Origin of the sequence: Alteribacter natronophilus, from assembly GCF_006007885.1 — a bacterium.
Lineage (GTDB): Bacteria > Bacillota > Bacilli > Bacillales > Salisediminibacteriaceae > Alteribacter > Alteribacter natronophilus.
This window is the reverse complement of record NZ_VCRO01000001.1, coordinates 855,694-971,036: the sequence shown is the minus strand read 5'-3', so window position 1 is coordinate 971,036 and position 115,343 is coordinate 855,694. Positions and strand designations below refer to the sequence as shown.

At 47.9% G+C, this 115,343-nt stretch carries 124 protein-coding genes (2 of these 124 only partly in view); 105 read left to right on the top strand and 19 right to left on the bottom strand.

Translation table 11 applies throughout. The annotated features are described in order from the left end of the window. The 7 genes from FGB90_RS04840 to FGB90_RS04810 form a co-directional block, all read left to right on the top strand. Positions 1-307: the 3' portion of a formate--tetrahydrofolate ligase gene (locus tag FGB90_RS04840; protein WP_138809415.1), read on the top strand. 1,370 nt of this gene lie to the left of the window's left edge; the window shows 307 of its 1,677 coding nt (coding positions 1,371-1,677); its start codon lies off the left edge, out of view; the stop codon is at positions 305-307. A gap of 440 nt (positions 308-747) precedes the next feature. After that, entirely contained in the window at positions 748-1,119 is a 372-nt protein-coding gene (locus FGB90_RS04835) for a hypothetical protein (RefSeq protein ID WP_138809414.1), read from the top strand. 6 nt (positions 1,120-1,125) lie between these two features. Next, positions 1,126-1,893, top strand: a complete 768-nt coding sequence (locus tag FGB90_RS04830) for a metallophosphoesterase (protein ID WP_138809413.1) — start codon at positions 1,126-1,128, stop codon at positions 1,891-1,893. A gap of 85 nt (positions 1,894-1,978) precedes the next feature. Continuing rightward, positions 1,979-2,878, top strand: a complete 900-nt coding sequence (locus FGB90_RS04825; RefSeq protein WP_138809412.1) for a MerR family transcriptional regulator — start codon at positions 1,979-1,981, stop codon at positions 2,876-2,878. Between the two features lie 139 nt (positions 2,879-3,017). After that, positions 3,018-3,608: a genetic competence negative regulator gene (locus FGB90_RS04820; protein ID WP_138809411.1), complete on the top strand. Its 591-nt coding sequence runs from the start codon at positions 3,018-3,020 to the stop codon at positions 3,606-3,608. 182 nt (positions 3,609-3,790) lie between these two features. Continuing rightward, on the top strand, positions 3,791-5,086 hold the full coding sequence (locus FGB90_RS04815) for a Glu/Leu/Phe/Val family dehydrogenase (RefSeq protein ID WP_138809410.1): 1,296 nt from the start codon (positions 3,791-3,793) through the stop codon (positions 5,084-5,086). Between the two features lie 137 nt (positions 5,087-5,223). After that, positions 5,224-6,204 (top strand): YpdA family putative bacillithiol disulfide reductase, encoded by a 981-nt coding sequence (locus tag FGB90_RS04810; protein WP_138809409.1) that lies wholly within the window; start codon positions 5,224-5,226, stop codon positions 6,202-6,204. A 184-nt stretch (positions 6,205-6,388) separates the two neighbouring features. Here FGB90_RS04810 and FGB90_RS04805 read toward each other — a convergent pair whose 3' ends face one another. After that, on the bottom strand, positions 6,389-7,357 hold the full coding sequence (locus FGB90_RS04805) for an asparaginase (protein ID WP_138809408.1): 969 nt from the start codon (positions 7,355-7,357) through the stop codon (positions 6,389-6,391). A 176-nt stretch (positions 7,358-7,533) separates the two neighbouring features. Here FGB90_RS04805 and prsW point away from each other — a divergent pair, with 176 nt between their 5' ends. The 8 genes from prsW to fni all read left to right on the top strand — a co-directional run bounded on the left by prsW (position 7,534) and on the right by fni (position 15,399). Continuing rightward, complete coding sequence (gene prsW, locus FGB90_RS04800; protein ID WP_138809407.1) at positions 7,534-8,205, top strand: glutamic-type intramembrane protease PrsW; 672 nt, start codon at positions 7,534-7,536, stop codon at positions 8,203-8,205. Between the two features lie 98 nt (positions 8,206-8,303). Beyond that, entirely contained in the window at positions 8,304-8,471 is a 168-nt protein-coding gene (locus FGB90_RS19590) for a hypothetical protein (RefSeq protein ID WP_171051702.1), read from the top strand. A gap of 254 nt (positions 8,472-8,725) precedes the next feature. Then, on the top strand, positions 8,726-9,796 hold the full coding sequence (gene sleB, locus FGB90_RS04795) for a spore cortex-lytic enzyme (RefSeq protein WP_138809406.1): 1,071 nt from the start codon (positions 8,726-8,728) through the stop codon (positions 9,794-9,796). Positions 9,797-9,813: 17 nt separating this feature from the next. Continuing rightward, positions 9,814-11,166 (top strand): germination protein YpeB, encoded by a 1,353-nt coding sequence (gene ypeB / locus FGB90_RS04790; RefSeq protein ID WP_138809405.1) that lies wholly within the window; start codon positions 9,814-9,816, stop codon positions 11,164-11,166. A 305-nt stretch (positions 11,167-11,471) separates the two neighbouring features. Beyond that, entirely contained in the window at positions 11,472-12,146 is a 675-nt protein-coding gene (cmk, locus tag FGB90_RS04785) for a (d)CMP kinase (RefSeq protein WP_138809404.1), read from the top strand. A gap of 1 nt (position 12,147) precedes the next feature. Then, positions 12,148-12,750 carry a lysophospholipid acyltransferase family protein gene (locus tag FGB90_RS04780; RefSeq protein WP_306419219.1) on the top strand — a complete coding sequence of 201 codons (603 nt, stop codon included), beginning with the start codon at positions 12,148-12,150 and terminating at the stop codon, positions 12,748-12,750. Between the two features lie 80 nt (positions 12,751-12,830). Further along, the gene (rpsA, locus tag FGB90_RS04775; RefSeq protein ID WP_138809403.1) at positions 12,831-13,985 is read left to right on the top strand and encodes a 30S ribosomal protein S1; all 1,155 of its coding nucleotides are present in this window, start codon (positions 12,831-12,833) and stop codon (positions 13,983-13,985) included. A 346-nt stretch (positions 13,986-14,331) separates the two neighbouring features. Further along, on the top strand, positions 14,332-15,399 hold the full coding sequence (gene fni, locus FGB90_RS04770) for a type 2 isopentenyl-diphosphate Delta-isomerase (protein WP_138809402.1): 1,068 nt from the start codon (positions 14,332-14,334) through the stop codon (positions 15,397-15,399). Between the two features lie 132 nt (positions 15,400-15,531). On the opposite strand, the gene FGB90_RS04765 is transcribed toward fni, so the two are convergent. After that, entirely contained in the window at positions 15,532-15,675 is a 144-nt protein-coding gene (locus FGB90_RS04765) for a YpzI family protein (RefSeq protein ID WP_138809401.1), read from the bottom strand. A gap of 87 nt (positions 15,676-15,762) precedes the next feature. Here FGB90_RS04765 and FGB90_RS04760 point away from each other — a divergent pair, with 87 nt between their 5' ends. The 39 genes from FGB90_RS04760 (at position 15,763) to FGB90_RS04570 (ending at position 52,177) form a co-directional block, all read left to right on the top strand. Beyond that, entirely contained in the window at positions 15,763-16,383 is a 621-nt protein-coding gene (locus FGB90_RS04760; RefSeq protein ID WP_138809400.1) for a YphA family membrane protein, read from the top strand. A gap of 578 nt (positions 16,384-16,961) precedes the next feature. Beyond that, positions 16,962-18,278, top strand: a complete 1,317-nt coding sequence (gene der, locus FGB90_RS04755) for a ribosome biogenesis GTPase Der (RefSeq protein ID WP_138809399.1) — start codon at positions 16,962-16,964, stop codon at positions 18,276-18,278. A gap of 305 nt (positions 18,279-18,583) precedes the next feature. Then, positions 18,584-19,198 (top strand): glycerol-3-phosphate 1-O-acyltransferase PlsY, encoded by a 615-nt coding sequence (gene plsY / locus FGB90_RS04750; RefSeq protein ID WP_138809398.1) that lies wholly within the window; start codon positions 18,584-18,586, stop codon positions 19,196-19,198. A gap of 3 nt (positions 19,199-19,201) precedes the next feature. Continuing rightward, on the top strand, positions 19,202-20,251 hold the full coding sequence (locus FGB90_RS04745; protein ID WP_138809397.1) for an NAD(P)H-dependent glycerol-3-phosphate dehydrogenase: 1,050 nt from the start codon (positions 19,202-19,204) through the stop codon (positions 20,249-20,251). 69 nt (positions 20,252-20,320) lie between these two features. Then, a complete protein-coding gene (locus tag FGB90_RS04740; protein ID WP_138809396.1) occupies positions 20,321-20,596 on the top strand; it encodes a stage VI sporulation protein F in 276 nt (91 codons plus the stop codon). A gap of 280 nt (positions 20,597-20,876) precedes the next feature. After that, complete coding sequence (locus FGB90_RS04735; protein WP_138809395.1) at positions 20,877-21,077, top strand: DUF2768 domain-containing protein; 201 nt, start codon at positions 20,877-20,879, stop codon at positions 21,075-21,077. Between the two features lie 27 nt (positions 21,078-21,104). Further along, complete coding sequence (locus tag FGB90_RS04730) at positions 21,105-21,827, top strand: YphF family lipoprotein (protein ID WP_138809394.1); 723 nt, start codon at positions 21,105-21,107, stop codon at positions 21,825-21,827. 321 nt (positions 21,828-22,148) lie between these two features. Then, the gene (gene spoIVA, locus FGB90_RS04725; protein ID WP_138809393.1) at positions 22,149-23,627 is read left to right on the top strand and encodes a stage IV sporulation protein A; all 1,479 of its coding nucleotides are present in this window, start codon (positions 22,149-22,151) and stop codon (positions 23,625-23,627) included. A gap of 476 nt (positions 23,628-24,103) precedes the next feature. Next, on the top strand, positions 24,104-24,376 hold the full coding sequence (locus tag FGB90_RS04720) for an HU family DNA-binding protein (protein WP_138809392.1): 273 nt from the start codon (positions 24,104-24,106) through the stop codon (positions 24,374-24,376). A 139-nt stretch (positions 24,377-24,515) separates the two neighbouring features. Further along, positions 24,516-25,082, top strand: coding sequence for a GTP cyclohydrolase I FolE (folE, locus tag FGB90_RS04715; protein WP_138809391.1), 567 nt, complete (start codon positions 24,516-24,518; stop codon positions 25,080-25,082). A gap of 57 nt (positions 25,083-25,139) precedes the next feature. Continuing rightward, positions 25,140-25,358, top strand: coding sequence for a trp RNA-binding attenuation protein MtrB (mtrB, locus tag FGB90_RS04710; RefSeq protein WP_138809390.1), 219 nt, complete (start codon positions 25,140-25,142; stop codon positions 25,356-25,358). Positions 25,359-25,526: 168 nt separating this feature from the next. Then, on the top strand, positions 25,527-26,336 hold the full coding sequence (locus tag FGB90_RS04705) for a heptaprenyl diphosphate synthase component 1 (protein WP_138809389.1): 810 nt from the start codon (positions 25,527-25,529) through the stop codon (positions 26,334-26,336). A 1-nt stretch (position 26,337) separates the two neighbouring features. Then, on the top strand, positions 26,338-27,045 hold the full coding sequence (locus tag FGB90_RS04700) for a demethylmenaquinone methyltransferase (RefSeq protein WP_138809388.1): 708 nt from the start codon (positions 26,338-26,340) through the stop codon (positions 27,043-27,045). Positions 27,046-27,073: 28 nt separating this feature from the next. Further along, positions 27,074-27,934, top strand: coding sequence for a UbiA-like polyprenyltransferase (locus FGB90_RS04695; protein ID WP_138809387.1), 861 nt, complete (start codon positions 27,074-27,076; stop codon positions 27,932-27,934). Next, the gene (locus FGB90_RS04690) at positions 27,931-28,527 is read left to right on the top strand and encodes a UbiX family flavin prenyltransferase (RefSeq protein WP_138809386.1); all 597 of its coding nucleotides are present in this window, start codon (positions 27,931-27,933) and stop codon (positions 28,525-28,527) included. The genes FGB90_RS04695 and FGB90_RS04690 overlap by 4 nt, the downstream gene beginning before the upstream one ends. A gap of 2 nt (positions 28,528-28,529) precedes the next feature. Then, positions 28,530-29,387, top strand: coding sequence for a menaquinone biosynthetic enzyme MqnA/MqnD family protein (locus FGB90_RS04685; RefSeq protein WP_138809385.1), 858 nt, complete (start codon positions 28,530-28,532; stop codon positions 29,385-29,387). A 13-nt stretch (positions 29,388-29,400) separates the two neighbouring features. Further along, positions 29,401-30,372: a heptaprenyl diphosphate synthase component II gene (gene hepT / locus FGB90_RS04680; RefSeq protein WP_138809384.1), complete on the top strand. Its 972-nt coding sequence runs from the start codon at positions 29,401-29,403 to the stop codon at positions 30,370-30,372. Positions 30,373-30,528: 156 nt separating this feature from the next. Continuing rightward, entirely contained in the window at positions 30,529-30,972 is a 444-nt protein-coding gene (gene ndk, locus FGB90_RS04675; RefSeq protein ID WP_138809383.1) for a nucleoside-diphosphate kinase, read from the top strand. Between the two features lie 311 nt (positions 30,973-31,283). Next, the gene (gene aroC / locus FGB90_RS04670) at positions 31,284-32,459 is read left to right on the top strand and encodes a chorismate synthase (RefSeq protein WP_138809382.1); all 1,176 of its coding nucleotides are present in this window, start codon (positions 31,284-31,286) and stop codon (positions 32,457-32,459) included. Beyond that, positions 32,459-33,520 (top strand): 3-dehydroquinate synthase, encoded by a 1,062-nt coding sequence (gene aroB / locus FGB90_RS04665; RefSeq protein WP_138809381.1) that lies wholly within the window; start codon positions 32,459-32,461, stop codon positions 33,518-33,520. The genes aroC and aroB overlap by 1 nt, the downstream gene beginning before the upstream one ends. Positions 33,521-33,534: 14 nt before the next feature. Next, positions 33,535-33,903, top strand: a complete 369-nt coding sequence (aroH, locus tag FGB90_RS04660; protein WP_138809380.1) for a chorismate mutase — start codon at positions 33,535-33,537, stop codon at positions 33,901-33,903. 455 nt (positions 33,904-34,358) lie between these two features. After that, positions 34,359-35,861, top strand: a complete 1,503-nt coding sequence (locus tag FGB90_RS04655) for an anthranilate synthase component I family protein (protein ID WP_138809379.1) — start codon at positions 34,359-34,361, stop codon at positions 35,859-35,861. Next, positions 35,858-36,880: an anthranilate phosphoribosyltransferase gene (gene trpD / locus FGB90_RS04650; RefSeq protein WP_138809378.1), complete on the top strand. Its 1,023-nt coding sequence runs from the start codon at positions 35,858-35,860 to the stop codon at positions 36,878-36,880. The genes FGB90_RS04655 and trpD overlap by 4 nt, the downstream gene beginning before the upstream one ends. Next, the gene (gene trpC, locus FGB90_RS04645) at positions 36,880-37,641 is read left to right on the top strand and encodes an indole-3-glycerol phosphate synthase TrpC (protein ID WP_171051743.1); all 762 of its coding nucleotides are present in this window, start codon (positions 36,880-36,882) and stop codon (positions 37,639-37,641) included. The genes trpD and trpC overlap by 1 nt, the downstream gene beginning before the upstream one ends. Further along, on the top strand, positions 37,638-39,461 hold the full coding sequence (gene trpB, locus FGB90_RS04640) for a tryptophan synthase subunit beta (protein WP_138809376.1): 1,824 nt from the start codon (positions 37,638-37,640) through the stop codon (positions 39,459-39,461). The genes trpC and trpB overlap by 4 nt, the downstream gene beginning before the upstream one ends. 1 nt (position 39,462) lies before the next feature. Then, on the top strand, positions 39,463-40,257 hold the full coding sequence (trpA, locus tag FGB90_RS04635; RefSeq protein ID WP_138809375.1) for a tryptophan synthase subunit alpha: 795 nt from the start codon (positions 39,463-39,465) through the stop codon (positions 40,255-40,257). 112 nt (positions 40,258-40,369) lie between these two features. Further along, complete coding sequence (hisC, locus tag FGB90_RS04630; protein WP_138810009.1) at positions 40,370-41,455, top strand: histidinol-phosphate transaminase; 1,086 nt, start codon at positions 40,370-40,372, stop codon at positions 41,453-41,455. A 51-nt stretch (positions 41,456-41,506) separates the two neighbouring features. After that, the gene (locus tag FGB90_RS04625; protein ID WP_138809374.1) at positions 41,507-42,610 is read left to right on the top strand and encodes a prephenate dehydrogenase; all 1,104 of its coding nucleotides are present in this window, start codon (positions 41,507-41,509) and stop codon (positions 42,608-42,610) included. Between the two features lie 18 nt (positions 42,611-42,628). Next, positions 42,629-43,918, top strand: coding sequence for a 3-phosphoshikimate 1-carboxyvinyltransferase (gene aroA / locus FGB90_RS04620; protein ID WP_138809373.1), 1,290 nt, complete (start codon positions 42,629-42,631; stop codon positions 43,916-43,918). A 136-nt stretch (positions 43,919-44,054) separates the two neighbouring features. Continuing rightward, a complete protein-coding gene (locus tag FGB90_RS04615) occupies positions 44,055-45,323 on the top strand; it encodes a tetratricopeptide repeat protein (protein ID WP_138809372.1) in 1,269 nt (422 codons plus the stop codon). Between the two features lie 51 nt (positions 45,324-45,374). Further along, entirely contained in the window at positions 45,375-46,424 is a 1,050-nt protein-coding gene (locus tag FGB90_RS04610; protein WP_138809371.1) for a hypothetical protein, read from the top strand. A gap of 119 nt (positions 46,425-46,543) precedes the next feature. After that, the gene (locus FGB90_RS04605; RefSeq protein WP_138809370.1) at positions 46,544-47,098 is read left to right on the top strand and encodes a ReoY family proteolytic degradation factor; all 555 of its coding nucleotides are present in this window, start codon (positions 46,544-46,546) and stop codon (positions 47,096-47,098) included. Between the two features lie 82 nt (positions 47,099-47,180). Then, complete coding sequence (locus FGB90_RS04600) at positions 47,181-47,660, top strand: YpiF family protein (protein ID WP_138809369.1); 480 nt, start codon at positions 47,181-47,183, stop codon at positions 47,658-47,660. Between the two features lie 121 nt (positions 47,661-47,781). Next, the gene (locus FGB90_RS04595; RefSeq protein ID WP_138809368.1) at positions 47,782-48,279 is read left to right on the top strand and encodes a Rieske (2Fe-2S) protein; all 498 of its coding nucleotides are present in this window, start codon (positions 47,782-47,784) and stop codon (positions 48,277-48,279) included. 19 nt (positions 48,280-48,298) lie between these two features. Then, the gene (gene qcrB / locus FGB90_RS04590) at positions 48,299-48,970 is read left to right on the top strand and encodes a menaquinol-cytochrome c reductase cytochrome b subunit (RefSeq protein WP_110518280.1); all 672 of its coding nucleotides are present in this window, start codon (positions 48,299-48,301) and stop codon (positions 48,968-48,970) included. Positions 48,971-49,004: 34 nt separating this feature from the next. Further along, entirely contained in the window at positions 49,005-49,778 is a 774-nt protein-coding gene (locus FGB90_RS04585; RefSeq protein WP_138809367.1) for a menaquinol-cytochrome c reductase cytochrome b/c subunit, read from the top strand. Positions 49,779-49,882: 104 nt separating this feature from the next. After that, entirely contained in the window at positions 49,883-50,476 is a 594-nt protein-coding gene (lhaT, locus tag FGB90_RS04580) for a lipoprotein heptaprenylglyceryl N-acetyltransferase LhaT (RefSeq protein WP_138809366.1), read from the top strand. Positions 50,477-50,535: 59 nt separating this feature from the next. Then, positions 50,536-51,366 carry a sporulation protein YpjB gene (locus tag FGB90_RS04575; protein ID WP_138809365.1) on the top strand — a complete coding sequence of 277 codons (831 nt, stop codon included), beginning with the start codon at positions 50,536-50,538 and terminating at the stop codon, positions 51,364-51,366. 127 nt (positions 51,367-51,493) lie between these two features. Further along, entirely contained in the window at positions 51,494-52,177 is a 684-nt protein-coding gene (locus tag FGB90_RS04570; protein ID WP_138810007.1) for a zinc metallopeptidase, read from the top strand. An 80-nt stretch (positions 52,178-52,257) separates the two neighbouring features. Here the strand turns inward: FGB90_RS04570 and FGB90_RS04565 are convergent, their stop codons facing one another. Then, positions 52,258-53,130: a YitT family protein gene (locus FGB90_RS04565; protein WP_138809364.1), complete on the bottom strand. Its 873-nt coding sequence runs from the start codon at positions 53,128-53,130 to the stop codon at positions 52,258-52,260. A gap of 179 nt (positions 53,131-53,309) precedes the next feature. Here FGB90_RS04565 and FGB90_RS04560 point away from each other — a divergent pair, with 179 nt between their 5' ends. The 14 genes from FGB90_RS04560 to FGB90_RS04495 all read left to right on the top strand — a co-directional run bounded on the left by FGB90_RS04560 (position 53,310) and on the right by FGB90_RS04495 (position 68,331). Beyond that, positions 53,310-53,663 carry a nucleotide pyrophosphohydrolase gene (locus FGB90_RS04560; protein WP_138809363.1) on the top strand — a complete coding sequence of 118 codons (354 nt, stop codon included), beginning with the start codon at positions 53,310-53,312 and terminating at the stop codon, positions 53,661-53,663. Further along, entirely contained in the window at positions 53,660-54,454 is a 795-nt protein-coding gene (gene dapB / locus FGB90_RS04555; RefSeq protein WP_138809362.1) for a 4-hydroxy-tetrahydrodipicolinate reductase, read from the top strand. The genes FGB90_RS04560 and dapB overlap by 4 nt, the downstream gene beginning before the upstream one ends. Positions 54,455-54,522: 68 nt before the next feature. Then, positions 54,523-54,942 carry a methylglyoxal synthase gene (mgsA, locus tag FGB90_RS04550; RefSeq protein WP_138809361.1) on the top strand — a complete coding sequence of 140 codons (420 nt, stop codon included), beginning with the start codon at positions 54,523-54,525 and terminating at the stop codon, positions 54,940-54,942. After that, on the top strand, positions 54,935-55,660 hold the full coding sequence (gene bshB1, locus FGB90_RS04545) for a bacillithiol biosynthesis deacetylase BshB1 (RefSeq protein WP_138809360.1): 726 nt from the start codon (positions 54,935-54,937) through the stop codon (positions 55,658-55,660). Before mgsA ends, bshB1 begins: the two co-directional genes overlap by 8 nt. Next, positions 55,647-56,777, top strand: coding sequence for an N-acetyl-alpha-D-glucosaminyl L-malate synthase BshA (bshA, locus tag FGB90_RS04540; protein WP_138809359.1), 1,131 nt, complete (start codon positions 55,647-55,649; stop codon positions 56,775-56,777). The genes bshB1 and bshA overlap by 14 nt, the downstream gene beginning before the upstream one ends. A gap of 12 nt (positions 56,778-56,789) precedes the next feature. Beyond that, on the top strand, positions 56,790-57,956 hold the full coding sequence (locus FGB90_RS04535) for a hypothetical protein (protein WP_138809358.1): 1,167 nt from the start codon (positions 56,790-56,792) through the stop codon (positions 57,954-57,956). 90 nt (positions 57,957-58,046) lie between these two features. Continuing rightward, entirely contained in the window at positions 58,047-59,006 is a 960-nt protein-coding gene (locus FGB90_RS04530; protein WP_138809357.1) for a biotin--[acetyl-CoA-carboxylase] ligase, read from the top strand. Positions 59,007-59,343: 337 nt separating this feature from the next. Continuing rightward, on the top strand, positions 59,344-60,189 hold the full coding sequence (gene panB, locus FGB90_RS04525; protein WP_138809356.1) for a 3-methyl-2-oxobutanoate hydroxymethyltransferase: 846 nt from the start codon (positions 59,344-59,346) through the stop codon (positions 60,187-60,189). Continuing rightward, positions 60,186-61,025, top strand: coding sequence for a pantoate--beta-alanine ligase (gene panC / locus FGB90_RS04520; RefSeq protein WP_138809355.1), 840 nt, complete (start codon positions 60,186-60,188; stop codon positions 61,023-61,025). The genes panB and panC overlap by 4 nt, the downstream gene beginning before the upstream one ends. Before the next feature lie 668 nt (positions 61,026-61,693). After that, entirely contained in the window at positions 61,694-62,080 is a 387-nt protein-coding gene (panD, locus tag FGB90_RS04515; RefSeq protein WP_138809354.1) for an aspartate 1-decarboxylase, read from the top strand. 78 nt (positions 62,081-62,158) lie between these two features. After that, positions 62,159-63,211: a tetratricopeptide repeat protein gene (locus FGB90_RS04510; protein ID WP_138809353.1), complete on the top strand. Its 1,053-nt coding sequence runs from the start codon at positions 62,159-62,161 to the stop codon at positions 63,209-63,211. A gap of 31 nt (positions 63,212-63,242) precedes the next feature. Next, the gene (gene dinG, locus FGB90_RS04505; protein ID WP_138809352.1) at positions 63,243-66,050 is read left to right on the top strand and encodes an ATP-dependent DNA helicase DinG; all 2,808 of its coding nucleotides are present in this window, start codon (positions 63,243-63,245) and stop codon (positions 66,048-66,050) included. Between the two features lie 49 nt (positions 66,051-66,099). Beyond that, on the top strand, positions 66,100-67,020 hold the full coding sequence (locus tag FGB90_RS04500; RefSeq protein ID WP_138809351.1) for a ComEC/Rec2 family competence protein: 921 nt from the start codon (positions 66,100-66,102) through the stop codon (positions 67,018-67,020). A 6-nt stretch (positions 67,021-67,026) separates the two neighbouring features. Continuing rightward, complete coding sequence (locus tag FGB90_RS04495) at positions 67,027-68,331, top strand: amidohydrolase (protein ID WP_438502681.1); 1,305 nt, start codon at positions 67,027-67,029, stop codon at positions 68,329-68,331. Positions 68,332-68,407: 76 nt separating this feature from the next. Here FGB90_RS04495 and FGB90_RS19585 read toward each other — a convergent pair whose 3' ends face one another. Next, on the bottom strand, positions 68,408-68,572 hold the full coding sequence (locus tag FGB90_RS19585) for a hypothetical protein (protein ID WP_171051701.1): 165 nt from the start codon (positions 68,570-68,572) through the stop codon (positions 68,408-68,410). 124 nt (positions 68,573-68,696) lie between these two features. Between FGB90_RS19585 and FGB90_RS04490 the strand changes: the two genes are divergently transcribed. The 7 genes from FGB90_RS04490 to FGB90_RS04460 all read left to right on the top strand — a co-directional run bounded on the left by FGB90_RS04490 (position 68,697) and on the right by FGB90_RS04460 (position 74,181). Continuing rightward, positions 68,697-68,867, top strand: coding sequence for a YpmA family protein (locus FGB90_RS04490; protein ID WP_138809349.1), 171 nt, complete (start codon positions 68,697-68,699; stop codon positions 68,865-68,867). Positions 68,868-68,924: 57 nt separating this feature from the next. Continuing rightward, entirely contained in the window at positions 68,925-69,446 is a 522-nt protein-coding gene (locus tag FGB90_RS04485) for a cell wall elongation regulator TseB-like domain-containing protein (protein WP_138809348.1), read from the top strand. 72 nt (positions 69,447-69,518) lie between these two features. Beyond that, positions 69,519-70,706, top strand: coding sequence for a pyridoxal phosphate-dependent aminotransferase (locus FGB90_RS04480; RefSeq protein ID WP_138809347.1), 1,188 nt, complete (start codon positions 69,519-69,521; stop codon positions 70,704-70,706). 178 nt (positions 70,707-70,884) lie between these two features. Next, positions 70,885-72,174 carry an asparagine--tRNA ligase gene (gene asnS / locus FGB90_RS04475; RefSeq protein ID WP_138809346.1) on the top strand — a complete coding sequence of 430 codons (1,290 nt, stop codon included), beginning with the start codon at positions 70,885-70,887 and terminating at the stop codon, positions 72,172-72,174. 127 nt (positions 72,175-72,301) lie between these two features. Further along, complete coding sequence (locus FGB90_RS04470) at positions 72,302-73,015, top strand: DnaD domain-containing protein (RefSeq protein ID WP_138809345.1); 714 nt, start codon at positions 72,302-72,304, stop codon at positions 73,013-73,015. A 22-nt stretch (positions 73,016-73,037) separates the two neighbouring features. Further along, positions 73,038-73,703, top strand: coding sequence for an endonuclease III (gene nth, locus FGB90_RS04465; protein WP_138809344.1), 666 nt, complete (start codon positions 73,038-73,040; stop codon positions 73,701-73,703). Next, positions 73,693-74,181 (top strand): YpoC family protein, encoded by a 489-nt coding sequence (locus FGB90_RS04460; protein WP_138809343.1) that lies wholly within the window; start codon positions 73,693-73,695, stop codon positions 74,179-74,181. Before nth ends, FGB90_RS04460 begins: the two co-directional genes overlap by 11 nt. A 212-nt stretch (positions 74,182-74,393) precedes the next feature. Here the strand turns inward: FGB90_RS04460 and FGB90_RS04455 are convergent, their stop codons facing one another. Together FGB90_RS04455 and recU are read right to left on the bottom strand one after the other, a co-directional pair. Further along, the gene (locus tag FGB90_RS04455) at positions 74,394-77,165 is read right to left on the bottom strand and encodes a penicillin-binding protein 1A (protein WP_138809342.1); all 2,772 of its coding nucleotides are present in this window, start codon (positions 77,163-77,165) and stop codon (positions 74,394-74,396) included. Positions 77,166-77,196: 31 nt separating this feature from the next. After that, positions 77,197-77,799, bottom strand: coding sequence for a Holliday junction resolvase RecU (gene recU / locus FGB90_RS04450; RefSeq protein WP_138809341.1), 603 nt, complete (start codon positions 77,797-77,799; stop codon positions 77,197-77,199). 114 nt (positions 77,800-77,913) lie between these two features. Here recU and FGB90_RS04445 point away from each other — a divergent pair, with 114 nt between their 5' ends. Beyond that, positions 77,914-78,918, top strand: coding sequence for a DUF2515 family protein (locus FGB90_RS04445; RefSeq protein WP_138809340.1), 1,005 nt, complete (start codon positions 77,914-77,916; stop codon positions 78,916-78,918). Positions 78,919-79,290: 372 nt separating this feature from the next. Here FGB90_RS04445 and FGB90_RS20075 read toward each other — a convergent pair whose 3' ends face one another. After that, a complete protein-coding gene (locus tag FGB90_RS20075; protein WP_281280014.1) occupies positions 79,291-79,422 on the bottom strand; it encodes a hypothetical protein in 132 nt (43 codons plus the stop codon). 177 nt (positions 79,423-79,599) lie between these two features. Between FGB90_RS20075 and FGB90_RS04440 the strand changes: the two genes are divergently transcribed. From FGB90_RS04440 to FGB90_RS04430, 3 genes are all read left to right on the top strand, one after another. Then, positions 79,600-80,154, top strand: coding sequence for a MerR family transcriptional regulator (locus tag FGB90_RS04440; RefSeq protein WP_171051700.1), 555 nt, complete (start codon positions 79,600-79,602; stop codon positions 80,152-80,154). A 57-nt stretch (positions 80,155-80,211) separates the two neighbouring features. After that, positions 80,212-80,571 (top strand): YppE family protein, encoded by a 360-nt coding sequence (locus FGB90_RS04435; RefSeq protein WP_138809338.1) that lies wholly within the window; start codon positions 80,212-80,214, stop codon positions 80,569-80,571. Between the two features lie 122 nt (positions 80,572-80,693). Continuing rightward, entirely contained in the window at positions 80,694-81,146 is a 453-nt protein-coding gene (locus FGB90_RS04430) for a TcaA NTF2-like domain-containing protein (RefSeq protein WP_138809337.1), read from the top strand. Here FGB90_RS04430 and FGB90_RS04425 read toward each other — a convergent pair. Next, the gene (locus FGB90_RS04425; protein WP_138809336.1) at positions 81,131-81,742 is read right to left on the bottom strand and encodes a trimeric intracellular cation channel family protein; all 612 of its coding nucleotides are present in this window, start codon (positions 81,740-81,742) and stop codon (positions 81,131-81,133) included. The genes FGB90_RS04430 and FGB90_RS04425 overlap by 16 nt on opposite strands. A gap of 142 nt (positions 81,743-81,884) precedes the next feature. Between FGB90_RS04425 and FGB90_RS04420 the strand changes: the two genes are divergently transcribed. Next, positions 81,885-82,145: a DUF2524 family protein gene (locus tag FGB90_RS04420; RefSeq protein ID WP_138809335.1), complete on the top strand. Its 261-nt coding sequence runs from the start codon at positions 81,885-81,887 to the stop codon at positions 82,143-82,145. 147 nt (positions 82,146-82,292) lie between these two features. Then, positions 82,293-82,871, top strand: a complete 579-nt coding sequence (locus tag FGB90_RS04415; RefSeq protein ID WP_138809334.1) for a cysteine hydrolase family protein — start codon at positions 82,293-82,295, stop codon at positions 82,869-82,871. Positions 82,872-83,256: 385 nt separating this feature from the next. On the opposite strand, the gene FGB90_RS04405 is transcribed toward FGB90_RS04415, so the two are convergent. Continuing rightward, on the bottom strand, positions 83,257-84,498 hold the full coding sequence (locus FGB90_RS04405; RefSeq protein ID WP_438502680.1) for a YeeE/YedE family protein: 1,242 nt from the start codon (positions 84,496-84,498) through the stop codon (positions 83,257-83,259). A gap of 164 nt (positions 84,499-84,662) precedes the next feature. On the opposite strand from FGB90_RS04405, the gene FGB90_RS04400 reads away from it, so the two are divergent. From FGB90_RS04400 to FGB90_RS04365, 8 genes are all read left to right on the top strand, one after another. Further along, positions 84,663-84,866: a hypothetical protein gene (locus FGB90_RS04400; RefSeq protein ID WP_138809332.1), complete on the top strand. Its 204-nt coding sequence runs from the start codon at positions 84,663-84,665 to the stop codon at positions 84,864-84,866. Positions 84,867-85,073: 207 nt separating this feature from the next. Then, the gene (locus tag FGB90_RS04395; RefSeq protein WP_138809331.1) at positions 85,074-85,697 is read left to right on the top strand and encodes a cyclase family protein; all 624 of its coding nucleotides are present in this window, start codon (positions 85,074-85,076) and stop codon (positions 85,695-85,697) included. A gap of 11 nt (positions 85,698-85,708) precedes the next feature. Continuing rightward, positions 85,709-86,035, top strand: coding sequence for a thioredoxin family protein (locus FGB90_RS04390; RefSeq protein ID WP_246056051.1), 327 nt, complete (start codon positions 85,709-85,711; stop codon positions 86,033-86,035). A gap of 7 nt (positions 86,036-86,042) precedes the next feature. Then, positions 86,043-86,459: a TlpA disulfide reductase family protein gene (locus FGB90_RS04385; RefSeq protein ID WP_138809330.1), complete on the top strand. Its 417-nt coding sequence runs from the start codon at positions 86,043-86,045 to the stop codon at positions 86,457-86,459. Between the two features lie 77 nt (positions 86,460-86,536). After that, positions 86,537-87,670, top strand: a complete 1,134-nt coding sequence (locus FGB90_RS04380; RefSeq protein ID WP_138809329.1) for a conserved virulence factor C family protein — start codon at positions 86,537-86,539, stop codon at positions 87,668-87,670. A 152-nt stretch (positions 87,671-87,822) separates the two neighbouring features. After that, the gene (locus FGB90_RS04375; protein ID WP_138809328.1) at positions 87,823-88,047 is read left to right on the top strand and encodes a hypothetical protein; all 225 of its coding nucleotides are present in this window, start codon (positions 87,823-87,825) and stop codon (positions 88,045-88,047) included. Continuing rightward, a complete protein-coding gene (locus FGB90_RS04370) occupies positions 88,037-88,555 on the top strand; it encodes a PH domain-containing protein (protein WP_138809327.1) in 519 nt (172 codons plus the stop codon). Before FGB90_RS04375 ends, FGB90_RS04370 begins: the two co-directional genes overlap by 11 nt. After that, positions 88,548-90,053, top strand: coding sequence for a PH domain-containing protein (locus FGB90_RS04365; protein WP_138809326.1), 1,506 nt, complete (start codon positions 88,548-88,550; stop codon positions 90,051-90,053). The genes FGB90_RS04370 and FGB90_RS04365 overlap by 8 nt, the downstream gene beginning before the upstream one ends. 74 nt (positions 90,054-90,127) lie before the next feature. Here the strand turns inward: FGB90_RS04365 and FGB90_RS04360 are convergent, their stop codons facing one another. Beyond that, complete coding sequence (locus FGB90_RS04360) at positions 90,128-91,093, bottom strand: DUF2777 family protein (protein ID WP_171051699.1); 966 nt, start codon at positions 91,091-91,093, stop codon at positions 90,128-90,130. Between the two features lie 99 nt (positions 91,094-91,192). Then, positions 91,193-92,134 carry an MBL fold metallo-hydrolase gene (locus tag FGB90_RS04355; protein WP_138809324.1) on the bottom strand — a complete coding sequence of 314 codons (942 nt, stop codon included), beginning with the start codon at positions 92,132-92,134 and terminating at the stop codon, positions 91,193-91,195. 210 nt (positions 92,135-92,344) lie between these two features. Between FGB90_RS04355 and sigI the strand changes: the two genes are divergently transcribed. Beyond that, a complete protein-coding gene (gene sigI / locus FGB90_RS04350; RefSeq protein WP_246056050.1) occupies positions 92,345-93,088 on the top strand; it encodes an RNA polymerase sigma-I factor in 744 nt (247 codons plus the stop codon). Then, on the top strand, positions 93,085-94,539 hold the full coding sequence (locus FGB90_RS04345; protein WP_138809322.1) for an anti-sigma factor domain-containing protein: 1,455 nt from the start codon (positions 93,085-93,087) through the stop codon (positions 94,537-94,539). Before sigI ends, FGB90_RS04345 begins: the two co-directional genes overlap by 4 nt. Before the next feature lie 266 nt (positions 94,540-94,805). Here the strand turns inward: FGB90_RS04345 and FGB90_RS04340 are convergent, their stop codons facing one another. Together FGB90_RS04340 and FGB90_RS04335 are read right to left on the bottom strand one after the other, a co-directional pair. Next, positions 94,806-95,717 (bottom strand): hypothetical protein, encoded by a 912-nt coding sequence (locus tag FGB90_RS04340; RefSeq protein WP_138809321.1) that lies wholly within the window; start codon positions 95,715-95,717, stop codon positions 94,806-94,808. Between the two features lie 38 nt (positions 95,718-95,755). Beyond that, entirely contained in the window at positions 95,756-96,787 is a 1,032-nt protein-coding gene (locus FGB90_RS04335; protein ID WP_138809320.1) for a toxic anion resistance protein, read from the bottom strand. Between the two features lie 293 nt (positions 96,788-97,080). Here FGB90_RS04335 and FGB90_RS04330 point away from each other — a divergent pair, with 293 nt between their 5' ends. The 5 genes from FGB90_RS04330 (at position 97,081) to tatC (ending at position 100,734) form a co-directional block, all read left to right on the top strand. Then, positions 97,081-98,412 carry a cytosine permease gene (locus FGB90_RS04330; protein WP_246056049.1) on the top strand — a complete coding sequence of 444 codons (1,332 nt, stop codon included), beginning with the start codon at positions 97,081-97,083 and terminating at the stop codon, positions 98,410-98,412. Then, positions 98,403-99,188 (top strand): NRDE family protein, encoded by a 786-nt coding sequence (locus FGB90_RS04325; protein WP_138809319.1) that lies wholly within the window; start codon positions 98,403-98,405, stop codon positions 99,186-99,188. The genes FGB90_RS04330 and FGB90_RS04325 overlap by 10 nt, the downstream gene beginning before the upstream one ends. Positions 99,189-99,229: 41 nt before the next feature. Then, positions 99,230-99,601, top strand: a complete 372-nt coding sequence (locus FGB90_RS04320) for a hypothetical protein (protein WP_138809318.1) — start codon at positions 99,230-99,232, stop codon at positions 99,599-99,601. A gap of 112 nt (positions 99,602-99,713) precedes the next feature. Next, positions 99,714-99,902, top strand: coding sequence for a twin-arginine translocase TatA/TatE family subunit (gene tatA / locus FGB90_RS04315; RefSeq protein WP_138809317.1), 189 nt, complete (start codon positions 99,714-99,716; stop codon positions 99,900-99,902). Positions 99,903-99,996: 94 nt separating this feature from the next. Beyond that, positions 99,997-100,734 carry a twin-arginine translocase subunit TatC gene (tatC, locus tag FGB90_RS04310; protein ID WP_138809316.1) on the top strand — a complete coding sequence of 246 codons (738 nt, stop codon included), beginning with the start codon at positions 99,997-99,999 and terminating at the stop codon, positions 100,732-100,734. A 58-nt stretch (positions 100,735-100,792) separates the two neighbouring features. Here tatC and FGB90_RS04305 read toward each other — a convergent pair whose 3' ends face one another. Together FGB90_RS04305 and FGB90_RS04300 are read right to left on the bottom strand one after the other, a co-directional pair. After that, entirely contained in the window at positions 100,793-101,485 is a 693-nt protein-coding gene (locus tag FGB90_RS04305; protein WP_138809315.1) for a deoxynucleoside kinase, read from the bottom strand. A gap of 20 nt (positions 101,486-101,505) precedes the next feature. Beyond that, a complete protein-coding gene (locus FGB90_RS04300) occupies positions 101,506-102,147 on the bottom strand; it encodes a deoxynucleoside kinase (RefSeq protein WP_138809314.1) in 642 nt (213 codons plus the stop codon). Between the two features lie 363 nt (positions 102,148-102,510). On the opposite strand from FGB90_RS04300, the gene yfcC reads away from it, so the two are divergent. From yfcC to FGB90_RS04265, 8 genes are all read left to right on the top strand, one after another. After that, positions 102,511-104,019 (top strand): putative basic amino acid antiporter YfcC, encoded by a 1,509-nt coding sequence (yfcC, locus tag FGB90_RS04295; RefSeq protein WP_138809313.1) that lies wholly within the window; start codon positions 102,511-102,513, stop codon positions 104,017-104,019. 117 nt (positions 104,020-104,136) lie between these two features. Continuing rightward, entirely contained in the window at positions 104,137-104,982 is an 846-nt protein-coding gene (locus FGB90_RS04290; RefSeq protein ID WP_138809312.1) for a DegV family protein, read from the top strand. 127 nt (positions 104,983-105,109) lie between these two features. Further along, complete coding sequence (locus FGB90_RS04285) at positions 105,110-105,973, top strand: patatin-like phospholipase family protein (protein WP_281280013.1); 864 nt, start codon at positions 105,110-105,112, stop codon at positions 105,971-105,973. A gap of 165 nt (positions 105,974-106,138) precedes the next feature. Continuing rightward, positions 106,139-107,356, top strand: coding sequence for an MFS transporter (locus FGB90_RS04280; protein ID WP_246056088.1), 1,218 nt, complete (start codon positions 106,139-106,141; stop codon positions 107,354-107,356). Between the two features lie 66 nt (positions 107,357-107,422). After that, entirely contained in the window at positions 107,423-107,593 is a 171-nt protein-coding gene (locus tag FGB90_RS19580) for a hypothetical protein (protein ID WP_171051698.1), read from the top strand. 164 nt (positions 107,594-107,757) lie between these two features. Further along, positions 107,758-109,014, top strand: coding sequence for an MBL fold metallo-hydrolase (locus FGB90_RS04275; RefSeq protein ID WP_171051697.1), 1,257 nt, complete (start codon positions 107,758-107,760; stop codon positions 109,012-109,014). 27 nt (positions 109,015-109,041) lie between these two features. Beyond that, entirely contained in the window at positions 109,042-109,581 is a 540-nt protein-coding gene (locus FGB90_RS04270) for a DUF420 domain-containing protein (protein ID WP_138809309.1), read from the top strand. A 145-nt stretch (positions 109,582-109,726) separates the two neighbouring features. Further along, a complete protein-coding gene (locus FGB90_RS04265) occupies positions 109,727-111,544 on the top strand; it encodes a S8 family peptidase (protein ID WP_138809308.1) in 1,818 nt (605 codons plus the stop codon). A gap of 60 nt (positions 111,545-111,604) precedes the next feature. Here FGB90_RS04265 and FGB90_RS04260 read toward each other — a convergent pair whose 3' ends face one another. From FGB90_RS04260 to FGB90_RS04250, 4 genes are all read right to left on the bottom strand, one after another. Beyond that, a complete protein-coding gene (locus tag FGB90_RS04260; protein ID WP_171051696.1) occupies positions 111,605-111,769 on the bottom strand; it encodes an aspartyl-phosphate phosphatase Spo0E family protein in 165 nt (54 codons plus the stop codon). 107 nt (positions 111,770-111,876) lie between these two features. Next, on the bottom strand, positions 111,877-112,023 hold the full coding sequence (locus tag FGB90_RS19575) for a hypothetical protein (RefSeq protein ID WP_171051695.1): 147 nt from the start codon (positions 112,021-112,023) through the stop codon (positions 111,877-111,879). Positions 112,024-112,436: 413 nt separating this feature from the next. Then, positions 112,437-112,652: a YppF family protein gene (gene yppF / locus FGB90_RS04255; protein WP_138809306.1), complete on the bottom strand. Its 216-nt coding sequence runs from the start codon at positions 112,650-112,652 to the stop codon at positions 112,437-112,439. Between the two features lie 115 nt (positions 112,653-112,767). Next, complete coding sequence (locus tag FGB90_RS04250; protein ID WP_138809305.1) at positions 112,768-114,417, bottom strand: PucR family transcriptional regulator; 1,650 nt, start codon at positions 114,415-114,417, stop codon at positions 112,768-112,770. A gap of 191 nt (positions 114,418-114,608) precedes the next feature. Between FGB90_RS04250 and FGB90_RS04245 the strand changes: the two genes are divergently transcribed. Further along, positions 114,609-115,343, top strand: the 5' portion of a protein-coding gene (locus FGB90_RS04245; RefSeq protein ID WP_138809304.1) for an aspartate aminotransferase family protein. The gene runs 627 nt beyond the window's last position; 735 of the gene's 1,362 nt are visible here — the first part of the coding sequence; the start codon lies at positions 114,609-114,611; its stop codon lies beyond the right edge, outside the window.

The window sequence follows — 115,343 nt, the reverse complement described above, 5'->3', positions numbered from 1 at the left end:
ATACGGTGCCGAAGGTGTTGAATTCAGTCCTTACGCCAGAAAGCAGATAGCAGATTATAACCGCTACGGCTGGGATAAACTTCCGATCTGCATGGCCAAGACACAGTACTCTCTTTCGGATGATCCCGCTATGCTTGGACGGCCCGAGGGCTTTACCATTACGGTGAGGGAACTTAAACCTTCAGTGGGAGCAGGATTCATCGTTGCCCTTACCGGGGATGTTATGACGATGCCGGGACTTCCGCAGAAGCCGGCAGCACTCAATATGGATGTTGATGAGAACGGAAAAGCTGTAGGGCTGTTTTAATTGGCTGTGTTCGTATAAATTGTTGTTATTGACCAAATTATGATGCAGCGAAAGGCGACGACTCCAGCGGGAATAGCATCAGGTGCGAGCGTTTACAGCCTGTGATTGCTTCGAGCTGCTTCGACGCATACAGCTTCGAAGCTTATCTTGCAGAGGAAGAAGCAGAAGCACTCCCCAGGAGGCTGAAGCGATGCCCGCGGAAAGCGTCCGCCTGGAGCGGAATAACACAACAATCTTTCCGAAAACAGCTTTTTAATTAAAGAAGCCGCCTGGTATAAAGAATCAGCAGTCTGCACTGTGTGATTGCGGGGCTGGCACGGCTGGGGGATATTCCCTCTTCTGTGTCAGCCTCTTTTTCATATTCGCCCTCGCAATGTGCCATGCCTGTTCATAATATGACAGCAGACACGAGCCGTCAGAAAAACAGGAGGGGAATGAATGTGAAGGGGAGGCATCTTTTTTATATGTACTTAGGTGGACTGTTTCTGAGCATCCACGGTCTTCGTTTCTTTTCATCCCAGCCATTCGGGGACACCGGCAGTCTCACAGCCTCTCTGGTGTTTTCCCCTTTTTCATGGTTTACTGCCATTCTTACGTTTACGGGCGGGTTTTTCCTGTTATCGAGAATCATCAAAGGAAGTATTGAAGGATTCGTCCATGGTCAGGGAATCCGGCGGTTCGCTGCAGTCTTTTTTACCTGCTCTGCGCTGACAGCTTTTTTTGGATGGGCCGCTCTACTCCTTACAGTTCTGGCCTTTCTCTATGGTATAATGGACGCTGTTGACAGCACATTTCACAGTGAAAGTGAGTAAAGAAGAATGATATATTTTCTGATTGCAGCAGCGGTAACAGCGGGGCTGGCTGCTGTACATATGGTATACCTGGCGAGGAATTACAGAGTGACACATGAAACAGCAGGTTTGCCAATCAAAATGAGAACCCGGAAAGTACTATTCATTTCCGACATTCACCGCCGCTCGGTGAAAAGCCTTGTCAGGGACCTGGAGCAGGGACATACAGATATGGTCTGGATTGCAGGGGATCTTGCCGAAAAAGGTGTCCCACGGCAGCGGATTGAAACAAATATCAGACTGCTTAAACGTCTCGCACCTGTTATTTTTGTCTGGGGAAACAATGATTACGAATGGCCTTCGGACGCACTTGAAAAACTACTGAAAGAAAACGGTGTTCAAATACTGAAAGACGACTGTCTGATTTTCGAAGAAGAATACGGTACATGGTGTCTTGCAGGTACAGACGATCTGACTTCAGGACAGCCGGACTTCCCATTGCTGAATAGTAAACTTACCGGTTATGCAGTACTTCTTGCTCATAATCCGGAGACAGTAAATTCATTTGCTCCGGGTACATTCCGGTACGCACTGACGGGACATACACACGGAGGCCAGATCAGGCTGGGTCCTTTTGGAATAGCCGAACGGGGCGGCTGGAAGTACAGAAACGGGACGAGGCTTCTGATCAGCGAGGGATTTGGTACGACCCGGCTTCCTTTCCGGCTCGGTACAAGATCAGAATGCCATATGATCAGAATCTGCACAGATGAACAAACAATATCCAAAGGTTAGACAAAGTTTACACACAAGCGTCGTGAGGGTATACTGTACAAAATAAGGTATAACAGGCACAGGCCTGGCGAAAGGAGGGAACAAAATGAACCGAAAGGAAGGGAAGTACAATATTAAAGCTGTTTCTAAATTACTCGGTATACAGGCAGGCACGCTCAGGGCCTGGGAGCGAAGATATGAAATTATTGAACCTGTCAGGAATCAGGCCGGTCACAGACTTTATACAGATGAACATGTAGCCATTCTGAAATGGCTCCTCAATAAAGTGGAGAAGGGGTTCACAATAGGACAGGCAGTCGGCCTCCTTGAAGATGAGGAAATAACCGAAATCGGAACCGAGTCAGAGCAGCACGATGACAGGGTCTCGGGAATGAGGAACGACCTGCTGGATGCACTGCTTCATTTCAGGGAACAGAAGAGTAACCAGATTCTCGATCAGGCTTTTGCGATGTTTACAGTGGAAAAGGTGATGAACGGGATTCTTGTTGACCTCCTGTATGAAGTCGGCCAGCTGTGGGAAAAAGGGGAGATAACCACTGCACACGAGCATTATATTTCCGCTTTCCTCCGGACAAAAATCGGGAGTATTTTCCACACGCTTCCTACAGATGGACTGCTTCCGAGAGTGATCTGCGTCTGCGGGCCAGATGAAACTCACGAAATCGGACTTCTCATTTTTACGCTCTATCTCAGAAGACGGGGGTATGAGGTTATTTACCTTGGTGCTGGGATTCCGGAAAAGGACCTTGCCACAGTGGTTGAACAGGTAGCCCCATCAATGCTTTTTATGTCCTGTACAATAGACGCTCATCTGCATCAGACTCTCCGGCTCGGGGAAAGTTTAAGAAGAGACTTTCCGACTCTTAGAGTGGGGGTTGGAGGGGCGGCGGTACAGACCCTCGGTCCCGAAGATCAGAGTGAATATGGGGAAATGCTTGTAGGAAGCTGTAATGATGAATGGGACATCTGGATAAGGGGCACTTAGAATAGGCGGAGTGTCGAACCAATTTTCCTCCTTTACATATTGTATTAATAAACAGTGTCACAACGAAGTGATTTGCAGGGTGTTCGATGTAAACGTCCGGTCCCTTCTTAAAAGTGACAGCCTTCAAGGAGGGTCGTCCATGCGCCTGGAACGTTTGGCCTACGACAAAATCAAGATATTTCTTACATTCGATGATTTGAAGGATCGCGGGATTTCCAAAGAAGAACTGTGGATGGATGTTCCGAAAGTACATGATTTATTCAGGGAAATGATTCTTGAAGCAAGCAGGGAACTGGGTTTCGATCCTGACGGGCCTGTTGTTGTCGAAGTGTTCTCCCTTCCTGCCCAGGGTATGGTTATTATCGTATCCAAATCCAGTGAGGAAGTGGACACAGAAGACGAAAGCTTCGATGATTCCTATATCGAACTGCAGATTACTCTGGGAGAGACCGAGGACATTGTTTATGAATGCCATGACTTTGAAGATGTCATTCAGCTGTGTCACCGGCTTAATCAGCTCGGAGTAGATGCAGGGACGCTCATCTCTTTTTCGGGGAAGTACTTTCTTCATTTCACCGAGCAGGATCTGCTGGATGATGCGGATTCATTCATTGCCGTCCTTGCTGAATACGGCCAGAGCTCCCACGTTACCATTCACCGTCTTCTGGAATACGGAACGATAATTATGAAAGAGCAGGCTGTAAAACACATGGTTTCGTATTTTAAATAATTTAACAGCCCTTTCATGCGGCTGCTGCTTTTAGAAATTGGAAGCAGCAGCTCATTATTTTCCCTGAAATAGTGAATCAGTAGTGGAAAAATGACGGCAGGTTCTTTATAGTAGTAAGTGAACAGACATGTTCAGCTTACATTTACACATAAGCTTACATATAAGACGCTGAGGTGAAATGAATGGAAGGAAACGGGAAGACTGAAAACGGAAAAGCCGGGGGAAACAAAGAGAAGGCGGTCAGACAGGATGTACTTACGTCTACGCGTACTGTTGTAAAAACGGCACTCGACAAACTGGGTTATCCGCAGGAAGTATTCGAACTGATGAAAGAGCCTTTGCGGATGATGACAGTACGGATTCCTGTACGCATGGACGATGGGTCAATCGAAGTGTTTACCGGTTACCGTGCCCAGCACAACGATGCTGTCGGCCCGACAAAAGGCGGCGTTCGTTTTCACCCGGATGTCTCAGAAACCGAAGTGAAAGCGCTGTCAATATGGATGAGCCTGAAAGCAGGCATTGTGGATCTTCCTTATGGTGGAGGTAAAGGAGGAATTGTCTGTGACCCGCGAAAGATGTCCTTTCCGGAACTCGAACGGCTCAGCCGCGGATACGTAAGGGCAATCAGTCAGATAGTGGGTCCAACAAAGGATATACCGGCTCCGGATGTGTTCACCAACTCCCAGATTATGGCCTGGATGATGGATGAATACAGCCGAATGAAAGAGTTTGATTCACCAGGTTTTATTACAGGCAAACCGATTGTACTTGGAGGTTCCCACGGCCGTGAATCTGCAACAGCAAAAGGTGTAACGATATGTATTTATGAGGCAGCCAAGAAAAAGGGCATCAATATCGAAGGGGCCCGGGTGGTCATTCAGGGCTTCGGGAATGCCGGCAGTTTCCTGGCTAAATTTATGCATGACGCGGGGGCAAAAGTAGTGGGAATATCCGATGTTTACGGTGCTCTCCATGACCCTGACGGTCTTGATATCGATTATCTGCTGGACAGACGCGACAGCTTTGGCACAGTTTCGAACCTGTTTAAGGAAACCCTGACTAATGAGGAACTCCTCGAACTGGACTGCGACATCCTTGTGCCGGCAGCTATAGAAAATCAGATTACAGAGGAAAATGCCGACAGCGTCAAAGCTCGAATTGTCGTTGAAGCGGCCAATGGTCCTACAACCATTGAAGCAACGAGAATGCTGAGTGAGCGGGACGTTCTGCTTGTACCCGATGTTCTGGCGAGTGCCGGAGGTGTGACCGTATCCTACTTCGAATGGGTTCAGAACAATCAGGGATATTACTGGTCCGAGCAGGAAGTTGAAGAAAGGCTGGAAAAAGTAATGGTCAGTTCTTTTGATAATATATACCGGCTCGCTACCTCAAGAAATGTGGATATGCGTCTCGCAGCCTATATGGTCGGTGTCAGAAAAATGGCAGAAGCAAGCCGTTTCAGAGGCTGGATCTGACCGTGCTGCAGCTGTGGTGATGAAACAGAAAGGCTCCCTGGACAAGGGGGCTTTTTTTATATGTTCCCGCTTGCCTAAACAGTGCGGATTATGTTTTAGTTATTAACAGACAATAAGAAAAAAGGATGATATCAGCTGTGACTAAAGAAAAAGCGATTATTATCGGAGCGGGTCCCTGCGGCCTTGCTGCTGCAATCGCCCTTAAAAATAAAGGAATCGAAGCTCTCGTTATTGAGCGGGGAAATGTTGTTAACGCCATTTATAATTATCCCACCCATCAGCAGTTTTTCAGCACGAGTGAAAAGCTTGCGATCGGTGATATCCCTTTTTACAGCACGGAAAGAAAGCCGAAACGAAATGAAGCGCTTGTCTACTACAGACAGGTAGTCAAGGAAAAGCAGCTTCGTATACATGCGTATGAGGAAGTGACATCAGTTAGGAAAAACGAAGAAGGTGTTTTTGCCGTTACCACCAGACAGGGCGGGGAGAACAGAACCTATTCGGCGGAAAATGTGATCGTGGCTACCGGTTATTATGACTCACCGAATCTTATGGGGATCGAAGGGGAGAATCAGCCCCACGTGTTTCATTACTTCAAGGAAGCCCACCCGTATTTTCATCAGCGTGTCTGTGTGATTGGGGGGAAAAACTCTGCGGTGGATGCTGCGCTTGAACTTGAAAAAGCCGGTGCTGATGTAACCGTGCTCTACAGAGGTGACGGATATTCAAAAAGTATTAAGCCATGGATCCTCCCCGAGTTTGACGGTCTTGTTAAAAAGGACGAAATCAGAATGTTTTTCGGTGCAGGTGTGACAGAAATTACCGAGGATCGAGTGATCTTCACGGATCGTGAAGGCAGGAAACAGAGCACGCCTTGCGATTTTGTCTTTGCCATGACCGGATATCGGCCTGATCATTCCTTTATCCGGGAAATGGGTGTGGATATTGACGATGAATCGGGCCGGCCCCTTTTCAACGGAGATACGATGGAAACGAACGTAAATGGTATTTTTATTGCAGGGGTTATTGCGGCAGGAAACAATGCCAACGAAATTTTTATTGAAAACGGCAGGCATCACGGAGAATCGATTGCAGATACAATCGCAGCGAGAGGATAAAAGTAAGGCAGCCCGGACGTTATCGGAGCTGCCTTTTAAGATTGGCTGTTTTAGGACGGAGGCTGAAGTGATGCCCGCGTAAAGCGCTCACCTGAAGTGAGGATTACCCTTGCCGGCAGCAGACTTTACGAAATGGCGTAAGGTTTGAAACCGAAGTTGCAGGTGGTGTCTTCCCGAAGAGGTATTACTGATTAAAAATCTCCTGCAGCCGCTCACGGTCAGACGTCTTTTCGAGCGCAACCATAAGTTTCAGACGGGCTTTTTGTCCATTGAGGCCGTTCGTAAAAATCATACCCAGCTCCTTGAGCTGTCTGCCGCCGCCTTCGTACCCGTAAACATCCTGTACTACACCATTAAAGCAGCGCGAAACAAGGACAATCGGCACACCCCGGTCGATCAGGGATTTAAAGGCATCGATCGTTGCAGGAGGGAGATTTCCCTGCCCGAAAGCTTCGATGATGAGGCCGTCAAGCGGGGTGCTGCAGATTGCTTCTATCAGCTCCGCTTCCATGCCGGCAGCTGCTTTTAGAAGCAGCACTTTCTTCTGTACACTCGGGACAACAAAACGCGGTGCGGTTACCGGGTGGTGGTGAAAGTGGATTCCGCGCTTTGATACGATCCCAATCGGCCCATACTGGGGGCTCTGAAAAGTGGCGATGTTGCTTGTGTGGGTTTTTGTAACGTTTTTGGCCGTATGGATTTCGTCGTTGAGAACGACGAGCACTCCTTTGTTTCTCGCTTCTGAGCTGGCGGCTGCCCTTATGGAACTGTACAGGTTGTAGGGGCCATCAGAGCCGAGCTCGTTGCTGGAACGCATGGCACCTGTGACAACGACGGGTATTTCGGTCTCGAGAATTAAATCGAGCATATAAGCCGTTTCCTCAAGTGTGTCTGTTCCGTGGGTGACAACGACGCCGTCAATTTTTTCCTCCATTACCCTTTTATCAATTCGCTTTGCAAGATGAACCATGTGAGCCGGCGTCATATGAGGGGATGGGACATTGAGGAAATCCTCTGCCATCAGTTCGATATCATCCACCGCTTTCAGCACATTGTGAAGAGGGTTGGCCGGGTTCGGCTTAACGGCCCCTGTTTCCGGATCCTCGCTCATGGCAATCGTACCGCCGGTATGTATAATGAGTAATTTTTTCATAATTATCATCTCCTTTTAACGTTCGGGGGTATTTCCTGTGTAAAGATACAGCTGAAACCTATTGGCAGGAGGCTTTCGATTCGTTATGATTTTCCTATACGCACCTGACAGGTTTCAGTATATCATTTCGCAGCTGAGTTCCGTCCAGCCGGCTGCAGAAGAAAGGAATTCAGCCGATGTTAGCTGTTATCGCTGCTGCCCTGGCGCCATCTGCTGCGCTGCTTGCATTTTTTTATCTTAAAGATGAATTTGAAAACGAGCCGCTGATTACCGTTGCACGCTGCTTTCTTTTCGGCTGTCTCCTTGTTTTTCCGGTTATGTTTATTCAGTTTGCTTTTGATGAGGAAGGTCTGCTTCAGTCCTATTTTCTGACCGCCTTTGTCCAGACAGCTCTGACAGAGGAATTCTTTAAATGGTTTCTTGTTTATTTTACCGTTTTTCATCACGTTCACTTTAATGAGCGTTACGATGGAATTGTATACGCATGTGCGGTGGCACTGGGTTTTGCCACGGTGGAAAATATATTCTACCTTCTGTCGGCGGGGGTGGACCAGGCTTTTCTGCGGGCGGTGCTGCCTGTTTCAAGTCATGCGTTATTCGGCGTGGTAATGGGGTATTATTTAGGGAAAGCTAAATTCAGCAATAAGGGAAAGAAAACTAAAGCTGGACTTGCCCTGCTGATTCCTGTTATCCTGCACGGCATCTACAATTTTATTATTCTGACACAGAATTACTGGACATATGCGGTTATCCCCTTTATGATTTTTCTCTGGGTGTATGCTCTGAGGAAAGTAAAAAGAGCGAACCGCATGCAGGCAAAATACTATTCAAAGTATGAAGCGGGATAAAACAGGCTCCCGGTTGAAACTGGAAAAGTGTTCAGTGTATAGTATGGAAAACGAAATAAAAAGACAGACCATCCTAAACCCGAAAAGGAGTGAGACCGTTGACTGAAACGAAACCACGCTACAAGGTGACGATCCGGTGTGAGCAGTGCGGAGAAAAGTATATTCTCCGTGGCAGACCGAACAGTGAAGGCGGTTATGATACAGGTTTTAAACGCTGTGTCTGCGGAAACGAGTCCAACCTTGCTATTGATGTAACCCCTGAATAAAGGCTGATCATGCTGACAAAAAGGAACCCGGAAGGCAGTAACCTGTCTTCCGGGTTTTTTATGTGAAAAATGGAGGAGGCGAATGCGGCCTCCATGACGTCAGCATGAGCGCGTTAAGTGCCGGAGGAAAGCAGCTTTGATTTCTCAATTCAGCCATGTTTTAAGCATTTGAATAAAATCTGGGAGCAGGTGAAAACTACCATTACGAAAGGCAAGATTCGTCTGAATACGCTCAGAAGAGGGAGGATTACAACATGAAGAAGAGGAAAACAGGACGTCTGACGCGAATCCTTGTCGCTCTCCTTGTATGTATGCAGATTTCAGTTCTGCTTCCGGAAAGCGCAGATGCTTTTTCCGATCAGATCATACAGAAAGGGGCAACAGGTGATGATGTGGTTGAACTTCAGTCCAGACTCCAGTATATCGGTTTTTATCACGACACTATTGATGGAGTTTACGGCTGGGGAACTTACTGGTCAGTGAAAAAATACCAGGAGGAATTTGGTCTGGATGTGGACGGGCTCGTAGGCCCGAAAATGAAGCATATGCTCGAAAAATCAACGGACTTTGATAAAGAGTTTGTACACAGAATGCTTAAGGAAGGGCGTAAGTTTACGCATTACGGCGGTATGCCGCTGGATAAGCAGAAAGGAAAGAAGCCGGGAACAGGTAAGCCTGGAAGAGAGGAAACTGCCCGAAAGCCGTCTGAACCTGCTCCGGCACAGCCTTCCCCTGAGGCCCCGGCACCTGAAACACCAGCACCTGGGGAAGCTGCACCTGAACCTGGTGAGCAGCCGGAAGCCCCGGCTGACGAAACGGCCCCGGCTCCTGAAGGAACGCCTGAAGCGGCTCCGGCCCCGGATGAGGGAGCACCTGAAGAGGATATCCCTGATGAAACACCGGAAGAGGATGCTGCTCCCGGAGATGACGAAGCAGACATTCAGGAAGCTATTAACACTCCTGAAGGATTCACAGACAATGATATTCAGATAATGGCACAGGCTGTTTATGGCGAGGCGCGCGGAGAGCCGTATACAGGCCAGGTTGCTGTTGCAGCAGTTATCCTGAACCGGATTGAGAGTCCGACATTCCCCAACGATCCTGCAGGAGTCATTTTTGAACCGCGTGCTTTTACGGCAGTAGCCGACGGTCAGATCAATCTTGATCCGGATGATACTGCAAGAAGAGCTGTTCTTGATGCCATTAACGGTCAGGATCCATCAGGAGATGCCCTTTACTATTTTAACCCGGACACAGCTACATCAGGCTGGATCTGGTCCCGGCCGCAGATTAAGCGGATCGGCAAACATATTTTCTGTGAATAAACGGAGGTGGAAAAATAGTGATACGATCAGTCTTGATAGCATTGCTTGTTGTTGCTGTACTTGGAACCGGTTACTGGGGCTACCTTGAGCACCAGGAGAAAAATGCTGTCCTCATTCAGGCGGAGAACAATTACCAGCGTGCATTTCATGAACTCAGTTATGATCTTGACCATCTGCACGATGAACTTGGATCAGCCCTTGCCATGAACTCGAGGGAAAGGCTTTCTCCATCATTGACGGATGTATGGAGAATAACGTCCGAAGCACAGAGTGATCTCGGACAGCTGCCGATGTCACTCATGCCATTCAGCAAGACAGAGGAGTTCCTTCATAAAATCGGAGACTTCTCCTACCGGAACGCGGTGCGTGACCTTGATCAGGAACCACTCTCGGAAGAAGAATACGAGCAGCTGAAAACGCTCTACAGTCAGTCGGGTGAGATTCAGGATGAGATGCGTAAAGTTCAGGGGATGGTGATTAATGATAATCTGAAGTGGATGGACGTTGAACTTGCCATGGCCGCACAGGACAACCCCGGTGACAATGCGATCATTAACGGGTTTGAAATCATTGACGAAAAAGCCGGGCATTTTTCTGAAACTGATTTCGGTCCGGATTCAGGTCATATTACCAAGACCGATGAAGAGATTGCCGAACGGGTTGAGGGCCTCGAGGAAATTGATGAGCAGGAAGCAGTGGATATTGCAGGCGAATTCCTTGATCGCGATAAGGATTTCGAAGTGGAAGTGGACACCACTGGTGACGGCCTTGCCTACAAGGCATACAGCCTGACAATTGAGGATCCGGATGATGGTCACGATATCTATATGGACATTACGAAAAAAGGGGGAAAACCTCTCTGGCTGCTGGAAGACCGTCAGATTGAAACAGCCGACATCAGTCTTTATGATGCTTCCGAAAAAGCCGGGAAGTTCCTTGAGAAAAACGGATTCGAATCAATGGCCCTCGTTGACAGCAAACAGTACGAGAACACCGGTGTTTTCAATTTCGCCCATATGCAGAATGATGTAAGAGTATACTCCGATGCGGTTGTAGTCGAGGTGGCACTGGATAACGGAGACATTATCGGGTATGAAGGGTTCTCCTATATCGCCAACCACGAAAAGGAAAAACCGGTTAATCAGTCACTTACCCGGGAGGAGGCACGGGATCGGCTCAATCCGGCACTGGAAGTGATGGAGCATCACCTGGCCGTTATTGAAAATGAACTGGAAGAAGAGGTTCTGTGTCACGAGTTCTTCGGTACAATTGATGACGATACGTACCGGATCTTTATTAACGCCGAAAACGGCAGGGAAGAACGTGTTGAAAAAATGGACCGGGCAGAACCGGTTTATGATTTTGACTGAATAAACGTCACTCCGGGATCCGTCCCGGAGTGATTTTATTTGCGGGGAGGGTGCATATACGGAACAATCGGGAGACACTTGCCCGCTATAATCATCAAAACAAGGTAAAAGCACAATTTCTGATGATTTTCGTACGAAAAAAAGGAAAAATCAAATGAACCTCGAAGTCAGTAAATACATCCGGACTGGGTGATTGAAGGAGTCTATAAATAGACCTTCGTTCACATGATGTGATAGTATTAAGAGAAGAATGAGAATTTACGGAACGATGCTTGATTCGTTTTAAGAGAGGTAGAAGAGACAACATGGAGCAGCTGATTAATATTGCAATTGATGGTCCTGCAGGGGCAGGAAAAAGTACTGTAGCCAGAGAAGTGGCCGCCCGACTCAGCTTTGTTTATATTGATACGGGAGCTATGTACAGGGCCCTCACATATGAAGCATTAAAACACCAGGCAGACGTACATAATGAAGAGGCTGTTATGGGCCATCTAAAGGAAATGGTCATTGTCCTCGGCAAAGATGCGGAAACAGGACTTGTAGTTGTAAATGGAGAAAATGTTACAGAAGCGATCCGATCTTCGGATGTAACGGCTAACGTATCCTATATCGCCCGGCATGAGCAGGTACGCCGTGAAATGGTACGCAAGCAGCAGGAGATGGCAAAGTCCAAACGCACCGTTATGGATGGCCGTGATATTGGGACAGCCGTCCTGCCGGAAGCCGAGGTTAAGATTTTTCTTACAGCCTCAGTGGAGGAGCGTGCCCGGCGCCGGCACGAAGAACAGATCGCGAAAGGGATGCCTTCGGACTATGAAACGCTCATAACCGAGATTGCCAGGCGCGACCGTATTGACTCTGAACGGGAAATTGCACCCCTTAAAAAGGCGAGTGATGCTGTGGAAGTGGATTCCACCGAGCTTTCCGCAGAACAGGTGATAGATACGATACTCGATATAGTCCGAAAGAGGGGAAGTTGACGTGAAGCCCGGTATTTATAAAGTCGGAAAATTTATCTGCCGTACTTTTTTAAGATTATTTTTCAGAGTCAGAGTCGAGGGCAGGGAAAACATTCCGTCAGACGGAGGCGTTCTCCTCTGCTGCAACCATATACACTATCTGGATCCCCCTTTTCTGGGAGCATTCCTGAAAAGGGATACGCGTTACATGGCCAAATCAGAACTCTTTTCAATGCCGATTCTTAAAGGGCTGCTTCCAAAACTTGGTGCTTTTCCGATCCGCCGGGGAATGAGTGACCGCCAGGCACTTCGAACCGGCCTCGGTCTTTTGAAGGATGAAGAAATGATAGGAATATTCCCTGAAGGTACCAGGAGTAAAACAGGTGAACTGGGTGGCGGACTTGCCGGCGTTGGATTTTTTGCCCTGAGATCAAAAGCCTATGTTGTTCCGGCTGCGATTACAGGCAGTTATAAGCCATTTTCACGGCTTACAATTGTCTACGGAAGTCCTGTAGATATGGAAAAATTACGATCCGAAAAAGCTTCCGCCGAGGAGGCAACCGCAGCCATCATGGAAGGAATTCGGGGATTACTTGAAAACCATCCGGGGAATAAAAAAGGGTAAAACTTTCACTTCACAGTGAGAGCTTAAGATAAAAAAGTTTCAACGTTCCCGTGTAACCGGGGTTAGGGAGGTAATTGTCAATGGCAGAAGAAATGAACAACGAAATGGCGGAAGTTAAATCCTTTTCCGTCGGAGAAATCGTTACTGGAACAGTAACGAAAGTGGAAGAAAAACAAGCATATGTGAACGTCGGATATAAAACAGACGGCGTTTTACCAATCAGCGAGCTTTCCAGTCTCCACGTGGAAAAAGTAAGTGACGTTCTTTCTGAAGGAGACGAAATCGAACTGAAGGTTACTAAAGCTTCAGACGACGAGCTTGTACTTTCCAAACGCGCCGTGGCAGCTGAGAAAGCCTGGGCAGATATGGAAGAGAAACTTGAAAATGGCGAGACATTCGAGGCGGAAGTTGCCGATGTAGTTAAAGGCGGACTTGTCGTTGATGTAGGTGTACGGGGTTTTATTCCCGCATCTCTCGTGGAGCGCCACTATGTGGAGGATTTTTCCGACTACAAGGGGAAATCACTGCGTCTTAAAGTAGTGGAAATGGATCGTGAAAAGAACAAACTGATTCTTTCCCAGCGTGCCGTTCTTGATGCTGAAGCTCAGGATCGGAAACGCAGCACCCTTGAAAACATTCATGAAGGGGATGTTATTGAAGGGACAGTCCAGCGTCTGACGGACTTCGGTGCTTTTGTTGATATCGGCGGCGTTGACGGGCTGGTTCACATTTCACAGATGGCTCACCATCATGTGGAAACACCTTCTGAAGTTGTCAGTGAAGGGGACAAAATCAATGTAAAAGTTCTAGGGGTCGACCCTGATAATGAGCGCATTTCACTTTCCATTAAAGAAACTCTTCCAGGACCGTGGCAGCAGTTTGAAGGAAAAGTGAAAGCAGGCGACGTTGTCGAAGGGAAGGTAAAACGCCTGGTCTCATTTGGAGCCTTTATTGAGATTGGACCGGGTGTAGAAGGACTTGTTCATATCTCCCAGATTGCCAACCGGCATATCGGTACGCCTGGCGAGGTACTTGAAGAAGGCCAGACGGTTCAGGCTAAAGTGCTTGATGTTAATATTCACGACAAGCGAATTTCTCTCTCAATCCGTTCTCTTGAAGAGGAGTCCCGTCAGGAGTCCAATCGTCAGCAGGAACGGGAGTACCAGAAAGAAGATGATAATTCCGGATTCTCGCTTGGTGATATGATTGGTGATCAGCTCAAAAAGTATAAATAAAAAGGCTTTGTTCAATCTTAACGTTGATATTTAATAGTTGATTGGAGCGAACGCGCGACACTCCTGCGGGAACAGCGCCAACGAAAGACCCCGCAGTGCGGTTTTCCCGAGGAGGCTGAAGCAATGCCTGTGGAAGCGTCAGCCGGCAGCGTAGAAAAACAACAATCTTTCCGTTAAGAAAATAAAGATATTACAGGTCCCGCGCAGTTACTCCGTACGTAACGGAAGGTCTGCTGCTGGGCCTGTTTTTTACCCTTTCCGGCGAATCGCTCAAAGGCAAGGGTCCTGAAGCAGAAGAAAAAACGTTATATCCCAGCAGAAAACTTAACAGTAGGCAGGTGTTGGCATGAGCAGGGCACAGCGTAAGATGGATCACCTCCGGGGTGCACTGAAACTGGAACAGGCCGGAGAGTCGGGTCTTAGTGACATCAGGTTTGTACATAACAGTCTTTCAGAAGTGAAGACCTCTGAAATCAGTCTTGAAACAGAAGCGGCGGGATTGAAGTTCGAATCACCGCTGTATATTAATGCCATGACAGGCGGGGGCGGAAAAGCGACCGAGACCATAAACGGATCCCTTGCAGAGGCTGCCGGGATTCTCGGGATCCCCGTTGCAGTAGGATCACAAATGTCGGCAATAAAAGACCCTTCCGAGCGGAGTACATATGAAGTGGTGAGAAAAAGAAACCAGGAAGGCCTGGTTTTCGCCAATGTCGGCAGTGAAGCCTCGGTCTCACAGGCTCTTGCATGTATAGACATGCTGGAGGCGGATGCACTTCAGATACATTTAAATGTCATCCAGGAACTTGTCATGCCTGAAGGGGACAGGGATTTTACCGGGACTCTGCACCGGATCAGGGCAATTGCAGAGGAAAGCAGGATTCCGATAATTGTTAAGGAAGTCGGATTCGGAATGACCCGCGAAGCAGCCGGCTCTCTCTTTGAGGCTGGAGCACTTATTGTGGACGTGGGAGGGCACGGCGGAACTAACTTCTCGGTTATAGAAAACGAGCGGCGCGACCGGGAAATGGCATTCTTTAATGAATGGGGTATTCCCACAGCGTGTTCCGTTGCGGAAGTCTGTGAGGCCCATCCCGGAAAATCTGTGTTTGCAAGCGGGGGAATCCGGTCCGCTTCGGATGTGGCAAAAAGTCTGGCTCTTGGGGCTTCTGCTGCAGGTATGGCAGGAAGAATTCTTTCCTGGGTGCAGGAGGGCGGAGTGGATAACGTAGTGGAAAATATCCATTCAATTGAAAACGAACTGAAATGGATTATGACAGCTCTCGGTATAACAGATATAAGCTCTTTCCAGACGGTCCCTGCTGTAATCAGCGGCTCTACCCATCACTGGCTTACAGAGCGGGGGATCAGAACAGAAGCTTTCAGCAGAAGAATGCCCGGGATGAAAACTTAATTCGCTGACTGCGGAATTATCGGCGGTGTTTCTGCAGTGTTTCCATCCTGCCACGCTAAAAGGAAAGCGGAAAAGGCGGTGAACCGGCCTATCGGCTGATTCACCGCCTTTTATGGTGCAGAAAGATGCTGCTTACCGTTCCCGCTGACGCCGGTCGCTTTTGGCATTCTCCGGGGATTCCATCTCCGCTGCCCCTTTGTAATGAAGTGCCTGATCACGGTCCGATTCCACGGTATGTGACTGTTTAAGTTTTTTCTCCTGACGATCTCTTCCCATTAAAATGCCTCCTTTTAACAAAATCACGTATAGTTTGCCCCTGAAACAGCCGATTATGTATAAAAAAAGGTATAAGGGGATGTGGATGTGGAAGGCTTCTGGTTTTTATGGGCGGCATGGCTCAGTTTTATTTTTGCTGCATTTTTTATATCAAGGCACGGATTTATCGTTATGTCGGTTATTCTTGGTGCCATTACAGGTTCATTTTTTACTGTAAGCGTTTCGGGGGTGGATCTGAACGGGGGACTCCTTCTCCTTGCCGGGGCGGGATACGTCATTGTTGCCCGTTCCGGGGGAACTGCAGGGGCACTGCTTCTGTCAGTTGCAGTATCTGTTATATTCGGCTGGCTGGAGTACGTTTATTTCTACGAGCCGGTGTGGATGTTTCTACCTTTTGAATATGTTCTTGCAGGAGCTGTAACACTGCTTTTAATCTTTCTTGGACGAAATTTTCATCTTCGTACGGCAGTCCTTTTCACCGGTATTTTTCAGGGAGGGATTGCGTTTTCTCTCTTTGTAAATATTCTTAATGACGGCAGGGGTGCAGGTCTGACCACCGGAGGATTGTCCCAGCTTGATATTCTCGCTTTCTCCTTTCTTGCTTTAAGTGCATGGTCCGGCCTGGAGTATACAGCAGCTTCTCTGAAATCCATTCTCCTCACAAAACATCCCTTACCGCGTGTGGCAGGCAAAAAAGCAAATGCCTGAACACGGCCGGGTTCCGAAAAAGCTCTTTTCGGAAGGCTGTTTTGGGAAAGATTGTTTTTTTCTCCGCTGCAGGCCGACGCTTTCCGCGGGCAAGGCTTCAGCCTGCAGAGTAGTTACCATGCTTCTTCCTCTGCTCGAATCGCTCCGAAGCACCTGCGTCGAAGCAGCTCGAAGCAAACTCACGATGTAAACGCTCGTCCCTGCGGGGTCTTTGGCTGTTGCTTTTCCTGAGGGAGTCGCGGCCTTTCGCTCCGGAAATTTACCAGTAAATAGCAACAACCAATACGAAAAGAGCTTTTCGGAAGAAAGTCTGGATAAACGCCTGCTGTTACAGCAGCAATCTCTGCGAAAACAACCTTGCGAAAAGAACATTTGTGGAGCAGATGAGCTTTTGGTATAATATACTGGCTGGCTGAAGACCCTTTCGTCATAAGGAAGGGTTTTATTTTTGATACTGAATACCTTTGCTGACTTATTAGAAGCATGTTTTTACATACACTACACAGCAGCAATGAAAGAAGTGGCTGTAACCCCTGGTAATCTTCAGGCGGTAACAGCAGGAAAGTGAGGGGCAGAGCATGCCAAAACCGGTAGTAGCCATTGTGGGCCGTCCGAATGTTGGAAAGTCCACAATTTTTAATCGTATTGTAGGAGAAAGAATTGCCATTGTTGAAGATAAACCAGGAGTGACCCGTGACCGTATATACGGGCATGGAGAATGGCTGAACCACGAGTTTCACGTCATTGATACAGGCGGGATCGAAGTGGGTGACGAGCCGCTTCTGGCCCAGATGCGTTATCAGGCTGAACTGGCAATCGAAGAAGCCGATGTTATCGTTTTTATTGTTAATGGACGTGATGGAATTACGGGAGCGGACGAGGAAGTTGCCCAGATGCTGTTCCGTTCAAAAAAGCCGGTTGTGCTTGGTGTGAATAAAATGGACGACCCGTCTCTCCATGAAAAAATGTACGAATTTTACAGTCTGGGAATTGGAGATCCGGTAGCTATCTCAGGTTCGCACGGTATCGGCCTTGGTGATATGCTTGACATTGTAGCGGAGCATTTTCCTGTTGATGCAGATGATGACTACGATGAGGATACAATCAGGATCAGTCTGATCGGTCGTCCGAACGTTGGAAAAAGTTCCCTCGTTAATGCCCTCCTGGGAGAAGAGCGTGTTATTGTAAGTGATATACCGGGAACAACCCGTGACGCTATTGATACACCATTTGAAAAAGACGGGCAGGAGTATGTCATTATTGATACAGCCGGCATGCGGAAAAAAGGCAAGGTATATGAAAGTACCGAAAAGTACAGCGTGATCCGGGCTATGCGGGCAATTGAACGATCCGACGTTGTTCTTATGGTTATTAACGGCGAAGAAGGAATGATTGAGCAGGATAAAAGGATCGCAGGTTATGCTCATGAAGAAGGCCGTGCCGTAATAATTGTGGTAAATAAATGGGATGCTGTGGAAAAAGATGATAAGACCCTGCGCGAGTTTGAACAGAAAATCAGGGATGAATTCCTGTTCATGGACTATGCTCCACTGGTTTTCGTTTCAGCAAAAACAAAACAGCGTCTGCATAAAGTTTTACCGATGGTCAACGAAGTGAGTGAATTCCACAACCAGCGTGTGCCGACCAACGTCCTGAATGATCTGATTGTCGATGCAGTAACGATGAATCCGACACCAACCGATCATGGCGGACGCCGTCTTAAAATCAACTATGCAACCCAGGTGGCTGTTGCACCGCCAACGTTCGTTCTTTTTGTTAACGATCCCGAGCTTCTTCACTTTTCCTATCGCCGTTATCTGGAAAATAAAATCCGGGACACGTTCAACTTTACGGGCACACCAATCCGGATTCTTGCCAGAAAAAAGAATGATTAATGTGCCAGGGGAGACCTGCAGGATCAGTTTCCGGCAGGTCTGCCGGTCTTTTCTGCAGAAGAATTAATAGACTTCCAAAATGAATTCAATCGTTTTAAAAGAAGGCTGTTTTCGGATGGATTGCTGCTTAATAATGGAAGTGAAAGGTGGCCACTCCTGCAGGCATGGCATCAACTTAGACCGCGCAGGATCGTTTTTCCGGGCAGACTGGAGTGATGCCTGCGGAAAGTGTTCACCAGAAGCGAAGATTACTTTCGTCAGCAGCAGACTTCACGAAAAGAGCGTAAAAGAAAGCGGGGGTTGTGATGTTACTTGTAACAGCTGTCATTATTTCGTATCTTTTAGGTTCTGTAAGTTTCAGCATGATAATTGCGAAAAAACTCAGAAAAGTTGATATTCGCCAGCATGGAAGCGGTAATGCAGGAGCAACGAATACGCTGAGGGTTCTTGGAATTGGTCCTGCCGTTACCGTGCTGCTCCTTGACTGCTTTAAAGGTGTTGCGGCGGTGTGGCTTGGCCTTGGTCTGACTGGTGGGGACCCCCTTGCAGCAGGAGCTGCCGGTCTTGCGTCCATCATCGGTCACAACTGGCCGGTCTACTATGGGTTCAGAGGCGGCAAAGGGGTGGCTACAACAATCGGCGTTCTGGCAACTCTGGTGTTCTGGCAGGCTCTTATTGCAGGGATTGCTGCTATTGCTGCCATAGCAGTCACGCGCTATGTTTCTCTCGGGTCCCTTATTTTTATTGCCGGTACTACGGCTCTGACTCTTTTTATGATTAGTGACAATACATACCTGTATATTCTGCTTATTATTACAGCTCTTTCCTTCTGGCGGCACAGAACGAATATCAGCCGTCTTGTCAGTGGGAATGAAAGCCGGATCGGTGAAAAGGCCGGATCAGGCGGAAAGGGGAACTGATTTATGTCTTCAATTACAGTATTCGGAGCAGGGAGCTGGGGAACAGCTCTATCAATCGTACTGGCTGATAATGGACATGATGTACTTTTATGGGGAAGATCCGAAGCGGCGGCGGAGGAAATCAACGACAGACATACGAACGGGAAATATCTTCCCGGAATTTCCCTTCCGGAGACGCTTGAGGCTACAACAGATCTGGAAAAAGCTGCCGCTCACGGTGAAATTCTGCTCCTGGTTGTTCCTACAAAAGCGATGCGGGACGTACTGAAGGAGTTGAATACTCTGCTGGACCGCCCTGTTCTTATGGTACACGCCAGTAAAGGAATTGAACCGGATACCTATCTGCGCGTTTCCCAGATTATCGAAGAGGAAATCTCGCCGGAGAAACGACGGGCGGTTGTGGTGCTGTCAGGCCCTTCTCACGCTGAGGAAGTGAGTTTAAGACAGCCGACGACAGTTACAAGCTCGTCGCTTGACACGGAAGCTGCAGAGGAAGTGCAGGATCTCTTCATGAATCAGCATTTCAGAGTCTACACGAATCCCGATCTTACGGGTGTGGAAATCGGAGGTTCACTGAAAAACATTATAGCCCTTGGTGCCGGAATGACGAGCGGACTGGGCTATGGAGATAACGCCAAAGCTGCCCTGATGACCCGGGGACTTGCTGAAATTGCCCGACTGGGAATGAAGCTTGGTGCCAATCCCCTCACATTTGCCGGACTCTCGGGTTTAGGTGATCTGATCGTCACCTGTACAAGCGTGCACAGCCGGAACTGGCGTGCCGGTAATATGATTGGAAAAGGAAAGTCCATTAATGAAGTGCTGGACGAAATGGGCATGGTCGTGGAAGGCATTCGCACAACGAAGGCAGCGTACCAGCTCGCAGGACGTGAAGGAGTTGAAATGCCGATCACGAAGGGTCTCTATGATGTTCTTTTTAACGAAAAACCGCCTCATGAGGCGGTTGAAGAACTGATGGGCCGTGTTAAAAAGCGTGAGGTTGAAGATTTGAAACTCGGTGAAACCGATCCTCTGAACAGACTCGAACCATAAATACTGCCATCACCATAATCCCTTCTCTGCATATGATAACGTGATATCATTTACGAGGAGGGATTTCTGTTGGACGATAAGAAAAAGAACCCTCTGTTCGACCAGATCGAACAGAAAACGAACGTCAAACAGGCAGACCTGTTTAAACTTGCTCAGTCCGCAGGTAAAACAGACCTGAAAAACGAACAAAACATCCGCCAGCTGATTAGACAGGTGGCCATGGTGGCAAATGTACAGGTATCGAAGAAAAAAGAAGACGAACTTGTTAAAGCTATCCTTTCCAACAACGTACCGATGGATTTCGGTACGCTTGGAAAAATGTTAAATAAAAACGGCGGTAATTAGGCAATCGTTTGCGACGAACCTGATCTGTTGGCATATACTGAAACGGAAAAGGCGCCAAATCAGGGTTGTTTGTACTGGTGGTGTTTAGTCAATAGATGACCGGAGAAAGGTGCCCCCTTTTCCCCGGTCTTTTTTTATGAAGTAAAGACCTGGGCTGCTTTTTCATAGAGAAAGTGCAGGATTAAGGGGGAGGAAAGGGAATCTGTTCAGCTTTAAATACTTTTATGCTATAATATAGCTGTTTGAAGAGGATTAAAGATTGCTATAGCGGGGGTTTACTATGGATGATGGCCTAACGAAAATGTGGATCAGCTTCATTGCAATGGGGCTGATGTTTCTTTCTGTCGTAATGACGATTGTGTCAAAGGAAAAACTCCGGGGATGGCTGCGTTTTTCCACTTTGCTTGTCAGCTTTATTTTTATTCTGATTTCTTTCTTTATCATATTTGTAGTTGTATTTACCGGGCCGGTCCCGGAATAACGTTTTGGAGTAAGGCAGGGATTTATTATGAAACAGTTATGGACAGGCCTCACCATCGTCCTTGCTTCAGTACTGCTTACAGGCTGTCTGTTCCCTGAGGGTCAGCGTGCGGAAAACCAGGTGCCCTATGAGGATCAGCTCCAGTCAGTTCAGTCAGCAGTGAATCAGTACAGGGAAGATACGAGCGTGCTGCCGATACAGACAAGAGACCAGGAAACGAGTGTCTTTCAGCGGTACCCGGTCAATTTCCGGACGCTCGTACCTGCCTATCTGCAGCAGGCTCCGGGAAATTCCTTTGAAAACGGGGGAACCTTTCAGTACGTCCTTACCAATGTGGAGGAGGCACCGGAAGTAAAGCTGGTTGATTTAAGAAGCTCAAATAAGCTTCAGGATATTAACCGCAGAATAAACCAGTATCGTTCCCAGAACCGTTATGCCCCGATTGAAGAAGCGGTCGGTCCCGGTATTTTAAGCCTGGATTATGAAGCTCTTCATTATAATGAGATGCAGACTGTACCCAGTCCGTTTCACAGTGACCACAGACTGCCGGTGCATATGACAAACAGCGGTGAGCTGGTAATTGATTATTCGCTTGATATCCGGCACTACATCGATGAATATGGTATGGGGGAATTTTCCGAGGGGGACGACCTCCGGTGGCTTCTCGTTGAACATGCCCCGTTTGTACCCGCCCATTCAAAACCGATGACCGTGGAGGAAGGCGAGATTATCTTTAAAACTGAAGAATAAAACGAATATGTTCATGACCGGACAGCGGCTAATACGTTGTTCTATTGTGCTTCCCTTCTCAATATAGTTACAGGAGAAAGGGAAGCTTTTTTTTACGTTTGAAACGAAATAGGGACTGCTGTCAGAATTGATATTCTGCGGTTTTCCATAGACGCCTCCCTTCTGACTGACGATTTTGAAAATTGCAGGCGGGTGATGCATTTGAATGATCAGTAATTGAACTGCTTGTCATAAAAAGCAGACAACATCATAAGCATGTAATGTCATCACCTGAATCGTATGCATAATGGATTGTTACAAAATCGATCGGGAGGGGATCGTGTGGAAAAGTTCGATATTTTCAGAGATATTGCGGAGCGCACCGGAGGCGATATTTATCTCGGCGTCGTCGGATCAGTGCGTACCGGAAAATCTACCTTTATTAAGAAGTTTATGGAGCTTGCTGTTATCCCGAACATTGAAACAGAAGCAGACCGTGCAAGAGCCCAGGATGAACTTCCTCAGAGTGCTGCAGGAAAACAGATTATGACAACGGAACCCAAGTTCGTTCCAAACCAGGCAGTATCCATTCATGTGGATGACGGACTGGATGTTAACGTCAGAGTAGTGGACTGTGTCGGGTATGCCGTGCCTGGAGCAAAAGGGTACGAAGACGAAAACGGCCCGAGAATGATTCATACGCCTTGGTATGAGGATCCGATCCCATTCCATGAGGCAGCTGAAATCGGAACACGGAAAGTTATTCAGGAGCACTCCACACTGGGAGTTGTGATTACAACTGACGGATCCATAGGTGAGATCCCGCGCCACGACTACGTGGAATCAGAGCAGCGTGTAATCGAGGAACTGAAGGAAGTAGGGAAGCCGTTTATTGTCATCGTCAACAGTGTACATCCTCATCACCCGGCTACGGAGGATCTCCGTACTTCCATTGAGCACGAACACGATGTGCCGGTTCTGAGTATGAGCATTGAAGGGATGACCGAACAGGATATTAACGCGGTCATGCGTGAAGTACTGTTCGAATTCCCTGTACACGAAGTAAATGTCAATCTGCCGAGCTGGGTAATGGTACTCAAGGAGGAGCACTGGCTCCGCGAGAATTACGAGTCTGCAGTAAGGGATACAGTAAAGGATATCAGAAGGCTTCGTGATGTGGACCGAGTAGTGGGGCATTTTACTGATTATGATTTTGTGGACCGGGCACAGCTGGCCGGAATTGAGATGGGTCAGGGTGTGGCGGAAATAGATCTTCACGCCCCTGATGATCTGTACGACCAGATCCTCAAGGAGGTTGTTGGAGTCGAAATACGCGGAAAAGATCATCTCCTGGAACTGATGCAGGACTTCGCCTACGCCAAAGCAGAGTACGATCAGGTGGCTGACGCGCTGCGCATGGTGAAGCAGACCGGCTATGGGATTGCGGCTCCGTCTCTTGCAGATATGAGTCTCGATGAGCCCGAAATTATCAGACAGGGTTCCCGTTTCGGGGTCAGACTTAAAGCAGTGGCGCCTTCCATTCATATGATTAAGGTGGATGTGGAAAGTGAATTCGCCCCGATCATCGGGACAGAAAAACAGAGCGAAGAACTTGTGCGCTACCTTATGCAGGACTTTGAGGAGAACCCGCTGTCAATCTGGAATTCCGATATTTTCGGCCGCTCACTAAACTCCATAGTGAGGGAAGGAATCTCGGCTAAGCTGTCACTAATGCCTGAAAACGCCAGATATAAGCTGAAAGAGACACTTGAAAGAATCATTAACGAAGGTTCAGGCGGCCTGATTGCCATCATTCTTTAACTCTCCATCCGGAGGGTTATTTTTTTGCCCTGAACCGGAGGGGAGAAGAAAGCGGACGCACTCTGGTACCGGTAAATAAGTCGTAACAGAGCACGCCCGGAACATGAAGGAAGTATGAATCCACACCCTGAAGATGTGCAACTTTATACCTGGCCGGGGAGAAAAAAACCGGGAGGCGGCGTACAGGAGCCTTACTTCATTGACATACAGGCGTCTGGTATGATAAAAATTCAATAAGCACTGAAAATGCTGTTGTACCGGGCATTGTGCTTTAAAGTCCCAGGATCGATCCTGTTTTTTCCATTTACACCAGATTATACTTAAAAATGCAGGGAATTCTGCAAAAAATGTTGAATTTTTGCGGGGATTCGTTTAACATTAGCCTTGTTATCCCGTTAAATCAACGTTTTAAGTATAAAAAACGGATTATTGTGCAAGAAAAGAAATAACAATCCCACTGGGAGGAGGTGAATGGTATGAACAAGACAGAACTAATCAATGCTGTTTCAGAGAAAACTGAACTTTCCAAGAAGGATGCTACAAATGCAGTAGACGCTGTGTTTGATGTAATCACTGATTCTCTTCAGAAGTCTGAAAAGGTACAGCTGATCGGCTTCGGTAACTTCGAAGTACGTGAGCGCGCTGCCCGTAAAGGCCGCAACCCGCAGACAGGGGAAGAGATTGAAATTCCTGCAAGCAACGTACCAGCCTTTAAGCCTGGTAAAGCCCTTAAAGACGCAGTCAAGTAATACATAAGGGGGCTTGCGCCTAGAAGAACCGCACACAGCTGCGGTTCTTCTTTTCTGTATAGGGGACGTTTCTTGTATATTCACCCCTGCTGTGCTAGAATTTTATCGATCTTGAATGCGGTTACGAGGAGGCATCACGATGAACGAAGTAAATCATGAAAAGATAAAAGAGGCTGTCACAATGATCCTGGAAGCGATCGGAGAAGATCCGGGAAGGGAAGGCCTGCAGGATACGCCGAAAAGGGTAGCCAAAATGTATGCGGAAGTTTTTGAAGGATTGAATCAGGATCCGAAAGAGCACTTTCAGACCGTGTTCGGTGAAGACCATGAAGAACTTGTCCTTGTAAAGGATATACCGTTTTACTCTATGTGTGAGCATCACCTTGTGCCGTTTTTCGGTGTAGCCCATATTGGATATATTCCGAGCGGAGGAAAAGTTACCGGCCTCAGTAAACTCGCCAGAGCGGTGGAAGCAGTCTGCAGACGCCCCCAGCTTCAGGAGCGTATTACTTCCACAGTGGCAGACAGTATTGTTGACACGCTTGATCCCCAGGGAGTTATGGTAATTGTGGAAGCGGAGCATATGTGCATGACCATGCGCGGAGTGAAAAAACCGGGATCAAAGACTATGACATCAGCTGTCAGAGGGGTTTTCACAGAGGATCACGCTGCACGCTCGGAAGTACTGGCACTGATTAAGGGGTAGTGCAGGGGTTCATTCGGCATTGTTTCGTAATGAAATTGAGGAAAGGCGGGTTACTCTATGTCACAGCCGACCGAATATATTGTGATTAAAGCACTTGAAAATGGTGTGAACGTCATTGGCTTAACGAGGGGATCGGATACAAGGTTCCATCACTCTGAAAAGCTGGATAAAAATGAAGTTATGATTGCCCAGTTTACAGAACACACATCCGCAGTGAAGGTAAGGGGAAAAGCTGTCATTCAGACAAGCCATGGCGAAATGAATACCGAAGGTTGACACAAGCGGGTTTTCTGACCTGCTTTTCTTTTAATATGGCCTGCCCGGACTGACTGAACCTGTCGGGCGGGGGATAGCCGTTACTTATCTCCTCCGGACAGAGTATGGTATACTTATATTGCAGAAAAACATATTGATTGATAGAACTTGCTTTCTGGGGGCTTTATAATGACGATCTCACTGGATCAGATGAACGAGGACATCAGAAAAATAGAACGTGATTTTTACGAGGTCATTCACCACCCGTATGTAAGCCGGTATCTGGATAAACCGGATATTGACAACGATCTGATTAAAATCCTGTATTATGCAATGAAAAAGCGGGGCTGTTCCCCAAAATACATAAATCACGCTATTCTTGCCTGTCTTCTAGTGGATACGGCTCTCACTGTTCATGATAATGTGGGACTGGAGGACTGTATAGACGAGCGGACCAGAAAAGAGCGGCAGCTCATCGTGCTTACCGGAGACTACTACAGCAGTTTATACTATTATTTTCTGGCCAAACTGGGCGACATTTCACTTATGCAGGTGTTCAGCCGTTCCATTCAGGAAATTAACGAAATTAAAATGCTGCCGTACGAGGAAAGGGAAAATGCTGCCGATCCTTTTAAAGGAAAGAAGTATCTATACCGCCATACAGTACTTACAGCAAATATCCTTAAACACCTTAAACTCGATAAGTGGGCCGGCCCCATCTCCGGTTTTTTCTGTCTCAAAAATCTCCTTACGGACAAAAAACAGCTTCCTGATTATACAGGAGAATGTTTTATTACCGCCATTCTCAAAGAGATTTACGGGAAACAAGGATCAGAATCCGATACGTCCATGATTTACAGCGAGGCGATTGAGGATCTTCGTTCCGGAATTGAGGACGGGCTTCCTGACTGGCTTCCGCTCAGACAGTTTATCCGTTCCCGGGTGCGGCAATTACTCGAGGAAAACTTCTATCAAGATTTTGTTGCAGAGGAAGGATAATATGCCACAATCCAAGGAAGAGAAAGTACACGATGTTTTTCAGTCTATTTCGGGCAGCTATGACCGGATGAATGCGATTATCAGTTTCCAGCGGCATGTAGCCTGGCGTCGGGATACGATGAAAAGAATGAAAGTCAGTGAAGGGGCAAGTGCCCTTGATGTATGCTGCGGCACGGCAGACTGGACACTGGCTCTGTCTGAGGCGGCCGGTAAAAGCGGTGAAGTTACCGGGCTTGATTTCAGTGAAAATATGCTGGAAGTAGGCCGCCGTAAAGTAGAGGAAAAAAAGGCGGAGAACGTGACTCTGATTCAGGGGAACGCCATGGAGCTGCCATTTGAGGATGATACATTTGATTTTGTGACAATCGGATTCGGCCTTCGCAACGTGCCTGATTTTAATCAGGTGATCAGGGAAATGCACCGCGTAACGAAGCCCGGGGGACTTGTCACATGTCTTGAGACATCCCAGCCGACAATGGCAGGATTTAAACATATGTACTGGTTTTATTTTCGTCACATCATGCCTTTGTTTGGACGGATCTTTGCCAGAAGCTATGAAGAATACTCGTGGCTTCAGGAATCGGCCGGTACATTTCCCGATAAGGAAGCGCTTGCCGGGATGTTCCGGGAGGCAGGATTTGAGCGGGTCACATATAAATCCTATTCCGGCGGAGCGGCGGCAAGTCACTTTGCAAGGAAGTCCTGCTGATTATTCACGAAGGGGAAATTAGGACTACATGAGAAAAATAAAAATCATACTTGAAATGATTAAATTCGAACATACAGTTTTTGCTCTTCCTTTTGCTTTTCTGGGAGCTGTACTTGGAAGTTTATTAATCAACGGCCACTGGCCGACGCTGCACCACTGGATCTGGATTACACTGGCGATGGTTGGAGCGAGAAGTGCGGCAATGAGTCTGAACAGACTGATTGATGCGCGGATTGATAAGGAGAACCCGCGGACGGCAGACCGTGCGATCCCGGCAGGGCTTCTCTCAAAAGTTGAAACTCTTGCATTCATTGCCGCTTCATTTGTTTTACTTTTCGTCTCTGCTTTTCAGCTGAATATGCTTGCTGTGTATCTGCTGCCGCTTGCGGTCTTTTTTCTTGTTATTTACTCTTATACAAAAAGGTTCACCTGGCTCTGCCACGTTATTCTCGGAGTTACCATTGCTATTGCCCCTCTTGGAGGCTGGGTTGGAACAACCGGCACGCTGACGTGGGAGGCCATGCTTATCTTCCTGGCTGTTGCGTTCTGGACTGCAGGTTTTGACGTTATTTACGCGACTCAGGATGCTGATTATGACCGGGAGGCGGGACTGCATTCGATCCCAAGCCGTTTCGGAATAACCCGTGCACTCAGGATCGCAAAAGGGTTTCACGTTGTAAGCTTTATTTCCATGCTTGCTTTATTTTTCCTGACACCTCTCGGCTGGATTTTTATGGCCGGAGTATTTATTGCAGGGGCCATTATGGTATACGAGCATTCACTTGTATCCCCTGATGACCTGTCAAAAGTCAATGTGGCATTTTTTACAATGAACGGAATCATCAGTATCGTACTGCTTATTTTCACGATTGGGGATCTGCTTATATGAGTAGGGAGAAGCGCATTTATACAGTGGGGATAACCGGGGCCAGCGGAGCTGTTTATGGTGTCCGCTTTGCCAATGCCCTTCTCAGAGCAGGACACAGAGTTCATCTAATTGTTTCGGAGGCAGGATGGCAGGTGTTCTACCATGAGCTTGGGGAGGATACCAGTGACAGAGAAGCGTGTCTGGAAAGACTCTTTGAAGCGGACAGGGACCTTCATGTCCATACCCTTCAGGATTTTTCAGCTCCGATTGCGAGCGGCTCTTACCGAAATGACGGGATGATCATTATTCCATGCTCCATGGGCACACTGGCAAAGATCAGCCACGGCATTTCCGGCAACCTGCTTGAACGTACGGCGGATGTCATGCTTAAGGAGAAACGCCCCCTTATTATCGTACCGCGGGAAACACCGCTGCATGCGATTCATCTGGGGAATATGAAAACGATTGCGGAAATGGGGGGCACTGTGGTGCCGGCCATGCCGGGCTTCTACCAGAGACCTGAAACACTGGATGATGCTGTTAACTTCGTTGTGGGAAAAGTGCTGGATCAGCTTCACGTAAGCCACGATTTATTTACTCGGTGGGGGGAGTAGACATGGGCATCGTTGTAGGAGAAATTTCATACACGAATATCATGCCTCTCTTCTACTATCTGGACCGGAGGCAGTTAGTGGAACGCGGCTGTACGTTTGTTCCGAAGGTACCCTCTGAGTTAAACAGGGGAATGGCGGAAGGATCAGTGGATATCGGCGGCATTTCCTCGTTCGCATATGCACAGAATGCAGGAGCATTCCAGCTGCTGCCGTCCCTTTCGGTTTCATCGTCCGGAGATGTAGGTTCCATCTTTCTTTTTTCAAAAATACCGATAAACAAACTCGAGGGTAAACGTGTGGCACTCACCTCGAGTTCTGCCACGTCGGTAAACCTGCTTAAAATCATTCTCGGCAGGTTCTACGGACTCGGGGTGGATTACGTAACTATGAAGCCCGATTTTGATGCCATGATGGCAGAAAACGATGCATGTCTTCTGATCGGTGATGACGCGATCAGGACATACTGGAATCAGCCATCTGAGATTTACCGCTATGATCTCGGACGTCTCTGGAACGACAATACCCGGCTTCCAATGACATATGCGGTTGTGGCAGCACGAAAAAACACGATTTCAGCCCACGGAGAATTACTGTACGACCTCTATGATCAGATGCTTAAAAGTAAAAAACGGTCATACGAGAATCGTTTTGACGACCTGATACGTTCGATAGAATATGAAATTGGCGGAAGCCGCGGCTTCTGGCAATCTTATTTCAAAGGGCTGAACCATGATTTGTCGCCTGCCCATGAAGAAGGTCTTCTCCTTTTTTACGAGTATGCGTATGATCTGGGGCTGCTTGAAAAGCCGGTGAAACATCTTCCGCTCTGGCAGGAGGCAGCCGGCAGGCAATCTGTTTAGGTAGGTGTAGGGAATGAAACTGACGGATATTTACTGGTATCTGAGAAAAGATATCGCCGTGATAGAAAAGGAACTTGAACAGAATATCGGTACAGATCACCCTGTGCTGAAACAGGCATCTTCCCATCTTCTGAATGCCGGGGGAAAAAGGATCCGTCCCGTGTTCGTACTTCTTGCCGGCCAGTTTGGCCGTTATGATATTGAAGAAATCCGTCATGTAGCGGTCCCCCTTGAGCTGATTCATATGGCTTCCCTCGTTCATGATGACGTGATTGATGACGCAGATCTGAGGCGGGGAAAAAAGACCATTAAAACGAAATGGGACAACCGTGTAGCGATGTACACGGGAGATTACATGTTTGCAAGAGCTGTTGAACTGGCCAGTCACTGCAGGGAACCGGCTGTTCATGAGGTGCTCTCGGATGCCATGGTGGAAATGTGTATCGGAGAGGTGGAACAGCTCCGGGATCAGTATATCTGGAGTCAGCATCTGAAAAATTATCTGCGGCGCATAAAACGGAAAACGGCTCTTCTTATTGCAATCAGCTGCAAACTTGGGGCTGCAGCAGCCGGTGCCGACGCTGTCACGAACCGTCAGCTGTCCCTTTTCGGCTACAGAGTGGGGATGGCCTTCCAGATCACCGATGACATCCTTGATTTTGTAGGGACTGAAAAAGAACTGGGTAAACCTGCGGGAGGAGACCTTAAACAGGGAAACGTTACTCTTCCTGCTCTGTATGCCATAGAAAAAGACCGCTCCTTAAAGGACAGGATTGCAGCAGCAGTTTCAGAATCCTCCACAAATGAAATGGGGATGGCCGGCGTAATCGGTGAAATCCGGGACTCGGGCGGAATTGGATTTTCCAAACAGATGGCGGATCGTTATCTTATGAAAGCAAAAGAGGCTCTCGATCCGCTTGAGGATATCCGGGCAAAACATGCTTTTACCCAAATTGCCGATTACATTGGAAGCAGGAAATTTTAATTGGAAAAACCGGTATGCCTATAAGGGACATGCCGGTTTTATTATTTGGCGGGAACAAAAAAGAAACCGTTTTCACAATTGCTGTTGTGATGTTTGTGAAAATTTGCTATACTCTAAAAGGTTTCACAAACATACATACAGCTGGAGGTAGAGAACATGGAACGCACATTTCTAATGGTAAAACCGGATGGCGTGCAGAGAAATCTGGTTGGCGAAGTAGTTTCCCGCTTTGAAAAGAAAGGCTTTACTCTTGCAGGAGCAAAAATGTTAGCGATTTCAAAGGATCTTGCCGAGACTCATTACGGCGAACATAAAGAACGTCCTTTCTTTGGTGAACTTGTTGATTTCATTACTTCCGGACCGGTATTTGCAATGGTATGGGAAGGAGAAAACGTAATCGACGAAGCCCGTAAAATGATGGGGAAAACGAATCCTCAGGAGGCAGCTCCCGGAACGATCCGCGGTGACTACGGTGTTCAGGTATCCATGAATGTGATTCACGGATCCGACTCCTCAGATAGTGCCAAGCGTGAAATCGAGCTTTTCTTCAACAGTGACGAACTTGTAAGCTACGAAAAAACCGTTAATAAGTGGGTTTAACCCGCAGGAACCTGCCCGGCCCCAGGCCCGGCAGGTTTTTTGGCTTTTAAGAAATGGAAAGGAGCTGTACAGTATGCATCCGGGGGTGAGGAGACCAGGCCTGACTGTAAATTTTCCTGCTGTTAAAAGGTAATGATATTTGTTCCGGCTTTATTTTTCTGCATGGTTAAGTATACTGGTCATAAGCATCTTTCTTATCTCCGGTGGAAAAACCGGTACGAAGGTGTTGAATTTTTTTCACATATCATCCACAATGTAAAATAAGATTTATTCATTTTAATACATAAAAGCATTAAAGGAGTGTCGGTGACATGAGATTTTTAACAGCCGGAGAATCACACGGTCCGGAACTGACCGCGATAATTGAAGGGGTTCCCAGTCATCTTCCCCTGACTGCAGAGGATATAAATCACCATCTCGCCAGGCGTCAGAAAGGGCATGGACGGGGCCGGCGGATGCAGATCGAAACAGACAAAGTGAAAATTACGAGTGGGGTCCGTCACGGTAAAACAACTGGAGCCCCGATTACACTCACTGTAGAAAACAAGGACTGGACACACTGGCAGAAAATCATGGGACCTGAACCTGTCAGTGAGCAGGAGGAAAAGGAGATGAAGCGGACAATTTCACGGCCGCGGCCTGGACACGCGGATTTAAACGGTGCGATCAAGTATGACCATCGTGATATGAGAAATGTCCTTGAGCGGTCGTCTGCCCGTGAAACAACGATCCGCGTAGCCGTTGGTGCCGTGGCACAGAAACTCCTCGCTGAATTCGGCGTTACCATAGCCGGACACGTCCTGGAAATAGGCGGTATTGTCAGCCGTCCCGAAACAAAGCCCGATAATGCGGCGGACATCCTTGTACGTACCGAGCAGTCGCCTGTCCGCTGTCTGGATTCTGAAGCGGAAAAGCAGATGATGGACCTGATTGATGAAGCAAAGAAAAACGGTGACTCCATCGGCGGTGTTGTTGAAGTAGTCGCAGACGGTCTTCCCTCCGGCCTCGGGAGTCACGTTCACTTTGACAGAAAGCTCGATGCCAGAATTGCCCGGAGTGTAATGAGCATCAATGCCTTTAAAGGTGTGGAAGTGGGTATCGGATTTGAAGCAGCCCGGAAACCGGGAAGTGAGGTTCATGATGAAATTATGTATGATCCAAAGAGAGGGTACTACAGAAAAACCAACCGTCTCGGCGGTTTTGAAGGCGGCATGACTACAGGGATGCCTGTGGTTGTAAAAGGCGTGATGAAGCCGATTCCCACTCTCTATAAGCCCCTGAACAGTGTGGATATCGAGACCAAGGAACCGTTTGCTGCAAGCATTGAGCGGTCCGACAGCTGTGCTGTACCGGCAGCCTCAGTCGTGTGTGAACATGCCGTAAGCTTTGAACTGGCTGCAGCATTTCTGGAGAAATTCGGTTCTGATACCATCGGAGACATAAAGCAAGCATACGAAGCATACACGGAAAAAGCGAGGCAGTTTTAATGGCGGTCATGCACGTCCAGTCATCGGAAAGAAAGTATCCGATCCTCATTGAGGCGGGAGCCCGCCTTAAAACAGGTTCTCTTCTTTCTTCCCTTACAGAAAAGGAATATTCCTCCTGTATGGTTATTACAGATGAACATGCCGGGAAACTGTATCTTGATGAGGTAAAACAGTCTTTTGAAACAGAGGTTTTTGTAAAAACCATCGCGGCGGGAGAGCAGTCAAAGTCGGTTGCCGTTTATGAAGAGCTTCTTGAATACGCAGCCGCATCAGGACTGGACCGTGAAAGTGCGATCATTGCACTTGGCGGAGGCGTTGTTGGTGATCTAGCCGGTTTTACAGCGGCCACTTACATGAGAGGCATCGACTTTATACAGGTACCGACGACACTGCTTGCCCACGACAGCAGCGTCGGTGGAAAAACAGGCATTAATCTTGGGGCCGGTAAAAATCTTGCCGGTGCCTTTCATGCTCCCAGTGCTGTCATCTTCGACCCGGAAACGTTCAGCACGCTGCCGCGCCGTGAATGGCGTTCCGGCCTTGCAGAAGTGATAAAGCATGGTCTCATCAGGGACCCGGCACTGCTGTCTTTTTCCCTCAGCAGTGGATCATTTAAAATTACAGAGGATCCTGACGCTCTCTGCAGCCTTCTTGAGCAGTCGATCAGGGTGAAGAAGGACATCGTGGAACAGGACGAGAAGGAAACGGGAATCAGGGCGTTTCTAAATTTCGGCCACACGCTCGGACATGCTATAGAAGCAGAAGCCGGGTACGGGGAATGGACCCACGGAGAAGCCGTTGCTGCCGGTATGGTATTTGCCCTTGAACTCAGTGAGCATGTTTTTGAAAAGGATCTGGGTTCAAAGGACATTGAAGCCTCCCTTCGAAGCCTTGGATACGAAACACGCATGTACAAAAATATGGACCGCCGTTCACTGATTGAACGGATGAATAGAGATAAAAAAAGCAGCAGAGGACAAATCCGGTTTGTACTTCTTGAACATCCCGGTAAGCCCGTTCTGCGTCAGGTTTCTGACAGCCTGCTTTTAAAACTGCTGTGATGGAGGAAGATACGATGATTCGGGGAATAAGAGGAGCCGCAACTGTAGATAAAAATGAAACAGCTCCGATGCTGGACGTCACGCGCAATCTGATCGGACATATTGTGGAAAAGAACAGTCTCAGACCTGAAGATATTTGTCATATCTGGATTACTGCAAGTCCGGACCTTAATGCAACATTTCCGGCAAGGGCCCTGAGAGATCTCGAGGGATTTGACCGTGTGCCGGTTATGTGTGCCCAGGAGATCCCTGTGGAGGGAGCGCTGAAAAAGTGTATCCGGATGATGGTCACGGCTGAAACACCGCTTGGACAGGATGAAATCCGGCATGTGTATCTGGGTCGCGCTAAAGCGCTTAGACCGGATCTCGCCGGTGAGAGCTGACCGGGAGTCAATTAGAAGAATCTCATGTTGACAACACTGCCGCTCACGCGGTAACATAAGTTCAATAGTTTAGCAGAGAATTCAGTAAGATATAACCGGATCCCAATGAACGAATCTACAAATGAACGAATATACAGAGGATGCGGCAGAACAGAGGTTCAGCCGGTCCAAAGATGAACAGAACCCGCATAGAAGCAGAGCAGAGGCTCTGCAGCGGAAAAGCCGAGTTAAGAACAGCAGAGAAGAGCCTGAGCAGAGGGAATAGGCATTGCCTGACACCTGCCCTGTCTCCAGTTTATTTCAGGGCAGGTGTTTTTTATTTACTGTTTGATCCGGTGACCGGATCGTTGGATTGAATGCTCCAACTGGTCTGCCTGGTTACCGTATGAGACAGTCCCCCTTATTTATCCTCACATGCTTAGAAGTCCTCTTCTCACCAAAGAGAGGTGAGCGGAATGATTCAGACAAGCAGACAGTCATTTATCCGCCAGGCTGCAGAGTTTAAAACGGTTCCCGTTACTGCAGAACTCATAGCGGATACACTGACCCCAATCCAGTTATTTGAAACCTTTAACAAAAGAGCGGCTTTTCTTCTTGAAAGCCGGGATCCCCTGTCACTGTGGTCCGAGTATTCCTTTATTGGTATTGATCCGTTTTTATATCTCGAGGAACATAATGGACGATTCGAGATCAGGGATCACTCCGAACGGACATTAAGCAGCAGCACAAGCTTCACTACAGCCTGGGATCAGGCCGCCGGTTACCTGAATGTGTCGCCCATACTGCCTGATCTGCCTTTTCCGGGAGGAGCCGTAGGTGCCTTCTCATTTGAAGCTATGAGTCTGACCGAAGACAGGGTGAAGAAAAACAGCAGTACTGCTGCATCGTTTGTCTTCTGCAGAACCATTCTTGCATTTCATCATGTTAAAGAGGAGCTTACGATTATTCACTTTCAGGAAGCCGGCTTCGATTATGAGCTTGCTTATCAGGAAGCAGTGAATCAAATCAGCTGCCTCACAGAACAGCTTTCCGGCCCTGCTGCACCGGTTGGAAAACGTATCTTTGAAACTGAAGACGAAGAGGCGGCAGAGGATCCGTTCGAAGAGGTGAAATCAAATATCTCCAGGGATTCTTTTCTCGAAAACGTGAAACGGGTGAAATCCTATATCGAGAGCGGGGATGCTTTTCAGGTGGTTCTTTCCCAGAGATTTGAGATGGACACACCTGTAAACGGTCTTCACATTTACCGTGTACTCCGCAAGCAGAACCCGTCTCCTTATATGTTTTACATCAGAACCGAGCAGGAGGAACTGATCGGAAGTTCGCCTGAGAGACTTGTAAAAATCGAGAGTGACCGCTCCATTGATATACACCCCATCGCAGGTACAAGAAAGCGGGGAGCCACGGAAGCTGAAGACAGGGAATTCGAAGCGGAACTGCTGGCAGATGAAAAAGAAAAAGCAGAACATTTCATGCTGGTTGACCTGGCTCGAAACGATCTGGGAAGGGTATGCCGCTACGGGTCGGTGGAGACTTACGAAAAACTGACCGTGACCCGGTTTTCAAAGGTGATGCATATCATTTCAAAAGTAAAAGGGCAGCTGAGGGACGATGTTCACCCGGCAGAGGCATTACTGAGTGCACACCCAGCCGGTACTGTGAGCGGTGCTCCGAAAATCCGGGCAGTTGAAATTATACAGGAACTTGAGAAAGATACACGCGGTTCCTACGCGGGAACAGTTGCCTACTTCGGTTTCAACGGCACAGTTGATTCATGTATTGCCATTCGCACTATACGCCTGCGCAGCAGGAAAGCGTATGTTCAGGCCGGGGCCGGTATTGTGTACGATTCTGTGCCCGAGCTTGAATGGGAGGAAACGAGGAATAAAGCCAGTGCCATGCTGGCAGCAGTTAAACAGGCAAAGAAGAGTTTTGAGCAGGAGGAGAGCGTGAGATGAGACGAGTTATGGAACGTTTGTTTGAAAAAGAGAGCATGAGTGAAACGGAAGCCTATCAGCTGATGGACGCCATGATGGCTGGTGAGCTGAGTGATGAACAGATCTCCGGAATTCTATCGGTAATCCGCTTCAGAGGGGAGACAGTCAGTGAAATGACGGGGTTTGCAAGGGCCATGCGTGACCGCAGCCGGAAAATCAGCCACAGTAAGAAATCACTGATTGATACGTGCGGGACAGGAGGAGATGGAAGCAGCACGTTTAACATTTCCACTGCTGCCGCCATACTCGTATCAGCTTCAGGAATCCCCGTAGCCAAACACGGCAACCGTAGCGTCTCTTCCACTACAGGAAGTGCCGATGTCCTGGAATCACTTGGTATTCCTGTTCAGAGCAGGGAAGAGGAGGCGGAAGCGCTTCTGGAACGCTGTAATCTCTGTTTTATGTTTGCGCCGGTGTATCATTCATCCATGAAAAATGTGGCTAAGGCGAGGAAAAGTCTCGGGGTAAAAACGGTATTTAATCTTCTCGGACCGCTGACAAATCCTGCGCAAACAAAGCATCAGCTCATTGGCGTGTATGACAGGGGAGCTGCAGTGAAAATGGCTGAAACAGCACGGCGTCTCGGCACAGAACGTGCATTGTTTGTCACGGGCGTGGATGGACTCGATGAACTTACCATCACGGGAAAAACGTATATTACGGAACTGAAGGACGGCCGTATAAACTCCTTTACCATTACTCCTGAGGAAGCAGGGGCAGCACGGGGCACCCTGGAGGAACTGAAGGTAAACAGGAAGGAGGACAGTGCCGCTCTTATCCGGGAGGTTATGGAAAATATTGCCCCTGAATCAGCTTCTGAAATTGTGATACTTAACGCAGGCGCTGCCCTTTATACAGCTGGCGAAGCGGAAACGATCAGGGACGGAGTTAACATGGCCCGGAAAACACTTGTTACAGGTGCAGGAAAAAGGAAACTCGAAGAACTTTCCCGTCATCAGGAAAGGAGAGTACTTGCATGATTCTGGAACGCATTCTTGAAAAGAAAAAAGAGGAAACAAAGAATCTTCCCGGCCGGGACTCAGATCTTAAGCCGGACCGTCAATTTCTCCAGGCACTCCGTAATCCCGCAAGGAAGACGGCAGTGATTGCAGAAATCAAAAAGGCGAGCCCGTCCAGGGGCATCATTATGGAATCGTTTGACCCGGTACGGATCGGCAGGGAATATGAAAAAGCAGGGGCTGACGCCCTGTCCATTCTGACCGATGAAACGTTTTTTCAGGGTCATCCGCGTTTTATCAGGGAAGTGAAGGCCCATACAAGTCTGCCGGTTCTTCGAAAGGACTTCGTTATTGATGCCCGTCAGATCGAGGAGTCGATCAGCCTGGGAGCAGATGCGATACTTCTGATTGCAGCGGCTCTGACTCCGGAAAAACTGGCAGAGCTTTATTTCAGGGCAAAACAAAGGGGACTGGATGTCCTGGTTGAAGTCCACAGTGAAGAGGAGCTCAGGGGCGTGCTTTCCGTATGTACACCGGACCTCATTGGAGTGAATAACCGTGATTTAAATACGTTCAGAACTTCTCTCTCCTTTACTGAAAAGATTGCTCCGCTGATTCCGGAAAACAGCCTGTTTGTCAGTGAGAGCGGCATTCATACCCCGGAAGACGTTAAAAGAGTGGTCCGGGCAGGAGCGTCCGGAATGCTGATCGGGGAGTCACTGATGCGTGCAGACTGTAAGGAAGAAAAGATGAACCGGCTGTTTTCCGGGGGGGAAGAATGAATCCTTTACTTAAATTCTGCGGCATAAAAAGTGAAACGGAGTTCCGGAAGGCGGTCCATACGAAAGCCGACTTCATTGGTCTCGTTTTTGCCCGAAGTAAAAGGCAGGTCCGGCCGGAGGAGGCGGCAGAGTGGAGAAGAAAGATCCAGGTTCCTGCGGGTGTGGAAATTGCCGGGGTGTTTCAGGATGCCGACCGGGATGAAATGATCCGGGCTGCCCTGGAGATTCCCCTGGATATAGTTCAGTGTCACGGCAGCGAATCCCCTGAAGATCTTGAGGTGCTTAAAAAAGAGGGTCTAAAGGTTTTCAAGACGATTCATCATGAGGATGGGGCTGCAGGGAAAATGGCTGACTTTGCCCGTTTTGCAGACGGCTTTATTATAGATACGAAAACGCCTGAAGGCGGCGGTGCCGGTGTGCGTTTCGACTGGGAGGCTGTTCCCTCCTACAGAGAAGAAGCCGAAAGACTGGGGAAAGTGTGCCTGATTGCGGGCGGCATTACAACTGATAATACAGATGAACTGAAAGCTTACAGCCCTCCGGGAATCGACGTTTCTTCCGGAATTGAGACAGACGGAATTAAAGACGAAGGGAAGATGTGGACGATGACAGCAAAAGTGAAGCAGACCTATTCATTTCCCGACCAGCTTGGACGGTTCGGTGATTTTGGCGGAAAATACGTTCCTGAAACACTCATGCATGCCCTCACAGAGCTTGAGAATGCCTATGAGGATGTAAAAAATGATCCGGCGTTTTACCGGGACCTTCACAGTGAGTGGGCATCGTTCAGCGGAAGGCCTACGCCGCTGACGTTCGCCGGCAACCTGACAAAGGAAGTCGGAGGGGCGGACATTTATCTTAAACGGGAGGATCTGAACCATACCGGCGCACACAAAATAAACAATGCCATAGCCCAGGCTATACTTGCAAAGCGGATGGGAAAATCAAAGATCATTGCAGAAACAGGTGCCGGCCAGCACGGAGTGGCTACTGCTACAGCTGCAGCCCGGTTCGGCCTCTCCTGCAAAGTGTTTATGGGCGAGGAGGATATGAGGCGCCAGGAACTGAATGTTTTCCGCATGGAACTTCTGGGTGCGGAAGTGATCAAAGTCACAAGCGGCAGCCGTACGTTAAAAGATGCCACTAATGAAGCGATCAGGCACTGGGTTACTCACGTGGGCGATACCTACTATCTGATTGGATCAGCTGTCGGGCCCCATCCGTATCCGCTGATGGTGAGGGACTTTCAGAGCGTTATCGGACACGAAAGCCGGGAGCAGATGACGGAAAAGACAGGACGTCTTCCGGATCACATTATTGCCTGTGTGGGGGGCGGAAGTAACGCCATCGGCATGTTTTACCCGTTTATCGATTCTGAAGTTCTGCTTACCGGAGTGGAGGCTGCAGGGAAAGGGACGGAAACAGACCGTCATGCAGCAACTCTGACCAAGGGGGTAAGAGGTGTGCTTCACGGTTCCCTTTCCTATCTCCTTCAGGATGAAGGAGGCAATATTCAGGAACCGTATTCCATTTCAGCAGGGCTGGACTACCCGGGTATCGGACCAGAACACGCTCACCTGCGGGATGCAGGCCGGGTAACCTATGAAGCCGTGACGGACCGTGAAGCAATGGAGGCACTGAAACTTCTGAGTGAAACAGAAGGGATTCTGCCGGCTATTGAATCTGCTCATGCACTGGCAGCGGCAGTGAAGACGGCCGCAGGTAAAAAAACGGGGGAAACCGTGCTTGTGTGCCTGAGCGGCCGGGGGGATAAAGATGTACACACAATAAAACAGTACGAAGAAGAAAGGGATGAATAATATGGGGCAGCTCATGAGTGCGGAATTCAAAAACAGGAAGAATCTGTTCATTCCCTACCTGATGGCAGGGGATCCCGACCCGGGAACAACGATCGAGGCAGCTCTGGCACTCGAGGAAGCCGGCGCTGATGTCATCGAATGGGGTGTGCCTTACAGCGATCCACTGGCAGACGGGCCGGTAATTGAGCAGGCAGCTATCCGCTCCATCGCACAGGGAATGAATATCCTGAAAGCAGTTGAGCTTGCCGGACGCGCCAGGGAGCAGGGTCTTACAATTCCTGTTGTTCTGTTTACGTATATCAACCCCGTGCTTGCCACAGGAGAATCCCTGCTTGTGGAAAAAGCAGCCCGGGCAGGAATCGACGGTCTTCTCATCCCGGATCTTCCCTATGAGGAAAGCGGCGGGCTGAAAAGGCTTGCCAGGGAACATGGCATCGCTTTAATCCCTCTGATCGCACCAACCTCCCGTAAACGGGTAAAAAAGATTGCCGGGGACAGTGACGGCTTTCTCTACCTCGTAAGCTCACTTGGTGTAACAGGGACAAGAGAGCAGTTTCAGGAAGATCTTTCCGACATCATCAGGGAGGTAAATAATGTCACAGATACACCCGTGGCTGTAGGCTTTGGTATATCAAAACGAGAGCATGTAAAGAAGTTTCACGAACTTGCAGATGGCGTTGTAATCGGCAGTGCTCTCGTGCGCTTTCTTCACGAACGAAGGAACAAGCTGAACGGAAGTGAAAGAAATTCTGTTCTCGCGGAGTTAAAACAGTTTGTCCGTGAGCTCATTTCGTAATACGATAGTATAGAAGCCTACAGAAAAATGGACTGTCCTGCTGATGAAGCCGTAAAGACAAATCGTGCGGAGAAATGAAGGGACAGTCCCAGAAAAAAACGGAGTGATAATGATGATGGTAAAAGAATCCCTGAAAGGGCTCACCCCCTACCAGCCGGGAAAGCCTGTTGATGAAGTAAAACGGGAGCTGGGACTTGAAAAGGTAGTCAAGCTGGCCTCGAATGAAAATCCCTACGGCTGTTCCCCTCTTGCGAAAGAAGCAATCAGCCGTGCGCTGCAGGACGTGGCTGTCTATCCTGACGGCTATGCCCAGAAATTAAGAACCAAGGTGGCAGGACGGTTAAACGTCTCGGAAAAACAGCTGCTCTTCGGTAACGGCTCAGATGAAGTCATTCTGATCCTCTGCCGGGCCCTTCTTTCAAAAGGAGACAATATTGTTGCAGCGGTACCTACATTTCCGCAGTACCGGCACAATGCTGTCATTGAAGGAGCAGAGGTTAAAGAGGTTCCGCTTGTGAACGGGGAACACGATCTCGAGGGAATGAAGAATGCCATAGACGAAAAAACAAAAATTGTTTTTGTGTGCAATCCGAATAACCCGACAGGAAATGCAATCGGAAAAGAGGCGTTTGAAAGCTTCCTGAAATCCGTCCCTGAAGATGTGATCGTTGTAAGTGACGAGGCGTATAACGAGTACGTGACACTTGAGGATTATCCCGATACGGTACCGATGATCAGCGGACACAGAAATCTTGTTGTACTCCGTACATTCTCAAAGGCCTATGGTCTTGCGTCGCTTCGGATCGGTTACGGGGTGGGAGACGAAACCTTCATGCAGTCGCTTGATCCTGCCAGAGAGCCGTTTAATACGTCCACGATTGCACAGATGGCTGCATATTATTCCCTTGATGACGATCAGTTTATAGAAGACTGCAGCAGAAAAAACCGCGACGGAATTGAACTGTTTGAAAAGTTCTGCCGTGAGCACGGCCTTCACTGCTACCCGAGTCAGGGGAACTTTATCCTGATTGATCTTGGTGTTCCGGGAACGGATATTTTTAACCGTCTCCTGAAAGCCGGATACATTGTACGGAATGGAGAAGCACTCGGATTTCCCACATCTGCGAGAATTACAATCGGGACCCGTGAACAGAATGAGGAAATGATCGCCGAACTGAAGAGCCTGCTGGCGGAGTAGGCAACACCTGCCTGCAGCTCAGGTCCGGCGAGTAAACAGAGGGGAAAGATAATGGGAAAACGCGTATTTATTGCAGGGCTCGGCCTGATCGGCGGGTCACTTGCCCTTGCAGTTAAAAAAGAACATCCGCAGGCACAGATTACCGGCTTTGATATTAATAACAGGGTAGTAAAAACAGCTCTTTCCCTGGATGTAATTGACCGTAGCTGCAGTTCTCTGGAAGAGGGGGCAGCAGAGGCCGACCTTATTATTATAGCTGCCCCTGTAGGCCAGACTGTTACACTTATCGGGGAACTGGCAAAGCTGCCCCTGAAAAAAGGCGCCATTATTACAGATGTGGGCAGTACTAAAAAATCGGTCTGTGAGGCGGCAAAAGCTCTTAACGGCATGCAGGTGTCGTTTATCGGGGGCCACCCGATGGCCGGCTCCCATAAAACAGGTGTGGAGGCTTCACGTCTCCGGCTGTTCGAAAATGCCTATTATATCTTTACACCTTATGAGGATGAAGAAGAAAGAACGATGATCCGTCTTCAGAACTGGCTTAAAGGAACAAAAGCACGTTTTATCCGTCTGACACCGGATACACATGACTTTTTTGCCGGAACGATCAGTCACTTTCCCCACATCGTGGCGGCAGGTCTCGTCCATGAACTCAGGGAGGAAGGGAAAACCGAGCCGGTGCTTAATAACCTGGCAGCCGGGGGATTCCGTGATATTACCCGGATTGCATCAGCTTCCCCGGTAATGTGGCGGGACATTCTCCTTTCTAACCGGGAGGTGCTCCTCAGCCTGATTGACAAGTGGCAGATGCGAATGTCCACTGTCCGTGAACTTATTGAAAAAAGGGATGAAGATGGACTTTTTCGATTTTTTGAAACGGCAAAACAGACGAGAGATGCTCTTCCGGTAAGAAAAAAAGGCGCCATTCCCTCTTTTTACGACCTGTTTGTTGATGTACCCGACCATCCGGGCGTAATTTCGGATGTTACAGGTATACTGGCAAAGAAGGAAATCAGCCTAACAAACATCCGGATTCTTGAAACAAGGGAAGATATTACGGGTGTGCTCAGGCTCAGCTTCAGAACGGAACAGGATCTTCTGAGAGCGAAGGCACTTTTAAATGATCATCTTTATGACGCCTACGAAGCACCGTAACAGACAGGAGGAATAACAGTGAGTGAAGAGACGATTACGAAGGCCGGGCACGGTCTTTCGGGCGCGGTGGCGGTGCCCGGGGATAAATCCGTGTCACACCGTGCTGTGCTTTTTGCCTCTGTAGCAGAGGGTAAAAGTGAAATCAGCGGCTTTTTAAAAGGCCAGGACTGTCTGAGCACGATCAGCTGCATGCGTCAGCTTGGTGTACATATCGAAGAAGAAAGTGAGCGGATTACCGTGTACGGAAACGGCCCTGCCGCGTTAACTGAGCCCGAGGCGGTTCTTGATGCAGGGAATTCGGGAACGACGGTGAGGCTGCTGAGCGGCATTCTGGCCGGACTTCCACTGCACAGTGTGATTACCGGTGACGAATCGATTGCCCGTCGCCCCATGTCGAGAGTAACAGGCCCCCTCAGGAAGATGGGAGCCCGGATTGACGGAAGGGATGATGGGAACCTGACGCCGCTCTCCATCAGAGGAGGCTCACTTAAAGGCATCAGCTACTCCTCACCGGTAGCCAGTGCACAGGTGAAATCCGCCATTCTTCTTGCGGGGCTTTTTGCCTCAGGGGAAACAACTGTGAATGAACCGTTTGTATCCCGCGACCATACGGAGCGGATGCTGCGTGCCTTTGGTGCTGAAATCCGTAAAGAAGAACGTCGTGTTTCCGTTACAGGAGGAACGGTGCTGAAAGGACGGAACGTCCGTGTACCCGGAGATATAAGTTCGGCCGCTTTCTTTATCGCTGCTGCCCTCATCACTCCCGGAAGTGACCTGACACTTACGAATGTCGGTATGAATCCGACCCGGTCAGGCATTATTGATGTTGTCAGGAATATGGGCGGTGATATTGAAGTGGAAGGACTTCGTGAGGAAAATGGGGAGCCTGCTGCAGATCTCAGAGTAAAATACTCAAAGCTGACCGGAACAACGATCAGCGGGGAGATGATTCCGAGGCTGATTGACGAAATCCCGGTTATTTCCGTACTGGCCACCCAGGCGGAGGGAACCACTGTCATCCGCGATGCTGCCGAACTGAAAGTGAAAGAGACAAATCGTATTGATACAATGGTAAATCAGCTCAGGACGCTTGGGGCTGACGTTACGGCAACTGAGGACGGAATGATTATTAAAGGAAGAACGTCTCTTAACGGCGGGACTGTGTCCAGTTTTCATGACCACCGTGTGGGAATGAGCCTTGGCATTTGCGGACTTATTTCCAGCGGTCCCGTCACCGTTCAGCAGGCTGATGCGTGCAATATTTCCTACCCGGGATTTTTTGACGAACTGAACCGGGTGAAAAAGTAGTTCGAAGCTCCGGTGCCACTTCTGTGGGCCGGGGCTTTCGGGTTTAAATCAGGCGTATATCCTGAATAATGATTGACAGGGCGTCATGATTGGATAAAATGGCAGTAGACTTTTAAGCAGAAGGGCGGCAGGGCTGATGAACGAAACTCTTGAACAGGCTATTCAGCTTATCGAAAATGGAAAGCATGAAGAAGGGCTGACTAAAGTACAGAACATGTATGAAGCAGCCGATGATGAAACCAAACGGACAATTGCGGAGCTTTATTTCGAGCTTGGTCTTGTGGATCGTGCTGCTAAAGCAGCAGAGGATCTGTTATTCAGATATCCCGATAATGGAGAGCTTTTTGCATTTGCTGCAGAATGCTATATTGATCTTGGCCGCGAGGACGAGGCGATGGAGATGCTTACGGAAGTTAAAGAGGATGAGCCTGTATTTGTTCAGGCAAGACTTCTGCTGGCAGACCTCTACCAGAATCAGGGGCTCGATGAAGTGGCTGAGCAGAAGCTTCTTGACGCTGTGAAAAAAGCAGATGGAGAGCCGCTTCTGCAGTATGCCCTTGGGGAATTTTATCTGAGCCGGGGAGACTACAACCAGAGTATACCTTATTATAAAAAAGCGGTACATGAGAGAGATCTTCCCGATGATGACCAGATCAACCCTCTGCTTAGGCTTGCAGAGGCATACAGTGCGACTGGACAGTTTGAGGAGGCGCTTGACTCCTACAGAAAAGGACTTGAGAAAAAAATCGACCCCGACGGTCTGTTCGGATACGGCTACACGGCCATGCAGACAGGGGACTACGAACTTGCTGCCGAACAGCTTGAACGCCTGAAGGTTCTCGACCCCTCCTACACCACACTTTATCCTTACCTGTCCCAGGCATACAGGCACCTGAGCCGGACAAGCCAGGCGCTCGATGTGATTAATGAGGGAATCTCACGTGATGAGTTTAACGAAACCCTTTACCTGGAAGCAGCCCGCATTCAGTTTGCAAAAGGGAATGGAGAGGACGGCCGGGCCTTCCTTCAGAAAGTGATTGCCATCAATCCATCCAATATGGAGGCGGTCAAAGAGCTTCTTACTTACTACAGCGACTCGGATTCCTATGATGAGGTGCTGGAGCTCGTGTCCTTTCTTGAAGACTACCAGGAAACCGACCCTGTTCTTGACCGGTATAAGGGAAAGGCACTCTATGAGACAGACAGGCCTGCTGAAGCGGCAGAAGAGTATGAGAAGGCACTTCCCCATTATGATTTGGATAGTGACGTGCTTGAGGAAGCTGCTGCTGCCTATCTTGAATCCGGAAGAAAGGAAGACGCCATAGAACTGCTCGAAAAGGCGTTAAAACTCGAACCGGCAAAAGAATATCTTACTGAGCGGATTGACAGCCTCAGGGAATACTGATAGCCAAGTCTCCTTTTTCACATACTAACCGTGAGAAAGGGGATGTTTTTTATGAAGGTGATGGAAGTCCTGCTGTCACTTCCCCAGCCTGAACTTAACCATATACTGGGCAGTGCGGGAGTGTACGGCATAACATCGCGTCAGAGCGGAATTGAAACTGTTATGCGGGTTCTTTCCGACCGGGAGGACCGGCTTAATCTGTACATGTCCTCCGGCCGGTGCGAAAAGCAGATTCTGATGAACATGGCTCTCAGTCACCAGGAATTCTGGACGTACGAGGAAATAGCCGGGGCTGTTACTGACAGTGAGAAGGCTTCTGTAGATGCTGCAGTCGGAGAACTTAAAAAAAACGGCTGGGTTTTCCCGGCTAATGGCAGCCGTTTGACCATGCCGGATGAAGTGAAGCGGACAGCAGCATCCTGTTTTGCTGCAGTTAAAGAGGAGACGGGTCTCTTTGTACCACGTGAAAAACAGAAGAGCTATGCAATTGTGCAGGATCTCTTTTTCTTTCTGGAATCTGCCGAAAAGGAACAGTGGAAACTCACCGGCCATGGGGTCATTCCCAGAAACCGAATAAAAAAACTGCTGGCAGGGATGTCGGTCACAGAAGCCATTCCCGATGAACAGTGGCGATTTGGCTACGGAAGACATTACACACATTATCCCGACCGTTTCTCCCTTATGTATGACTTTGCCTTCAGTGAAAAGTGGATCGTTGAAGAAGACGTGCTGAAGACAGGCACTGCCTGGGAACGCGGGCAGGAACTGAGTGTAAGTGCCGTGCTTGGGAGGCTGTTCTTCTCCTGGCTCAGACAGTACCGCAGGGCGCTTCCAGTGCTTCCGCTGCTCTGCAGACTGATTGGTACGCTGCTTCCGTCCCCCGGAACTGCCCTTTTTGAAGAGGATATAGTGAAGGCATGTTCCCTGTTTACGGACGGCTACTGCTACGACAGCCCGGATGATGTGATCAGAAAACGCGTCCTTGCAATGCTCGTTCATCTTCACGTTCTCCATGAAAGCGAATCGGGCGGGGAACGGCTGTACACCCTGTCAGCCGGTGCAGGGGAGGACATGCTGAAACTCGTAAAAAACTTTTATTAAATTCTTCATAATTAAAAGGATTTTTCGCAGAGATCAAGAATATAAACATATATAAAGAGACCGTCAGATATACTCATCTTTAATTTACCGTGTGAACCAAGGTTAAGGAGGGGTGAAAGATGAATAATACTGTTCCAGTTATGGAGAAGCGGGACTTTTTAAAATGGTTTCTTGATCAGTATCAGCTTAAACGACGGGAATGTGCATGGCTCCTTAATTTTCTGATGAGTGATGATATTCTCATGGAGCGGGTCCACTTTGTGGAACAGGCCGACTACTGTCCGAAGGCGCTCATGATCTCGACCAGCGATGTGGAGTGTGTGCCGTTTGCTTTCCATAAAAACCAGCACGTGACGATGGATGCAGAAAAGTCTTTTCACGATATTCGCCTGAACCGGAATGAGGACATCTTTATTCAGCTCAATTTTAAGGACAAACATCTGACGCCTCAGTACGTTGCTGTCCTTGAGGAAAACCCGTATCTTCCTGTAAATGAGGAGGAAACGAACGTGCATCAGCTTATGGCTGAGATGATTCTTGAGCGTTCGATCAGAACGGAAAGAATGAAAAGGATCGAGAAAGAAATTGATGCGGCGCTTGCTGCCGGGGACAAGTCCGACTTTTACCGGCTGTCCGACGAGTATAACGAGCTTAAAGCCCTGAATGACGTGTAAGGGCTTTTTTTTTGTGATAAAATAATGGCAGCTGCTCTGAGTGCCCGCAGGTGCTTACAACAGGAGACGGGAGAGGATTTATGTGAAATGGAACACAACTGACGCGGATATGTATCTTAAAGCCAGTGAATACGTGGATACAGCCATTATTCCTTTAATACCGCTAAACTGGAAAAAAGATTTCAAGGGAACGGTCGCCCGGGGGGAATTTATCAGTCTCATAACAGACGAGATCGAAAAGCAGTTCAAGGGGAGAGTATATACGATACCCCCTTTTACCTACCTTGAAGAAGAAAGTGATGAGGTGCGGGCTGAGAGGCTGAAGCAGTGGGATGATCACCTCTTCAAAAACGGGTTTGCCCACGTCATTTATCTTACATCGGATGGAGACTGGAAGCGGGTGGAAGAGCATCTGCCTGATACACTGCTGTGGATTCCCGCACTTCCGCTGGAAAATGTCGAACCGTCATACGCGAAGGATATGGTCTCACAGCAGATCAGGCAGATCCTTCCCATGATTACGGACAAATGGCAGTCGGGACCGAAGGAAAGGGAATCGTAAAACCTTCGCTGATTTTGTTGACTTTTATTGAAATTTTAAGCTATGATTAATATTGTCTTAGTATGATATTTGTGTGTTTAAATGGCAGCTTTAGAGAACATAGTAGCGAGGAGGGAACGTCGTGAGTGAAAAAGAACACAAAGTGTCAAGACGTCAGTTTCTGACGTACACACTGACAGGTGTAGGCGGTTTCATGGCAGCCGGAATGCTCATGCCGATGGCTCGTTTTGCACTAGATCCGGCTCTTGAAGCAGGAGCTGAGAGCGATTTTGTGCGCGTTGCGAGTCTGGACGAGCTGACGGAGGAACCACAGCGCTTTGACTTTGTAGTGGAACAGGAAGACGGATGGTATTCTTCCGAGGTGACACGTGTTGCGTGGATTTATCTTGCCAACAATGAAGTTGTGGCTCTTTCACCTGTCTGCACTCACTTAGGCTGTACGGTGAACTGGGAGGGGAGTGAAAGTTACCCTGAGAACTTCTTCTGCCCATGCCACGGTGGCCGTTTTGAGCGTGACGGAACGAACATCCAGGGTACACCGCCCACAAGACCGCTTGATGTCTACGAAGTCCAGGTGGAAGGCGATGATGTCTACCTTGGCGGTACGGTGCAACGATAGGAAGAAGGGGGCATAGAGAATGTTACAGAAATTATATGACTGGGTGGATGAACGGCTCGATATCACACCGATGTGGCGTGATATTGCCGATCATGAAGTGCCTGAGCACGTTAACCCTGCCCATCATTTCTCAGCGTTTATTTACTGTTTCGGAGGCCTCACTTTCTTCGTAACAGTGATTCAGATTCTTTCAGGTATGTTTCTGACCATGTACTACGTACCGGACATCATTCATGCTTATGAATCTGTTTATTATCTTCAGAATGAAGTGACCTTTGGTGTTATTGTCCGCGGGATGCACCACTGGGGAGCGAGTCTTGTAATCGTAATGATGTTTTTACATACGTTGCGTGTATTCTTCACCGGCTCGTACAAAAAACCGCGTGAACTGAACTGGGTTGTCGGAGTACTCATTTTCTTCGTCATGCTTGGTCTTGGTTTTACCGGATATCTACTGCCTTGGGATATGAAAGCGTACTTTGCGACTGTAGTAGGTCTTGAAATTGCGGAAGCTGTACCGGTTGTCGGCGGATTTGCAAAAGCCCTTCTCGCAGGCGGCGAAATCATTGGTGCACAGACGCTTGCCCGGTTCTTTGCGATTCATGTATTCTTCCTGCCAGGCGCACTGCTCGGTCTTCTGGGAGCACACTTCTACATGATTCGTAAACAAGGTATTTCCGGTCCGCTATAGGATCCGGTTCTGACGCAGAAAAGGAGGGAAAACTATGCATCGCGGAAAAGGTATGAAGTTTGTCGGTGACTCCCGTGTCCCGGCAACAAGGATGCCGAATATACCGAAAGACTATTCTGAGTATCCACATAAAACAGAAGCATTCTGGCCAAACTTTCTTCTTCGTGAGTGGATGGTAGGTGCGGTTTTCTTAATCGGATATCTCTGTCTGACCGTTGCCCACCCTTCACCGCTTGAGCGTGTGGCCGACCCGACAGATTCAGGTTACATACCGTTGCCTGACTGGTACTTCCTGTTTTTGTACCAGCTGTTGAAATATGAGTATGCTGCCGGCGACTTTACGGTCATTGGTGCTGTAGTTATGCCGGGGATTGCGTTTGGGGCACTTCTTCTTGCTCCATTCCTTGATCGCGGGGTTGAGCGCCGCCCGATCAAGCGTCCGGTTGCTACGTCTCTCATGCTCCTCGGTGTTATCGCAACGATCTTCCTTACATGGGAATCTGTTGACCAGCACGACTGGGAAGCAGCTGCCCGACAGGGTGCAATCGTCGAGGATGAAATAGACGAGGATGCTGAAGGGTACCAGATTTATATGAGCCAGCAGGCCTGTATAAACTGTCACGGTGAACAGGGTGAGGGTGGAGCAGCCGCACCAAACCTGTTTGAGAGTGATTACTCAAAAGAAGAGATCATGGATATTATCATTAACGGACAGGGTGAAATGCCTGCCGATCTGTTTGAAGGATCCGACGAAGAACTTGAAATTATGGCTGAATGGATCGAGAACGACGGAGAGGCTCCTGAATAAACCATGTATTAAGAGCTGACTGATTAACCTCAGTCAGCTTTTTTTGTTCCCGGCAGTACTTTCGTTTAAAATAGAAGAAGGCATACTGAAAGGCAGAGGATATTATGATTGAAAAAGGATACAGCATTCTCGGTTCACGGTGGTTTCTCGTACTGCTTCTTCTTATAAATATACCGGGCACCATTTACGGATACATATGGTACGAATCACAGCTGGCAAATACCCCGGCAAAATTCCTTATTTTCGTGCCGGACAGTCCCACAGCAAGTCTGTTTTTTGTTATTGTCCTTGCTGCATTTCTTCTGAAAAAGAACGTCCCCCTCGTTGAGGCTCTCGCTGCGGTCACCCTGTTTAAATACGGAATCTGGGCGGTCGTTATGATCGTTTGGGCAGGGCTGGCAGGTGCTGAGATGCGCTGGGACCACTACATGCTGATCGCCAGCCACTTGGGAATGGCCATACAGGGGCTTCTTTATGCTCCTTTTTACCGCATCAAACCATGGCACCTGATCGCAGTTGCGGTATGGACGCTTCATAACGACGTTATTGACTATATTTACGGTATGCATCCGTATGTTTCCAGGCTGATTCTGCCTTACTACTCGGAGATAGCCTACTTTACATTCTGGCTGAGTATGCTGTCCCTGCTGATCGTCTATCTCCTTAACACGTACCAGAAAAAACGGACGCTCGAATAAGTGGTCTAGAAAACTCCCCCTCCTCATAGGATGAAGTAGGAAAAAGAGGAGGGACAGGCATGAAACACCGCTTACACCTTATGGGGTTGTCCATAATGATATTATGTCTACTTGTTCCTGTGTATCCCGTCCTGGCTGATGGAGGGAACACGGAGGAGGAGCCGGGCAGTGAACAGCTTTGGCGTGATCTGAACCGGACGAGTGATACCATTTTACAGTACATTAAAGAAGGCAGATATGATGAGGCGAAGCAGCTGCTCGATCAATTTTCAGGTGAGTTTCTGAGTATACGCTCATCTGACAGCGGTCTTTCCATGAATGATTTAAGGGTGATTGTGTCATCGTATGAACAGGCGGAGCAGGCGGCAGTCAGCATGAACATGCCCCACGAGGAACGTGTCAGGGCGGCGTCATCGTTCAGGCTTCTTGTGGATGTATATGAACGAAGTCACCGCCCGTTATGGAAGAATACAAAAGACACGCTTACAGTCCCCCTGACCGGGATGGCTGAAGCTTATGAAGCTTCCGACTGGACAACCTACCAGCAGCATCTGAACCGTTTTCTTTCTTCATATGAACGGGTCCGTCCGGCCTGGCAGGTTTCACTTGAACCGCATATTTACCAGCGTTTTCATTCACAGGTGGTCTATGTGGAAAGAAACAGACAGGAGCCGGCCAGTGTCTCCAATATGGTGAATACGCTCGCTGTAATGCTGAGTGACCTGGATGATATATACGCAGATGCCGAAAAGGAATCCTCGGACCCTTCCGTCATCTGGGTGATGCTGAGCATCGGCGGTATAATCCTCGCTGCACTGTCCTATACGGGATGGAAAAAATATAAAGCCCACCGGCTGGGTCAGATTCAGAGACAGCGTTACAGGGAATAATAATCGAAGGCACAGACCACGGGCTATTAGTCCGGGTCTGTTTCGTTGACAACCATTGGCCGGTTTGGCTAAAATTTAATTAGAAACGAAACAGCACGTCTGCTATTACGGAGGGGTTACAACTATGATGGGACTAGGTGCTTTTCTTATTTACTTTGCCATTCTTCTTATTATCCCGATGTGGGCACAGATGCGGGTTAAATCCGCATTCAGGAAGTACTCCCAGGTGCGTTCATCATCAGGTATGACCGGGGCGGAAGTGGCAAAAAAGATTCTGAATGACAATGGAATCTACGATGTGACTGTTGAACCTGTAAAGGGGAAGCTCACAGATCATTACGATCCGAGATCGAAAACGGTGCGCCTTTCAGAAAGCAACTACTACGGCAACAGTGTTGCAGGAGCTGCCGTGGCTGCACACGAAGTGGGACATGCCATGCAGGATGCTGAAGACTATGCGTTTCTCCGTTTCCGTCACGCTCTTGTTCCGGTTGCAAACTTCGGATCAAACACGGCCATCTTCATTATTATTGCCGGGATGCTTATGGGCAGTGCAAACATGATGCTGGCAGGAATCATCTTTATGAGTGCGGCAGTACTCTTCCAGCTCGTAACTCTGCCGGTGGAGTTTAACGCGTCCAGCCGGGCGATGGATCAGGTCGTTGCAGCAGGTGTGATCCGCAACGATGAAGAACGGGAAACGAAAAAAGTTCTCAACGCTGCGGCATTGACATACGTGGCAGCAGCTGTTGTAGCGGTAGCTGAACTCGTACGTTTTCTACTCATGTATTTCGTTATGAGAGATGATTAACAGAGCTATACAGGCTCACACATTAAGGCCCGGAAGGCATACACGCCGTCCGGGCCTTATTTGTCGTCGTTTTAACCGGGCTAAATTCCCAGGGGCTTCTTGTTCTCGTCCAGCGTAAACCCTTCTCCCATTACATCCTGCACGTCTGTCAGCGTAACAAATGCATGCGGATCCACTTTATCAATGAGCGTCTTTAACCTAACCATCTCATTTCTGCCCACTACGCAGTACAGAACCTCTTTATCCACACCGCTGAAACTGCCTTTTCCTTTCAGGAGAGTTGCTCCCCTGTCCATTTCAAGCATAATCTGAGCAGAAATTTCCGGAGCTTTTTCCGAAATAATCATTGCTGCTTTACCTGAGTAGGCACCCTGCTGCATGAAATCAATCACTTTTGCTGCCACAAAAACCGCTAACAGCGTATACATCGCTTCCCGGTAATTCAAGTAAACGAGAGAGGCGGTAATAACGATGGCATCGAATAGAAACATCGTTTTTCCCATGCTCCAGCCGAGGTATTTAAAACCGAGTCGGGCGATAATATCCACGCCGCCTGTTGTCCCCCCGTACCTGAACACGATTCCGAGGCCGACGCCGATGAATACCCCGGCAAAAAGAGCGGCAAGGGTCATATCGTCATCAAGCGGAATGGAAAAAAACGTGTAGCGCTGAAATATGTACAGGAAAACCGAAACACCGACAGTTCCGATGAGGGTATAGACAAAAGCATTACGTCCGAGTATTTTCCATCCGATAATAAAAAGGGGGATGTTAAGGGCGAGATTTGAATAGGCCGGGTCGATGGTGAACATAAAATAGAGGATAAGTGTAATGCCGGTAAAACCACCGTCAGCCAGGTTGTTCTGCATGTTAAAATAAACAAGACCAAAACTCATAATGGCGGTTCCGAGCAGAATAGCAAGTATATTTTTTGTACTGATGGAATGAATCATCCCGTCACCTCCGTCATTTTCTGCCGGCATAAAAGGATGCGGATGCTCGGCAGCTGTCTTTATCAGAGTAATTATATATAATGTAGGGGGATGCAGGCAATCACAAATTAATCTGCATCATTTGTCAAACGCCGGCGGATTCGCTACGATAGTACAGAATTCTGTAATGAGGTGAGACGATGAAACAGAACGAACGGTCGCTTAAGGACATCCAGAAGGAAGTGGACGATTACATATCACAATTTAAGGAAGGATATTTTTCCCCCCTTGCCATGACAGCAAGGCTGACAGAAGAGCTGGGTGAACTGGCCCGTGAAATTAATCATTACTATGGGGAAAAGCCGAAAAAGGCATCCGAAGAGGAAAGGACAGTTGAGCAGGAAATCGGTGATATGATGTTTGTGCTTACGTGTCTTGCAAACTCCCTGGACGTGGATCTGACAGAGGCGCATGACAGGGTTATGCACAAATTCAATACCCGTGACAAAAACAGATGGACAAGAATAGATGAAAAAGGGGACGACAATCCATGACACGTATCGTAATCGCAGGGCCAAGAGGAAATATGGGAAAGGAAGCCGTTTTGATGGTGCTGGAAACAGACCATTTTGAGCTGGCAGGGGTAATTGACAGGAAACATGACGGAATGACGCTGGGTCAGATTGAGGGAATGCCGAACGAATCGATCCCGGTTTTTGACGATCCGGTCCGCTGCTTTGAAGCTGTGAAGCCGGATGTTCTGGTGGATCTTACAAACCCTGAAACAGGCAAAGTACATATGAAGCTGGCACTTGAAAATGATGTTAGACCAGTCATAGGAACCACAGGCTTCACTGAAGAAGATGTTGAGGAAATGTCCGGGCTGGCAGAGTCAAAAAATCTCGGTGCCATCATCGCACCGAATTTTGCCATAGGCGCCATATTAATGATGAAATTCTCACAGATGGCCGCACGCTATATGCCGGACGTTGAAATTGTGGAACAGCATCACGACAGAAAACTTGATGCACCATCGGGGACCGCTGTAAAAACCGCCCAGCTGATCAGCGAAGTAAGGGAAGCGAAAAAACAGGGTCATCCGGATGAAGAGGAAACCATTCAGGGTGCCCGTGGAGCTGATGTGGACGGCATGCACATTCACAGTCTGCGCCTGCCCGGTCTTGTAGCACATCAGGAAGTGATCTTCGGCGGCGAAGGTCAGACGCTAAAGATCCGGCATGACTCCATGAACCGGCGCTCTTTTATGCCTGGTGTGAGGCTTGCCTGTGAAGAAGTAATGAAAATAGGAGTGCTCGTGTACGGGCTTGAACATATTATCGAATAAAAATACCGGCCGCGTTTAGTCGGACGGATACCAGGGTCATTTACAAACAGTAAAACAGGGGGAAACGGATGAATATTGCACTTATTTCACACGATCAGAAAAAAGATGAAATGGTCCGGTTTGCAGCAGCTTACGAACCGGTTCTCAGTCAGCACCGTCTATATTCAACCGGGACGACAGGCGAGCGGGTTATGAAGGAAACAGACCTGCATATCCACCGCTTCCAGTCCGGTCCTCTCGGTGGAGACCAGCAGATCGGATCCATGATTGCCGAAAACAATATGGATCTGATTCTTTTTTTCAAAGATCCGCTTACGGCACAGCCCCACGAACCGGACATTTCTGCTCTGCTGCGTCTCTGTGACGTATACAAAATTCCGCTTGCCACAAATATTGCCACTGCCGAGGTTCTGATCAAGGGGCTCGACCGAGGGGATTTAGCGTGGCGGGATCTCGTTAAGGATAAGGAAGGAAAGCTCCATGAGTGATGTAAAAACAGACATCCTGGCAGTCGGGGCCCATCCGGACGATGTGGAAATTGGAATGGGGGGAACGATTGCCCTTCACACAAGCAGAGGATACAGCACTTCCATCATTAACCTTACAAAAGCGGAACTGTCCTCCAACGGCACAGTCGAAACAAGACAGGACGAAGCAGAGCAGGCTGCATCGTTACTTGGTGTGGAGAAGCTTATTCAGCTTGACTATCCTGACAGAGGCCTTGCAGAGTGCCGTGAGGAAATCGTTCAGAAACTTACATATCACATCCGGACGCTGCGCCCCCGTCACGTCTTTGCTCCGGGCATCCGTGACCGTCACCCGGACCATACGGAAACAGGGAGACTGGTAAAGGAAGCCGTATTCAATGCAGGGATCCAAAAATACAACCCCTCACTCGGGGGGCCGTTCAGACCGGAGGCATTCTGGTATTACCAGATTAACGGGATGACAGATCCGCGGTATGTAGTTGATATCAGCACTGTTATTGATCGAAAGCTCGAAGCCCTCCAGGCGTACAAAAGTCAGTTCAGCAGCGGTCCGGACACAGTAGCTACCCCTCTGACTGATGCCTACATCGAACGGGTACGCTCCCGTGAGCACATTACAGGGCAGCTGATCGGTGTGCGGTACGGTGAGGGATTTACAAGTGACGGCCCCCTTGCCGTAACTAACTTATTTGGAAGTGACAGCCATGAGGAGATTTAAAATCGGGATCACATGCTACCCTACTGTGGGCGGCTCAGGGGTTGTTGCTGCCGAACTCGGAAAAAGCCTCGCAGAGAAAGGACACGACGTTCATTTTATTACATCAAGTCTGCCGTTCAGACTTGAGAACGTGAACGCCAATATTTATTTTCACGAGGTACAGGTAAATCAGTACTCTGTTTTCAGGTACCCGCCCTATGATCTTGCCCTGGCGAGTAAAATGTCGGAAGTGGCAAAGCGGGAAGGGCTTGATCTTCTTCATGTACACTATGCCGTTCCCCATGCCATCAGTGCACACCTGGCAAAGGAAATGACCGGAAACGGCCTGAAGGTGGTAACTACGCTGCACGGTACGGATATTACTGTGCTCGGATATGACCCTTCCCTGTCGGACATGATCCGTTTCGGTATTGAACGCTCCGACTGCGTGACGGCTGTATCCGATGATCTGGTCAGGCAGACGAGAGAGCTTCTCGGCACGGAAAAACAGATTGAGACCGTCTATAATTTCATTGATGACAGGGTTTACCGTCCGAACAGCAGTGAAGCATTGAGAGAGGAATACGGTATAAAACCTGACGAAAAAGTGATCGTTCATGTGAGTAATTTCAGGAAAGTCAAACGGGTGCCGGATGTTGTAAAAAGTTTTGCGAAGATAAAAGAACAGCTGCCTGCAAAGCTGCTCCTGATCGGCGACGGACCGGAACATCCGGTAGTCCGGGAGCTTGTTCACCGTCTCGGTCTCGTTGACAGTGTACAGTTTCTCGGCAATCAGAAACGGGTTGCCGACCTTCTGGCCATGAGTGATCTTAAACTCCTGCTCAGTGAAAAGGAAAGCTTCGGTCTCGTACTTCTTGAGGCCATGGCCTGCGGCGTACCCGTGGTCGGTACCAGAATCGGGGGAATCCCCGAAGTTATCACGGACGGTGAGTGTGGCTATATCTGCGAACTTGGGGATATAGACGGAATTTCAGAAAAAGCAGTGGCACTCTTAAAGGACGAAGCGCTTCACACGAGGATGGGCATGGCTGCACGTGAAAGAGCTAACAGTGTGTTTCATAAAGATAAAGTAGTACGTCAGTATGAGGAACTCTACGCACGCACGCTTGACTTGTAGAAAGGGGTCACGATGGAAGGACAGGCTGCAGAAAAAGAAGCATTAAGAATTATAGAAGTACTTGCCTCTAAAGGATACCAGGCCTGCATTGCAGGAGGGGCAGTCAGGGATCTGCTCCTGGACAGAATCCCTGCCGATATTGATGTGGCAACAGATGCAGCTCCTAAAGAGGTGATGAAACTGTTTCCGGCAGCCATAGATGTCGGTGCCGCCCACGGCACTGTCCTTATTCCTGCCCACGATGGAACAGTAACCGAAGTCACCCGGTTCAAATCGGTTTCCGGAAGTACCGGCAGTCTTAAAGAAGATCTTTCACTGAGGGATTTTACCGTCAATGCCATGGCAAAACTGAAAGACGGCACGATCATTGATCCGTACGGGGGCAGAGAGGATCTGAAGAAGGGGATGCTGCGTGCGGTGGGAAGTGCCGAGGACAGGATTCTTGAGGATCCTGTCAGGCTGCTCAGGGCAGTCAGATTTGCCGTACGCTATTCTTTTGAATGGAGCAGTGATCTCAGGGCAGCGGTCGAAAAGCATGCGGCCCTGCTATCGCAGCCTGCTTTTGAGAGAAAAAGTGCAGAACTGGAAAAGATGCTTGGGAACGGTCTTTCCCATGAAAACTTCGTCTATTTTCTTAAAAGCGCACCGGCAGCCGGGCTTTCTCCTCTGTTTACATACCGAAAGCTCTGGCTGGAGAAGCTCGAACAGTCACCTGCTCCCTTTCCGATCGAAGGGAAGCCGCTGTTCTGGTATACAGCATCCTGGCATCCGGACCCAGCTGTCAGCAGCCGGGCTCTCACAAAGGCAAAGCGCAGTACCCGTCTCAAAAAAGCGGTCTCTGTGATTCATGAAGTTAACCGCAGGCTTCTTTCAGAGGGATGGACAAGTGAAGTGCTCTACCTTGCAGGAGCCGACCTTCTCGTCCCCTGTGAACGACTGCGCGCCCTGTGGAAAGCCGGTATCCCGGATGAACACGGCGTTACGGAAAAATATCAGCAGCTGCCGATAAAAACAAAAAAAGAACTGGCAGTGAACGGAAGAATCCTCATTGATGCTTTTAACACTGATAACGGCAAATGGGTTGGAAGAACGCTGAAGCATGCCGAAATGAAAGTGGTTAACAGTGAGCTTCCAAACGACCGGGATGCCATCCTGGATTATATAAGAAAGCTCTGTTAAAGCTTAATGTTGATTATTAAACTGATGGAGCGCAGTGACCGAATATCAACAACAGACTTTAAAAGAGCCTATAAGAAAGGAAGTACTTTTATGAAATCGACACTGTTGTCACTTTTAAGAACGAAGGACGGGGAATTTGTAAGCGGTGAAAAGATCAGTGAACAGCTCGGATGCTCGAGAACAGCGGTATGGAAACACATAGATGCGCTCAGAAAAGAGGGTTACCATGTGGAAGCGGCCCCGAAAAAAGGGTACAGGCTGAGCGGGGAGCCCGATACCCTCAGCGTCCATCAGCTTGAGTCCCGGCTTGCCGAAACCTCGTTCATTAAAAAAGTCCTTCACTATCCGACAATTCATTCCACACAGGATACTGCCCATCAGCTTGCAAGTGAACAGGCCGGGGAAGGCACCCTGGTTCTCTCAGATGAACAGACAAAGGGAAAAGGCAGGCTGGGACGGGAGTGGCATTCACCTCCGGGCACGGGAATCTGGATGAGCCTGATTCTAAGACCTGATATAGAGGTTCGTAATGCTCCTCAGCTGACACTTCTGACCGCCGTTGCGGTTGTGAGAGGCATAAAACAGTCTGTGGGTCTTGAACCTGAAATTAAATGGCCGAATGATATTCTCTTTAACGGTAAAAAAGCTGCGGGTATACTGACGGAAATGCAGGCTGAACCCGATCGTGTTCATGCGATCATCGTCGGACTTGGTCTAAATGTGAATCAGGATTTCTTTCCTCCGGAGCTCGAACACATCGCAACTTCTCTCAGGATGGAAAAAGGCAAAAAAGTGGGCAGAAGTGATGTGCTTCAGGCGATTCTTGAAGAATGGGACTGGCTTTACAGTCTGTTTCTTAAAGAAGGGTTCGCAGCAATTAAACCTCTCTGGGAGGCGCACGCCCTCACAATGGGAAGAGAAATATCAGCCAGAACGCCAAAAGAAACCCTTAAAGGAATTGCTGTGGGGATCGACGAAGCCGGGGTGCTTCTGCTTCGGACGAAAGATGGTAAACTTCACCACATTTATTCCGCTGATATAGAAGTCTGAAAAGAGTCGCAATTTTCTTCTGATCTCTGCTATACTGGCAATGGACAGTATCCGTGTTAAGGAACTGTACCATGAGTGCAGCCGGTGTTCTGCCGGCAGTGATAGTCATTATTGTCTGCCTTGATCGCAGACGGACCGCGATGAGACCGGTCCGGGACAGGGACAGAAGAAACGTCAATTGAAAAAAATGTCCGGCTTTGCCGGCTTTTTTCTGATGCTGTCTTCTTCTGTTATACAGGAGAAGGCTTTTTTGCATGTGCCCCTCAAGGCGCCTGCAGGGCGTTTTCTTCCCGAAAATCATACCGCTGAAGCGGAATTGGAATTGAGGAGGAAGAAAATGAAAAGTACACAGTCATTTAAGCAGATGAAACAGGAAAGAGAAAAAATAGCCATGGTGACATCCTACGATGCCCCTTCTGCGGGACTCGCGGAAAAAGGAGAAGTGGATCTGATCCTCGTCGGAGACAGTGTAGGAATGACGGTACTCGGCTACGATTCCACTGTACCGGTGACAATGGAGGACATGATCCTTCACACCCGTGCAGTAAGAAGAGGAGCACCGGGTACATTTACAGTGGCGGATCTTCCGTTTCTCACGTATCACGCCTCCAGGGAGCAGGCATTTAAAAATGCAGGCAGGCTTATGCAGGAAGGCGGTGCCCACGCTGTGAAGCTGGAAGGGGGAAACGAAGTTCTGGATACCATTACAGCACTCGTTCAGGCGGGTGTACCGGTTGTTGCCCATCTTGGCCTGACCCCGCAGTCTGCAGGTGTTATTGGCGGTTACAAGGTACAGGGAAAAACAGCCGAACAGGCGACCGAACTTCTCCGTGAAGCTGAAAGAGCGGAAAAAGCCGGTGCATTTATGCTCGTTTTGGAATGCGTTCCGAGTCAGGTGGCAAAAAAAGTATCCGAAGCCCTTTCAATCCCGGTGATCGGGATTGGTGCAGGACCGGAAACAGACGGGCAGGTGCTCGTCTGGCATGACCTGATTGGATACTCCGGTACACGTGTCCCGAAGTTCGTCAAAAAATATGCCAACCTTGCTCCTGAAATCACTTCTGCAATTTCAGAATACCGAAAGGAAGTAAAGCAGGGGGCTTTTCCAAAAGAGGAACATTCCTTTTCAATGGATGAGGAAGAGCTTGATTCACTTTACAGCAGGGCCGGTGAGTCCCGTTGAAGCGCGTGATTACGGAAGACGAAGTGAGAAAATGGCGTAACGGTCTGACGGGAAATGTAGGGTTCGTACCGACGATGGGTTATCTGCATGAAGGTCATCTTTCACTGATCAGGAGAGCAAAAGAAGAATGCGGTCAAGTAGCGGTAAGTATTTTCGTAAACCCCCTTCAGTTCGGTGAAAACGAGGACTTTGACTCCTATCCACGGAATGAAAAAAGAGATCTGGCACTTGCAGAAGAAGCAGGAGCGGACCTCGTTTTCATACCTGACGGAACAGAGATGTACCCAAAACCGATGAGCTCCTTCATAAAAGTAGAAAAAGGAACGGACGTCCTCTGCGGTGCAGACAGACCAGGACATTTTGACGGCGTGGCAACCGTCGTCACCAAACTGTTCAATATCGTACAGCCCGATCGTGCCTACTTCGGCTTAAAAGATGCCCAGCAGGCTGCGGTCATTGAGACGATGGTCAAAGACTATCATATACCGGTAACGATCGTTCCGTGCCCGACGGTACGGGAAGAAGACGGTCTGGCGAAAAGTTCCAGAAACGTAAGACTGACAGCGGATGAAAGAGAAAAAGCCCCGCTCATATATAAGTCCCTGACTTCTGCAGCGGAAATGTCAGCCCGTGGCACACATCCGGAAACAGTGAAACGGGAGCTGCATAATCAGCTGAAACAAACCGGAGGCCGTGTGGATTACGGGGAGATCCGCTTATGGCCCTCCCTTGAGGAGGCAGATGAGCTTCATCCCGGGGAGCCCCTGCTTATCGCCTGTGCAGTGAGGTTCAGTACCGTCCGGCTGATCGACAACATCATCATCACGCCTGAATAAACAGAGATTCTGCTCAACCAAAATAACTACAGTTTGTGAGCCCATAAATACTGACCAGAAATGGTTCCGTGGTAAAAAGCGAAGAGAAGCGCCTGAAGCGAGACTCCTGCGGCAGTAGGGGGCAGGATGAGACCCCGCAGGGCAAAGCCCGAGGAGGCTCAGCGCCACCGCCGCGGAAAGCAAGCGTAAGGCGCGAAACGGAGCATCTGTTAAATCAATTTGCAGAATAAACAAATCCGAACCAGTCACCCAATACCTGAAAAACAGAAATGGTTCCGTGGTAAAAAGCGAAGAGAAGCGCCTGAAGCGAGACTCCTGCGGCAGTGGAGGCCAGGCGAGACCCCGCAGGCGAAGCTGAGGAGGCTTGCCGGCACCGCCGCGGAAAGCAAGCGTAAGGCGCGAAACGGAGCATCTGTTAAATCAATTTGCAGAATAAACAAATCCGAACCAGTCACCCAATTCCTGAAAAACAGAAATGGTTCTGTGGTAAAAACGAAGAGAAGCGCCTGAAGCGAGACTCCTGCGGCAGTGGAGGCCAGGCGAGACCCCGCAGGCGAAGCTGAGGAGGCTTGCCGGCACCGCCGCGGAAAGCGAGCGTAAGGCTCGAATCGGAGCATCTGTAAACATAACCGTTTATAAAACAACCAGCCAAAAACGGAGAGTGAACAATCATGAGACAAATGATGAGTGCAAAACTGCACCGTGCACGCGTAACAGAAGCCAACCTCAACTACGTAGGAAGCATTACCATCGACCAGGATCTTATGGACGCAGTCGATATCCTGCCTAACGAAAAAGTCCAGGTCGTCAACAACAATAACGGCGCCCGACTCGAGACCTACGTCATCCCCGGCAAAAGAGGAAGCCGAATGGTGTGCCTCAACGGCGCAGCCGCCCGGCTCGTACAGCCTGATGACGTAGTCATTATCATTGCGTATCAGTGGATGACGAACGAAGAAGCGAAAGTACACGAGCCTAAAGTGGCCATAATGAACAGCGGTAACGAAATTACACAGCTCATGCACACCGAACCAGCTTCTACCTGCATGTTATAAGTATATCTCCCCCTCTCCTGATGGACACTTACGTTAACAGGACCTGGACTTTCGTTCAGGGAAAGGGGGATTTTTTTTATGGACAGTCTCGGAGGCTGGGAAGAAAAGTGCGTATGGCTTGCAGAACATTACCCGGAACTCAGTGAACAGGAACAGGCATTTTTTCTCGACCAGCTTGAGGAGGAGCATGCCAGGCTCCTCGACTTATATACGATCCAGCATGATCTTCTTCAGTCGGTTCGGGAGGTGATCTGCTGCAGCCCTGAAAACATTTATTCGTTCAGTCAGCCTACTGTGCCGACTGAAGGACTCGGTTTTTTTCAGCTTGAAATGTACCAGCACGCTGTTGAGAAGCTTGTACATGAAGCTTCCGGTCAAGGTCAGCGTACGAGGCTGCTTCTGTACCTGGGGTATGCATGTGTGTATGAAGAACGAGAGGCGGCTGCGGCTGACGCTTTTTTAAGCGTAATCAAACAGAGTGCTGACCGGGCGGAACAGCATTTTGCCTATACAGGTATGGGGCTTTTAAGAGGCAGGGAGGAACGGATGGAGGAAGCGATCGCCTACTTCGAAAAAGCCCTCGCTCTTATCAATAACCCTGATGTGTTATATAATTTAGGAACTTGTTATTTTTATCTGGAAAAATACGACCTGGCTTCAGCATCTTTTCAGTCCTTTGTCCATGTTGAACCTGACGCGGAAGCGTACTACTGGCTCGGACAGAGTTACTATAAATCCGGAATGATTCCTCTTGCACACGAAGCCTGGTATCAGGCAGTGGAGCAGGCGCCGGGAAGGGATGTTCTTTTGTCTCTTGCAGCAGCTTTCGAGGAAAAAGGGGAGTTTCTGTGCGCGTTTCACTGCTACCAGCATCTATCACAGGAGGATCCGGAAGATGTAACCGTGCTCCACGGGATGGCCTGGAATCTCGGTCTTATGGACAGGCGCACAGAAGCAGTAACCCTGTTCAGAAAGATCACGCAGCTGCGGCCTGATAATACGAATGTCTGGATTTCCTATCTGTGGCTCCTGAACAAGTGGAGTGATTCAGAGGAATACGAGCGGGTGGCCATTCAGGTGGAAACACAGAAGCTGACCCACCCTCTTCTGGAGTCACTGATCCGGACCTGAGCCTGAAGTACGGGAGTTGGAGGAACACAGAATGAGACGGTTTGTCATACTGGATGCGGAAACAACGGGGGTTTCCTACAAACGCGGGGACCGAATGATTCAGCTTGCGTTTGTTGTGATGGAGGGCACAGAAATTACCGGGAGGTTTATGTCATATCTTGATCCCGGTCAGCCGATTCCCCCTTTTATCCAGTCTCTTACACAGATTAACGATGAAATGGTAAAGGATGCTCCTTTGTTCAGCGAAGTTGCTCCTGAACTGCTAAAGCATCTGGACGGCGCTTTTTTTGTGGCGCACAACGTGAATTTTGACCTGACATTTGTAAACGACGAACTTGAAGCAGCGGGATACAGTCCTTTTGAAGGGCCTGTTCTGGATACTGTGGAACTGGCACGGATTGCTTTTCCAACGGCAGATGGTTTCAAACTTACCCAGCTCAGTGATGAGTTTGATATTACTCACGGTCAGCCGCACCGGGCGGACAGTGATGCGGAAGCTACGGCAAAACTTCTCCAGGATGTTTTTGCGGTGTTTGAAACGCTGCCGCTCATTACTCTGCAGCAGATCAGGAGATTTTCTGACCGGTTCAGAAGCAGCCTGCGTCCGCTCCTTGACACCTGGATTGAGGAAAAAATGAAATCCGTCCACCTTCAGGAGCCCCATATTGATATTTACCGCGGAATTGCACTTGCTGCAGAGGAAGCGGGAGCAGACGAAAAAGAAGGGGACTTTACCGGCTTTCATGAATTGAAAGATGCCATTACAGGAGCCGGGGGGCGTATGACGGAAGCAATTGATGCCTATGAAAGCCGTCCCGGCCAGGCGCAGATGATGGAGAAAGTGTATGAGGCAATGGAGACACGGCAGCATGCACTGATCGAAGCTGGAACGGGAACCGGCAAAAGTCTTGCCTACCTGATTCCTGCTGCCTGTTATGCCCGTGAGCATAACGAACCGGTTGTCATCTCAACCTACACAATACAGCTTCAGGAACAGCTGTTAAAAAAAGACGTTCCACTTCTCAAACAGATTGTGCCGTTTCCGGTAAAAACAGCGCTGATTAAGGGGCGGGAACATTACATAAGTCTCCGGAAACTCGAAGCTGTTCTGGAGCACGACCCGACCGATAACTATGACCGGGCTCTTGCAAAAGCACAGATTCTCGTCTGGCTGACGCGGACAAAGACCGGAGATATTGAGGAATTAAATCTGAGCGCAGCTGCAGGGCAGTTCTGGAATGAAATCAGTGCAGGAGCAGAGGATGAAGGCTCGCAGCCGTGGTATCCGCGCTGCTTTTATCAGCGGGCCAGAAAAAGAGCCCAGCACGCTGATCTGATTATAACCAACCACGCCCTTATTCTTTCCGATCATCAGAGCCGGGGAGGTTTTCTGCCTGCCTACAAAAGGTGCATCGTTGATGAAGCACACCATTTTGAGGAGGCAGCTTCGTTTCATCTCGGGCTTCAGCTTGATTATGTGGCTTTTTCAAGAATATTCAATGAAGCAGGAATGACCGACGGGTCCGGCATTCTATCCAATATTTCACGTACCGTAGGTAAAGACGGGAGAATGGCAGCAGTTATTGCAGATACGGAGATGAAAATAAAAACAGCCAAAGCAGAAGTCAGTGACCTGTTTCTCTACCTGCATCACTGGGCTTTTTCAAGGCGGAAAAAGCGAAATGACAGAGGCAGGGTAAGTGTCACTTATTTCCCATCGGACCCTGAACTGGTACAGGCAGGGGAAGCTGCACACAGAGCCCTCCATGCGTCCGGTGAAGCCCTTGACAGTCTGCTCAGGCTTGCTGAGGAGTTTGAACACTACAAAAGGGTTCATGATCTTTCCGAATCCGGCACAAAAATTCACCAGTCCCTGATGCAGTCGCTGGCAGCACTTGCCGCAAGACTACAGGAATCTGCTGAAAACCTGGAACAGCTGCTCCTTGTGCAGGAGGATAATACCGTTTACTGGCTTGAAGCCGACAGCAAAGGACCTAAACAGACCGTAACGCTCCGTTCCCGCCCGGTGGATGTTTCCGGAATCCTTGCTGACGATCTGTTCGGCAAAAAAGACAGTATGGTTCTCACCTCGGCTACTCTGACTGTAAACAGAAAGTTCGACTACATTATCAGGAATCTTGGTCTCGGTGATTTTCCCCTTGTCCAGCTTGCCATCGAATCCCCTTTCTCATGGAAGGATCAGGTGAAGCTCATGGTACCAACGGACCTTCCTCTTCTGAACAAAGTCGATGAGCGCCTTTACTGTGAAAATATAGTACTGCACTTATACAGGCTGTCAAAAATCAGTGAAGGCCGTATGCTCGTCCTGTTTACCTCCTATGAAATGTTAAGGACATGCCATGAGCTTTTAAAGGATATTCTTGATGAGGATTACATGCTCATTTCACAGGGGATTAATGGAGGAAGCAGAACGAAGCTTACAAAAAGTTTTCAGCAGTTTGATAAAGCCGTGATGCTGGGTACCAGCAGCTTCTGGGAGGGTGTGGATATACCAGGTGAAGACCTTACCCTTCTTGTGATGGCAAGGCTGCCGTTTACTCCACCGGACGACCCGGTTTATAAAGCCAAGTCAGAAGCTCTGGAAATGGAAGGTAGAAGCTCGTTTATGGAGCTGGCAATCCCGCAGGCGATTATCAGGTTTAAGCAGGGGTTCGGGCGCCTGATCCGGAAACAGACCGACCGCGGAGCAGTGATCGTACTTGACAGGAGAATAGAAACGACCAGGTACGGCCGTCTGTTCGTTAAATCACTCCCTGATATTAAGAAGACAAGCGGCAGTATCGATGAACTGGAAGAGGAACTGAAAAAGTGGTTATAATGGGAAAGTACAGCAAAAGGATTATTTTTCCGGAAGGACGCTGATTTCTTTGAAATTATACGGCTCTGTTATTCGGGCAGTGCTCGCTGCCGTTTTTCTTATTTTTACTGCTTCAGCCGGTCATGTGGCCCATGCGATGGAGGAAGTGGATGTGGATCTCAATATCGGCGGGGGAGACCTTGCCTGCACCTTCTTTGATTTAAGTCATGGGGAATCAACACTTCTTGTGAATGGTGAAGAGGAAACGGTGCTTATTGATACCGGTCACAGAATGGCACGGGAGGACCTCGAGCTTCGTCTTGAAATGTACCATATCGATCAGGTAGATACAGTGATTGTTACGAACAAACAGGCAGAGTATACAGGCAATCTGACCTGGATTATTGAAGAGTACGGGGTAAACAGGGTGATCATGCCGGAAGCCATGTACAGCGACGTAAAGCCCGCAGTGGATGATACGGATGCAGAAGTCAGCTTTTACTCCACAGGCTCCCGTTTCGAGGCTGCCGATGATGTTAAAGCACACGTGCTTTATACCGAAACCCGCCCGGGAATCCTCGAAGGTGCATCGGTTCTGATGTTTGAGCATGAAAACGACCGGCTCCTTTACATGAGTGTGGCGGACGATCAGATCGAAGCTTACCTGACTAAAAATGAGGATGTAAAAGCAACAGTGCTGAAAGTTGCGGAGTTTGCCAGTATGAGGGGGACAACCCAGCTCCTTCTGGACGAATCCGACCCGCAGGTGGCTGTTATTTTTAAAAACGGGGATGAAGAACCTTCCCCGTTTGTACTTGAACGTCTTCAGGGCACATGGATTGAGATTTTTCAGACCGCGCGCACCGGATCGGTTTCAATAAAATGGCATGACGGGGATTATGAAATATTTACCGTAAGGCCTGCAGAGAAAAGCTACCCTGAGGAGATGGCCTCGAAGCTTAAGGATCTTTTCGGGACTAAGTCGGATTAGGGGGAGATTATGAAGAAAAAACTCATCATTAATAACGGTGTGTTTATCACACTTGATTCAAAAGAAAACCCGGTTAGAACAGGCTGTATGATAATCGAGGACGGCACGATTACGTTCATAGGCGAGACGCTGCCCGCAGAGGAAATTCCGGAAGAGGCAGAAGTTGTCGACGCAAAAGGAAGGTGGGTGCTTCCGGGCCTTGCAAACACGCATGGCCATACAGGAAGTACACTTCTAAGGGGAGCAGGGGATGATGATCTCCCTGTCATGAAATGGCTTGAAACCGTGATGTGGCCAGCTGAAAAGAACTTTACGGAGGAGATCACAAAAGCAGGAAATGCCCTGGCAATCGGGGAGATGCTGAAGAGTGGAACGACTGCATTTCTGGATATGTATCACCTTCACATGAATACAACAGCAGAGCTCGTTGAAAAGTCCGGATTAAATGCTGTTCTCTGCCGGGGAATGATCGGCCTCTGTCCTGGACATGAACAGCAGGGAAAACTTAACGAAGCAACTGCTCTTTACCACGACTGGCATAATAAAGCGGACGGCCGAATCAGGGTAATGCTGTCCCCGCATGCCCCATATACCTGTCCGCCCTCATTTCTTGAAATGATTGTGGACCGGGCGCAGGAGCACGGAATTGCCCTTCACACGCATCTGGCGGAAAACCGGAAGGAAGTTGAAGAGCATATCCGCCAGTATGGCAAACGTCCGGGTCTGCATCTTGATGAGATCGGTTTCTTTGACGGAAATGCCCTCATTGCACATGGTGTGCATCTTGCTGAAGAAGAGCTGGATCTTTTTGCTCGTAAGGGTGTGAAGATTTCCCATAATCCGGTAAGTAATCTGAAGCTCGGCTCGGGGATAGCAGATGTTCCTGGAATGAGAAAAAGAGGCATCAGTGTGTCCCTTGGTACGGATTCTACAGCGAGCAACAATAACCTTGATATGTTCGAGGAGATGAAAGTATCCGCACTCATACATAAGGGTGCTTCAGAAGACCCGACTGTCACCAGTGCTTTTGACACGCTTAAATCAGCTACAGAGGAAGGGATGAAAGCACTTGGATTTATGAATAAAGGGAAGCTTGCTGCAGGGTACGATGCAGACTTTATTTTTCTGGACCGTACAGGCTTTCACGCGCTTCCGGATAAGCCGGAAAGAGCATTATCGCACATTGTCTACTCCTTAAAGGGAAGCGATGTAACCGACGTATTTGTAAAGGGGAAAATGCTTGTAAAAGACAGGGAGCTTCTGACACTTGATGAGGAAAAAATCAGAGCGGATGCAAAACAGGCAATCTAAACCCGATAGCTGATTAAACAGGGGCGCCACCTTGATCCGGTGGGAGATCAGGTGGCAGGTGCATGGCCGGGGAATATTATTGGTTTTCACAGTCATCAGGAAACTTTGTCTGTCTGAAACTGATGAGCAGTGTGTTAAAATGGTGAGGCCGTTCAGGAGAATTCAGGGAATAACGATGTTTTTCTTTTTCATACCATTCCGCTGTGCTCCACTGCCTCATCTCACGTCTGTTGTTGTTCACGCTCATTCCCCCTTCGATTGAGCGGTATTTATAGTATCACCTTCACAGCCCTCACTATGAGAGAGCATTTGCACCATTGATGGGAAACAAAGTCACATCGTATCAGCAGTAAAGGAGGTATCGGATGGAACAGAAGGTGAAACCCATTTCGACTGTGAAAATCCGGAAAAGTGACGATATGTATAAAGTTGTGGACAGTCTGAACAGAACCTTAAAAGACAGGGACCTCATGTTTGGACTTTCATATGACCAGAACGATAAGGACAGGATGGTTTTTACGATTTATGAAACATAGTGCTGTAACGGCAGTGATCCTGAAGATATCAGCACAGATTAAAGAGAAGGTGAAACCGTGAAAGGATGGATCATTACAGCTGCAGCTGTGATTATCGCTGTTTCTGCAGCCGTGTTTTATTACGTGTACCATTCGGCAGCAGCATCTCAGACAGAATGGCATGAGGAAGCCATGGAGTACGCCGTTAATCAGGGACTTATTACGCAAATAGAGGATACCCGTTATTATTACGGCAGAAGTGCCTACAGTATTTTTTCAGGGGAAAATGAGTCCGGGGAAGCTGTTTATGTCTGGGTGGAACAGAGAACAGATATCAGCGGGGCGGAAGAAGACGAAGAATGGGAACCACGGACAGCCGTGAGGGCCCGGAATGAAGGAATTTCACGGAGTGAAGCGGAGGAAATTGCAGTACGTGAGCTTGAATTAAGTGAATTTAAGCAGGTCCGGCTTGGAATGGTCGGTGAAACACCGGTTTATGAAATTGTATATATTGACCAGGAAGACCGGTATTCTTTTTATTACCTCAGCTACGATGACGGCTCATACATCCGCCATTATCAGCTCCGCAGGGACAGATAAGTGTAAACTGCAAGCGCATCTGTTCAAAAGCCGGTACGATGAAAATTACAAATTACGGGAGGCGTTCAGGAGATGAAATTATCACCGCGCGTAACAGGAATTACACCATCATCCACACTTGCCATCACGGCAAAGGCGAAGGAACTGAAAGCAGCAGGGCACGATGTGATCGGTCTTGGAGCGGGAGAACCGGATTTTAATACTCCAGCCCATATCATTACAGCTGCGGCTGAATCGATGGATGCGGGCCATACGAAATATACTCCGGCGGGAGGCATGCCCGAGCTTAAAAAAGCTGTAAGCGCTAAATTCCTCAGCGATCAGGGACTTGAATACAGTGCGGAGGAAATTATCGTTACAAACGGTGCCAAACATGCCCTTGCCCTTCTGTTTCAGACAATACTTAATGAAGGGGATGAAGTGATTATTCCTTCCCCGTACTGGGTGAGTTACCCCGAGCAGGTAAAAATCGCGGGAGGTCAGCCTGTCGTTGTAAAAGCAGGTGAAGAGAATGAGTTCAAACTCTCCCCTGAAGAGCTGGAAGCAGCTGTAACAGAGAAAACTCGGGCGGTCATCCTGAATTCACCCGGGAATCCGACAGGTGTTATGTATTCGGCTGAGGAACTGAAAGAAATCGGGGAAATCTGCCTGAAACACGGCCTTCTTATTGTGTCGGACGAAATATACGAAAAGCTTATTTACGGGGAAGCCAGGCACACATCCATAGCTTCTCTCTCTGACGCTCTTAAAGAACAGACAGTCATCATCAACGGGGTAAGTAAATCCCATTCCATGACAGGGTGGCGGATTGGCTATGCCGCAGGGAATAAACTTATTATTAAAGCGATGACGACACTGGCAAGTCATACAACATCAAATCCTGCAGTTATGGCCCAGTATGGTGCAGCAGCTGCATACAGCGGTTCAGATGAAGCTGTAGAGGAGATGAGGAAAGCGTTTGAGGAACGTCTTGAAAAAGGCTACCGGGCCGTGAGTGATATTCCCGGATTTTCATGCGTGAAACCTCAGGGTGCCTTTTACCTGTTTCCAAACGTAAGCGAGGCAGTCAAAAATTCACCTTATGAGACCACGGATGAATGGGTAGCTGCTCTTCTGGAACAGGAAAAGGTCGCTGTTGTTCCGGGATCGGGATTCGGTTCACCGGATAATATCCGTTTATCCTATGCCACTGCCTATGAACAGTTCAGTGAAGCTGCAGCGAGGATCCGCAGGTTCGTCGATAAAAATGCCGCAAAATAATAAGGAAACAAACGACCGGTCAGCTTCAACCTGAAGTTCCCGGTCCTTTTTCCTGTATTATACCGGGCACAGACAAGGTTGCGTAAATCATAAAAAGAAGGGTATAATGGTACCCGTGAATCTGATTCGAAATTATACATAAAACAATACATAGATCATTAACGATGGAGGGAACAGTGTGAAAACCACGATTGCACAAATAGGACAGCATGTAGGAGAGACAGTTACAATTGGTGCCTGGCTTGCCAACAAACGGTCAAGCGGCAAAATTGCTTTTCTCCAGCTCCGTGACGGAACTGGCTTTATTCAGGGTGTTGTAGTAAAAGCAGAAGTGAGTGAGGAAGTATTTTCACTTGCGAAGGAAATGACGCAGGAAAGCTCCCTTTATGTGAGCGGAACAGTAAGAGAGGACGACCGTGCACCGTCGGGATACGAGCTTACGGTGACTTCACTTGAACTGATCAGCGAAGCAAAGGATTACCCGATTACACCAAAGGAACATGGTACGGAATTTCTTATGGACCACCGCCATCTGTGGCTGCGCTCCAGACGCCAGCATGCAATTATGCGCGTACGTAACGAAATTATCCGTGCAACGTATGAGTTTTTCCATAAGGAAGGGTTTGTCAAAGTCGACCCGCCGATTCTTACGGGCAGTTCTGCAGAAGGAACAACGAATTTGTTTCATACAAAGTACTTTGAAGAAAATGCCTACCTGTCACAGAGCGGTCAGCTTTATATGGAGGCTGCTGCAATGGCTCTTGGAAAAGTTTTTTCATTTGGACCAACCTTTCGTGCCGAAAAATCCAAAACACGCCGCCACCTTATTGAATTCTGGATGATTGAACCTGAGATGGCCTTTATGGATCATAATGAGAGTCTCGAAGTTCAGGAAAATTACGTTTCCTATGTAGTTCAGAGCGTGCTGGAAAACTGTAAGCTTGAACTGAAGGCACTGGAAAGGGATGTAAGCAGACTCGAAAAAGTACAGGCGCCATTCCCGCGGATTACGTATGACGAAGCTGTTGCTTTTCTGAAAGAGGAAGGACACGAAATCGAATGGGGAGAAGATTTCGGGGCCCCTCACGAAACTGCAATTGCCGAAAAATACGAAAAACCCGTATTCATAACCCATTATCCTGCGGAGATCAAAGCATTTTACATGAAGCCGGATCCTGAACGTGAAGAAGTTGTGCTATGTGCAGATCTCATTGCACCTGAAGGGTACGGCGAAATCATCGGGGGAAGTCAGCGGATCGATGATGAGAAGCTTTTAAAGCAGCGTTATGAAGAGCACAATCTCTCTGACGACGCCTATAAATGGTACATGGACCTCCGTACTTACGGAACGGTTCCCCATTCAGGCTTCGGTCTTGGTCTTGAACGGACTGTAGGCTGGATCTGCGGTACGGAACACGTGAGAGAAACAATTCCGTTCCCTCGTCTTCTCAACAGACTTTACCCGTAAACCATCTGTGAAGCTATAAAAAGCCCCGGCATTTGGGGCTTTTTGTATTGAATATACTTTTTCCCGATTCTTTTCGGGACAGTGAAAATACAGTTAATAAACGCCGGAAACAAGGGAGGTGGAAAGGTTGAATAGTAAGTGGATGCTCGACCTGATGTCAAGAAATCCTGTTACAGTTCCTGCCCTGCTTATGGAACACTACGCCGGGATCGGTATAACGGAAGAGGAAATGATGCTCATGCTTCATATCAGAAAGTACGCCCAGGAAGGTGAGCCCTTTCCTACACCGGATGCCCTGAGCAGCAAAATGACTACCGATATGTCACGAACTGCCGGTATTTTAAGGGATCTTGTTAAAAAGGGTTTTCTCATGATCGGAGAAAACCAGGATCAGCACGGACGCATTTCCGAATTCTATTCGCTGGAGCCTCTGTACAGTAAACTTGCTGACCATCTTGAGGCAGAACAGCATGAAAAGAGAGAACACAGTGCGAGAGAGGAAGAGGGGAGAATTTTTAAGCGGTTTGAAGAGGAATTCTCAAGACCCCTCTCCCCAATGGAGATTGAAATGATTTCCATGTGGATCGATGAGGATTATCATGATCCTGTACTCATTGAAGCAGCACTCCGGGAGTCGGTGGTATCGGGTAAACTTAACTTCAGATATATAGACAGAATTCTTTTTGAATGGAAAAAGAACAATATACGGACTGTAGCAGAAGCAAGGGAGTACGGAGAGCGGATCAGGGGTCAGCGGACCAGAACGAAGGTGCCGGAGCGTACTGAAACAGCTTCAGTTAAACGCTCACATCCGTCATTTAACTGGCTTGAAACAGACTGACTCTTTGGAGGAGGATGCTCAGATGCTTACGATTCGACAGATTCATGAAGTACTTGAAACGATTGAAGAGATGTTCCCCGATGCCGAGTGTGAACTTACCCATTCAAATCCGTTTGAACTCACAATTGCCGTACTTTTATCCGCTCAGGCAACTGATGCTCTTGTAAACAAAGTGACACCATCACTCTTCGAAAAATATAAGGAACCTGAAGACTACATTCAGGTACCGCTTGAGGAGCTTGAAAACGATATCCGCCGGATCGGCCTGTTCAGGAGCAAAGCGAAAAATATAAAAAAACTGTGCCAGTCCCTGATTGAAGACTACGGAGGGGAAATTCCCCGTGAACGTGATGAACTGGTTAAGCTTGCCGGTGTCGGACGGAAAACAGCCAATGTAGTGGCCTCGGTCGCTTTTGGTGAACCGGCCATCGCGGTGGACACCCATGTGGAACGGGTAAGCAAGCGGCTTGGTATCTGCAGATGGAAGGACAGCGTATTGGAAGTGGAGAAGACGCTCATGAGAAAGGTGCCGCAGAGTGAGTGGTCCCCGACTCATCACCGGCTGATCTTTTTCGGCAGATATCACTGTAAAGCTCAGTCTCCACAGTGTCCTGAGTGCCCGCTTCTTTATTTGTGCCGGGAAGGTCAGAAGCGGATGAAAAAACGGGAAGCAGCAAATGCAGAGTAAAGGTGGAGCGCTGCCTGCTCCTTTTCAGCGAAACCCCTTTGCCGAGAAGGAAAACAGCGGGGACTGGTTTATTGAGGATATTCTTAAAAAATCCGAAGACCCTTCAGCACCCTGGAACAAACCGGAAACAGCTGTAAAGGAAGTATACGGAGAATGGCGTGAAAAGGGAAGGCAGGACATTGGTGAGGCATTTCGCATGAAGAAACGGGAAAAAGCGAAGAGTCTCATTGTTTATTATCTTTCACGCTACATACAGGCGATGTTCTGGGCGGAAGGGGAGCCGGTAAGGTCACTTGAAGGAGTGGAACGTATTCTTGCAGGCAAAACATACGCCCCGGTAAACCTCGAAGAACGTCTGGAGCATGTGTTCAGAAATCCGGGTCATCATCTTACACTTGCTGTTCTCGATCAGCTTTTTGAGGAATCGTTAAAAAAGTGGTCAGTATATTTCATTAAAGAAGCGCGGCGGAAGCCTTAATAATGGCATTCCGGGCGCTTTTTTCTGCTGTTTTGGGAAGGCTGTTTTCAAACAATCCTTCCAAAAGCGACTTCTGGGACTTAATGTTGATTTTTAAAAGTTGATTGGAGCGCAGTGAGCGAAAATCAACAACGAACTTTAACAGAGCCAAACAAAAAAGAAGCACGCCGCCGTTAAAGGCAGCGTGCTTCTTGTGGTATCAGGCAGCAGTACTATACTTCAGGTTCCTGCTCTGTGTCGTCGGTGTCACCTTCGTCGCTGTCCTCCTCAGGCTCGGAAGGTTCTTCTTCGTCTTCGTCTTCGTCACCGTCATCCGGAGGACCATTTCCGTTGTCGTCGTTTCCGTTGTCGTTTCCGTTGCCGTTTCCATTGCCGTTTCCATTGTCGTTTCCATTGTCGTTTCCATTGTCGTTTCCGTTGTCATTTCCGTTTCCGTTACCATTACCATTACCATTATCGTTATCTCCAGAGTCGTCACCCTCTTCAGGTTCTTCCTCTTCAGTTCCGTCTTCTGATTCATCGTCACCAAAAATGTCATCGAGGAATCCATCCTCGTCTTCATCCTCTTCAATCAGGTCTTCTTCCTCGGGTACGGTGACTTCAACAGTAGCCGGTTCACTTTCAAGATCTTCGTTTTCATCCGAAATGGCAGTTACACGGAACGAATATGTTTCTCCGTACTCCGGATTTTCAACTATCAGATCCGTTTCCTTCGTCACGTTCACTTCACTGAAGTCGTTATCACCGGGTTCCATAATTTCTACACGGTAACTGAAATCACCCGGCACATCAGCACTGAAACTCCAGTTTGCGATAATGGAGTGTATATCCTCATTGTAGGCTGCCTCCAGCTGAGGAGAGCCAAGATCATCGGAATCCACTTCATATTCCTCGGATACGTTTGTCGGTTCAGTTCCTTTCACGAAGTACTCATGGACGATTTCGCTTTCAGGAGTGAAATCACTCGGCAGAAGACCGGTTGATCTTTCCACACCGACTCTTACAACGGAATCTGGCTGTTCGAAGTCAGGCGTGTCTTCTCCTTCATGAAGGTAGGCCATGATTTCACGGAATTTAATACGGGAGATCTGATTGGCATCTCCTGAGATATAACCGTCATCGTTACTTCGGTATCCTGTCCAGACAGCTGCCGTGTAGCGTGGGCTGTATCCTGCAAACCAGGAGTCCCGTATGGCTCCATCCGGAATGTTGAACTGTTCCCGCTGCTCTTCGGTAAAGTTGGTTGATCCTGTTTTACCTGCGAGAGGAACACCGGATACATTTGCAAGAGTACCTGTACCCCAGTCACTGCTCGTAACTGCAGTTTTCAGCATATCGGTAATCATAAAGGCTGTGTAGTCTTCCATGACCTGTTCGGAATCATGTCCAAGCTCAATGGAACGTCCATCGGGAAATTCCACTCGTGAAACGGTATGAGGCTGGGTGTACTGGCCTCCGTTACCGAAAGCACCGTAGGCTCCAGCAAGTTCCATCGTATTAATCCCTCTGTTGAAGCCGCCAAGGGCATAGGTTTCGCCGTACTCATCATCAAGCGGGATGCCGAGCGACTGGGCAAAAGCAGCGGCACGGTCGTCGCCTACTTCATGAAAAGCCTTTACTGCCGGTACGTTAAGTGATCTGGCAAGAGCCTCCCGCATGGAAACATCGCCGAAATAAGGTCTGCCGGCAGAGTTGCGGATGGTACGATCAACGGTTTTGTAATCGTACGCTTCATCGCGGATCTGGTGGAAAGTGGACCACTGGAAGTGCTCGATTGCAGGCCCGTAGTCCAGAATCGGTTTGATCGTGGACCCCGGCTGCCGCTGGATTTCAGTAGCCATGTTCAGAATCCGCCGTTCCTGGGAAGGCGTACGCTGACCGCCGATGGCGTTAATTTCGCCGGTTTCCGTATCCATCAGTGTGACGGCCGAAACAATATCATCATCCGGATAAGGCAGTTCATTTTCCATCAGATTTTCAATATACTCCTGGGCATCCTGATCAAGAGTTGTGTATACTTTCATCCCGGAGGAGTAGAGATCCGCATTGTCAATACGGTCGTCATTCTCGAGTTCAGTAAGAACCTGATCCACAAAAGCAGCATAGGGATATTCTTCATGGGCCGAACTTGGGTTCAGCTGGTCCTCGATCGGTGTATTGCGAGCTTCCTCGGCTTCCTCAGCCGTAATTTTACCGTAACGCTCCATCTGATTGATAACGACATTCCGGCGCTGCTCAGCCCGTTCAGGGTGATTGAGCGGGTGGTACGCTGTCGGCCGCTGCGGAAGGCCTGCAAGAAGGGCCGCATCTGCCACAGTCAGTTCGTCAAGCTCCTTGCTGAAGAAACGCTCTGAAGCCTGAACAACACCGTAGGGGCCGGACAGATAAATCATATTCAGATACATTTCAAGGATCTGGTCTTTCGTGTATTTCTGCTCCAGCCTCACGGCAAGGTACTGTTCCTGTACTTTTCTGCTCAGTGTTTTATCGGAGGAGAGAAACAGGTTTTTTACGACCTGCTGGGTGATGGTACTCGCACCCTCGGCTCCGAATCCTCCTGTAATATTGGCCCAGACAGCGCCGCCGAGACGGCGCATGTCAAGACCGAAATGGTCGTAAAAGCGGATATCCTCAATCGCGATTATTGCGTCTTTCATGACTTCAGGAACATCATCGATATCTGCATAGCGGCGATTCTGTCCGTCGGCTCCTGAAAGGGAGGTGAACATTTCACCGTCTTTATCATAAAACTCGGGATTGTTGCTCATCGTCAGTTTATCTTCATCCAGTGAAGGTGCTCCTGCAATCATGGCAACTGCCGTGATCCCGCCGGCTGCAATCATGACTCCAAAAATGACGGCAAGGGCTGTTAGAATCTTTTTACCCCGTGAACCGCTCTTTTTGCCTCCACCTGACGTACTCTTGGATTTTGACTGGCTCATCGCCTTTTTACGTTCCTGTCTGGTACGGTACTCGTCTGGCATCTTTCATCTTCCTTTCATTCTGGAAACAGCCTTACAGAATCTGCTCGTCCAGGACGCGCAGGTAGTCAATCCTTGGATGAAACTTTGTCGGAATAAGGTATCCGAATGCTTCTATATCATCCTTTTTCATTGACTTTCGTGTACTGCCGCGCTCATCGTAAAACCGGATCAGATGGGCAGCTTCAAGCAGATAGACTTCATCTGATAAGGAAAATCGTAACAGTGCAAAAGCAATCCCGTTCTGCTCCAGTACACGTTTCATATGGTCAATCTGGTGGTCGTGGAAATTTTTAAAAGGAAACGACTGTTTGTTTTTTGTTTCTTTTGCTTCGAAATCGATGTACCTTCCTTTATAGACCCCGTTATAGTCTGTCGTGGACGGCTTCTGAAAGTAGGCTTCCGTTACAACAGCGGCACTTCGGGAAGGGTAGTGTACATTAACGATCTGAAGCGGTGTCGGCTTTTTATGAATGACGGCAATCCCGCGGGCGAGGTAGTATTCGTTCGTTTCGTTAATGTCCTCCTCCAGGCTCATGCCACGATTACTGAACCTCGCATCTTTACTGACGGTCTTTTTCTTCTTTTCGTTTCGTCCGGAGACATATTTTTTTCCGTTCGGATAACGGAAGGCCATTGTTCTCCCTCCCAGCAATAGGTATGAACCATCACTATATATTACCATAATTTTTTCCCTTCACCATAGTCTTTGTGACTATTTTGGCGCGGGCGGGTTAAATTAGGAAGGGTGATGAAAATGAGACTGAAGGAAGCAGATGAACGACTAATAAGCAGGATCAGAACTGAAGTTAATAAAGGGAACTTCGATAATATTTCACGTACCGTATTTTATTCAGCCTTTTACAAAAGAAATCCGGAAATTAAATGGGCTTACCTGGCATCCATGGTTTCGAGAAATGCCGGCTGGGCAATGACGGATCTTATGAGCAGGCCGTTTACTGAACTTCTGAGCCCGTCTTTCCGTGCAAGGCTGTTTTATACATATGAGAGGGCAAACTGGCTGATTTTCAGTGATGCTTTTGCCCAGCTTCTCATTTATGAGTGGTCCAAGAGGAAAGGAAAGCCTCTTTTTCATTTATTGCCACATTTTGGAGTGAGTAACTGGATAAAAGAAAAGTGGGAGTATTTCTGGCAGAGAAGAGACGAGGAAGAAATTCTTACGGCTCTCATTGTAAACGAGCAGAACCTTATTCAGGAGCCGGTAATCCTGGAGAGGTTTGAGGGAAAAAACGTTTTTCGTACGTCTGCATTTAAATGGCAGGACCGCCTGCACTTCAGTACCGTACTTTTCCCGGATCTCAGAGGCAATCTTTACGGGTGTTCCGTGCACGATTTTACGAAAGCAGGCAGCAGAATTGAACTTGGAAGAAAGCTTGCGTGGATTCTTACGGAGAGTCCTGAAAAAGATGAAATTCTCAGGTTTCATGAATCAGTTACTCCGACAGGTTCGAGAAGGGACTACCAGAGATTTTTATCCAGGACTTATCCCGCCACGCCGATTCTCCGGATGGCCTATGAACCTGTTGAGCATCGAAGGGAATATGATTCAGACTGGTCGGTAAACCCGGCTGTTCAGCCGGACAGGTGGATGAAGAGGCTGAAGCCGGTAAATGATTACGATCTTGGAGAGTGGTATGAAGGAAAACTTCACCAGGAAGAGGCGGCGGTAAAGGTGGAGCGCTTATACAGAAAAGCGGCTGCCAGGGTGAAGCTTGCGAAACGAAGAATGGTTTAAGTCATGTTAAATGAAAGCTGTTTTAGGAAAGATTGTTGTTTTGTTCCGCTGCAGGCGGATGCTTTCACCACAGGCACAAGTGCGACATCCGTTCATGCTTCACGGTGTCTTCTATGCCGCGGGCATCGCTTCAGCCTCCTCGGGAAAAAACACCCTGCGGGGTCTTCACCTGATGCTATTCCCGCCGGAGTCGCCGCCTTTCGCTGCATTATTAACTTGGTCAATAACAACAATCTATACGAACACAGCCTAAATGAAAGCTCTCATCTGTATCGTCACCCGTTGGTGAATACAGCAAAACAGAAATAGACTGATTAGAAAGCATCACTTAAAATCCCGGCAGATTAACCTCTGCCGGGATTTTAGCACTGATTATGTGGAAGGTCTGTCGGGACCTTCTGTTTTTTTATCGCCATAGCCAGTCATAGCCTGGGAGGACTGGCGGTTTTTAGCTTCAGCTTTGGCCTGTGCGGAAGCCTGCTTCTTCTTTTGTTTACCGGTCATATACATGCTCCTTTCCTGAAAGGGATCAGGTATTAGTCTGTGCTCATTCGGCAAAAACATGTGTTTCAGGCGGACGTGCACTACCTTTGACGAATGCAAACTAGTTTTGTCAGCAGCGGAGGAACAGCTGAACTTCACAGAGAAACAGTATACACACGAAAGCAGGGGGGAATGAAAATGGGCACAGCTTTCAAAACAAAAATGGTGGCTGACCAGCTGGGGGTAAATCCCACAACAGTGCAGAGATGGATAAAATACTTTGATCTAAAGTGTGAGACAAATGAGCTTGGACACTTTGTTCTGCCTGAGGAGACGTGTCATTTTCTTAAACAGATTCATGTACAGCTGAGTGAAGGAAAAAAGCTGAAGGATGTGAGGTTTACCCCTGTTACGGAAGGAAACGGAGAGGAGCCGGTATTCTCCGGGCAGGAAAACCAGGTTGTATCAAGCCGTGTTTTTGACGAGCGTTTCGGTCAGATTCTTTTACACGTGGATCAGCTGGAAAAAAAACTTTCCGAAAAAGCAGATGAAGTTGTTGAATACCAGATGCTTCAGCACAGACAGGAAATCGATGAACTCTCCGACCTGCTAAGACGGGTAAACAAGAGGATCAATACACTGGAACAGTCATTGGCAGATAAGGAAAAGCAGGTCATATATATGAACAGGAAAGAACAGGCGAAACCCAGGAAACGCCTTCTTGCAAACATTTTCTCTTTTTCATTCCGCTGATGGGGGATGCTTCCGGTACTTCGGTTCTGTTAAGATAATACCGGAGGTGGAACGATTATGAATAATCAGCGGCTGCTGGAGCTGACAAAGCAGCTCCTTGAGCTGAACAGGGAAGGTTATACGTATTTTGAGCGGTTCGCCCGTGAAAAGGAAACAGCTGATTTTGAACAGTACGTTAAACCGTTTGCCGACCGCGTCAAACAGGCGGGCGATGAGTGGTATCCGCTTGCATCAGACTATATAACCAGCCATAAACCGCGCTACATTCATGACAAACAGATCAATGCAGTTCATGAAAACATCAATATTACGGCAGTAACCTGTTTTCAGGCAGACACAAAAAAGAAGCGTTATATTGAAATGAATAAATCCATTCACTATACTCTGGAGGCACTCAGAGAGGATCTGGAAGCATAAATGCCCGGCAGGCTGTAAAGAACCCGAAGGCTCTGTTCTTCACCTGTTTCCGGCTTTTCCATCAGAACAACTTCCGTTATACTGTCAGAGGAGACAGTTTACAATGAGAAAGAGGGAAGCCTGTGGGAAAGAAAGTATTTTGGATTGCCGCAGCTGTATTGTGCCTGCTGGCGGTTACAGCATGTGAGGACGTGGAATGGTACGAAGCCGATGAGACACTTGCCGCCGAAGCGACGGATTTTATTACGGAGTTTAAACACGCATGGACTGACAGCCTGGAAAGCTCTTCGTTCAGGGAAGTGGAGTCCTACCTTTATCCGAATTCCCAGTTTTATCATATGAAGCGCCGTACACACCAGGAATTTGTCACACAGCGTGTTGTGGAGGAAACAGATGAAATCCGGGTACAGGCTGTTGAGGAAACAGAAGATGGGGAAGTAAGAATTACTGTCAGTGAGGTCATATCCCGCACTGCAGGAGATACCGGTACTGAAGAGCGTACCAGAACGTATTATCTGCTTCCGTTCCGGGATACCTTCCGGATTACACAAATGGAGCGTCAGGACTCAGCCTGACGCTCTGTTCTTTTATGGGGAAGCTGCCATTTAAACTGTACGGAAAGCATCCGCAGGGTGATAATAACAACCATGAGTAATAAGAGCTCCCATGTGGTACCGGCTATATTCAGCCCCACGGTAAGGCCGCCGAGAATAGCCCACAGGACATAAATATCACTTCTGAATACCAGAGGTTTCCTTCCTGCCAGTACGTCACGGATTATTCCTCCGCCGGTTCCGGTAAGGACTGCAGCTGCCAGAATGGCACTCAGGGGCAGCCCCATACTTTTTGCGAATAGTGCACCCTGGATCGCAAATGCGGCAAGACCGACAGCATCGAAAAAGTGTCCCCATTTCAGCCACGAGTTAAGCCAGATCGGAAACAGAAAAGCAAGTGTCATCACAATGATTGCAATTGTAAACAGAGTACCCTGCTCCCAGAGGGCGGTAACCGGTAAACCAATCAGCAGGTTGCGAACGGCCCCTCCGCCGAAGGCTGTTACAAACCCGAGTATATAAACACCCATAATATCGTAGTCTTCTTCCATCGCCACAATCACTCCGCTAAGCGCAAATGCAATTGTACCGATCACATTAAACAGTTCCCAGGTCATACGGTTCATCCTTTCTCCACAGATAAAAATACCACGGGAGTTTACACTTGCCAACATCTGTTTATAAGAAACATTTGCTAAGGATAAGACGTCGGCTCCGGGCGATACTACGTGTATCAGAGAAGTGTTGAGGTGAAATGAGATGGCCAATTATGATCAGATGGAACAGTTTATCACCGGAGTGCGTGAGGTTATGGAAGAGGCACAGGCGCAGCTGGACAACATGAAACGGGTTAATCCTTCCGATCCCGCCGATTTCCAGGCGGCACAGCAGCATCTGGAGGAGGTGCATCTGGAACTTGAGAAACTGATTAACAGTGCAAATCCCGAACAGCGCGACCAGCTTCTCAGAGTTGAGCAGCAGATTCACCAGCTTCAGAACCGGATGATATTGGGTTTATAACGATAACCATACACAAAAACGGACGCTCCATTTTGGGGATGTCCGTTTTCCTTTTTTATTATCATCTACACAGCCCATCCGAACGGAAACCAGGGTGCTGTCGCTTCGCAGCTGGTATAATGGAATAAAGTGTAGAGGAGGGATCGAATGAAAGCCCTTATTGTGGTGGATTACACATACGACTTTATTGCAGAGGACGGCCGGCTGACCTGCGGTGAACCTGGAAGACAGATCGAGGAGAGAGTTGCTCTGCTTGCTGAGACTTTCTGGGATAAAGGCCACTACGTTATTTTTGCGGTTGATGTTCATGAAGAAAATGATCCGTTCCACCCTGAAACAGCTCTGTTTCCCCCACACAATGTCAGAGGAACAAAAGGCAGGGCACTTTTCGGAAGCGCAGGCATTGTTTATGAACGTCTGGCAAGACAGGACCAGGACCGTCTTTACTGGCTTGATAAAACACGCTACAGTGCTTTTGCGGGAACCAATCTAGAAATAAAGCTGCGTGAGAGGGGCATCACAGAGCTTCACCTTGCCGGTGTATGCACGGACATCTGCATCCTTCATACAGCCATTGATGCATTCAACAGAGGGTTCTCGGTAACCATCCATCAGGATGCTGTTCAAAGCTTCAGTAAGACGGGACATGAATGGGCTCTGAATCACTTTGAAAATGTACTTGGGGCGAATGTTACTGCCTCATACGACGTACCTTCAGTCGACTGATTGAATTGTAATGGCTCCCGGAATTTCCGGGAGCCATCAGTATACCCGCAGTTCTGGTGAATCTTGCTGTTACGGAATAAAACGGTGTATTCATTTTGCAGGGAAGCAGCCCACGTTCCCGAAAAAAGTGGCTGGGACAGAAGTAAAGTGTTTTGATGAGAATCCGAACAAAAAGCTGTCAAGCGGATGAAATATTCGCCGACTCCTGCGGGAGGAAAAGCGCAGGTGAGACCCCGACGTGCGAAGTACGCGGAGGCTCAGCCGCTTCCCGCGGAAAGCGGCGTATATTTCAGGAGCGATTTATCTGCATCGCATATTATTTGTTCGGGTTGTCGTCTGTAAAAACACTTCTGTCCCAGCCTCTGTAGTACGTTATGATGCATAATCAGCAGAAACGGTCATCGCTTTTCGGATTCTTCAAGCCGAACAGCGGCCGGATAAAGAGAGCTGCATACGTACCGAGCATACCAAAAATCATCCAAACCCAGCCGTGTACACTGAACGATGCGATCCCTCCAAAATACGCGCCGATATTACAGCCGAATGCAAGGCGGGCACCGTATCCCATGAGCAGACCGCCCACAATGGAGGCCATTGCGATTTTCAGAGGGATTTTCTTTGCAAAGCTGAACAGCCCGCCGGCAGCAGCTGCCATAAATGCCCCGGTCATGACACCGAAGTTCATCACACTTGTGGAATCATGGAAGACATTCTGCTCAAGCTGCCGTGCATTGTCGCCTGACCAGTAGCCCCATTGAGTTACATCAATTCCTATCATTTGGGCAATTTGTGATCCCCATAGTGCAAAGGCTCCGGTAATCCCCCATGGCTGACCTCGAACCATAAGCGTGAGGGCGTTAAAGACAGCCAGAATTACTGCTGCAGCCCAAAGAGGCCAGGCACCGCGAATGATTCTCTTCCAGCCTTCTGCGCTTGGAAGAAAAGCCATGGATGGCGGACGGCGGCGGTTCTGCACAAGAATTGTAATCAGAATTACACCGCCGAAAATCCCCATCTGCAGAAGCCATGCACCAAAGTAGCCGAGTCCCGTATCTTCAGCCAGACTGATTGGGGCAAGATTCGGCATATCCTCGGTCCAGAATTCAAAGTGCCACGCACCGAATACCGAGCCGATAATAAAGAAAATAAGCACAAGAATCATGGAAGACCGGCCGCCGCCGATCGAGTAGAGCGTACCGGAAGCACATCCGTTTCCAAGCTGCATGCCGATCCCGAACAGGAAGGATCCCACAATCACGCTGGTTCCTACCGGGGAAACATACCCGGATGGATCCGCATCAAAAAATCCGAGTCCGAAATGGAGAATCGGTGCAAACAGAGTAACAGCAACAGCGAGCATGAGCATATGAGCTCTCAGCGCCTGTCCGTTTCCAACCGCTGCGAAACGTCTGAAAGCAGATGTAAATCCAAAACGGGCATGGAAAAGTGCAAAACCGAATACGAGACCAAAGCTGAGAAGTATGGCCATTTCTATCCCTGAGATCATATAACTGACAGCTGCCAGGATTAAAAATGCCGCCGCCCCTGCAGCGAAATATCCTTTCTGCATTGGAGGAAGCGGTGTGAGTTCAGGCGCTTCCCGCCGAACTGCTGTCTGTCTATCTATATTCAAATCATTTCACTCCTTTAATTCCTATGAGTTTAATCGGGATAAGTCCTGCTACATTGTAACTCATAAAGTGTACCTTGTAAATCTCTCTGCTTCTTTGTCCGATTGAAAGGTTAATCCCACGACTGCCTGGGTAAATAACTGATAAGGAGGCGTTACATATGGATGACCTTAGAATGATCAGGAGAAAACTCAAGGATTTTACCCATCAGGGTTCGGAAGTGAAAAATGAGTTCCGGAGGCTGGACGATGAAAGCAAGGCGGAATTTCTCCGGGGATACCAGGTTGAAGCCGATTTTGAATCCCTGGTGAACCAGATGATGGAATGGATGGACGAGCAGGCCAAAAGACAGAACCGTTCCTGAAGAATAGAAAGGAGGGGTGTCCGTAAAAAGACATCCTTCCTTTCTTTTGTTACATTAGAGATTAGATGTTCATGTGCTGGACGCACAGGGACGTGTGAAAACGGGCGTGTTACCCCGGCTCTCATTATTTCAATGGGAAAAGGATGGATTTTAAAAGAACAAAAACCGAATGTATTCAGGGAATCAAAATAAAACAGGGGGATTTTCATGAAACTGATCGATATTACACAGCCTTTAGAAGAAGGTATGAATGTATGGCCGGGAGACACGGAGTTCACCCACCAGCCTTCCATGCAGATTTCCGGTGGTGACAGTGTTAACGTTGCCGGCATTACTATGAGTACCCATACAGGGACGCACATTGATGCCCCGTTTCATGTGGACAGGAATGGCAGAACGATTGACGAGCTGCCGCTTGAATATTTCACAGGCGAGGCAATTGTCGTGGACCTGGTCGGTAAAAAAGCGATCAATCCGGAAGACCTTGATTCCGTTGACTTAAAAGGCGTTAAAAAGGTGCTGTTCAGAACAGCTGCCGAAGAAAGTGGTCACTCCTATCACGGGTTTCCTGAAGTTTCACCGGATCTTGCAGAAAAGCTCAAAAAAGCGGGTGTACACCTTATAGGGGTGGATTTTCCATCAGTTGACCCGCTTGAATCCAAGGAGCTGCGAACACATCATGCATTGAACGGTGCAGGGATCGCCATTCTCGAAGGTCTTCATTTGTACGGTGTTAAACCGGGATTTTATGAACTTACTGCATTCCCGCTTCGTCTCCGCGGGGGAGACGGCAGTCCGGTACGTGCCGTTCTGCGGGAAACAATACGGTAGGAGGGGTCACCTTGACTGAATGCAGCAGTGAATCCGAACTATATGATATCATCGGTCAGCACCATCTCACTGTCGTATTTGTTCACACAGCCATGTGTGGAACGTGCAGGCTGGCAGACCGGTTCCTGAATATTGTGAGTCCACTTTTTAATGAGGTTACTTCAGTTAAGGCGGATATTTCGTTTTTTCCAAAGTTTGCGGGAGAACATAAAATAGAAAGTGTCCCGTGCCTGCTTTATTTCAGGGCAGGCAGAAGGGTGAAAAAGCATTATGCTGTCCATTCGGTTTCCTTTCTTTACGACCAGTTTACCTTTCTGACAGCAGCAGAGGAGGAGTAAATCAGCTATGAACGCACCAGACTTTCAGTTATACAGCCCTGAAAAAAAGCGGGAAATTACCCTTAGTGATTATGAGGGGAAAGCACTTATGATTACATTCTGGGTATCCTGGTGTCCTGACTCCCAGAGGGATTTCCCTCATAAGGAGCAGCTTTATAAAGCAATGGAGACCAGGGATTTGGATATCCTTATGATTAATGTAACAGGAAGAGAGGGCTCTGCGGAGGCTGGAGAGGAATATTACAGAAAAGAAGGTTTTACCGTTCCCATGGTGCTGGATAACGGCACGAAAACGTATGACAGCTACCGCTGTATGTCAGTGCCGACCACGTTCCTTCTGGACCGGGAACACCGTATTTCAGGAAGCTTTAATGATAAAGCTTCATTTCAGGATATTCTTACAGGAATTGCCCGTATTCTGTAAGAACGCTCATGCTGGGAGTGACAGCAGACATATGGTAAAATCAAACACAGAAAACCGTTGAGAGGAGAGTCAGATTAATGAGAATTAAGGCAATTGAACCAACTCCAAGTCCAAATACAATGAAACTGACCCTATCGGAATCCCTCCCTCAGGGTACGGCCCATAACTTTACACCGAAAAACAGGGAAGAGGCACCCGAGTTTGTGCAGAAGCTGTTTGAGATCGAAGGTGTCAAGGGAATATATCATGTTGCCGATTTTATTGCCGTGGAGCGTCACCCAAAAGCAGACTGGCAGACTGTACTTCCACAGGTCCGCCGCGTTTTCGGTGAGGATGCCGAGGAGGAAACAGCTCACTCTGCCCAGGTGGACGAGCACTATGGGGAAGTAAATGTCTCCATTCAGATGTTTAAAGGTATTCCCATGCAAATTAAAGCATCTAACGGGGAGGAAGAGATCCGCGAAGGCCTTCCGGCTGTATTTCAGCAGGCAGCCATGGATGCACAGCACCCTGAGGACAACATTGTCCTGCAGAGGAAGTGGGCAGAACAGAAACCACGTTACGGTGATCTTCAGGAAGTGGCAAAGGAAGTTGCTGAAGAAATCGAAGCAGCCTATACAGATGAACGTCTCACACGGCTTGTAAACGCTGCGAATGAGCAGACAGACGGGACCGCTAAGCCAGTAAAAAAAGAATGGCTTAAAGTGACGCCGGAAATGCTTGACCATCCTGACTGGCGTAAGCGCTTTGAGGTATTTGAGCAGATGAATCCCACTCTCGATGACCTGCCTGTTATTAAAAAGGCTCTGCAGGATGAAAAAGCATCCATGCGCAGGCTGGCAACGGTTTACCTTGGTATGATTGAAGACGAGGCAGTTCTTCCACTTCTGGAAGAAGCCCTTAAGGATAAATCCGTGACTGTAAGAAGAACGGCAGGAGACTGCATGTCGGATATCGGAAGCGAAAAAGCGATTCCTGCCATGGTTGATTCTCTTAATGATAAAAACAAGCTTGTACGCTGGAGAGCAGCTATGTTTCTTTACGAAGTCGGTGACGAAACGGCGGTGGAAGCCCTCAGGGAAGCGGAAGACGACCCTGAATTTGAAGTGAGTATGCAGGTGAAACTCGCTCTTGCACGCATTGAAGGCGGAGAAGAAGCCAAAGGTTCTGTCTGGAAACAGATGACCGATACAATTCAGAAAGACCAGTAACGATACAAACCGGCTCTCTTCTGAAGGGGGCCGGACTTTTTACTGAGCCGGCTTTTACCCCATCCAGGGGAAACTGCCCGGGTGAAGCGGTTCTCCGGCGGAAGTTATTTCAGGCCTTCTGTATTAAACTAACCATACAAAGGAGAAATAAAATGAACAGAGAACAGACGATCCAAAAGCTTGAAGAGGAAAATTACACTGATATTCTTGAACTGATTGAGGATGCCGAAAAGGGGCAGCTCGAGGAACTGGAAGTGGCAGAATCTCTGGGACTGCTATACGACCGGGAACTGAACACAGCAGTCTTAAGAGTTCTGGAGGATGAAGGTGTGAAAATTATCTACGTCAACGAGGATACAGCTGAAGATGGGAAGTGACACTGTGGAATACATTGAACCGGAAAAAAGGCCCCTTCCGGACCGGAAAATCTCCCCAAAAGCCCTGCCGGTATGGAGAATTGGTGCGGCCATAGAATTTTTGATTTCTGCAATTGTACCTCTGGCCTACTGGTGGCTTTCAAATCAGATTGCTTTTCTGCCCGGCTGGCTCCTATATGTGGTGATTGCAGCATATATCAGCTACGGCGTTTTTAATATCGCCTTATTTCCGAAGTGGCAGTGGAAAAGATGGCGCTACAGGATTTACGAAAATGAAGTTGAACTTCTCTTCGGTATTCTGGTTGTACGCCGTGTGATCATTCCGATGATACGGGTTCAGCATGTGGATACGGAACAGGGGCCGCTGCTCAGACACTATGGAATGGCGTCTGTAAAGATCACCACTGCTGCGACCGTTCATGAAATACCCGCACTGGAAGAATCAAAGGCTGATGAAGTAAGAGACCATATTGCCAGACTGGCAAGGGAAGCGGATCCTGATGAGTGAATTTAAACGCCAGCATCCGGTGTCCATTTTTGTCTCTTTTTTCAGTAACGTCAAGCAGCTCCTGATTACAGGGGCAGTGCTTCTGTTTTTTGGTTCTTCACAGCAGAGGGGGCCATGGTATTATCTTTTCATTCTTATTTTTCTCCTTGTTTTCTCCTCAATCTCCGGTTTCCTGTACTGGCTTACTTTCCGGTACAAGCTTGAAGATAGAGAGCTGCATGTGAAACACGGTCTGATATTCAGAAAAAAGCGTTACATTCATCAGGATCGTGTTCAGAGTATTGACCTGAATGCGAAGCTCATCCAGCGCATGTTTAACCTCGTTGAAGTAAAAATCGAGACGGCAGGCGGCGGGGAAGAACCTGAGTTCAGAATTATTGCTCTGAACCGCAGTGAAGCGGAAACGATCCGTGACGAGCTCCTTTATGGAGGGGATGAAGGGGAGGAGAGTGCTGAGTCAGATAGTCCCGCGGCTGTACCTGAAGGGACAGAAGGTGAGGAAGAAACCGTTCCCGCTGAAAAGAAACCTTCGGAGAGAAAAAAGAAGCCCCTGGATTACGAGTGGAAGCTGACCGGAAAGCGGCTGTTTGCTGCTGCACTCACGTCCAGCGGTATTGGTCTGGCTGCTACCTTTGTGGCTGCTGTCTTTTCACAGTTTCAGCAGTTTATTCCCGAACACTGGTATGAGACTGCGTTTGGTATTATCGTTCAGTCGTCAGTAACGTTTATTCTGATTTTTGTTCTTCTGGTGCTGCTCGTAGCCTGGCTGATCAGAATTGTCAGCACCGTTTTGAAGTACGGTAATTTCTCAATTGAGCAGCGGGGCAATGAAATTGTCATTTCAAGAGGACTTCTTGAAAGACGTCAGCTGACACTTAACCGGGATAGAATCACAGCGATCAGAATTGTGCAGAACGTTTTGAGACAGCCGTTTGGTTTCTCTGCCGTGTATGTGGAGAGTGCAGGTGGAGGAACGAAGGAAGAAGATCTTTCCACGATTCTCATCCCTCTGTGCAGAGAATCCGAAATTCAGGGCCATCTAAAAGCGCTAGTACCGGACTTTGCATTTGAACGTAAACTGACTGGTCTGCCGGGTAAAAGTATGAGGCGTTATATGATCCGCCTTGCCGTACCGGCGGCAATTGCAGCAGCGGCTGTAACCTATTTTGTGGACTACGGCGCACTCAGCTTCATAGGTCTCGCAGCTGCAGCAGGCCTCGGCTACTGGCAGTATAAAGATGCGGGAATAGGAAACAATGAACAGTTTCTTTGGATTCGCACTCGTAAATTTGCCAGATCGACAGTGATCGTTCCAAGAAGACGGATACAGACTGTAGAAGTGACGAGTCACCCTCTCCAGCGTTTGCACGGTCTTACTACACTGGAGGTATCGATTCTTACAAGCATTACAGGGAAAACATTCTCTCTTCAGCATCTGGGGGAGAACCAGGCCCTGGCGTGCTATCAGTGGTTTTCTTACGAGGACGGAAGAAGATAGTAAAGTAAGTGACAAGGGAATATAGACAAAAAAAGCCCCGGGATCCTGTGAAGGATTCCGGGGCAGTTTATTTTTCAGTCTTTTGAAAGTTCGGTAGCGTAAGTTGTTATCAGCCGTTCGCCTGTATCTGCTGTAAATTCAAACCGGTCATAAGTGCGGTCCGGCTGATCTTCAAATATCTCCCTCTCATAATGGTGCTGAACGATAAACTGATGTTTATCAGTGGCATAGGAAATGAAGTTTACTCCTTCAAACATATCCTGATCCACATCACTCAGCAGCTGGATAAGGAGTGAGTTGTGGCAGTAAACACTGTTTTCATGGAAGATTTCAAGCTTCTGCAGACCGCGCTCGAGCGCCTGAAGGGCAGGCGGGTCGAGCTCGTTAATAAGAATTCTGTATGGGTCAAACTGGACTTTGTTCAGTCGGAGAACGTCACCGTGCTTTAGTTCCACGGTTCTGCCTCCATCCAGTTCAAATTCCGCCCCTTCCCTGGTGCGGGCTTTCTGCCAGCGCCCCTTAACTTTAATTTCAAATTCAAACGGGCAGCCATCGAGGGAAAGGGCTTCCTTTTTTTCCTCGTCATAGACGTAATAATGCCGTGCTTTTTTTACGAGATGATAGTAAACATAGCTGTCCTGATAAAGAAGATCTTCAGCTTTACGCCGTTTCAGTTCCTGATGAATCAGTGCAAGGATTGATTCATTAGCCTCTTTTTCATTTTCCACACGATTCCACTTTTCAGCTAATGCTGCCGCAATGGATTGCTTGTAACCGGCCGGGTGGTCACTTCGCAGGGGGGAAATTTTGTTTCCACTGCAGAACACGTTCTCGTTTTCCCGGTAAAGGGGAGCAGGCAGTTTGTTGGCGTCCGAAGGAATATCGGGATAGGATAGAACCCCTGTAATCCGGACGGAACCGGTCCATATTTTCCGTGGTTCTGCCGTAACGTCCTCAAGTATGCCGGCATACTCCCCGTTTTTTCCTTCATTAATCCGAACTGGTTTACCTATATTCAAAGAAGCTGTTCTTCGGTCCATAAACATCCCCACTTTTAAAGAAGATTTCCGTTTCCGGGTCATTAATAATATTATAATATACTATTATACAGACAGAAAACAAAAAGCACCAAATTATTGTCAGCGGTCTGCTTTTCTGAGATAGTCCAACAGACCCATGGAGCTTACAGAAAGATCAAGTTCGAGCATTCTGCAATCTTTATCTGTCAGTTCAGTGTATTTTTCTGCATACTGTTTTATTTCCGCAAGCAGGGAATTTCTCAAATCCCCATATGAATCTCCGGCCTGGTAATGTTTTTTTCCGTAATGTATGAACACATCGAGCCAGTGTGAGAGCTGGGAAAAAACAGAATCAGTGTCATTACAGATACCGTAATGGCCGAATGCGATTTTTCCAGGTTTCAGCTTCCTGACTTTCGATGCGGAATTTATCATTTTTTCCGGATCAAACTGATTTGGAGAGGTGGAGGGGAGGATGAGGTCAAGTCCACTGCGGGCAAGGGCAGGGTACCTTACTCCAAGTGTATCGCCGCTGTAAAACGTACCCGTTTTTTCATCATATATGCCGATATGGTGATTCGCGTGACCGGGAGTGTCGTAAAAGGTCAGATTACAATTGGGGCCGATTCTAAGATGATCGCCGTCCTGAACTCTGTTTATTGCTTCCTCAGGAACAGGCACTACGGGGGAGAAAAGATCGTCAAAGGAGTCTTGATATACGTGCCGTGCTCCCTGAACGAGGCGTGAAGGGTCTGCCAGGTGGCGGGCCCCTTTTTCATGTACATAAACCGAGGCCCCGGGACAATGCTTCAGCAGCAGACCGCACCCTCCGGCGTGATCAAGATGAATATGGGTCACGATAATATTCCTGACAGCTTCCGGCGTCAGACCGAGCTTTTTAAGCCCGCTGATAATATGGGGAACAGAGATGGAAGGCCCGGTTTCAATAATAGTCAGCTTCTCTTCTGCCAGGACAAAAGACCCGGTTCTTTCTGATGATCCCAGATCAAAGCCGTCCACAATGTGACGAGCGCTGTCGAAAGTTTGTATGCTCTGTGTCAACGGTTTAGCTCCTTTCCATACTGTGTATTCGCTATCATTTTAATAGACCGTAATACAACTGTAAACAGCGTATTACTGAAATGTAATTGATAGATAGGTCGAAGGTCCACTGAATTTGTAAAATAAACTCGTTAAGATATGAAAATAACCCCACAAAAATGATGCGTACACGGCGAATACATATTAATACGCACAAGAGAGGTGCTCTGCGTGCTCAAGCGCTTAACCGTAAATACAACCAAACCTTTGGATCTTAATGGTACTGTCCTGGAAGTTCAGAAAGGCAATACCGTACTTGAAAATGAACTGATTGAACAATATATCCCTTTTATCCGAAAAACAACCGCAAAAGTGTGTAAACGTTATATAAATACAAACGAAGATGATGAATATTCTATTGCGCTGATCGCGTTTAATGAAGCCATACACCAGTATTCACCCGACAAAGGAAGTTCGTTTCTTTCCTTTGCAAGCCTCGTCATCCGCAGAAGGGTAATCGATTTCATCAGGCAGGAGCAGCGGAGGAAAATCCCCCTCTCCATTGATTATTCGGAAGAAGATAACGAAAATATGGAAAACGTGGCTGAAGTGCATGCCTCATTCCGTGAGTTTCACCAGAAGCTTGAACAGGAGTACAGAAGAGAAGAAATACTTCATCTTAAAGAAGTTTTAAAAGGATTTAAAATTACTCTCGCTGATGTGGCTGCTCAGTGTCCGAAACACCAGGATGCTAGGGAAAATATGGTGGGGATTGCCCGTGTCGTAACTGAGAGGCCTGAACTTCGCCAGACACTGATGTCGAAGAAGAGACTTCCGATCAAGGATCTTACACGCCATATTACAATGAGCAGAAAAACAATTGAAAGAAACAGAAAATATATCATCGCGGTTTCGATCGTCCTGATGGAGGACTATCGGTACCTGAAGGATTACCTTAAGGAGTGGTTGACGTGAAAAAGGGAGTCGTCATGGAAAAGCACGATCGATTTATGATCGTGATGACGCAAGAAGGGGAGTTTGTCAAAGCCAGACGGACTTCCGGTGTGAGGACAGGTGAGGAAGTTACCTATACCCCCGCCCGTACATTTGGAGTTTCCCTTCTTTATAAATACAAAACCATGGCGATCCCCGCTGCAGCGGTTCTCAGTTTTCTAATGCTGTTTTCCGTCTTTCCATTTGGCGAGAGCGACCGTGTACACGGAATTGTTGCCCTTGATATGAACCCGAGCGTGGCTTTCAAACTGGATGCTGATTACAATGTTATACACATTGCTGCCTATAATCGGGAAGGCGAGGAGCTCGTAAAACTGACCGGTCTGACGGAAAACCCTGACTCTCCTTTCAGTGACGTATCAGAGCTGGTTCTGAAAAAAAGCCGCAGTCTCGGTTATCTTCAGGAAGGAAACCGCTTGTACATATCCAGTTCGCCTGCCCTGATGGACGATGAGTTCTGGCTGGAAAACTACCAGGGGTGGGCGAACTCCCTTTACGAAGATTTCGATATCAACGTCGTTTCCCTTCTTCTTGACCAGACAAGCCTTGAGGAAGCGGAAAAAAAAGCAGTATCGCCGGGTAAATTATCACTCCTGCAGACAAACCAAGATTTATCCGTTAATACAGAAGACCTTTCGGCAATGTCGATGGACGATCTTATAGTGGAAGACACTGAAGCTGTTACTCCGGTTCAGGATGCTTCTTCGCCTGAACCCGAAGAAAATGAAAGTAAAGAAGAGGAAACGAATGAAAGTGAAAAGCAGTCAGGAAGTGCAGGGGAAACAGGAGCCCATCCGGTTTTTATAGAGTGGATACACCCTTCGAATGCCTCTTTCGTTTCCGGGAACCGAGGCGATAACGGCGTAAAGAATCATCCATCCGAGCGGGGGCAGCAGCGGGCAGCAGAAGCCAGGGATGACAGTGCTGTGGCAGAAGAAAAGGGAAAACCTGAAATAAACGCCACTGAACAGAAAAACCGGGGTAAAAATGCAGCCGAGAATAACAGCAGTCAGTCCGAGGATGCTCAGAAAGCAGAAAATAAAATCGGGAATAAAGAAAAAAGCTCTTCCGGAAACGGTAATAATGCTTCCGGTAACAGCGGTAAGTCCAGTTCCGGTGAGGATTCAGGCGAGAACGGAAAAGACAGTGACAGCAGGGGGAACAAACCCGCTAACGGAAACATTGAAAACAACGGAAACAATGGAAGCAACGGAAATAATGGAAACAAAGGCAATAATGGAAACGGCGAAAGTAATGGAGACAATGGAAGCAACGGAAGTAATGGGAACAATGGAAATAATGGAAATAATGGTAACGGTGGAAGCAACGGAAACAATGGAAACAGCGGAAATAATGGGAACAGCGGAAATAATGGGAACAATGGAAACGACGGAAATGGGGCAAATCGCTAAAAAGCTGTTTTGCAGGGCAAAAAAGCCTGCCTAGGCTCTCTGGCACCGCCGCGTGCTTTGGGGAATGTCGTTTAGCGGATCTTTACGAACTGCATACTTTTACTCATCGCTTTTAAAATTATTCTTAAAAAGCATAATGTTTATTTTAACAGGCTGATTGGAGAGCAGTGAGCGAAACTGAACAGTAGACTTTAATCAGAGCACATAAAAAGAGGTTGACCGTGGTGGAGCTGTAAAACAGCGTTACCGGTCAACCTCTTTTGTTTTCATTCCGGATCGTCATAGCGCATTTTACTTACCCTGAGGAGGTGGTTCATGTGCTCCAGTCTGTTCCGTTCAAGAGAGGAAACAATTTTCAGGGTGAAATGGTTCATTTTCTGAAGGGCATTAATCATTTCCTCTTTCTTTTCGGATTTCTGAAGCGGTGAAAGGCTCCTGAAGGTCTGTGTAAGCTGCGGAATCTCCTTGACAATCATGCGCTTGACCTGGTGTCTCTCCTCAATATCAAGGAGTTCAAATTCCTCCAGACATCTTTTGAGCGATCCGGTCACCTCAGCGAGTGCTTGTTCGAGATCGGGATCACTGGTATTTAGTTGGGGCGAATAATTGTTAAGTGCAGCCATCAGGCTGTTCTTATCTTCATTTTCCGCCGTGATTTCCTCTGGCCGGGCAGGAGCTGTTTCTTCAAGTTCGGCTGCGGGAAGGGCAGCCTGGCCTGACAGTGAAGTATCGAGCATATGCAGATGAGTGAATACCGGGCGGAACAGATGGTGATGTTTAACGTTGCGCACCATGTTTCTTCCTTCGATCTGGTAATAAATGGTGGCGTCAATACATTTGCCTAAACCATTCTCGGATTTGACGGATTTTCGGTAGGTTGTAATATAAATCCGTTTTTTTATCTGGGCCGGTGAGCGTTTCGTATCTATCAGCTCAAGATGCAGCTTTTTAGGTTTGATTTTTACTTTCAGCAGAAACCCCTTTATTTTGCGTTTAAATGTTTTGTTAAGGCGAGGCAGTTCCGAGAGAGAAGAAAGGTCAGAAAGAAATTCCTCTGTTTCATGGATCATCAGGCTTGTTGGACCTTCCTCGATTCCCGGTTCCTGCAGCGGTTTCATGTAGTTGGGAAGAAAAGGCTGTACCCACTGGTGGTGGAGCAGGCGTTCTTTAAATGTCACTGGACTTTCCTCCTTCCGGAAACTCGGCTTCAGTAGAATTATTTAAGCAGTTTCTGCTCCATTTTCTGATTCAGCTCATCCATTTCCGTAATAAACTGTTTGCTTGACTCTATAATCCGCTCGTTGGACTGTTCAGTCAGTTCGATGGCAGCGTAGACATCTTCGTATGCCTTTTTGAACGTATCCATGGCTATTGCAGGCTTTTCAAGGGTTTTAAGTGTTTCCTCAGTATTGGACTTCAGGAGGGAAGCGTTGGACGCAAGCATGGATTCGGTCGATTCATTGACGTTCTGCACAGCGTCGATTACCTTTTTCTGATTTCCGAGAGCAAGCTGAATGGATGCTGTTACAGTAATAATGTTTTTGGTCATTGTAATGGCATTAAAGATTGCTTCTTCAAGTTTGTCGTTGTTTTCAACAATGATATCAACAGAAGCGAGTGATTGCTGCAGCACGAGAACGGCCTGTTGCATGTTTTTTACTCTTGAAAGAACCTTCTGCTGTCCTTTTTGAATAGGAACCGGGTTTTCCTTCCATTCGTCTTTTTTCATTTCCTCTTCAAGCATCAGGTTCAGTTCCTTACCAATGGCAATTTGTTCGTCCAGAGAAGAAATCCGTTCCCTTGCGACAGATTTGAGCTGCTGAAGCATTACGTTATCTTCCTGCAGCCTGTCTTTTCCATGAAGAAGGGCTTCAATAATCGTTTCCACTTCGGATTCAATGGACTGATATTTCTTTGCATATTTATCGAGAGGACTTTTGCGGACAATTTTACTCAGGAACTTTTCGAAGCGGCCCTGTTTCAGATAATTGGGTTCCAGTTCTGCGACAACGTCTTTCAGCTTTGAAAGCTGATCCGGCAGTTCGTGATTAGGATCGTTCATCATATCACTTACGGGGCGTTTTAGTGATTCCAGGGATTCCCCTGCTTTTTCCTGTTCCTCTGTTCCGATTCTGCCGATGGAATCGAGTATCTCATCAAGGCTGTTTCCGGATCTGATTCTTTCCAGATAGGACATTGCATTTCCGTTTTCTTTGTTCTGCACTTCTTTTCCGTTTGTTTCACTCATCAGTATTCCCTCCTGATTCAGACTGAAAGCCTCCGGTGAGGCTGAAATTGTATTTGTTTTTATACCTTAATCAGTGTAATTTCCTGTATCTGTTCTACGTACGGCGGAGCGAAAAAGTTCCACTGGCGCTGGCTTGATTATATAATGAGGTATTTAACCCGGGCAAGATTAAACATCTGTACTATTTCTCTACCCTGTAATAATGTGATTATGCACGTCCGGTTAGACGAAACTTGTTTTAAGCGGTAATATGAACGAAGGTATTGACAACTTTTGAAAGTGTGGGGATCTGGTTGCCGAAAGCAGTAAAGTTTGAACAGCTTGGCCTGGAAGCGGTACCTGGCCATCTTAAAACAGCAAAGGCGCATCACTACATAAGAATTCAGGCTGCTGTAGCAGTAAACGCCGGGAATTTCCTTGTCCCCGCACTTGCAGTGCTTGAAGGGGGACTGAGTTTTTATGCCGCCGTAGCGAGTACTGCAGCAGGGGCTGCGCTGGCTTTTGTTTTTGTAAGCCTCCTGGCGATGCCGGGGGCCAGATACGGTCTGCCGGCGCAGTACGTAATCCGGAGCCTGATCGGAACAAAGGGTTCCATGTACCTGGCATCACCAGTGCGATCGCTGACCTCTCTTTACTGGTTTGGTGTACAGACGGTAGCGGGAACCTATATTATTATTGAACTTGTGCAGAGAGGCTTCGGGATTAACCTTCCTTTTCCCGCAGTCAGTTTTCCTCTTGCAATTCTGATGGCTTACCTGGCCGTTGTTGGGTTTGAGGCCATAAGGAAAGCGTCTGGATTCGTACTCCCTGTTATGGGTGGAGCAGCAGTAATTATGATGTGGCTGTTTCTGACAGGAGACTACCAGGGAGGTGCTGCAGCAGGGGAGGCAGTATCAGGAACAGGAGATTGGTCAGTGCCGGCGATGATGTTTTTTGCCGGACTTGCTTTTGTACAGTATGTGTCAGGAGCTGGAACATCCTCGGATATTGCACGGTATGCCAAAAGCAGCCGGCAGGCAGTTATTGGAATCTATGCCGGCAATATGCTTGGTTTTATGATGACAGCTGTGCTCGGTGCCTTTACAGCTGCAGCTGCGGGAGAATGGAATCCTTTTGTTGAAGCGAGCAGACTAACAGACTCACCGCTCCTCATTGGAATTGTTGCAGCAGCGGCTGTTTCCTCCATGATTATTATAAATCTGAACAACGCGTATACCGGAGGATACAGTCTGCTTAATACGTTCCCGGCACTCGGAAGGATCAGAAGTGCTGTCGTTTTCGGAGGGGCCGGGGTGGCAGTCAGCTGTTTCCCGGTTATCGTGGATAATGCCGACATGTTTATTTCACATCTGGGAACGGTAGTGATTCCTCTTACTGCCGTAATCATTGCAGATTACCTTTTCATCAAAAAGGGAACGCTGACACCTGAACAGGTAAGTGCGAATAACAACGCTTCCTCTTTTAACCGGACTGGAGGTCTGGCGGCGGCAGCCGGCGTAATAGTGTACGTATTCGTTCCAGATATGTTTTCCCCGGGATTTGTATCATTTTTCTTTACAATGGCTTTATACACAGCCGCAGCGGATAAACAGAAGAAGAGAAGGAAGGGGAAAGCATGTGCCTGATCGGAGTATCCATGAAACAGAATAATGAATTTCCCTTTATTATGGCTGCAAATAGAGATGAATTCTATGAGCGCCCCACACAGAAGCTGCATCAGTGGGAAGATGAGCCGGAAATCCTTGCAGGCCGTGATGAAGTGGCTGGAGGAACTTGGATGGGAATGTCACAATCCGGCAGAATTGCCGCTCTTACAAACGTTCGTGAAGTACCGGGGCATGAAAATCCGAAAAAAAGCAGAGGGAACATCGTTCGTGATTATCTTGGAGACCCTCTGTTGCCTGCAGAAGATTTTTTGGGGAAGCTTAATGAAGAAGCGACCCTGTATGATGGCTTTAACCTCCTGGCCGGAACGCCGGATAAGCTCCATTACGTCAGCAACCGCAGCAGCAGTACTGAAACGCTGACCAAGGGGATTTACGGCCTCAGTAATGGTACGCTTCATTCTGACTGGCCGAAAGTCCGGTACCTGAAACGGGGGATGGCTGAGCTGGGAAACAGTCTTTCCCGGGCTGAACTGACAGAAAGACTTTTCAGTCTGCTGCAGGAGGCTGACCCGTTTCCCGATAAACATCTTCCTGACACCGGGGTAGGAATGGAGCTTGAAAGAATGCTTTCGCCGCTTTTTATTCAGGCCGAAAGTTATGGCACGAGGTGCTCGACCATTCTGTTAATGGATGATTCCGGACGCCTGGTGATGACGGAACGGACATTCGATGGCGGCAATGTCAGGACCCGCAGTGAGGAGATTACTCTTTCCTCAAATCGCGGCTGCCCTTGATCCTGTATGTCGATTTATGGTATAGATAGGAAAAGCAGACGATGATTTCGAACGATCCGTCAGCGGGAGTGGAGGGGACAGGCATGGAAAAATCAGCGAAAGCGCTGCTTCTTACTGCAGCACTCATCTGTGCAGGCGTCTGGACAGCAGCAGTAACAGTGCAGAACGATCATGCTGCAGCAGGAAACCCGCATAAAGAACGAACTGAAATTCAACTGAAGAAACCTTCCCTGGTGCAGATGCTTAACCGGTTCCCTGCAGACGCCGAAACTTCCGATATTATACCGGATGAGTCAGCCTTGAGTTTTTCGGAATCCACAGTTCTGGATCCTGAAGCTTTCAGGAAAGGGGAGGGGATTTCCATCGACGCTCTCCTGGGAGCTGCAGAACCCCCGAATGTGTCAGACCGGTGAACTTTTTTTACTGAATAAACGCTATGTGTAGTAATTCGCACCTGATCGTTTTATAATGTAGACAGGACTTTGTTGAAAATACAGCATGAACCTTAATAAAGGAGGGTACACCATGCCGAATATTGGGATTCCGGGTCTGATTTTGATCCTTGTCATTGCATTGATCATCTTTGGCCCTAAGAAACTGCCTGAAATCGGAAGAGCAATGGGACAGACTCTTAAGGAATTTAAAGCATCCGCTAAAGATCTGACGAATGATGAAGACGATAAATCTGCAGATAAGCAGAATCAGAACAGGTAATGAAAGTGAATAGGGGTGTGAGGTGACCCGTCACCTTGCACCTTTTGTATGTAAAGACACTTTCCTCTGTTGCCGACAGTTAGGGGCGTTTCCAATGACACAGCAGGATATGAATATGTTTGATCATTTAAGTGAATTAAGAAAACGGATTATGATTGTTCTGGGATCATTTATTCTCTTTTTTATTGTGAGTTTTGTTTTTGTGAGAGATATATACCAGTGGCTCGTCCAGGATCTCGATATGGAACTGACTGTACTGGGACCCCTTGACGTACTCTGGATCTTTTTCAGCATTGCAGGAGTAATCGCTGTTGCTGTAACGATTCCGATTCTTATGTTTCAGGTCTGGCTGTTTGTAAAGCCCGGTCTGACACCTTCGGAGCGCAAGGTAACGCTCATGTACATTCCTGCTTCCGTTCTTTTGTTTGCCGGAGGACTGGCGTTCGGGTATTTTGTGGTTCTTCCGATTGTCCTGAACTTTCTCCTTGCATTAAGTGAAGGAATGTTCCAGACTATGTTCACCCCGGACCGTTATTTTCAGTTTGTACTCAGGATGACAGTGCCGTTCAGTCTTCTGTTTGAACTGCCCCTGGTCGTAATGTTTCTGACCAGCCTTGGTCTGCTGACACCGTACGGGATGATGAAAAACAGAAAATACGCGTATTTTGCCATAGTCGTTGTTTCGGTTCTTATTTCACCGCCGGATTTCATCTCGGATGTACTCGTTATTATTCCGCTGATTCTGCTGTATGAAATAAGCATCATGCTTTCCCATGCGGTTTACAGGAGGAAGCTGAAAAGAGAGCTCGAGGAGAAGAACAGCAGCGCTTAATTCTGACCTGTGATAAGGAAGGAATCAAAAAGGTGTCCCGGATCGGGACACCTTTTTTTCAGCTTTTCACGGGATTGACCGGAGAGAGTTTGAGATAGTTCAGATCTTTGTTGTGAATCAGTTCGCTGATTCCACTGGTGATCCTTTTCATTGAATCCGCATCGCGGCAGTCATATGCCTCGATATCGAGGTGAAGGACCGGGCAGACATCAAACTGCTGAATCCAGCTGCGGTACCGTTCGTGAAGATCCTTCCAGAATGCGCGGGGCGTTTTCGTTTCCATTTCCCGCCCGCGGCTGCCTACGCGCTCAAGAATTTTATCCAAATCCCCGTCAATGTAAATGAGGACATCAGGTTTGGGGAAGTAGGGGGACATGACCATCGCTTCGAAGAGAGAGTGATATGTATCATAATCACGGCGGGTCATATTGCCGTTATCAAACTGCATCTTTGCAAAAATCCCGACATCTTCATAGATACTTCTGTCCTGTACATATCCTGCGCCGGTTTCGTGCATCTGCTTCTGCTGTTTAAACCGCTCGGCGAGGAAATACATCTGAAGATGAAATGACCAGGCTTTAAAATCATCGTAATAGTCTTCCAGATAAGGGTTTCCATCCACTTTTTCAAAAGATGCTTCAAAATTGAGTGTGTCTGCAAGTGTTTTTGTGAGGGTGGATTTTCCTACACCTACAGTACCTGCTAGGGTAATCAGCGCATTGTCCGGAATACTGTGCCGGTTTTTATTCATTGTAAAACAACTCCGTTTCTCTACTTTTCAATCGGTACAGCTCCCAGTGTGTCCATAACCTGCTGCCTGATATGGCTGTAATCATTTTTACGGTGTACAAAATCGAGCTCGTCACCTGAAAAAGTGAGTACCGGGATATCGGGATGGGTCTCTTTAAAAGTGGCAATAAACATATCGTAGTCGCTGGACAGCTGTTTCAGATATGCCGGATCAATCTGCTGCTCAATGGTGCGCCCCCGGCTGGCGATCCGTGATAAGAGCGTATCAAGACCCGCATGCAGGTAGATAATCATATTAGGTTTGGGTAAATCAGCGGCAAGAATCTGATAGATCTGATCATACTTTCTGAAGTGCCTGTCCTTCAAAGTCTGTTTAGCGAAAATTCTATTTTTAAAAATGTGGTAATCACTTACAACCGGTTTCCGGCTGTCCAGCTGGAACCGCTGGATATCTTCGAGCTGTTTGAACCGGTTGCACAGGAAAAACATTTCTGTCTGAAAGCTCCATTCCTGAATATCTTCATAAAACTTACCCAGAAACGGGTTCTCTTCAACAATTTCCTTCAGCAGGTAATAGTCAAAGTCTGCTGATAGCCTGGTGGCTAAAGACGTTTTTCCAACGCCAATCGGCCCTTCAACGGCAATGAATGGTGTCGAAGTCATAATGGAATCCCCCTTCCTGTACGAATATCTTTTTCCAGGTACACAAAACAATACTTCGTTATGTTACAGTGCCGAAAAATAAAAACAATGATAGTTTAACATATTCCAGCATATTTCTTTACACTTTCGACAACATTTTACCAATATTTATTTTATTAAATGGGTTTTTAATGGGTGTTAAAGGATGTTTTTGTAAAGCCTATTTAAGGGTATTTATCAGCGTATCTGCTTTTTACAGTCAGGCATTTAAAGCTGACATCCCCTCTGTATGGGCAGAATGGCCGAAAAGCGCGGACGGGCGGCTGTTCTGGCATCCATCTTGCATTAAAGTCCGGCACAAATGATTGAGAGAGGAGCAGGGAAATGGAACAGAAAAAGAAAAAATTTCAGACACCGGATACCTTTGTAATTATTTTCTTCGTCGTACTGGCAGCAGCTTTACTGACCTATGTCCTGCCTCAGGGGCAGTTTGAGACTGAGGAGGTTACGTTCACCACCTCTGACGGTGGAGAGGACACCAGGACTGTGCTGGTCCCGGGGAGTTTTGAAACGGTTACCGGAGAGGATGGCGAACCGGTACGTGACGGTGCACCTCTTTTTGAAGGGGGCGGCGGTGCCGGTTTTCTCAATTACGTTTTTGAAGGTCTTGTATCAGGAGATAAATGGGGATCCGCTGTGGGTGTTATTGCCTTTATTATCATTATTGGCGGTGCGTTCGGAATCATTATGAAAACACGGGCAGTGGAAGAAGGGATCTTTTCGGTTATTAAGCGGACGAAAGGGAGAGAAAATCTGATCATCCCGGTTATGTTTGTTCTCTTTTCCCTTGGAGGTGCGGTATTTGGAATGGGAGAAGAGGCCATCGCTTTTGCCATGATTCTCATTCCCCTCGTTATTGCCCTTGGTTACGATGCGATTACTGGAATTATGATTACATACGTAGCGACGCAGATCGGTTTTGCCACGAGCTGGATGAACCCTTTCGGGGTGGCGATTGCCCAGGGCGTAGCTGACGTGCCTGTTCTGTCCGGAGCAGAATTCCGGATTGCCATGTGGGCATTTTTCACTCTTGTAGGTGTAACCTATACGTGGATTTATGCTTCCAGAATCAAGAAGGATCCAACCCGTTCTGTATCCTATGAATCGGATGAGTATTTCCGTAAGGATTTCAGTCATGAAGATATTCAGAGCCGCTTCGGATTCGGCCACGCCCTGGTTATTGGTGTCATCGTTCTCGGGGTAATCTGGATTGTCTGGGGTGTTGTCAGACATGCTTATTACATTCCGGAAATTGCAACACAGTTCTTCACGATCGGACTTGTGGCGGGGATCATTGGCGTTATTTTCAAGCTGAATAACATGAGAATAAACGACATAGCGGACGGGTTTAAAAATGGTGCGAAAGATCTTCTGCCTGCAGCCCTGATTGTCGGAATGGCAAAGGGAATTGTCATTATTCTCGGCGGGGATGATCCGGGAGAACCATCTGTTCTCAATACGGTCATGAATACGGCAGGCGGATCTCTTGAAGGGCTTCCGGTGGCAGTGTCCGCCTGGTTTATGTTTATGTTCCAGGCGGTGTTTAACTTTTTTGTTGTCTCGGGATCCGGCCAGGCAGCTCTAACGATGCCGCTTCTGGCTCCGATGGCGGACATAGCCGGCGTAACGAGACAGGTAGCCGTGCTTGCCTACCAGCTGGGAGATGGATTTACAAACATGATTGTACCTACTTCAGCGGCCCTGATGGGGGTGCTCGGAGCAGCGAGGCTGGACTGGGGAAAATGGTTTAAATTTATCATCAAATTTCAGCTGCTGCTATTTGTGCTCGGCTCGGCCTTTGTTATTACTGCTGCCCTGATTGGATTCAGTTAAGGGTATCTCATTTATGCTGAAGGCTGGTAAATAAGCCTCAAATCTCTTAACAAGGCCGCCCCCCTGTAGTATGATTAGGAGAGCAAATGTAAGCAGCAGTAAAGGGGTGCTCACGTGATGAACAGGAAAGTTAAAATTGTAACCGATTCTACGAATGATCTTCCGAAAGCGGTGACGGACGAGCTTGATGTGACGGTTGTCCCGCTATCGGTAACGATAGACGGTAATTCATATACAGATGGAGTGGATATCACACCAGAGGAATTTATAGGTAAACTGGTAAACAGTGAATCCATCCCGCAAAGTTCCCAGCCTTCCGCCGGTACATTTCTGGAAACCTACGACAGTCTCACGGAGGATGGCAGTGAAGTAATCTCCATTCACATGACGTCAGGTATGAGCGGGACTTACAACTCAGCGAGAACGGCTTCCACCATGACAGATCAGAAGGTTCATGTGGTGGACTCCGGATTCATTTCACTGGCTCTTTCCTTTCAGGTAAGAGAGGCAGCTCAGATGGCACGAAAGGGATATTCATCTGCTGACATTCTCTCACGTCTGAAGGAAGTAAAAGAGAATTCCTCGCTCTTTATTATGGTGGATACGCTTGAATATCTGGTGAAAGGCGGAAGAATCGGCCGGGGAAAAGCCCTGGTTGGATCACTCCTTAAAATCAAACCCGTCGCATCCCTTGCCGACGGTGTCTACACGCCTGTAACCAAAGTAAGGACCCATATGCAGATGATTAACTTCTTTAAAAAGAAATTTGAGGAAGAAACAGCCGGGCGGACAGTGAAAGGGATTGGAATTGCCCATGCTGATGCACTTGAGCTTGCAAATAAGCTTAAGGAAACAATCCGGCAGGTAACGGATTACACGGATATTGATATTTTTACGACGACTCCTATAATCAGTACTCACACGGGACCCGGGGCACTGGCCCTCATGTATTATACTGATTGACAGTGGTCCGCTCCTTCTTCCGGGGGAGCGGATTTTTTTTATGTCTTACTGTCTGAATGTTTATATTTGTAGAACGAGTGAGCTTTCGATAAAATGAATGGAGAATGAGTTAGAGGAGGAAGTTGTGTTGGTACAGCAGGATCATGTCGGGTTAGTATTGGAAGGCGGCGGTATGCGGGGGATGTACACAGCAGGCATTCTCGAGTATTTTCTGGAGAATGACTGGCATTTTCCGTATGTGATCGGTGTGTCAGCTGGTGCGTGCAACGCTGCTTCCTATGTCTCCAAACAAATAGGCCGTAATGAAAAAGTAACGATTGGCTACTGTAAACATCCGGATTATATATCCTATAAAAGATGGTTTACAAGAGGCGAACTGTTTGGAATGGATCTTATCTTTGACCGGATACCCAATAAGGAAGTTTTCTTTGATTTTGATGCTTTTTTCAACTCCGAGCAGAAATTCCTCGTGGGCACCACAGACTGCGAAACAGGCGAACCGGTATATTATGAAAAGAATGAGGTCGGGGATTCATTCCTGAATATTCTCAGGGCATCCAGTTCCCTTCCTTTTGTAGCCCCGGTTACGAGCTACGGGGATAAGATGCTTATGGATGGGGGGATCAGTGACCCGATTCCCCTCAGCAGGTCAATTATGGACGGCAACAGAAAGCATGTCGTTGTCCTGACACAGCAGGACGGCTACCTGAAAAAACCACTGAGCCGGGGAAAGTGGTTACTGAGAAGAAAATACAGGAACCAGCCGGGACTTGTTAAAGCAGTGGAAGGCCGGTCCGTTGTATACAACCGGGCCATTGAAGAAGTAAAACAGGCTGAAAAGGCAGGGAATGCCTTCGTATTTCGGCCGGATGAACTGATGGGCGTATCCCGTATAGAGAAAAGAGAGGAAAGACTGACGGAACTGTTCAGGCATGGATATGAGCACGCCAGGAACCGGGCTGAGGAATTACAGGCATTTCTATCATCCTGATTTATAAGAGTTAACCTGCTTTCAAACCCGGAAAAACATCCGGGTTCTTTTCTTTTTTCAGGCACGGAAGATCCAAAAAAGGTCATCTTCTCATCTGCATGAACATAAGGTATACTATTTAGATACGCGAAATAAATTTATCCGGAACTGGAGAAGGTGTTGCTCATCGGCACGGAAAAACGAAATTTATGGATTATGTGGTTTGCAAACTTCTTTGTTGCTGCAAGCGCCACAATGGTGCTTCCCTTTCTGTCACTTTATATTGAAACCTTCGGCACTTATTCACCTGATTACGTCCAGCGCTGGTCAGGTTTTGTATTTGGTGTTACCTTCCTCGTAGCCTTTCTGGTTTCTCCTTTCTGGGGAAGGTTTGGAGACCGCTTCGGCAGGAAGAAGATTCTTCTGTTTACCGGTTACGGGATCGCCCTCTCCATTTTTTTAATGGGCTATGTGGATTCCGTTATGGAGTTATTCATACTTAGAATGTTCATGGGAGTCGTGACAGGTTTTATTCCGACATCCATGGCTCTCATATCAGCCCAGACAGATAAATATATTGCAGGGAGAGTACTGGGTACCCTCCAGATGGGGACCGTGAGTGGAGGTCTTATTGGGCCAATGCTTGGCGGAGTGCTGGCAGATACTGTCGGTTTTACGTATACTTTTGTAATTACAGCTGTTGTCATTACGCTTGCGACTTCGTTAGTAGCGATCGGCATCCGGGAAAAGAGACCCGGTTACAGCACGAAAGGGCATAAGCGCAAAAGCATGGGGGAGGTTCTCACTCTCATTGTGAAAAGCAGAATGCTGTTAATGGTTATGATTGTATCTCTTATAGTGCAGACAGCCAATTTCAGTATCCAGCCGCAGCTGGCTCTTTATGTCAGTTCGCTTCTTACTGTTGAAAATGTTGCTTTTCTTGCAGGCTTTGCCTTTTCTGTGACCGGACTCGGAAACCTTGTGGCTACCCGTTTCTGGGGTAAACTTGGTGATGAAATCGGCCACGAAAAAGTACTGTTAATATGTCTTGTTCTTGGAGCGCTTTTCTTTCTGCCGCAGGCTTTTGTAACAAACATCTGGCAGCTTATTGTCCTCAGGTTTCTGTTTGGGATTCAGATTGGCGGTATTATTCCGTGTGCCACTGCGTATATCCGCAGGAAAGTACCGCTGGATGTTCAGGGGGAGGTTCTTGGCTATAACCAGAGTTTCCGGTTTCTGGGCAATGTAACAGGACCGGTTCTTGGGGGGATTATCGCCGGTTATTATACGATTTCCTCTGTTTTCTACATTTCCACGCTTCTCTTTGCAGCTGCAGCGTTTGGAATGTGGTGGGGGTTAAAAGGTGAAAAACGCCGGCATAAACAGCCTTCTGCATCCGCCTGACTGTTCGCAGATGCACAGGGGATGGTACAATGGAACGTGATAACGTGGCAGAGGAGTGAAGCCGGAATGCTTCTCACAAAAAAAGAAAAGAAACTTCTGATCCGGGTGCTTAAAAAAGAAAGGAACAGGCTCTTTGGTTCAAAGGAAAATAAAGACGATGTCCAGGCTGTGATAGAGAAACTGGAGCAGAGTACCCGAAATGAAAAGGTGAATAAAGTTAAACCATCAAAGCTCTGAATGAAAGAAACAAAAATGTCCCGTCACAGACGGGGCATTTTTTGCGGGAACAGCTGCTACTCTCAGCGTCTGCTGTGAAAATGGTCAATTTTTGTCCATTCCCTGGAAACAGACTTTCCTGTATACTACAGGGTGGTATTTATGAAAAAGGAGGAAGGTCGGTTTTGATAATCTGTAAAAAATATATTGCTGCGGTATTGGCAGCTGGAATTACGGCGGCGGTCACTGCCTGCGGAACCGCAGATTCTGAACCTGCAGAAGATCAGGCAGCAGATATTGAACATGGCGAGACAGAAGATGATGACAGTGAGAGTGCAGAGTCGCCCGGTGCGGATTTTCAGGATGATGAGCCCTCTGCTGATTCAGAAGAAAGCAGCCCCTCTGGAATGGAAGCAGGTGAGCTGACCGTTTCCTTCCTGGATGTGGGGCAGGGGGATGCTACTTTGTTTCAGACAGAAGAAGTGACGGTTCTGGTTGATGCGGGCCGCCACGACCGGTCGGACGTGACGGAGCACCTGGAACACCTTGGCGTTGAGGAGATCGATATTCTGGCAGGAACACATCCCCATGCAGATCACATCGGTCAGATGCCGGATGTAATCGATTCGTTTGATGTCCATGAAGTGTGGATGTCAGGCGGTGAAGCGACTTCACAGGTTTTTGAACGCACTATAGATGCAATAATGAGCTCTGATGCTTCCTATGATGAGCCGAGGGCCGGAGACGTTTTTGAGGTTGGCGGACTCATTATAACAATCGTTCACCCTGAAAATCTGACTGGTGATTTAAACGATGATTCTCTCAGTATGAATATCGCCTATGGTGAGGTGAACTTTCTACTGACGGGTGATGCTGAAGAAGGGGCTGAAGCCCGCATGATTGAGCGGAATGAACCATTGGAAGCCGAGATCCTGAAAGCGGGTCATCATGGCTCTTCAACCAGTTCCACGCCGGCTTTTGCTGAAACCGTAAATCCTGAAATTGCCGTTTATTCTGCAGGAGAGAATAATCAGTACGGACATCCACATGATGAGGTGAGACTGCTGTTCAGTGAAATGGATATTCCTTTTTATGGAACAGCCGAACACGGGACTGTTACGGTAATTACAGACGGAGCGGGATATGAAGTGCACACTGAACATGATGCTTCATCTTTTTATGACGAAAATGAGGGAGAGACCGGCGGTGAAGAGAACGAACCCGGCTCTGAAGAAACGGCTGCAGCTGATTCGGACTGCATCGACGTGAACACCGCATCGCCGGAAGAGCTGGAAAACATCATCCATCTTGGTGAAGCACGGGTTCAGTCTTTAATTGACAAAAGACCGTTTGATTCTGTCAGTTCCCTGACTCGCATTTCCGGCATTGGGGATGCCCGTGTCCAGGAAATTCTTGATGAGGGACTTGCCTGTACTTCATAGTATGAATATAGAAATGGAGCGAGCGATTTGAAAGCATGGAAATGGATTAACCGGAATTATGTTAAAACCGTTATAGTTGTTACGTTGATTGTGAATGCCCTTGTGATAGCCCTGTCCTACCTGCCGGGATACCAGGGAGAGCTGCCTTATGCAGTTCGGCAGCTTCCGCTCCTGAATGCAACTCTCAACAGTTTTACGTTTATTTTTCTTGTTTGTGCACTGGTCGCCATTTTATGGAAACGCAACATCAAAGTACACCAGCGGTTTATATATGCTGCCTTTACGACAACCTTTTTCTTTCTTATCTCTTATGTAACCTATCACTTCCTTGCTCCCTCCACATCATATGGCGGAGAGGGATGGCTGGCCGGTTTGTATTACTTTATTCTGATCACTCACATCGTACTGGCTGCTGTCATTGTGCCACTGGCACTGATGAGTTTCTTCAGCGGATACAACGACCACCGGGAGAGACACCGGAAATGGGTGAGATTTTCGATGCCGATGTGGCTGTACGTAAGCCTTACAGGTGTACTCGTTTATATCCTTATCTCCCCGTATTATTAAGAAGTGAAAAAGTATTAAGGTGCGGCAAAGTTGTTTTGCGCACCTTTTTTTGTTTCAAAATGAGTACTTCCCGGCTGATTTTATATTTCATGAGCTTTCAGCACATTATAAGAACGTTAAAAATATACAGCTGGAGGCAAACAGAATGAGACGTATAATTCGATTATCCGCGTTTTTTTCCCTGGCACTGCTTGCTGTGCTCGCAGTCTGGTTCTTTTCTGATCATCAGGAACAGGATCTTGCAGGACAGCGCTCGGAGCTGCAGGGTCAGATGGATGAAATTTTTGCTGAGGACGTTACGTATACCGTGAGCATGTTCCTTGATAAGATGGAGGATCAGCTGATTGAGTGGGCTGCCCATAATGAAAAAGAAAGTGATCTCTCTGCTCTTGAGCGGGATATTTATGAACATCCTCACTACGAGGGATTTGCCCTCGTTTACGGGAACGGGGACGTAACTAAAGTGGGGAAGGTTACCGACAACCCGCAGGAAAAGCTGAAAAAGGAAAAGAAAGAAGGCGTCTGGATTTCCGATCCCTTCATTGAAAAAGGAACCGAAAAACTTCTGATGGGGACAAAAGACGGCGACGTCTGGTGTATTGGTGAGATGGATCTTTCGTTTGTCAGTTCTTTTATTAATGAACTCGCGCTCATTACAGATGACAATGGCCAGTTTTTTATCGGATCCGGAAACCTCGGAGTTAATTTTGATCCAAGTGAAGCAGAATACCCTTACGTTAAAAAAACAGTTCCGGGTATTGACTGGGAAGTCTTTGTACACAGCGACCCTGAAGTGAAAGAAAAAGACCCTTATAAAGAAGGGGAGGTTGTTGTTCGTCTTAAGGAAGGAGTCGACGCCAGGGAGTGGGGCAGGGAGAGGGGACTGCATCTTCTCGACCAGGATGGTCAGGACTGTGTGTACAGGGATTCTGCCCGCACAACTGACCGGATACTGGGGGACCTTTCCAGAGACGGGGAGGTATATTTCATTGAGCCGAATTTCAAGGTCGAGAAGCAGACAACCTATCACCAAAAACGTTCTTCTTCTGCCCTTAAGGAGAAGCCGAGCGTGATTGAGCCCCAGGAGCAGCAGGCCGGGGAGCCGAATGATGAGCTGTATGATCCGTACCAGTGGAATCTGGAGCAGATTACCGCTTCAGAAGGCTGGGACATTTCTTCCGGAAGCGAGGAGATTACCATCGCCATCATAGACAGCGGTGTTGATCCCGAGCATCCGGACCTTGAGGCCAGAATTGCAGACGGCTATAACGCATTTGAGGATAATGGTCACTTTTACGACGAAAATGGCCACGGCACTCACGTGGCAGGAGTAGCAGCTGCGGTTACGAACAATGTGGAAGGTATAGCGGGTGTTTCCTGGAACAATCCGATTCTGGCTGTTAAAGCTCTTGATGCCAACGCAGAAGGAAACGCTTTTTCCATTGCAGAAGCGATCCGCTGGTCTGTTGATAACGGGGCACGGGTCATTAACCTGAGCCTTGGTGATACCAACGATTCACAGGTGATGAGAGATGCAGTCCGGTATGCCTATGAACAGGATGTAGTTATGATTGCAGCAAGCGGAAATGAAAATGTGGCAACGCCTATGTATCCGGCTGCCTATCCTGAAGTACTTACTGTTGCAGCACTTGACCATGAAGGGAACCGGGCGGTGTTTTCAAACTTTGGTGAACATGTGGATGTTTCCGCTCCGGGAGAACATATTCCAAGTACCTACGTGAATAATGAATACGTAGCCATGAGTGGAACCTCTATGGCTTCGCCCCACGTTGCAGGTCTGGCGGGTCTGATTCTCAGTATAAATCCTGACCTGTCCAATGAGGAAGTGTACGATATTATCAGAAACTCGTGCGATGATATCGGGCAAAATGGTTTTGATGCCTATACCGGACATGGAGTGATCAACGTAGCCAACGCCCTGTCGATGACAGCAGGTGAGTAGAAAAAAATAAAAATGCGCCGGGCAGAGCCGGCGCATTTTTTATTTTAAAATCACTCCCGATCAGACGCAGGAGGCGGTGCTGTATCGGGTACGCTGATACCTGATAATCAGTTCGTCCAGTTCCTTGGAACAAAGCAGTGTTTCTGCTGCGTTGAAACCGCAGTTTTCAGCAGTCAGCAGCAGCTCTTTTCTTTTTTCCTCTATATGCTGCACATGGTTAAACACAGTTTTCACTCCGTTCTGTTTTTTTAATGCTCTTATTATCCTTCATACGACGGCACTTGCAAACCCATTCGAAAAAACTAGTCACAAGAGTCTCTATTTCGACACCCTTAATATTCCATTTCCTCTTCATCCTTTGGATGATGCGGATAATCATCCTGAATATACATCTGGTAATGCAGCTTTTGATCGGGCTTTTGCCTTTTTGAAGGACGCTGTTCATTTTTTTTCGGGTTCTTATTGGTTTCCCGTGACACAGGCTTCACCCCCTGGAAAAAATTTATTTGCCGTTTAACTATACGTTTCCCAAGGAAAGTGTATATACTCCTACCGCAATACAGTCACAGTATGGTTTTTAAAAAGAAGGCTCTGTTAAATCTTAATGTTGATTTTAAAAAAGTTGATTGGAGCGAACGCGCGACACTCCTGCGGGAAAAGCAAAGAACATCTGCTTCACGAGTATGCTGTGATCTGCTTCGACGCAGACACTTCGAAGCGATACTGGAAGAGAAAGAAGCACGCTAACATCTGTGCAGGCTGCAGTGGTGCCCGCGGAAAGGGAGCGCAGTGAGCGAAAATCAACAACGAACTTTAACAGAGCCAAAAAGAAAAAGCATCCAGGGGTATAGCCCCCCGGATCCCATTAAAAGAGAGTTAAATACTGTTTTTTTCAGGAAGGAATACCGAGCAGATTTTTTTCAAGTGCAGGGCAATAAGGCTTTTCTGCTCCCCGCTGTTCAAGTTCTCCGAGGAGAAGTCTGTAGCAGCGGATATCAACTTTCTGCATGATGTAAAGGGAAGTCAGGAAATCTGCCAGGTCGTCCGATGAAAAGGGCGGCTGGCCCGCGTTTGTACAGTACTGTCCAATCAGCTGTTTAAGTGTCATAAACAACGCCTCCTTTGTACATTCACCTGTAGTGTAGCACAGATAAAAGCGTTTTCTTTCTGTTTTAATTTTCAATCTTCAGACAGGAAATGACAATTTATACAGTGATTTTGTCTTAGTAACGTGAAGTATGACAGAATCTGTATGCCATGAGGGCAAGCTGAAGGTTCAGACGATCCTGGGCATGGTGCATGGATAAGCCTGTTTTCCTTTCGATCTGCTGAAGGCGGTATTTCAGCGTATGCCGGTGAATAAACAGCATGGAAGCAGTCTGCTGAATGTGACAGTTCTGGGAAAGGTAGGTTTCCAGCGTCAATAGAAGATCCGTTCTATGCCGTTCACCTGATGTAAGATCCCCGAGATACTGCCGATAGTAGTCTTCAAGCTCAAGGCCTGAAGCTTCCAGCTGAATGAGAAGATGATAAAACCCAAGCTCGTCAAAGTGTACGATCTCAGGCTTGTTCATAAGCAGACCGGAATAGGTAATGGCATGTTCCGCCTGTGTTCCGCTCTCGGACAGGCGGGTAATGTCTTCATACGTCCTTCCGATTCCAATTGCGAGAGAACTGTTTTCACGGGAAGCCCAATGGGTATGGATTTGTTTACAAATGTCCTTGAGCAAATGCTTCTCGTCTGCCGTTTCGTTTTTTTTCACTTCAACAAGGGCAGCGAGAGCATTTGTTTTAGGAAGAAGAAGAAACTGTATACCGGCTTTCCGAAGCTGTGCGGACACAATATAGTACAGATGTTTACCCCAGTCTTTCTGCTCCACAGTGCGTGGAGACCCCTGGACTTTTACATGAATCACAGCCTGTCTTCCGGAAAGGTCAAAGCCCAGGCGCAGAGCCCTCCGGGTGGCTGTATGAACATCCAGATTCTCTTTTCTGAGTATTTCCTCCAGAAGCTCTCCCTGAAGCCTCACCCGGGTTTCCTCGATCGCATGTTTTTTGACGAACTCGATCCCAATGAGAGTGGATACATGCTCCAGAATTACTTCGTCCATTTCGGAGGAATGGTTCTTCTCATGAATCATCAGAAGGTAACCATAAATAAATTCTCCGCTTTTAACCGGTGTGAGAAAACTGGGGAAACCATGCCATGTATAACGAAGAAAAGGATCGTCCTTCGTCTTCTCGCTGATGGTCATAAACTCCCTGAGGTTAAATGGTTCTTCCCTGAAAAAAACGGTATTGCTGCTGACCCGTACGTCTGAATGGCGGACATTTGATGCAGATAGACTGTACATCTCATCGAATACAAACATGCTTGAGCTGGTAAGTTCACTTAATTTTTCAAGGACGTGCTGAAGTCCTTCATTACCGAGAGCAAGTTTCGTCATTTCCTTATGGATGGAAAGTGACGCTTCCAGGAGCCGGATCTGACGATTGGCAAGCTGTTCGAGAATCGCTTTGGTTACTGCCGAAAAGTTAATGGAAGTCGGGATTTCAATCAGGGGAAGGCCGGCCTGCTCAGCTGCCAGGCTCACCTCCCCGGGTACTTCCTTTATGTAAAATCCAGTGTAAAGGGCAATGCCGGCAAGTTTGCCGGTTTCTATTAAGTGCAGAAGCCGCTTTTTATATTCACTGCCCGTGTCGAGACCATACCCCGTGGTAATCAGAAATTCCCCTTCCTGAAAGCGGGTGATATCCTCAATTAGTTCCACTGTTGTCACCCATTTAATCGGGTTGTTTAAACCAGCTTTTCCTGCAATCAGCTTTGTCTGATTCATTACCGGTAGTTCCATCGCCTCTTTGATTGTCAGCATCAGGGTCCCACCTCTCACAGTTATACATAATGTATAAAAAAGAATGCAGATGTTGCTGTATAAATACCAATATTCATTTTCTCACCAATCGAATAGAATGGTTATAGAGAGGCGCTTTAAATAAAGTGTATGATTAAAATTCTGATTTTTCAAACAATAAATGCGACATAACGGAACGAGGAGGGGTGCAGTTGAATAAAAGCTGGCTGATTAAACCCTTTTTGAACGATGAGTATCCTCAGGCTGCATATGGAAAAGGCATATACCTTTATGATACCGAGGGAAACGAGTATCTTGACGGATCCTCAGGTGCCGTAACTGCCGGCATTGGCCATGGTGTTCTCGAGATAGCCGATGTCATGAAAGAGCAGGCGGAAAAAGTATCGTTTGTTTACCGTTCGCAGTTCACGAATGAACCGGCAGAGAAACTGGCAGCGAAATTGAAGGAATGGGCACCTGGTGATGTTAACTGGTCCTTTTTTGTAAACAGCGGTTCCGAAGCAGCGGAAACAGCATTGAAAGTAGCCATTCAATACTGGCAGGAAAAAGGAAAGAAGACGAAAACCAAAGTTCTGTCAAGATGGATGAGTTACCACGGTATTACGCTTGGTGCCCTCTCTATGTCCGGTCATCTCGGCCGCAGAGAACGGTTTTCAACGCTTCTGGAAGACTTTCCGGTTCTTGAGCCGCCATACTGTTACCGCTGTCCGTTTAACAGAACTTTTCCGGAATGCAGTCTTCACTGTGCAAGTGAGCTTGAAACGGCTATCCGCAGGGTCGGCGCTGAAAACATTGCAGCATTTATTGCTGAGCCGGTAATCGGGGCAGCAGGTGCTGCAATTGTTCCCCCTGATGGCTATTATCAAGCTGTCATGGATATTTGCCGGAGGAACGATATCCTTTTTATAGCGGATGAAGTTATGAGC

What these genes read in the sequence shown, in the direction of transcription:
- FGB90_RS04830 (WP_138809413.1), top strand. Translation starts at nt 1,126, where the DNA reads ATGATATATTTTCTGATTGCAGCAGCGGTAACAGCGGGGCTGGCTGCT.
- FGB90_RS04825 (WP_138809412.1), top strand. Translation starts at nt 1,979, where the DNA reads ATGAACCGAAAGGAAGGGAAGTACAATATTAAAGCTGTTTCTAAATTA.
- FGB90_RS04820 (WP_138809411.1), top strand. Translation starts at nt 3,018, where the DNA reads ATGCGCCTGGAACGTTTGGCCTACGACAAAATCAAGATATTTCTTACA.
- FGB90_RS04815 (WP_138809410.1), top strand. Translation starts at nt 3,791, where the DNA reads ATGGAAGGAAACGGGAAGACTGAAAACGGAAAAGCCGGGGGAAACAAA.
- FGB90_RS04805 (WP_138809408.1), bottom strand. Translation starts at nt 7,357, where the DNA reads ATGAAAAAATTACTCATTATACATACCGGCGGTACGATTGCCATGAGC.
- prsW (WP_138809407.1), top strand. Translation starts at nt 7,534, where the DNA reads ATGTTAGCTGTTATCGCTGCTGCCCTGGCGCCATCTGCTGCGCTGCTT.
- sleB (WP_138809406.1), top strand. Translation starts at nt 8,726, where the DNA reads ATGAAGAAGAGGAAAACAGGACGTCTGACGCGAATCCTTGTCGCTCTC.
- cmk (WP_138809404.1), top strand. Translation starts at nt 11,472, where the DNA reads ATGGAGCAGCTGATTAATATTGCAATTGATGGTCCTGCAGGGGCAGGA.
- rpsA (WP_138809403.1), top strand. Translation starts at nt 12,831, where the DNA reads ATGGCAGAAGAAATGAACAACGAAATGGCGGAAGTTAAATCCTTTTCC.
- fni (WP_138809402.1), top strand. Translation starts at nt 14,332, where the DNA reads ATGAGCAGGGCACAGCGTAAGATGGATCACCTCCGGGGTGCACTGAAA.
- FGB90_RS04765 (WP_138809401.1), bottom strand. Translation starts at nt 15,675, where the DNA reads ATGGGAAGAGATCGTCAGGAGAAAAAACTTAAACAGTCACATACCGTG.
- der (WP_138809399.1), top strand. Translation starts at nt 16,962, where the DNA reads ATGCCAAAACCGGTAGTAGCCATTGTGGGCCGTCCGAATGTTGGAAAG.
- plsY (WP_138809398.1), top strand. Translation starts at nt 18,584, where the DNA reads ATGTTACTTGTAACAGCTGTCATTATTTCGTATCTTTTAGGTTCTGTA.
- FGB90_RS04745 (WP_138809397.1), top strand. Translation starts at nt 19,202, where the DNA reads ATGTCTTCAATTACAGTATTCGGAGCAGGGAGCTGGGGAACAGCTCTA.
- FGB90_RS04735 (WP_138809395.1), top strand. Translation starts at nt 20,877, where the DNA reads ATGGATGATGGCCTAACGAAAATGTGGATCAGCTTCATTGCAATGGGG.
- FGB90_RS04730 (WP_138809394.1), top strand. Translation starts at nt 21,105, where the DNA reads ATGAAACAGTTATGGACAGGCCTCACCATCGTCCTTGCTTCAGTACTG.
- FGB90_RS04720 (WP_138809392.1), top strand. Translation starts at nt 24,104, where the DNA reads ATGAACAAGACAGAACTAATCAATGCTGTTTCAGAGAAAACTGAACTT.
- folE (WP_138809391.1), top strand. Translation starts at nt 24,516, where the DNA reads ATGAACGAAGTAAATCATGAAAAGATAAAAGAGGCTGTCACAATGATC.
- mtrB (WP_138809390.1), top strand. Translation starts at nt 25,140, where the DNA reads ATGTCACAGCCGACCGAATATATTGTGATTAAAGCACTTGAAAATGGT.
- FGB90_RS04705 (WP_138809389.1), top strand. Translation starts at nt 25,527, where the DNA reads ATGACGATCTCACTGGATCAGATGAACGAGGACATCAGAAAAATAGAA.
- FGB90_RS04700 (WP_138809388.1), top strand. Translation starts at nt 26,338, where the DNA reads ATGCCACAATCCAAGGAAGAGAAAGTACACGATGTTTTTCAGTCTATT.
- FGB90_RS04695 (WP_138809387.1), top strand. Translation starts at nt 27,074, where the DNA reads ATGAGAAAAATAAAAATCATACTTGAAATGATTAAATTCGAACATACA.
- FGB90_RS04690 (WP_138809386.1), top strand. Translation starts at nt 27,931, where the DNA reads ATGAGTAGGGAGAAGCGCATTTATACAGTGGGGATAACCGGGGCCAGC.
- FGB90_RS04685 (WP_138809385.1), top strand. Translation starts at nt 28,530, where the DNA reads ATGGGCATCGTTGTAGGAGAAATTTCATACACGAATATCATGCCTCTC.
- hepT (WP_138809384.1), top strand. Translation starts at nt 29,401, where the DNA reads ATGAAACTGACGGATATTTACTGGTATCTGAGAAAAGATATCGCCGTG.
- ndk (WP_138809383.1), top strand. Translation starts at nt 30,529, where the DNA reads ATGGAACGCACATTTCTAATGGTAAAACCGGATGGCGTGCAGAGAAAT.
- aroC (WP_138809382.1), top strand. Translation starts at nt 31,284, where the DNA reads ATGAGATTTTTAACAGCCGGAGAATCACACGGTCCGGAACTGACCGCG.
- aroB (WP_138809381.1), top strand. Translation starts at nt 32,459, where the DNA reads ATGGCGGTCATGCACGTCCAGTCATCGGAAAGAAAGTATCCGATCCTC.
- aroH (WP_138809380.1), top strand. Translation starts at nt 33,535, where the DNA reads ATGATTCGGGGAATAAGAGGAGCCGCAACTGTAGATAAAAATGAAACA.
- FGB90_RS04655 (WP_138809379.1), top strand. Translation starts at nt 34,359, where the DNA reads ATGATTCAGACAAGCAGACAGTCATTTATCCGCCAGGCTGCAGAGTTT.
- trpD (WP_138809378.1), top strand. Translation starts at nt 35,858, where the DNA reads ATGAGACGAGTTATGGAACGTTTGTTTGAAAAAGAGAGCATGAGTGAA.
- trpB (WP_138809376.1), top strand. Translation starts at nt 37,638, where the DNA reads ATGAATCCTTTACTTAAATTCTGCGGCATAAAAAGTGAAACGGAGTTC.
- trpA (WP_138809375.1), top strand. Translation starts at nt 39,463, where the DNA reads ATGGGGCAGCTCATGAGTGCGGAATTCAAAAACAGGAAGAATCTGTTC.
- hisC (WP_138810009.1), top strand. Translation starts at nt 40,370, where the DNA reads ATGATGGTAAAAGAATCCCTGAAAGGGCTCACCCCCTACCAGCCGGGA.
- FGB90_RS04625 (WP_138809374.1), top strand. Translation starts at nt 41,507, where the DNA reads ATGGGAAAACGCGTATTTATTGCAGGGCTCGGCCTGATCGGCGGGTCA.
- FGB90_RS04615 (WP_138809372.1), top strand. Translation starts at nt 44,055, where the DNA reads ATGAACGAAACTCTTGAACAGGCTATTCAGCTTATCGAAAATGGAAAG.
- FGB90_RS04610 (WP_138809371.1), top strand. Translation starts at nt 45,375, where the DNA reads ATGAAGGTGATGGAAGTCCTGCTGTCACTTCCCCAGCCTGAACTTAAC.
- FGB90_RS04605 (WP_138809370.1), top strand. Translation starts at nt 46,544, where the DNA reads ATGAATAATACTGTTCCAGTTATGGAGAAGCGGGACTTTTTAAAATGG.
- qcrB (WP_110518280.1), top strand. Translation starts at nt 48,299, where the DNA reads ATGTTACAGAAATTATATGACTGGGTGGATGAACGGCTCGATATCACA.
- FGB90_RS04585 (WP_138809367.1), top strand. Translation starts at nt 49,005, where the DNA reads ATGCATCGCGGAAAAGGTATGAAGTTTGTCGGTGACTCCCGTGTCCCG.
- lhaT (WP_138809366.1), top strand. Translation starts at nt 49,883, where the DNA reads ATGATTGAAAAAGGATACAGCATTCTCGGTTCACGGTGGTTTCTCGTA.
- FGB90_RS04575 (WP_138809365.1), top strand. Translation starts at nt 50,536, where the DNA reads ATGAAACACCGCTTACACCTTATGGGGTTGTCCATAATGATATTATGT.
- FGB90_RS04570 (WP_138810007.1), top strand. Translation starts at nt 51,494, where the DNA reads ATGGGACTAGGTGCTTTTCTTATTTACTTTGCCATTCTTCTTATTATC.
- FGB90_RS04565 (WP_138809364.1), bottom strand. Translation starts at nt 53,130, where the DNA reads ATGATTCATTCCATCAGTACAAAAAATATACTTGCTATTCTGCTCGGA.
- FGB90_RS04560 (WP_138809363.1), top strand. Translation starts at nt 53,310, where the DNA reads ATGAAACAGAACGAACGGTCGCTTAAGGACATCCAGAAGGAAGTGGAC.
- dapB (WP_138809362.1), top strand. Translation starts at nt 53,660, where the DNA reads ATGACACGTATCGTAATCGCAGGGCCAAGAGGAAATATGGGAAAGGAA.
- mgsA (WP_138809361.1), top strand. Translation starts at nt 54,523, where the DNA reads ATGAATATTGCACTTATTTCACACGATCAGAAAAAAGATGAAATGGTC.
- bshB1 (WP_138809360.1), top strand. Translation starts at nt 54,935, where the DNA reads ATGAGTGATGTAAAAACAGACATCCTGGCAGTCGGGGCCCATCCGGAC.
- bshA (WP_138809359.1), top strand. Translation starts at nt 55,647, where the DNA reads ATGAGGAGATTTAAAATCGGGATCACATGCTACCCTACTGTGGGCGGC.
- FGB90_RS04535 (WP_138809358.1), top strand. Translation starts at nt 56,790, where the DNA reads ATGGAAGGACAGGCTGCAGAAAAAGAAGCATTAAGAATTATAGAAGTA.
- FGB90_RS04530 (WP_138809357.1), top strand. Translation starts at nt 58,047, where the DNA reads ATGAAATCGACACTGTTGTCACTTTTAAGAACGAAGGACGGGGAATTT.
- panB (WP_138809356.1), top strand. Translation starts at nt 59,344, where the DNA reads ATGAAAAGTACACAGTCATTTAAGCAGATGAAACAGGAAAGAGAAAAA.
- FGB90_RS04510 (WP_138809353.1), top strand. Translation starts at nt 62,159, where the DNA reads ATGGACAGTCTCGGAGGCTGGGAAGAAAAGTGCGTATGGCTTGCAGAA.
- dinG (WP_138809352.1), top strand. Translation starts at nt 63,243, where the DNA reads ATGAGACGGTTTGTCATACTGGATGCGGAAACAACGGGGGTTTCCTAC.
- FGB90_RS04490 (WP_138809349.1), top strand. Translation starts at nt 68,697, where the DNA reads ATGGAACAGAAGGTGAAACCCATTTCGACTGTGAAAATCCGGAAAAGT.
- FGB90_RS04480 (WP_138809347.1), top strand. Translation starts at nt 69,519, where the DNA reads ATGAAATTATCACCGCGCGTAACAGGAATTACACCATCATCCACACTT.
- nth (WP_138809344.1), top strand. Translation starts at nt 73,038, where the DNA reads ATGCTTACGATTCGACAGATTCATGAAGTACTTGAAACGATTGAAGAG.
- FGB90_RS04460 (WP_138809343.1), top strand. Translation starts at nt 73,693, where the DNA reads ATGCAGAGTAAAGGTGGAGCGCTGCCTGCTCCTTTTCAGCGAAACCCC.
- FGB90_RS04455 (WP_138809342.1), bottom strand. Translation starts at nt 77,165, where the DNA reads ATGCCAGACGAGTACCGTACCAGACAGGAACGTAAAAAGGCGATGAGC.
- recU (WP_138809341.1), bottom strand. Translation starts at nt 77,799, where the DNA reads ATGGCCTTCCGTTATCCGAACGGAAAAAAATATGTCTCCGGACGAAAC.
- FGB90_RS04445 (WP_138809340.1), top strand. Translation starts at nt 77,914, where the DNA reads ATGAAAATGAGACTGAAGGAAGCAGATGAACGACTAATAAGCAGGATC.
- FGB90_RS20075 (WP_281280014.1), bottom strand. Translation starts at nt 79,422, where the DNA reads ATGACCGGTAAACAAAAGAAGAAGCAGGCTTCCGCACAGGCCAAAGCT.
- FGB90_RS04440 (WP_171051700.1), top strand. Translation starts at nt 79,600, where the DNA reads ATGGGCACAGCTTTCAAAACAAAAATGGTGGCTGACCAGCTGGGGGTA.
- FGB90_RS04435 (WP_138809338.1), top strand. Translation starts at nt 80,212, where the DNA reads ATGAATAATCAGCGGCTGCTGGAGCTGACAAAGCAGCTCCTTGAGCTG.
- FGB90_RS04425 (WP_138809336.1), bottom strand. Translation starts at nt 81,742, where the DNA reads ATGACCTGGGAACTGTTTAATGTGATCGGTACAATTGCATTTGCGCTT.
- FGB90_RS04420 (WP_138809335.1), top strand. Translation starts at nt 81,885, where the DNA reads ATGGCCAATTATGATCAGATGGAACAGTTTATCACCGGAGTGCGTGAG.
- FGB90_RS04415 (WP_138809334.1), top strand. Translation starts at nt 82,293, where the DNA reads ATGAAAGCCCTTATTGTGGTGGATTACACATACGACTTTATTGCAGAG.
- FGB90_RS04400 (WP_138809332.1), top strand. Translation starts at nt 84,663, where the DNA reads ATGGATGACCTTAGAATGATCAGGAGAAAACTCAAGGATTTTACCCAT.
- FGB90_RS04395 (WP_138809331.1), top strand. Translation starts at nt 85,074, where the DNA reads ATGAAACTGATCGATATTACACAGCCTTTAGAAGAAGGTATGAATGTA.
- FGB90_RS04385 (WP_138809330.1), top strand. Translation starts at nt 86,043, where the DNA reads ATGAACGCACCAGACTTTCAGTTATACAGCCCTGAAAAAAAGCGGGAA.
- FGB90_RS04380 (WP_138809329.1), top strand. Translation starts at nt 86,537, where the DNA reads ATGAGAATTAAGGCAATTGAACCAACTCCAAGTCCAAATACAATGAAA.
- FGB90_RS04375 (WP_138809328.1), top strand. Translation starts at nt 87,823, where the DNA reads ATGAACAGAGAACAGACGATCCAAAAGCTTGAAGAGGAAAATTACACT.
- FGB90_RS04370 (WP_138809327.1), top strand. Translation starts at nt 88,037, where the DNA reads ATGGGAAGTGACACTGTGGAATACATTGAACCGGAAAAAAGGCCCCTT.
- FGB90_RS04365 (WP_138809326.1), top strand. Translation starts at nt 88,548, where the DNA reads ATGAGTGAATTTAAACGCCAGCATCCGGTGTCCATTTTTGTCTCTTTT.
- FGB90_RS04360 (WP_171051699.1), bottom strand. Translation starts at nt 91,093, where the DNA reads ATGGACCGAAGAACAGCTTCTTTGAATATAGGTAAACCAGTTCGGATT.
- FGB90_RS04335 (WP_138809320.1), bottom strand. Translation starts at nt 96,787, where the DNA reads ATGAGTGAAACAAACGGAAAAGAAGTGCAGAACAAAGAAAACGGAAAT.
- FGB90_RS04325 (WP_138809319.1), top strand. Translation starts at nt 98,403, where the DNA reads ATGTGCCTGATCGGAGTATCCATGAAACAGAATAATGAATTTCCCTTT.
- FGB90_RS04320 (WP_138809318.1), top strand. Translation starts at nt 99,230, where the DNA reads ATGATTTCGAACGATCCGTCAGCGGGAGTGGAGGGGACAGGCATGGAA.
- tatA (WP_138809317.1), top strand. Translation starts at nt 99,714, where the DNA reads ATGCCGAATATTGGGATTCCGGGTCTGATTTTGATCCTTGTCATTGCA.
- tatC (WP_138809316.1), top strand. Translation starts at nt 99,997, where the DNA reads ATGACACAGCAGGATATGAATATGTTTGATCATTTAAGTGAATTAAGA.
- FGB90_RS04305 (WP_138809315.1), bottom strand. Translation starts at nt 101,485, where the DNA reads ATGAATAAAAACCGGCACAGTATTCCGGACAATGCGCTGATTACCCTA.
- FGB90_RS04300 (WP_138809314.1), bottom strand. Translation starts at nt 102,147, where the DNA reads ATGACTTCGACACCATTCATTGCCGTTGAAGGGCCGATTGGCGTTGGA.
- yfcC (WP_138809313.1), top strand. Translation starts at nt 102,511, where the DNA reads ATGGAACAGAAAAAGAAAAAATTTCAGACACCGGATACCTTTGTAATT.
- FGB90_RS04290 (WP_138809312.1), top strand. Translation starts at nt 104,137, where the DNA reads ATGAACAGGAAAGTTAAAATTGTAACCGATTCTACGAATGATCTTCCG.
- FGB90_RS19580 (WP_171051698.1), top strand. Translation starts at nt 107,423, where the DNA reads ATGCTTCTCACAAAAAAAGAAAAGAAACTTCTGATCCGGGTGCTTAAA.
- FGB90_RS04265 (WP_138809308.1), top strand. Translation starts at nt 109,727, where the DNA reads ATGAGACGTATAATTCGATTATCCGCGTTTTTTTCCCTGGCACTGCTT.
- yppF (WP_138809306.1), bottom strand. Translation starts at nt 112,652, where the DNA reads ATGACACTTAAACAGCTGATTGGACAGTACTGTACAAACGCGGGCCAG.
- FGB90_RS04250 (WP_138809305.1), bottom strand. Translation starts at nt 114,417, where the DNA reads ATGCTGACAATCAAAGAGGCGATGGAACTACCGGTAATGAATCAGACA.